Source organism: Denitrobaculum tricleocarpae, assembly GCF_007004665.1.
Taxonomy (GTDB): domain Bacteria; phylum Pseudomonadota; class Alphaproteobacteria; order Kiloniellales; family Kiloniellaceae; genus Denitrobaculum; species Denitrobaculum tricleocarpae.
This window is the reverse complement of sequence record NZ_ML660058.1, coordinates 171169-285539: the sequence shown is the minus strand read 5'-3', so window position 1 is coordinate 285539 and position 114371 is coordinate 171169. Positions and strand designations below refer to the sequence as shown.

Below are 114371 nucleotides of genomic sequence, written 5' to 3'. Positions count from 1 at the left end.
GCCAAGACGACCTCGTGGTATCTTGGGTCCAACGTGCCCGGCAAACCGCGCCGCATGCTCTCCTACACCGGCGGTGTGGGCACCTACCGCAAGAAATGCGCCGAGGTTGCCGCAGAGGGTTATCAGGGATTCGACATGCAGTAATCAACCGGTCCCGGCGCGGAGAAACGAACCGTACGCGACAGCCGGGACCAAGGGAGGACAAGACGATGACCGACGGAAATTGGAAAGAGCCGCTCGACGGCATTCTGGAACGGGTGACGGCGGGGGCGGACGAGACCCGCGTCCCGGGCGTGGTCGCCATGGTGACGGATCGAAACAGCAATATCTACGAAGGCGCGCGCGGCCAGCGCGCCATGGGTGCGGAGGAAGCGATGACCGGCGATACGGTCTTCGCCATCTTCTCCACCACCAAAGCCATCGGCGGCACGGCGGTAATGCAGTGCGTCGAGGAAGGCTTGCTCGATCTCGACGCCCCGGCCCGGGACTACGCGCCGGAGATCGGGGAGCTGATGGTGCTCGAAGGCTTCGATGACGCGGGCGCTCCCCGGCTGCGCAAGCCCAAGACCGAGATCACGACCCGGCAGCTGATGCTGCATACCGCCGGGCTGGGATACGATTTCTTCAACGCGCACTATCTGCGCATGGCGCAGGAGCACGGCCAGCCATCGGTGGTGAGCTGTACCAGGGCATCGCTGAAAACGCCGCTGCTGTTCGACCCGGGCGAGAAGTGGGAATACGGCAGCAATATGGACTGGGCCGGGCAAGTGGTCGAGGGCATCCGCGGCAAACGGCTCGGCGAGGTTCTGCGGGAGCGGGTCTTCGCGCCCCTCGGCATCACGGACATGGCCTTCACCCGCAGCGATGACATGAAGGCGCGCACCGCGAGCATCCATGCCCGCGGCGAGGACGGCAGCCTGACGCCCATGGACTTCGCCCTGCCCGACAACCCGGAGGTCGATATGGCGGGCCACGGTCTCTACGCCTCGGTCGGCGAATACATGAAGTTCATCCGCATGTGGCTGAACGACGGCATGGGCCCGAACGGGCCGGTTCTGAAAAGGGAAACGGTCGAACAGGCCGTGCGCAACGGCCTCCAGCCGCATCAGAAAGTCGGCATGCTGCCGGGGGTGATCCCGGCGCTCTCGAACGATGCTGAGTTCTTCCCCGGCCTGAAGAAAAGCTGGTCCTACAGCTTCATGGTCAACGACGAGGAGGCGCCCACGGGACGTCCCGCCGGAGCCATCGGCTGGGCAGGACTGGCGAACCTCTTCTACTGGATCGACCGGCAGAACGGCCTGGGCGGTTTCTGGGCCACGCAGATCCTGCCCTTCGGCGACCCGGTCTCCTTCACCGGCTATCTGGATTTCGAAACCGCCACCTATGACAGCCTGAAACAGACAGCAGCGGCCGCCTGAGCGCGGCCCGTTGCTTTGGGGTGAGGGCCGCACCACCAAGGTGGCGGCCCTCCCCATCCCGTAGACGCTTCGCCATATCAAAGCCAAGACAGGCGGGTGGATCGCTCCGGTGGTCGCCTTTTGCGGCCAAACCCGAAGCCTTCCCGCGCAAGTCGGCGGACGGCCGACCCATTGATGCACGTCAAACCCAAAACCCCACCGCTCCGCTATGCTTTACCTATCCAAACCAACCAAGGGAGGTGGTATGTTCAAGAATATCGTGGTCGGTGTCGATGGCTCGGAAACCTCTGAAGTTGCGCTCCGCCTGGCCTGTGATCTGGCCGGAAAATACGCTTCGGAAATACATCTCGTCCACACGCCGCAGCCCCATACGGTGGCCTTCGCGTTGGGGGCGACCATGGGCTACCATGCCGCAACCACCATGCCCTCCCCGGAGGAAGTCCGCGAGGCTGCCGAAAAGGTTCTGAACGCGAGCAAGGCCATCGCAAAAGACCTCGGCCTGGAGATCACGCAGATCCGCGCGGAACGCGGCGACCCCGCCGAGCAGATCATCGCCTGCGCCGAGGACTGCGGCGCCGATCTCATCGTCACCGGACGCCGCGGCCTGGGCGGCATCGGTTCCCTGGTGCTGGGCAGCACGACCCAGAAGGTCAATCACCTGGCCAAGTGCGCCTGCCTGTCGGTGGTGTGAGCTTCCCGGTTGGCCTAAGTTCGCGGCTGCTTTAGCTTCCCGGTTGGTTTAGCTTCCCGGCTGGCTTCAGTTCCTGCGCAATGATAGCCTGAGAAAATGCATCTGGAAGCATCGGAATTAGAGGTCGAACCCTCTGCAGAAAGCGGCGGACATTGCGATTGCTGCGGCAAGGAGTCGCGCAGCATTAATGGTTATGTGCACATACGAGATGCCGAGACCGTGGCCTGCTACTTCATGCATTGGACGGTCGGGGCCTCCCTGGCCACGCATCCCGCAAACTTTGACCTTATCTACGGGCCCTGGGGCGAAGGTATCTCCAAAGATCACAGGTGCGCCATCTCGCTCATATACTTTGAAAATGACGACGGCCCGACGGTCAGGGTTATCGATGCGAACGACCGACCTGTCGCAAGCTACGAATTCGTCGGCACGGCCCTGACACGCGAAGAGGTGATTGGAACGCCCCTCGCAGCCGACGTATTCGCGATCTTCGATGCGGTCTTCCTGCAAGACGAACGCGTCGTAAAAACGTGACGGGAGGCGTCCGCAGATGATTTGGTGCGATGCATCTGTCTCCGCGCACGGCAGGCAAGGAGTCGCGCAGCGAGACCCTGAATTTCCGCTCCGCGCCTCGCCCCACGCTTTCCCCTCGACGTTCCACGGAGCTCAGGCGCGGTGTTTTCCATTTTTTACCGATTGAAATCTTTAGCTCCTGTCCCCAAAACTCTTTAGACACTCAAAAAGGATCACCGCGTGCGGAACGCACTGAGAGCCCTGGCAGGGCTCATTCTCTGCTCCATTTCCATCTACTATTTTCTTTACCCGGCCGTCACGGTGCTCAATCAGATCAGGGAGGAGTCCCCCGCGCAATCCGGCGTCTCGGATTTCGCGGCTGATATTCACCGCTCCATCGCCCAGCCGTTTGGGGCCTGGGCCCGGGATCGTGTTGAGACTGCGCGCGGCACCGAGTTGAGCCTCGGCGATATCTCCGGGACCGAATGGCCCATGTTCAGCGCGGTCTATTTTCTCTGGAGCACGGAAGAACTCGATAAAGCCTGGGTCGCGGCGGGCGATACCGGCAGCCCGAGGCCGGGTATCTACGCGGCCGATGCCATCGAGGCGGCGGCGGAGCTGGTGGTGGACCCGGCCAACGCAAGCTGGGTGATCAGGCATTGGGGGGAGAGCTATCTCGAACGTGAGAACATATTCTACCGCATGCTGCTCATCGCCGGCCTGACCTCCTATCAGTCCATCACCGGCAAGGTCCAGTACGAGCCCCTGCTCAGACAGCAGGTCATCTCGCTCTCCCGGGAGCTCGATCAATCTCCCCACGGCCTTCTCGACGATTACCCGGGACAGTGTTATCCCATCGACATCCTTCCGGCCATTGCGGTCATGCAGCGCGCCGCCGCACTGCTGGAGATTGACCTGGGGAAATTCACCGAGCGCGCGCGCCGCGGCTTCGAAGGCAGGATGCTGGACCCGGCGACGCAGCTTCCCAGTTACGTCGCGGACCCTCTCGAGGGTATCGGCATCGGCCCCGCACGAGGCGTGGGGATCAGTTACAAGCTGATATGGGCGAAGGAGCTCTGGCCGGAAACCGCGAAAGCCTGGTACGGGCTCTACGAGCGGCAGTTCGTGCAGCAAGGCACTTTCATCAGCGGCGTGCGGGAATTCCGCAAGGGCATGGACGCCTATTCCTGGCTCGGCGATGTGGATTCCGGCCCCATCCTGGGCGGCTTCGGCGTGGCCGCCAGCGCCTTCGGCATCGCCGCCGCGCGCGTGAATGGAGATGCCGCACTCGCGCACGGCCTCTCGACCCAGGCCATCCTCGCCGCCTGGCCCCTGCCCTCGGGAAGATTGCTGGTCCCCTCGCTGCTCTCGGACCTGTCGGACGCCCCCTTCCTGGGCGAGACCGCCCTGATGTTCGTCTTCTCCCGCCCCATGAATCTGCCCGATACCCCGGCTGAACTCGCCCCGGCTGAACTCGCCCCGGCTGAACTCGCCATAGCGGAGCTCTCCACCCCAAAGCTGGTTTACATCCTCCTGGCCATCGCGCTCTCGCTCGGACTGCTTATCCTCTTCCTGGGGCTGAGGCTCATCCTGAGCACCGCGCGAAGACACCGCTCGGCCTGACCGCGGATCGGGCTTGGAGCCCGGTTGCATAAACCGGGCACTTATGCATCGCGCACAAATCGGGATCTGGCCCCGTTGTCATTTCCGCTGCTACATCTGACATCTTCGTCAATGCGACCTGAGGCAATACTTCCATCATCAGGTACGGCTCAAAAAGTGCCTGATCGAAGTTAATTCGGCGGTTGCCTCTCCAGAATTCGAACGGCGGCACCCTACGATGACCACGTGCAGTCAGGGTCACAGACAAGTCCTGCGCCCGCTCCCGCCGACGGCCAGGAGAACGGCCTCTTCGGCACGGCGTGAAGACGATACGAATAAAACACCTGCCTGCGGTGTTGGCACCCCAAAGTCAAACGCAGACCGGAGGGCTTGAGACAGGGCTTCGGCGCGCCGCGCACCGAAAATCCATGCCTCGAAGGCTCTTGGCAAGAGGGCGGTAGGAGTAAAATATCTGTGAACAAAAATTGTACAGAACAATCGAGTAGGCGCATTACATGTGCGCAGGGAGAGCATAGAAAACATGAACAGATGGGCTGAATTTCACACGGCATACCAGGTCGCAAAGCTGGGGACGGTCAGTGCCGCGGCTGAGACGCTCGGCATTCACAGGGCCACGGTTAATCGTCACATCGATCTACTTGAAGCTGAACTGGGTGCAAGGATCTTTCTCCGACATGCACGAGGCTATTCATTAACCGATTTGGGTTCTGAATTCCTGCAAGTCGCGCAAAAAACCGAAGCTCTGGTTGATGACCTCGCAGGACGGGCTCAGAGCAATCGCGCACAACTCGAGGGCGATATAACGCTCTCGGTGATGCCGATGTTCACCAAAGCTGTGTTCGCTCCGGTGAAGCGATTTCGGGAAGAAAACCCTGGATGTAAAGTCAACATTCTCGCAACAGAGAGCCTCTCGCGATTGGAGTATGGTGAGGCACACGTCGCCATACGCGCCAGAGGTAAACCCGAGAACCCGGACTATGTTGTCCGCCCATACCGTTCCATCGCACTCAATCTTTACGCGCATCAGAGCTATATTGATCGCAAGGGTCTGCCCTCTGGGAGCAATGACATGGCGGGTCACCATTTTGTCTGGCTCGCGAACGACACGATTCGACCCCCGTTCGCTTCCTGGGTCGAGAAGTATCTGGATCCATCGCAAATGACCGTCACCACGTCTAATCTGACCGTCAAGTTCGACGCGATAGAAGCAGGCGTCGGACTTGGATTCATGAGCGAGCTGGACGCTGCATCACACGCAGATTTGCATCGTGTTTTACCTGACAATCCGACATGGCGCGTGCCGTTATGGCTGGTCACGCACGTCGACCTCCACCGCACGAGCAAGGTTCAAAGAATGTTGGCGTGCCTGGAAAAAGCTTAGCGCCGCTTTTGCACCACAGCCGCGCACAGAATGCGCGCCAGATGGGCTTTATGCACTTTAGATCCATTGCCAGTCTTGGGGAGAAACGCCAACAGGTAGGAGACTCGCATGGTTCGTCCCATGACATTCGCGGCTTTTGTTTCGATCTCTGTTTTAGGTTCTGCATTCGCCGAAGAGCCCGTCGGACTTGATCCTTACGCACCCTACCCTCTCGCCCAAATCACAGATGACATCCGCTATCCTGCCGCTCAACCACCGCAGGGCACTGTCAGCCGGCACGGCGAAATCGAATATCTCGCGAAAAATGTCTTCGGCACGCACTGGTATATCTCAGCCAACGATGCCGTCTGGCATCTGGTCACGGCAGGCGATCCTGATGACGAGACAATTCTTTTCGTTCATGGGCATCCTGATACCTGGTGGTCGTGGCATGAAGTGATGGCGCTTCTTGCAGATGATTTCTACGTCGTTGCAGTCGATACACTGGGTTATGGACAGTCCGACAAGCGGTTGGAACTGGACCTCTCTTACGCAGGCGTCGCCGAAGGACTTGAGGCCCTGATGGACAGACTCGGCATCGGGACTTTCAACCTGGTCGGTCATGACCGCGGCGCGGTTATCGGCGATCATCTCGTGGCGCGAGAGAGTATGGGCGGTCGGATCCTTGCATATCTCCGCATGCAACAGTCTGCCGATCAGCCGCACGGGCTTCCGCGCCCGGCCCACGAGGAAATGGCATCCGCCGAATTCCACGCCAATGAAAACGTGATTTATGGAATGTTCGAGAGCGACTATTACTCTGTCGACATGCCGCAAAGTCATCGTGACCGGGCCCATTGGGAATACTTCTTTCCGGGCACCGCTGAAGCTGCAGCGGCGCAGTTTTCCCACGCCGGCTTCGACAAAGAGCTGGAATTCCGGCTTGCCGAAGTCTTTCCGCGCATGACGATGCCGGTCATTTTTATGCAAGGTGCCCATGATCCCGGGCAGCGCCCTGAGGAATACTGGCGCACCGCACAAGTCGTGCCGAACGGTAAAGTGCAGATCGTAGACGCGAATCACTTCATCCAGGCCGAGAAGCCAAAAATCGTCGCAGACGCCGCGCGCGACCTGTTCGACTGACCTCTCCACATAATCCGGTAGCCGTCTGTGGTTCCGCAGACCCGTTTCCCGTTGCCTGGCACGCAACTGCGTAACGGCGGCAACTTTCCCTGCTTATTTCTAAAACGAGGACATCATGACTGTAAGATCGATCAGATTTCTTGCCACAGCGTCCGCAGCGTTTCTGGCATTTTCGCTCGACGTAGCAGCACAGGAGAGAGATCCCTTTGCCCCGCCCACGCGGTCTCAAGACCAGGGCTTCATCTACCGCAACACAATCCCGAAGGATTTTGAGACCCACATCATCGTCAACAACGAGGCGGACCGCGCAAGAGCGGAACGGATCATTGAATTCTACGAGGTTTTGTCGACGCGGCCGACGATCGAGAGCGTCGCTGACTATGTATCCGACCGCTACATACAGCACAGCACCATGCTGCCCAACGGGCGCCAGCCCCTCGCCATGTTGTTCAAAGGGTCGGTGGATGAGTATCCGGTCGCCATTGACGTCCATAAGGTGATCGTCGTCGGCAACTCGGCTATGGCGCACGTTAACTTCCGGAACCTGGACAATGACAGCCCAGAAGACATGGGGATGGCCGCCGTCGACATGTATCTCTTCGATAACGAGGGCAAGATTACAGAACACTGGGATGTTCTTCAGCTGGTGCCCAGCCATGCCCCAAACCCGAACGGCATGTTCGTCACGCTCTTTGAAGAGGACTGATCTGATGCGAGCCCGAACACTTTTCGCAAATACAACGCTGGCCATGTCGATGCTGCTGTCCTCCGCTGCCCTTGCTGAAGCGCCTCCCGCGCCCGCGGCTGATCAGGCGATGCCATACTACGACCGGCAAAAGATCGACATCAGCAATCTACGGGACTTCTACAACGGTCTCTTGATGGCAGATGCCATGATCCACGCAGACGCCATGTTCGACGCGGAAACCAAGTGGCGATTGACGTTGCGACAGATGATCCTGGCGGGCAGCGGCCATCATACGGCACGCAGCGCTTACCAGCTCTCGCTGATGGACGTACCGCTGGAAGAGATACAGGCACTCTTCGCTTCCGATTACGTGGAGTCTCTGGAGGATCCCCGCCTCAAGGCTGCGTTCACTTACATCGAGGTCATGGGGAGCTATCCGATCCTGTCCTCGAGCGATCTACATGCATTGTTGCGCACCAACTATACAGACCGGCAGATTGCTGAGCTTATGCAGTTGGGAGCGATCAACAACGCGTCCGCAACCCATGATGCCGTGTTGCCCATCGCAACCGACCAGGAGACATTGGCTTGGGCCATTGAAAACCTCACAGATGTTGGCTGGACGCCCGGCCCGAACGCAAGCAGTTCCTATGAGGAACAGTACGCCAATCCCTTTGTCGGTGATTCCTTGACCCGAGCCGTCGCAGAGCTTGACGCCACCTGGGACCGTGAAGACCTCGGGGCGGTTGATCCCGTCTTTGCCACGGATTGGCTTAACTTCATTACCGGCTACGGCGTACCCGAGATCACCTTCGATGGGGACCGTGATGGGATCGAGGAGCCGTTTGATGCTTTTCCGACCGCTCAGCTTGAGTGGGAGCAGGAAGGTCTGCGTGAAGCCAATCTGCCTAACAAAGACACTCCGGGCTTCAATGTGGCCGCCTATGACTACAGCTACCATGAAGTTGCCAAAGACAATGAGACGACTGTGCCCTATAGCGACCGGAACCGGTTTGACACCTACTGGCCGCGGCAAGCCGCATTCGGCACTCTCAGTATGGATGCATATATCCTGCAGACCGAGCGCACCTTTGAGTACGATGAAATCTGGTCGATCTTCTTCGTCTATCAGCTCGCCAGCGGGTGCGTGCACTGCCAGGCCCATGGTGCCTTCGGCATATTCGACTACACCGAAGACGCATACTTTCGGGACGAAATCCCAGCCGAGGACCTGCCGCAGCTGATCGCGTACATTCAATCCTTGATGGACTTTGAGCGCTCCGAGTTCGTTACGCCATCTATGAAAGCGGCACTGCGGATTGCACGCGATTCGGCGCGCCTGCCGGCGAGGGTAACCGCCGCTCACATTGAAGAGCTGCGCCGGCACTACACGGATCGTGAAATCCAGGAAATCCTCTCGGTGATCGTGGTCAACGCCTGGCTTTCCGGCAGCATGCAATCGATGGCAACCGTCACCGATCAGCTCAGCATGTCCTGGGCCCTGCGCAATCTGGGCCCGAAGGGGTGGAAACCTGGCGTGCATATTGGATTGCCCAGCGAGCAACGCCCCTACCATATGAGCCAGTTCTTCGACGAACTGGTCGCAGCTGCAAACAGTGGCAAGGTTCCGGACGGCGCATCCGACTGGACGGGCCTCGTCATACCGTTGGCGACCGACAGTGATGGCGATGGAGTCGAGGATGCATTCGACGGCTTCCCGGCCGACCCGAGCCGCTGGGCTGATACGGATTTCGATGGAATAGAAGATACCGCCGATGCAGATATTGACGGCGATGGGCTGGAGAACACGCTGGAACTCGCCAAAGGCACGTTTCCCTATAAAGCCGACTCCGACGGCGACGGCATCGGTGATCCGATCGAGCTCCAAGCGGGCACCGACCCTCTTGACCCACGTGAGTTTTAGAGGATGGCGCCGGACAGCACACACCTCCGGCCCGCCTCTCATCTTCTGCGTAAATCAGGGCGACGACGAAGGTGAAGCCGTTGATTTGGGGCGAGTGGTCGGAGTTGGCCATGCGCGATCAGCGCAGGCGTAGCTTACCGCAGCCTTCATAAGCCACCTCGCAACTCTCCAAGCCGAACCTCCCGGAATGGGACGCCTGTTGCTTCGTGCAAAGTCAGGACTCGAAACAAGCAAAGCCTTGCATAATGCCGATGACCAGATCGTACCCTCCCGTATTCTGTATCGCCGCTTTTTTCGCAGCCTGCCCTGCCGTAGCGCAAGAGGAGGTTGACCCCCGCGTTCCATACTTCAGTGGCAACATAATCTCCAGATTGGGCTACAACGGAGACTACGATGCCGAGGAACCGCGCAACGAAGCCGATGATCTTTTTGTTCAGATCATTGCAAGCCCGGTGCTGAATTTCTCTGACAGGTTTCGTTTCATCTCGGAACTCCGGGTTGAAACCGTCGCGCCGGCTTCAGAAGACCGCGCCTTCGAGGATCAAGGCCTGTTTGCGCGCTTTCTGCTCGCGGAATACTCCCTGAACGACGAATTCTCGGTACATGCCGGCAAGCATACACCGTCTTTTGCGCTGGCCTCGCTGGTGACGCCGGGAATGTACGGGAATAGTTACAGCAAGGAAATCGAACTCATCGATCGGGTCGGGCTTGGCAGTGCCTACACTTTTGGCGGCAACGGTGACGGGGAGCATACACTGAGCCTTAACAGCTTCTTCGAAGACACAAGCGTGTTTTCAGACTCCCTGGGCACCAATCGCGGCCGCAACTCTATTGATGACGGAGGTGCCAGTAACACTGAGGGGCTTGACTCCTTCACGGTGTCGCTTGAAGGGCTCGGCATGGATCGCCTGCCCGGCCTGACATACAAATTGGGCTACATATATCAACGCAGAGGCGTGGACGGCGTGGCTGATGAAAACGGCATTTCGGCCTCGGTGCTGCAATCCTTCGAAACGCGTGGCGGGACGGACTGGACACTGATCGGGGAAATTGCAGCCTTTGACAACTTCGACGGGACAGCGGATGAGATCATATATGCAAGCGGCGCCGTAGTTTATCGAACAGGCCCCTGGACGGCAGTGCTGTCCGGCACCGCAAGACCCAGATGGTTGTCCGGTGGCGGTCGTTTTGATGACTACACCGCGCAAACCTCGATTGAGTACAATTTTGGCAAAGGCATCTCGCTCGCTGTCGCGCATGAATTCAGCCGGGATGAAAACGTCAACAACAGGCGCATTGGACTGCGTCTTTCCAAAGTGATTGAACTGGGTGAGTGAGCGTAGCGCCCGGAGTCCCCGCCAGGCTGCGGGAATCAGGAGTTGACGAAACAGGCGCAGCGGCTTGCCCGAATGATTGCTTCGGGTCAGGGACGTGATGGTTCGTGCAGATGATAGTCCAGTATGTTCGGAGGATATTCTTGAGATGAAGAAAACCGCCGGGATCGCTTGTTTGAGTGTCTCGTTTGCGATGCTTTGGGTGCCATTAGGCCAGCAGGTTTTCTTGATAGAGCATTGGATGAAGGTCGGCACCTTCATGGCGCCGTTCCTGCTCTTCATTGCCTTGACGTTTCGTCAGGAAGCCAGGCTCAGGCCAACAGTAGATGTCCGCGCGGTTGCACTGCTCTTGCTGATCGCCTACATCGCGCACCAGTTCGAAGAGCATTGGGTTGACATCTACGGCAACAACTACTCCTTCAAACCCTATCTAAATGCCACAGTTTTGGAGTCACTGGGCGCTGCGGAGAACGCGCGGCCGGTGCTTTCAGATGCAGGGGTCTTCGTGATCAATACGTCCCTTGTCTGGCTTGTGGCTGCGCTCGCCATATGGCGAGGGCCCGACCAGGTGTTTCCGACGCTTTGCATGGCGGCGATTGTCGTGGTGAATGCACTTACTCACCTTGGAGCCTGGAGCGTTCGGGGTGATTACAATCCGGGTCTGCTAACAGCTTCCATTTTATTTTTGCCAATTGGGCTGACAACCTACCTGTGGATCTTCCGGTCTGGTGTCGCGAGATGGCAGGCGATCGCTGCCAGCTTGGGTTGGGGCGGGTTAGCACATGTCATCATGATTGGTGGCATGATCTTGTCTGGCTGGCTGCAGACGATCTCTGAGATCACCTATTTCGCGCTTTTGGTTGGTTGGTCGATCTTACCGGTTTTCTTGTTTCGCGCTGAAAAATGACGGTCGTTCCGACTTGGATTAGCTGATCGAATGCCACTGATTCGATGACACCTTCTTTCCTGCTTTAGGGGTGCAAAACGAAGCGATACCACGCCAACCGTAAGTGCTAGAGCGTGTCATGTTTTAACGGAAACACTCTGTGTTTTCGATAAAACATGTGAACTCGCTCTACATCATAGTGCTAGAGCAGATTCACCGGTACGACGGATCGCCGAAGGCGATTCCATCTAAACCGGATCTGCTCTAGCGCTGATGGAGAAATGCTCGACTATTCTCAGCAGCTGTGAATCGATCTATGCCGAACAACGGTTGTCTCCACCCCAAAAGGCCTGGCACACGCGCGCGCATGCCGGGCCTTCGCCGTGCAAAACCGACCTACAGGACCGTCAACTGTACGTCGATGTTGTTGCGGGTCGCATTAGAATAGGGACAGACCTCGTGCGCCTTGGCAACCAGGCTCTCTGCCTCGGCGCGCTCGATGCCCGGCAGGACGACCGAGAGCGAGACCTCCAGCCCGAAGCCGCCGGCGGCGCGCGGGCCGATGCCGACTTTTGAGGTAACGCTGGTGTCTTCCGGGACGCTCAGGCCCGCCTCCTGGGAGGCGACGAACTTCATGGCGCCGAGGAAACAGGCGGCATAGCCGGCGGCGAAGAGCTGTTCCGGGTTGTTGCCCTCGCCCCCGGCCCCGCCGAGTTCCTTGGGGGTCGCCAGCTTTACGGCGAAGTTGCCGTCCAGGGTTGCGGAATGGCCGTCCCGGCCACCGGTGGCGCGGGCGGAGGTGGTGTAAAGAACGTTTACGGACATGGTATTCTCCTTTGCTGAGGTGATGACAGGGACTTGAAAGACCCCCGGCAGCTACGGTTGTACTGGAACAGGTCATATCACAATATCGCTTACGATTATATCGTGTGCGATATAAATGGATACCTGAAGCAAGCCTGTCAAGTGCTTGCGATAATATCGCACACGACTTAAATAGAACGACGCGCGCGTACCGAGACGGCGCCGCAGGCAAACAGGATAGCAAATATGAGCGGCAAGACCCAAAAATCTAAGGCACAGAGACCCAAAACGCAGAGCGTCAAAGCCGGTGGTGGCAATGCACAAAAACCCGCACCCCGACAATCCCGGACTTCAGCGCAGAAAGGGGCTCCGCGCGCCGACGGCCCGGCCCTGGACGACTTCATCTGCTTTGCGCTCTATTCCGCAAACCACGCCATGAACCGCGTCTATAAACCCCTGCTTGACGAGCTCGGCGTGACCTATCCGCAGTACATCGCGCTCTCTGCGCTCTGGGAGCGGGACGGCCAGACCGTCGGCGAGATCTGCGAAAAGCTCTTCCTGGAGTCCAGCACCGTGACCCCGTTGCTCAAACGGCTGGAGACCATGGGCCTTCTGGCGCGCCGCCGTGACGCCACGGACGAGCGGCAGGTGCGGGTTTCGCTGACACCCGAGGGCCGGCGCTTGAAGTCCAAAGCCCGCAAGATCCCCGGCTGCATCCATGCCGCCTCCGGTCTGGGCGAGAAAGCTCTGCTGAACCTTCAGACCCAGATCGCGGACTTGCGCGAAAACCTGGTCCGGGCAGCAGCGGAATAGATCCCGGTGCAATCGGAATGCGGCTGTCGCTCTCTTCTGGCCGTCAAACGCGCTTGCTAAGCATTCCGCAATATGCTGCAAAACCGGAATGCAATTCGGCTCTCCGGCATCCGCATTTCCAGCTTAGGCAGATCATGTCCATCACCTTATCCGACGTCACAAAGTCTTTCGGAACCGAGAAGGTCCTGGATGCGGTCTCCCTGGAAATCGCTGCCGGGGAGTTCTTCGCCGTCCTGGGGCCGTCGGGCTGCGGCAAGACCACCCTGCTGCGGCTCGCGGCGGGTCTGGAGAGCCTGGACAGCGGGTCCATCACCATCGGCGGGCGGCCGGTCGCGGGCGACGGGCTGCATGTCGCGCCGGAAGACCGCAACGTCGGTGTGGTCTTTCAGTCCTACGCCCTCTGGCCCCATATGTCCGTCGAGGCCAACGTCGGCTTTCCGCTGGAGGCGGCGGGCGCCGGCAAGCGCGCGGCCCTGGACCAGGCGCAGCGGCATCTGAGCACGGTCGAACTAGAAGCCTTCGCCCGGCGCAAGCCCGCCGAGCTCTCCGGCGGCCAGCGCCAGCGCGTCGCCCTCGCCCGCTGTCTCGCCCAGGGCGCGGAGACCATTCTGATGGACGAACCGCTCGCCAATCTCGATCCGCACCTGCGCGCCACCATGGAAGAGGAACTCGCCCGCTTCCACCGCGCCTCCCGCACGACCGTGCTCTACATCACCCATGACCAGCGCGAGGCGATGGCCCTCGCCGACCGTCTCGCGGTGATGTGGCAGGGGCAGATTTTGCAGGTCGGCGCGCCGAGCGAAATTTACCGCCGGCCGGCCAGTGAGCGGGTCGCGCGTTTTATCGGACGCAGTGCGATTCTGGATGGCGAGGTTTTGAACCGCAATGGCCGGGACGAAGCCCTGATCCGGATCGGCGGACTGGAGGTCGCGGCCACTTCATCAGCTGTGGCAAATGTATGTCATAACGAAAAGAAACCGGCCCGCATTCTGGTCCGTCCGGAAGATGTCGTTTTGGACCCGGAGCGGGCCGCCGTGACGGCCATCGCCGAACGGGTCGCCTATCGTGGCGGCTTCTGGGAGGTTGCGGCGCGCCTCGAGGGCCTGGAAACACTCCTCGCCCTGAACCTGCCGGAGCGGGTCAGCCCGGGGGACAGCCTGCCGCTTTACCTGAAACGGGCGTGGCTTCTGCCCGAAAGCTGAGGCACGGCTTTAAGTGGGCGTCAGTCCCGCCAGGGAATGACACCCGGCTGCAGCCTCGGCGCCAGGAGGTTCAATCCGAACATCAGCAGCACCGTCGCCGCCACGGTGATCGCCGCCATCGCCGCCGCCAGGGTCGTGTAGCCGCCGTCCTCGTAATTGAAAATCACCGTCCCGATGGTCTCGCTGCCCGTCGACCAGAGCAATGCCGAGACCGTTATCTCGTTGTAAGCGGTGAGAAAAACCAGAATTGCCCCCGACGCCGCCGCCGGCGCGACCAGGGGCGCGAAGACCTTGCGCATGCGCCGCATCAGGCCGGCGCCCGAGACCCGCGCGGCATCGTCGAGGCTGACATCGAGCTGGGTATAAGCCGCCGCGACCGGCTTCAGCCCGACCGCAAAGAAGGCCGAGACGTAGGCGATCAGGATGATCCAGATGGTGCCGTAGAGACTGAAGTCGACCAACGGCAGCGGGCGGATGAAGGCCAGAATGAAGGCGATGGAAATCACCAGCCCCGGGATCGCGAAGGTGATCTCCACCTGGGTCGCCGTGGCCGAGGCCGCCTTGCGCACCAGCCCGCGCCCGGTGATCAGATAGTAGCCGAGCCCGATGGAAAGAACCGCAATCGCCAGCGCCGCCGTGCCGGCCGTCAGGGTCGAGTTCAGAAAGGCGCGGGCCGTAACAGACTGATAGAAAATGACTTCCGCGAAGTTATCCAGGGTGACCGTGGCCCAGCTCAAAGGCAGGCCGTAGGTCGGCACCAGGGCGGTCGCCAGCAGCGAGACCAGCGGCAGCAAGAGCGTCGCCGCCACGAAGAGCCATATTCCGGCCTCGCTGGCCCCGCGCCAGCGCCCCAACCGGATCGCCAGCGGTGCCTGAGGCAGGCCGACCAGCGCCAGGCGCATGCGCCGCTGAAAGTGGAACTGGACCGCCAGCGCCGCCAGGGTCACCAGCGCCAGGATGATCGCGATCACCGCCACGTTGGGCAGCACGTCCGGCCCGAAGCTGGCCAGACGCCGCCACATCAGGACCGGCAGGGTCGTATAGCGCGCGGGGATGCCCAGCAGCGCGTTGATCCCGAAGTTCCCCAGCGCCGCCACGAAAGCCAGCGCAAAACCTGACAGCAGGCTTGGGGCCAGCAAGGGCACGACGATGCGCGTCAGCAGGCGCCAGCCCCCTGCCCCCGACACCCGCGCAGCATCGCTGAGCTCGCGGGGGAAAGACCGCAAAGCCGCGCGCTGGATCAGGAAAACCAGCGGACTGTGCTGAATGGTCAGCAGCGCGACAATGCCTTCGCGGGAATAGATCGGATGGGTCGAGCCAGGCTCCGGCGCAAGTCCCAGCCACTGGAGGACCGGGCTTGCGGGTCCCAGCGCCTGGATCCAGGAGATCGCGGTCACATGGGGCGGGATCATCATCGGCAGGAGGATCAGGAAGACCAGCGGCCCCTTGGCCCTGACGTCCGTCAGACCGATGGTCAGCGCGAGGCCGAGGCCGATCAGGGTGGCGAAGCCCGCCGCCAGGAAGCTGCTTTCGAAGCTGTGCCAGAGGGCGCGCAGCACCGAGCGGCTGGCGAGCGCCTCGCCAAAGAGTGCGAGCGAGAGGCCGTCTTCACCGCTCAGGCCGATTTTGAAGAGCAGGAGCAGCGGAAAGCCGCAGAAAAAGAAGACGACCAAAAGAATTGCGGCGAGAGGAAAACCCTCGCCGCTCAAAAACCGCCGGGCCGGACGCAAGTTCACGCGGATCAGCCGCCAAAGATATCGGTAAACTTCATCTTGTTGCTTTTATCGTCCTTCAGGGCTTTCGCGGCGTCGAAGTCCATCAGCTTGATCTGATCGCGCGAAGGAAAACCCTCCGGCGGCGTGATCGCGGGATGGGCCGCCAGATAACCCTGATCGGCCGCTAGCTGCTGCCCTTCCGGCGAGAGCAGGAAGTCGACGAAGGCCTTCGCGGCAGCCGGGTTCTGCGCGGTTTGCAGGATAGCGACAGGCTCGGTCACCGCGGAAACGCCCTCGCTCGGGAACACGAACTCAACCGGCGCGCCCTTCAGCTTATTGCGGATCGGCAGAAAATCGACCACGAAGCCGAAGAGCTTCTCGCCGCCGGCGACGGCTTTGTAGGTACCGCCGTTGCCGCCCTTGGGGTTGGCCCCCTGAGACGCCAGGCCCTCGTAGAAATCCCAGGTCAGCTGCGGGTTCGAGGTCAGGGTCGCCATATGGATCGTGGCGGCACCGGAGGTGAGCGGCGACGGCATGGCAATCTTGCCCTCGGCTTCCGGCTTCAAAAGATCCTTGTAGGAGGTCGGCTTGAAGGGCGCGGCGGTGTTGTAGACGATGCCCGTGGTGATCAGCTTGGTGGAGAAGTAGGTCTTGTCCTGATCCATGATGCCCGCGTCGTAGGCGGAAACATCGGCATCGGGGTGAGCCATCAGGCGCCCTTCCTGCTTCAGGCCTTCCATGGTCACGATATCGGCGATCAGCAGCAGGTCCGGTTTCGGCGCGCCCGCCGCGAACTCGGCCCGCAGCTTGGCCATGATCTTGGTCGTGCCGTCCCGCACCCACTCGACCTCGACGCCCGGGTGCTTCGTGGTGAAGGCATCGACCGTCTGCTGCGCGTCCTTGTTCGGCTGCGAGGTGTACAGCACCAGCTTACCGGCAACTTCCTCCGCGACGGCAAAACTCACCATTGAAGTGGCGGTAAAAGCGGTGGCGGCAAAGGTCACTGCCGTCACGGCTGAAACAAGTCTCTTCATAATCGCTGATCTCCTTCGAGCGCGAATCCGGCGCAAAACAAAACGGCAAGCTACCCACTCTATGTGACAGCTTTTCGCGCGACACCCGCTTTTTCAAGAGCAGCCGCAGGCTTTTGATCCAATTCAAGGAAGATCACTCTTCAGTTTCGACCAGCGGTGATGCAGACTGCAGGGGATAACGCCGTGTGTCTCAAAATTGCCGGGTGCCTTCGAACGTCTCCCGCGCCTCGACGGAGCGTAAAACCATATCCGAGAAGCTTTACGGCCCTCATCGCGATCCGTAAGTCTCTTGAGTTTTGAACATATGACGTCTCAAGCACCATGATAGCGAAACTTCTCAAAACAGCTCTTGCCTTTGCGGTCGGCTTCGGGCTCGGTCTTCTCGCCGTTCTGCTCAATGGTGAATTCATCATTCACATCCCGCTTTTACTGGGCATCCTCGCTGCGGCGCTCTATCTGACCCGGGAAAAGTGGTGGGCCTTTTGGGTTTAGCTGAAAGGGTACGAGATTTACGCGCATGACCCTCGCCCAAAAAGGTCATAAAGAATTCCGATAAAACACCCTTGCTGCACCTGGAATTTAGCCGGGCCCTTCTTTTTGTTTTTGGAGGAACAGCATCTCGCGACTGCATTTTTTTAGACGAGTAATAACACAATGAAATCAAAGGCATTTCGGAGTCTGGTCATCCTCCTGGGGATTGTTACGCTAGGCGTCCTGTGGATAGAGGGCGCGCCGCCGCCGGTCTTTTATGTCTTTGTTCCCATCGTGACGCTCTGCGTTTTGTTCGTTCTCTGGGTCGTCAGGTTTTGTGGCTCCTGCGGAGGGAGCGTGACGAACTACAACCCTTTCAAGCGGGTTAAAACCTGCGCAAGCTGCGGCGAATCCTTGAGTTAAGAAACCCTCTCGACATCCATAAAACACTTATCGTCGAGCCTCGAGCGGGCAGCGGGCGGTCCGATGTCCGGCCTGAAATCCGAGATTTCCAGCCCACTCTCGCCTGCTCACAGGCCTGCAAACCCAAACGAATGCCTGCTTTTTGACTCCGTGATCAGTTTTTCAAATCACGTTATTTGTTGTTTTTTGTTGTTTTTTTCTGTTTTTTCCGGAAAATCGAAATATCAGCGGTTGTAGTCAGGCTTCTGCAAGCGCGATATCTCGACTGTAGGATGCAGGAATGCAGGACTTCGGGGCCGCCTTCGGGCAAGCCTTTGCACTGATTGCCGGGTTCGACCCGGCGCTGATGGAAATCATCGGCCTTTCCATGCGTGTGACCTTCACCGCGGTGGTGATCGCCTGCATCATCGGTCTGCCGCTGGGTGCCGTCCTTGCAGTCGGGAAGTTTCCCGGGCGCGCGACGCTTGTCGTTCTGATCAGCGCCCTGATGGGCCTGCCGCCCGTGGTGGTCGGGCTGGCGGTTTATATGATGCTCTCCGCCGCAGGCCCACTGGGCGTGCTGCAATTGCTCTATACCCCAACCGCCATGATCATTGCCCAGTCGATCCTGGTCACGCCGATCATTGCCGCCCTCACCCGGCAGGTGATCGAGGACATGCACAGCGAATATGACGAGCTCCTGCGCTCCATGGGTTCGAGGCGTCTTTCGACGGTCGCGACCCTGCTTTGGGATGCCCGCTATTCCCTCCTCACGGCGGCCCTGGCCGGTCTCGGGCGCGCCCTGGCGGAAGTCGGCGCCGTCATGATTGTCGGCGGCAATATCAACCATGTCACCCGGGTCATGACCACCGCTATTGCCCTGGAGACCTCCAAGGGTGCGCTCGCCCTGGCGCTTGGCCTGGGTATCATTCTCGTCGGTCTTTCGATCCTGGTGAATGCCGGCCTGATGGGACTGCGCAAGTCTGCGGAGCGCTTGGCCTATGCCTGAAACCCACACCCGCGAGAGCCATCTTTCGGTCATTGAATCCGGCATAGAACCACCGGCTATCGCGCTTCAGGACGTGGTTTTCGAACGCCAGGGCAAAGCTCTGGTCGATGGCTTGAACCTGACACTCGCCGCCCACGGAACGACCGTTCTAATGGGGCCGAACGGCGCGGGCAAGAGTCTCACGCTCCGGATCATGGCCGGCTTGATCGCACCGGGGCAAGGCAAGATCCGCTGGAACGGGACCGAAACCCTGCCCTCGCAGCGCGTGGCGCTGGTGTTTCAGAAACCGGTCCTGCTGCGGCGTTCGGTGCGCGCCAACCTGAAACACGCGCTCAAGATTTATGGGGTTCCGCGATCCGAACAGGGTCAGAGGCTGGAAGAGCTGCTGGAGATGGGGCACCTGAAGGAACTGGCAGACCGGCCGGCGCGGGTTCTCTCCGGTGGCGAGCAACAGCGTGTGGCCCTAGTGCGCGCGCTTGCGGCGCGGCCCAAACTGCTGCTGCTCGATGAACCGACCGCGAGCCTCGATCCCCAGGCAACCGCCGCGATCGAGGATCTCATCCGGACCGCCGCAGCAAGCGGGGCCAAGGTTCTCCTGGTGACCCATGATCGCGGCCAGGCCCAGAGGCTCGCCGACGAGATCGTGTTTCTCAATCATGGCCGGGTGACCGAGGTCACCAGCGCGGCTCAGTTTTTCGACGCACCCCGTTCCCGAGAGGGCAGAACCTATCTCAGCGGGCACCTTCTTTTTTAGTCCAATCAATTGCCATGGATCCAAAAATGAAAAATCGCAGTCTTTCCCTTCTTCTCGCCACCGCATTTGCCGGCAGTCTGACGCTTGGTCAGGTGAGTGCCGAGGACAAGTTCATCATCGTCCAGTCCACCACCTCGACCCAGAATTCAGGCCTCTACGACGCGCTCCTGCCGCAGTTCGCCGCAAAGACCGGAATTGAGGTCCGCGTGGTTGCGGTCGGCACCGGTCAGGCGATCAAGAATGCGCAGAACTGTGACGGCGATGTTCTGCTGGTGCACGCGAAAGCTTCGGAAGAGAAGTTCGTTGCGGCCGGCTACGGCGTCTCGCGGGCGGATGTCATGTACAACGACTTCGTCATTGTCGGCCCGGCCGCGGACCCGGCAGGAGTCTCGGGCTCAAGCGATGTAAAGTCCGCCTTGAGCGCCATCAAGAAGGCCGGCGCCCCCTTTGCATCGCGCGGCGATGACAGCGGCACTCATAAAAAGGAACTGGCGCTTTGGAAAGCCGCCGGGATCGACCCCTCGGGCGACAGCGGAAGCTGGTACCGGGAAACCGGCTCGGGCATGGGCGCGACCCTCAATGTCGCCGTTGGCATGAACGCTTACGTCATGACCGACCGGGCGACCTGGATCGCCTTTGAAAACAAGGGCGACTACGCCATCGCCGTCGAGGGCGACGACGCCATGTTCAATCAGTACGGCATCATCCAGGTGAGCCCGGATGCCTGCCCGCGCGTAAAGGCAGACCTGGGCCAAACCTTCATCGATTGGGTCTTGTCCAAAGAGGGCCAGACCGCGATCGCAGACTATAAACGTGACGGCCAGCAGCTGTTTTTCCCCAACGCAGATAAACAGCCCAGCAGCTAACCAAACCCTACGACCAGACGTCCGCCGGGTTGACACCTGACCCGGCACTAAAGCGGCGGCGCGCGACAAGCCTCTCCACCTCAGCTTCCCCCGCGTGCCGCCGCCCTTCTTCGAGAGTGAGCCTGCCGCTGGTTGCCTCGATCACCAGCGCATCCGACAGCCAGATTCGAAGCTCCTTGCCATCGTAGAGCTTATCCGGATCGTCGGGCCCCATGGCATCGCGATCCGCCTGGGCTTTGGAAAAGCCCTCCAGTAAAAACCAGCCATCGTGCGTAAGTGTCTCATAGGCAAGGCGCACCGCGCGTTCCCGGAGCGCGCGCGTGCCATGCAGATAGAGAATGCAGGCGAAATCCCAAGTGCGCCCGGCTTCAGGCATCCAGTCCGAAAGATCAGCCGTGATGCGCTCGACCGTCACGCCCGCCGCCTGGTCCCGCGCGATCGCACGGCGCGTGGCTTCCGCCGAATGATCGACTGCGGTGACCTCATAGCCGCATTGCGCCAGCCAGGTGCCGTTCCGGCCATCGCCGTCTGCCAGACACAGCACCCTGCAGGCTTGCCCCAAATGGGTGTTGAACTCCATGAAATCCGAGCGGGCGCAAAACATGCGCAGATACTCGTTGGCACTCTCGCCGAACAGGCCACCCTCGACCGCCTGATAGCGCGCATCCCAGTCCCGTGCACTTTTTGTCGGCTCAGTCATTGCGCGTCAGCCCTATCATGAGCTTGTCGTGCGCCAACTGCTGAACGTCACGCGCCGTTCCAATGAACCCGTCCGTGACCGCTCAGGTTATAGCCGCCCAGTTCCGCGGCCTTGTCGGCGAAGGACGCTCCCCTGCAGAACTCCAATAAGGCCTGGAACGGCGGTTCGAACCAGGCCCGCCGATCGACAATGAGGTCAAAGCGCTCCTTTTGCGTGGGCACGAAAGCCAGCCCGAACTGCCGGGCCATGGCTTCCAGGCCTGGTGCCGCATCGGCTCGGCCCGAGGCCACGGCCACCGCCGCGTCGGTCTCCGTGCGGGCCACGTCCTTGGCGAAGCTTACCTCGTCCGCAGCGATCCCGGCCTCCTCAAGCAGATAACTCAGGAGAATACCCGCGCCCGCGGCCGGTTGCCGTCGGACCAGCCGTTTGCCGCGCAGATCACCGATACCGCGGACGGTTCCCTCCAATTCCCTGGAAAGCAGCAAACCCTGGCTGCGAATAGCCCATTCGACCAGGACGATAGGCGCAGACTCGAGAGCCTCGCTGACATGCTTGATGTTCCAGTCATCCCGGTCCGGCTCGAAGACATGGAGGCCGGCCGCCAAGGCATCACCGGACTCAACCCGTGTCAGGCCATCCAGGCTGCCATCGAAAAAGGTTGCCAGGCCGGATCCGGATTCCCGGATCGCCCAGTCCAGCAGAGGATCATGACTGCCGGCGACAACGTTTGCCGGCGTCCTGCGTGTGACCTGCTGTGGCGCCCCCACGGCGGGGGTCTGATCGCCGATCAGCCAGGCCTCGAGTTCGGCGCGTGGAAACAGGAGTTTGCCTGTCACCCGGCGGCAGGGAATCTCTTCCGCCGCAGCCATCTCATAGACCTTGCGCTCCTTGACCCGCAGCAATTCGGCAACTTCGCGGGTGGTCAGGTATTCCGGGGTATTGCTTCGAACTTCCATGCCCCATCAATACACCGCCTCCTCCGCCGAGTGAAGCCGATATCGGCGTAGTCCGCAGCGCATTTGGCTGACCGGGGCGTCCGATGACAGAGCCGCGCAGGGTCCGACCGCAGGCCTCAGATCTCCGGGCTTTTACCGCCAACGGCATTTGGCGGGTGTATGTGGCGTCGTGGAGCGGTTATGGCCGCCCAAACAGCATCAATTCAGATTGGGTTTATCAGACACAAACGAGTGCCTCAAAAGATAAGAGCCCCGCCGCAGGGGCGAGGCTCTCGTGCTTGCATGCTCAGGCGGGGTTACTTCGGCAGCAAGACGGTATCAATAACGTGGATCACACCGTTGGAAGCGCCCACATCGGCAGCGATGACGGTTGCGTCATTGACCTTCACACCGCTGGTGGCGTCGACAGCGAGCTCTCCACCCTGCACCGTCGCGACATCAGCGGTTTTGCCCGCGATGTCGGCGGACATGATCTTACCCGGGACGACATGATAGGTCAGGATCGCAACGAGCTGGTCCTTGTTTTCCGGCTTCAGGAGGTTTTCGACCGTACCGGCAGGCAGCTTGGCAAAGGCGTCGTCATTCGGTGCGAAGACCGTGAAGGGGCCTTTGCTTTTCAGCGTGTCAACCAGATCGGCGGCCTGAACCGCGGCAACCAGAGTGTTGAACTGACCGGCGCCGACAGCGGTATCGACGATGTCTTTTTTCATGTCTTTGTCGCTGTGACTGGCGCAGGCGCCCAAAGCGAAGGGGATGATCAAAACAAAGGCTTTAAAGATATTCGTGACTCGCACAATTAGCACTCCCAGGTGATGTTTTGTTGATGCCACCACTTACGACCCTGCAGTAGAGTTGGATCACCAAAAATTTACACCCCGCGCGAAACAACCGCAGCGGACGCTGGGTAAACACATGGAATTAAAAGGAAAATATTCTTTTTACGATCCGCGTTTTTATAGAGTGCCTGTCTCGTTCCAGGCTGCTACGAACCGCCAACGTCTTCCGGCGACCTTTTCCAGACCGGAAAGCCGCGCAGCTTTAAACATCATCGTTCGATGACAAAGAGACTCTGACTTCTCAGCATTACGATGGCGTGCGGCAGACCGCTTGCAGCTTGTTGCCGACGGCATCGCAAACATAGGCCGCGTAGTAGTATTCGGAGTAGTGCGGCCGAAGTCCCGGCGGTCCTTCGCAGACACCGCCATGGGCCAATGCGGCCGCGTGGAACTGCTGCACGGCCTTACGGCTCGGCGCCGTGAAAGCCGTATGCGTGCCGTTTCCCCAGGTCACCGGGCGGCCGTCGAAGGGCAGCTGAATATAGACCACCGGGAGTTCGTTTTGGCCACCGCCGAAAGCAAGTGAGGTCTCATCGCCCTCTTCCGGTATCTCCTGCGCACCGAGAGCCCCCAAGACCGCAGTGTAAAACATGCCCGCGCGCTGCAGGTCGCTGTGACCCAGGGTGATATGCGAGATGACATCGCCGGTCGGACCCTTCGTGCGCCCATCCAGGTAACACACGGCCTGGAGCTTGTTACCGTCGGGATCGCGGACGTAGGCCGCGTAGTAATCCGGCGCGTAGTGCGGTCTCAGCCCCGGCACCCCGTCATCGATACCACCGTAGGCCAGCGCCGCCGCGTGAAACTTTTCGACCGTGGCCTGATCCGGCGCGTTAAAAGCGATATGAAAGCCGTTGCTCCAGGTCGCCGGCAAACCGTCGAAGGGCTGACAGACGAAAAGATGAGGATGACGCCCATCATCCGGCGCGTACATCAGGTAGCCGTCTTCCAGCGAAGCCTGGATCAGCCGTTGATCCAATGCCGCCATCACGGAATCATAGAAACGCTGAGAGCGCGCCAGGTCATTGGAACCGAGAGTGAAGTGACTGAACATGGCAGAGCTTATCCAGTAGGAGATTGAAAGTATCTGATCAAACCGCTCAGCATGTGGCGGGTCTCTTCTTAGCTACTGTATCAGTTTCTTGTGCTCTCTCCCTCAAGGTCAAGCTCGTTGATAAAGACTGCGGCATCACCGAAGGCTCTGGATTCACGACTTCCCAGCCGTGCGGTCCAATAGCGTCGTGGACCCTTTACAGGTTCATGATGAGACCCAAAGGACACTCCGCCGGCATCGCTGCGCCGATTTGTCCCACCAGAAGCCTCCTTGTGCGTCGAGCCGCCTCAGCCGCGAAGCATCCAGGCTTCGCTATTCCATAACGCCTCCTGAAAAATCGCTCCGGGTCCGCGAAAAATGCTAGCAATCAAACAACTTATCGCATTAAAAGGGATTCAATACATTACTGTATGGATTACGTATGAAAACACGACGTTCGAAAGATGACTGGCTGGATCATGGTCTGGCCGTTCTGGCTCAATCGGGAATCTCTGCGATCAAGGCTGAACCGCTCGCCAAGTCGCTGAATGTATCGCGTGGAAGTTTCTACTGGCATTTCCGGGATATCGAGGACTTTCACATCGCGCTGCTGCGCAGATGGCGGGAAGTCAGGACCGACGGCATTATCGCCGAAGTGGAGCAGGCCAATCCCAGTGGTGAACGCCTGAAGCATTGGATGCGCAAAGCAATGTGCGGCAACAATGCTCTCGAGCGCGCCGTCAGATCCTGGGCGACGGAGAATCAGCGCGCGGCCGCGACGGTTGCCTCGGTCGACAAAATCCGACTGAAGTATCTCGCGGCGGTGCTGAGTTCGGAAGGCCTCTCCTCGCAGCAGATCAACGCACGCGCCGCTTTTCTCTACTGGGGCTATGTCGGCCGGATCATGATCGGACACGGCGCGAGCAAGCTGCGACCGCTGCAGCTCGATGGCATCGCTGAATCTCTATTGCCACGCACCGGCGCTTTTCAGGATACGGGACCTTGACTACAGCCCCAGCCCCACTTTCAGAAGCAGACCTGCGAGCGAGCAGAGCGAGAGAGTCTTGAGAACGCCGAGCTTGAAACGAAAGAGTGCGACGGCAGCCAGAAGAACAATGATCACTGCGGCAGGGTGGATGCTCTGTAGAACCGGGAGATCGAGCGACACTGCGCCCCAGCCGACCGCCTGCATCTCACTGAAGACGACGCGAAGGCCGAACCAGAGCGCCAGATTGGCGATGACACCGACCACGGCCGCCGTGATCGCCGCGAGGGCACCGGCCAAGGCACGCTTTTCCTGCAGGCGTTCGATCGCAGGCGCCCCCAGAAAGACAAAGGCGAAGCAAGGTGCGAAGGTGACCCAGAGCGTGATCAGTGCCGCGATCACCGCGCCTGCAAGACCGGCCTCCTGGCCATACCCGGCCAGGAACCCGACAAATTGCAGAACGAGAATCAGGGGGCCCGGTGTGGTCTCGGCCAATCCCAGTCCGGTGAGCATCTCTGCAGCCGAGAGCCAGGCATAGCCCTCGACGGCCTCCTGCGCGACATAGGTCAAAACCGCATAGGCACCGCCAAAGGTGACCACCGCCATCTTGGAAAAGAACCAGGCGACGTCGGCATAGACTCCGGCGAACGGCAGCAGCGCAAGGACAGGCGCGACCCAGGCCGCCAACGACAGAATGCCGGCGCGGCGCGCGCTTTTCGCCAACCCTTTCGCATAATCCGGGTCTGCTGCCATGACCGCATCCAGCAGCGCCGGAGATCCGGATTTGACTTCCCCCTGCGCGCCACCGGAGAAGACGCCCGGCGCCAGCGCACCGACCAGTGCCGCGCTCAGCACCACCGCCGGAAAGGGAACCGAGAAAAGAAACAGCGCGCCGAAGGCCGCCGCGGCCAACAGCCAGGGCAGTCCCCCTTTCAGGGCCCGTCGCGCGACCTTCAACAAGGCCTCGAAGACAATCACCAGGACGGCACACTTCAGGCCGAAGAAGAGCGCCGCCACCACAGGAACGTCCCCTGCGATCACGAAGATCGCGGAAAGGACGAACATGACCAGCGCTCCCGGTATGATGAAGAGCAAGCCGGCAATCAGCCCCCCCTTCGCGCCGTGCAGCAGCCAACCCAGGTAGGTCGCCAACTGCTGCGCTTCGGGCCCGGGAAGCAGCGAACAGAAGTTCAGGGCATGGAGAAAGCGCCGGTCACTGATCCAGTGGCGCTCATCCACCACCTCGCGGTGCATCAGGGCAATCTGACCCGCGGGGCCGCCGAAGGAAAGGCAACCGATGCGCAGCCAGACCCTGGTCGCCTCGGCGAGACTCGGCAATTGCGGGACCTTAGTATCTCCGGAAAGCGCCGTCTCATTATCAAGTTTGGTTTGATCGTTCATTGGACAGCCATTGCAGATCTGTGGGCAGGCCAGTCGTGGGTTGCCCCCGTGGCGTCCCGGCACCAGCGGTAGAGCGAGTCGTAAAGCCCCATGGAAGCCGAGAGCTGTTCAAGGTCGTCCCGGTACATGCGCGACAGGCCCAGCGACGCGGCGAGCAGGCCCGCCGCTTCAGGTGCGAGTTCGGGCCGGGCCGTATCCGCCCCGCGCACGATGAGCGCCAGACGAGATAGGGCATCCGATTGAAGACCGAACTCTTCAAGCAGGGTGTCGAAGGAACAGGCCTCACCCCGGTGATCCCAGAAGCCGCCCTCAGTATCGAAAGGCACCGCACCGAACTTCTCACCCACCTGTTCCACATCGGAGGGAGACACAAAAAGGAAGGCCGCATCGGGGTCGACGAAACGCCGGATCAGCCAGGGACAAGCGATTCGGTCAATCTTCGGCCGGGCGCGGGTGACCCAACGTGTCCGGCCCCTCTCGTCACGTTGCGGCAGCTTTTCGGGCGCAATGGCCGGCAACCCGGCTGCCGCCCAACCCTCAAAACCCAGAGCCAAAGTCTCGGCCTCGATCCCCTCGCACCGCAGCAAGGCGGCAACTCCCTGACTGAGCTTCTTGCCCCGATGGCAGATGACGATGACTTTCCGTCCGGCATAGTCGGTCATCCACTGGCTGGTTTCTCGATAATTTCGGCGGCGGGATCCCGGAATCAATCTCGGGTCGAGCGCATAGTCTTCATCGATACGAATATCGACTATCGCAGGCGCAGACGGCAGTCCGATGAGGCGGGACAACTGATTTACGGTGATTTCTGTTGGAGACGTCATAACACGCCCTCCCTTCAAATTAAGGTCAAGGACGCGACTCTTGGGCTGACGCCTCACGGGGTGATCGCAAACCCCATCCACATTGGGTAGCAACGAGACTGCGGGCTGTCAACCTGGAAGCCCCGCCGTCTTTGAAGTTTCACAATGATCGGCTTGCCGCCGTCATTCGTCTCTCGTTTGTCGACATGATAATTCTCGTGGCAAGTGCTTCCCGATTTCCGTAATTTGTGACCTTGCAAAGCATCCCGCCCCCGTCGATCGGCGTCGACCTGTCCCTTCAAAGGAAACTTATGCCGTCAAAGCGCTTCGCGATCTTGTTTGCCGCATTCATTTCAGCACTCGCCTCGGGGAGCCATCCGGCCTCTGCCGCCCCCATCGACTATGACCGTCTGGATCAGCGCCTGAACCGGCTGGCCGAGGATCCCGGCATTGTTGGTCTTGCTGTCGGAGTCATAGAGAAGGGCGAAATTACCTTTGCCCGGGGATATGGTGAGACACGGATCGGCGGCATGCCCGTGACGGCGGATACAGTCTTCCGCTGGGCCTCCCTCTCCAAGGGCGTCGCGTCCAGCCTGACCGCTCGGCTTGAAGCGCAGGGCGCCTTGTCGCTTTCGGACAAGGTCGCAGGCTTTGAGACCTCCCTGCGCCTGCCCGGCGGAGCCGAACGTGATGCCACCCTGGAAAATATACTTTCCCACAGGCTCGGCATCATCCCCAATGCCTACGACACGACGCTGGAAGACGGCCGCGACCCGGTGGAAATCCGGCGCAGCCTGGGCAAACTCAAGGCGGTCTGTCCGATCGGCGACTGTCACTCCTACCAGAATGTCGCCTTCGATACGGTATCGGAAGTGGTCGAGAACGTCGCCCAGTCTTCCTACGGCCAGGCGCTGAAGACCTTGCTCTTCAAACCGCTGGGTATGACCAATGCCAGCATCGGGCGCGACAGCCTGCAGAACGCGGCCTCCTGGGCCGAGCCGCACCGCTATGCCCGGGGCGCGAAAGCCGCGAAGCGCCGCAAGGTCAAGGAGGCCTATTACCGCGTCCCGGCGGCCGGCGGAGTCAACGGCTCGATCCGGGATCTCGCACTTTTCGCCCGCGCGCAGATGGGCCTCGTGCCGGAAGTTTTGCCACAGGCGCAGCTGGACAACCTGCACAGCCCGAGGGTCTACACCCGCCGGGAACAGTCGAGGTTGAGCGGCCGTTACGGCGGGCACATCCGCGACGCCCGTTACGCCCTGGCCTGGCGGGTCTACAAATACAGCGCGGAGGGTTACCGGGTGGTCGGCCATCGCGGCGCCGTCGACGGTTACCGCTCACTGATCCTCTTCGATCCTGCGCTGGACACAGGCGTGGTCGTGCTCTGGAACTCCAATTCCCGCAAGCCGACAGCGATCCAGCTGGAGGTGATGGACATGGCCTACGGTCTACCGGCGCGGGACTGGTTGCAGCTGGACCAAAAGGCGAGCAGATAACGAGCCGTCAAGCTCAGCCGAGTTTCTCAACCAAGTTTCTCAACCGAGCTCAAAGCTGGTGAGTCCGAAGGTTTTCTGCCAGGGCAGCGCTGGAATAGTTCCCCGGTACATCCGCGCGGTTTCGAAGACCTGCCGGAGGCCGAAATCCTCTGCCAACGCAACGGCCGCCCTGTTGCTTTCGGGCACATCCAGCGAGACCTCACCGCCCGCCGAGCCTTCCAGAGGAAGATCCTTGCAGAGCGCAATAAAGAGGTTTCGGGCGGTCTGATCATCCTCGGCAAAGAGCGGGCCGATCTTGTATCCGGACCGGCAGGCACGGGCGACACCGTAACCGATGATCTCGCCATCACGCAGCGCCAGCTTCGATGTCCGGCTGGCGCTGCTTCCCGGGCGCACCCAGCTTCGGGTGAAGATATCCCGTGCGTCCGGGAAAAAAGGACGGTCGTAAGCCAAGAGCGCTGTTTCATCAGCGGGCGAAACGTCGCGGACGTCACTGCTCGCCTCTTCAATACCCGACAGCGCAGGCACACCGGTAAGACGAACGTTGCGGCCTTCGAATTCAAAGCCGCTGCGCCGGTAGTTTTCCTGCTGGTCGACAACGCCATCCAGTCCGACGACGCGATCTGCCAGAAACGCCATCCCCGCGTTCCAGGTGGCCAGCCCGGCCCCCGTCCCCCGGTGATCGGGGTGCACGATGTAAAAGCCCAGAAAGCCGAAATCCGGCCCATAGCGCACAACGGAAATCGAGGAGACCGCTTTTCCGTCAAGCCATCCCATCAGGAAGCCCTGCGGATCAGTGGCATTGAAGACCTCCAGATCGTCGAGCCCGGGGTTCCAACCCTCCGCGGCGGCCCAATCAACCGCTGCCGCGAACTCCGCTACAGAGGCCGGCTTGATGATCAGTTCCGTCATCGCTTTGTCCTTGTCAGGCGATCGCCTTGACCCGTTGCATCCGGACAAGGTTTTCGCAGAAACCAACGGCGGCCGCCACACCGTCCACGACGGGAAGCTTCAGATCCCCGGACAGGCTGGCCGCGAGGTCGGCCATACCGGCACAGCCCAGCACAATAACGTCGCAGCCGTCCTGCGCAAGCGCGCGCCGGGCCTCGGCCCGGATCGTCCCCTCGGCCTGCCCATCCGGGCCGTCCAGCTGCAGCACGGGAACACCCGACGCCCGTACCTTGGCGCAGCGGCGGGCGAAACCGTAAGCCGCGATGTTTTCCTCGATCACCGGAACCGACACGGCCAAGGTTGTCACAACGGAAAACCGCGCGCCCAGCATCATGGCGGCATGAAACGCCGCTTCGCCGATGCCCAGCACCGGCAGTGGACTGCGGGCTTTGAGCTCCGCCAGCCCTGTGTCATCGAAACAGGCGATAATGACGGCATCGTAATCGCCGCTGCGGGTTTCGCTGGCAAAGGTTTCGAACAGACCCGGTAGTGCGGCCTCGCCGTCCTCCGGCCCTTGGATCGAGGCGGGCCCCTGTGCCGGATTGACCGCTGTAATCTTCACACCGCTGGACGCGACCGCCCGGGCGGCCTCGGCGATCGAGCGGGTCATGGTGGCGGTGCTGTTGGGATTGATGATCAGGATCTGCATCACACCATGCCCTTGCCCGCGTCGCTGCCCGCCCCTGCCCGCCTGCGCTTCAGGAAAATCACCAGCAGCAGAAAGCTGCCGATCATCAGAAAGGAAAAGACCGTGGTCAGGGTCCCGAGGGCATAAAGCACCGGCGAGGTTACGTTGGTGGTCATGCCGACGATCTCTAGCGGCAGGGTATTGTGCGACCCCGCCGTCAGCAGCGTGCGCGCAAATTCGTCATAAGAGAGCGTGAAGCCGAAGAGCGCGACACCGATCAGGCTGGGCGCAATGATCGGCAGCACCACATGGCGGATGGTCTGCCAGGAACTCGCCCCCAGGTCCCGCGCCGCCTCTTCGTAAGACTTATCGAAGCGGTTGAAGACCGCGAACATGATCAGCAGGCCGAAAGGCAGCGTCCAGGTCAGCTGCGCGCCAAAACCGGAGGTCGACCAGTGCACATCGAAATCCAGAATATTGAAGATCAGCCCGACGCCCAGGGAGATCAGGATGGAGGGAATGATCAGGCTCGCGACGATCAGATAGAAGAGCATCGTCGATCCCCTGAATTTATGCCGGAACGCCAGTCCACCCATGACTGAAACCACGACCGTGACCACCATCACCATCAGCCCGAGGCTGAAGGAGCGCCGGAAGGACCCCCAGATATCTCCCACCGCCTGCTGCTCGAAGAGATCAAAGAACCAATGCAGGGAAACCCCGTTCATGGGGAAAGTCAGGCCGCCTCCCGGCCCCTGGAAGGAAAGCACGCCGATGGTCAGGATTGGGCCGTAGAGAAACAGCACGAAGAGCCCGAAGACCACTGCCAGAACGTAGAAGGAACGGGAACGCGGTTCCACTAGAGTTCCTTTCTAATGTCAACGAAGCGCATCATGATACCGATCATGATCAGCACCGTGATCAGCAGGACGACCGCGCTGGCCGCCGCCGCCGGGTATTGCAGCAGGGCAATTTCGTTTGAGATGACCCGGCCGACCGACGCACTCTGTCCGCCCGACATGAAGCGCACGGTGATGAAATCTCCCATCACCAGGGTCACCACGAAGATCGATCCGATCATGATGCCCGGCTTGGTCAGGGGGATAATAACGTTGGTCAGGATCTGAAACCCGCTGGCGCCGGCGTCGCGGGCGGCCTCGATCAGCGAGCGGTCGATCCGCATCATGGTGTTGAAGATCGGCACCACCATGAAAAGACAGTAGAGGTGCACGAAGGCCAGCACCACCGCGAAGTCCGAAAACAGCAGCCACTCCAGCGGCTCGTCGATCACCCCGGCGCTGATCAGCGCGGAGTTGGCAAGCCCGTTGCGGCCCAAAAAAGGAATCCAGGAAATCATGCGGATGATGTTGGAGGTCCAGAAGGGCACGGTGCAGATCAGAAACAGCACCACCTGCATGGGCAGCGAGCGCACGTGGAAGGCCAGGAAATAGGCCACCGTGAAGCCGATCACCGCGCAGAAAACCCAGGTCAGCGCCATGAACTTGAAGGTCTTGAGATAGGTCGCCAGCGTGACCTGAGAGGTCAGAAGGTAACTGTAATTCTCGAGGATGAAGGCCGGGAAAAAGTTATACTCGTTATAGTCCCAGAAGCTGACCGTGACGATGGTCAGGATGGGCAGCACCAGAAAGACGCCCAGCACCAGAACCAGCGGGCTGACCAGAAACCAGCTCGCTTTGTCCGGTGACGGCGCCTTTGACCTGGCGGTCTCCGTCAAAGCCGCACCCGGCGCCATGACGGCACCGGGTGTCTGGGTTGAAGATGAGCTCATGGAATCGTTTTACTCAGGCTGCGATGAACTCGTTCCACTTGCGGACCATGTACTTGTTTTCATCCATGACCGCGTTCCAGCAGGCCACCGCGCCCATGCGGTCGTAGAAGGAACCGCCGTCGCGCACAGCGCCGGCCTTCTCCATGACCTTGCCCTGCGGGTTCACGATGTCCTTCTGCGCCGTCTTGCCTTCGAACCAGTAACCCCACTCGTCTTCGGTCATGAAGTTCTTCGAAGTCTCCGGCACCGCCGAATAGTAGCCCTGACGCATCAGGAAGCCGCCGAGCCAGCCGGAGAGATACCAGTTGATGTACTCATAAGCCGCATCCAGCTCGATCCCCGAGAGGTTCGCCGAGAGGCCCAAGCCGCCGCCCCAGGAGCGATAACCCTCTTTCAGCGGCTGGTAAACGCAGGGAATGCCCTTGGAGCGCACGGCGGTGATCGCCGGCGACCACATGGACTGGATCACCACTTCGCCGGAAGACATCAGGTTCACGCTCTCGTCGAAGGACTTCCAGAAGGCCCGGAACTGGCCGTTCTTCTTGGCCTCGGTGAAGATCGCCATGGTCTTGTCGATCTCTTCCTTGGTCATATTGCCCTTGTCGCCGTATTGCACCTCGCCCATGGCTTCGCAGACCATGGCGGCGTCCATGATGCCGATGGAGGAGATATCGAGGATCGAGGCCTTGCCCTTGAACTCCGGGTTCAGAAGCTCGGTCCAGCTTTCGATCGGGCGGCCGATCAGGTCCGGGCGGATGCCCAGGGTGTCGGCGTTGTAAATCGTCGGGATCAGGGTCATCCAGCCCGACTCGTTGTCGACGAATTTCTTGCCGCCCGGCCCCTCGACGAAGCCCACCGTATGGGGCGCCGTGCCCTGTGCAATGACCGAATCCGGGGTCAGTTTGCCGGAACGGAAGGTGCCGACGATCTTGTCGTAATTCTTGATCTTGCTGGTGTCCATGGCCTGCAGATTGCCCGCACCCCAGACCTTCTTGCAGATCCAGTATTCGATGTCCGCGATGTCGAAAGACTTGGGCTGCGTGGCCGCACGCTGGGTGACGCTGTCTGAATCCAGCGCCGTCATCTCCAGGGTGAAGCCCAGGTCTTCCTTCACCTTCGCCGCCACCTCGTTGAGATTCGACACGCCGGTGCCGAACTGTCGCAGCGTAACGTTCTTGATGTTCTGCGCCCAGACGGTCGGAAAACCGGTTACGGCGCCTGCGCCGACCGCGAGCCCGGCGGTCGCCGCCGCGCCCTTGAGTACTGAACGGCGGCTGATCTTTGTTTTACCTGTCCCTGTGGTCATCGCCATATCTCCTTTTGATGGCTGGCTGTTTCAGTTTTTTAATTCCTCCGGTCTCTGCCGATTTCTCTCTGTTGATTTCTCTGCGTCAATTCCTCTGTGACCTTTATGCCGCGAGGTGATGGGCGTCTTCGGCTTTCCAGCTCAGAAAAACGCTCTCCCCGATTTCAACGGGCTGGTCGAAAAAACGGCTGTCCGGCAGAGTGGCTATCAGATCGCCGGTCGCGCCGCCGTCGAGCGAAATGTTGACGACGCTGCCCAGGAATTCGACGTCCCGTACCGTCGCGGAGAGCGCCGCGCCCGTGCTCTCACCGCTGCGCGCCATCTCCACACGGTCGGTCCGAACGGCCATCAGGCCGGCGTCGGTCTTCATCACGTTGTGACCGCCGATGAAGCGGGCCACGAACTCGGAGGTCGGCGCGTTAAAGACCTGCTGGGGCGCGCCGGACTGCTCGATCACCGCGTTGTTCATCACGATGATGTCGTCAGCGAGCGCCAGGGCCTCGTCCTGGCTGTGGGTGACGTGGATGAAAGAGATGCCGAGTTCGCGCTGCAGCTTCTTCAGCTCCGCGCGCATGCGGGTGCGCAGAAAAGGATCGAGAGCCGAAAGCGGTTCGTCCAGCAACAGGATCTGCGGCTCGGTGACCAGGGCCCGGGCCAGTGCCACACGCTGCTGCTGGCCACCGGAGAGCTGATCGGGCACGCGTTCGCTGTAAGCCTCCATGTGGACCAGCTCCAGCAGCTCCATCGCCCGCGCCCGGCGTGTTTTCCTTTCAACCCCCTGCATTTTCTGACTGAAGGCCACATTGTCGACCACGCTGAGGTGGGGGAAGAGCGCGTAGTTCTGAAACATCATGGCGGTGCCGCGCTTGGCCGGCGGCAGGTCGGTGATGTTGGCGCTGCCGAGCAGGATATCGCCTTCCGTTACGACCTCATGCCCAGCGATCATGCGAAGGGTCGAGGACTTGCCGCAGCCCGACGGGCCCAGAAGACAGGAATAGCTGCCGGACGCGAAATTGTGCGTGATCGCGTTGACGGCAACGGTCTCGCCGTAGGCCTTCGTAACGGATACCAGTTCGAGCGCGGACACTGTAATTCCCCCTGCGAGACTTCCTTCTGCTCTCGGTGTTGCAACGGCTATGCCAGATCTTTAGGCGGCTTTTACCCGTTGTTTTACCTCACGAATCCTGTTGTTCCCCGGAGTAGAACAGGCTTTGGTGACTAAATTTTCGCCACCTTGCACACGATTGAAGCATAAATTGTATACGATTTTTGCTTGCCGCTGCAACCCGCCGGGGCTATGTCCAAGTGGACTGATCGCCAAGGTCCGTGAGCACCTCGCCCCGCCGGAGCTGGCCCTGATGGCCCGGCAGCCGATCGGTGAGCTGGAGCATCACGTGTTTTTCGGTTGCGCCGGTCATGGCGAGTTGCGATCAAGTTGACGAGACAATGGCCGAGCCTATACCGAGTAGATCCGAGATGCCGTCAACCAACGCAAAGCCCGCCAAGAAATCGAGAGAGAAGTCCTCTCGCCGGGCGTCTGGCGGCCTGGGATCTGGCGGCCGGGCGTCTGGCGGCCGGGCGTCTGGCGAAAAGTCGGGTCAGTCCTCCGATCCGGCGGCAGGCTCCTCTCGCCGTCCTGCCCCTGTGCCCTCCCCTGCCGAGGGCTTCAACGGCGCTTTTTCATTGCCGCCGGGACCGGCGCTGGATATCTGCCTGCGCTTGCAGAACGCCATCATCGAGCACCGCCTGCAACCCGGCACCCGGCTCTCGGAAGACGAGGTCGGAGAGATTTACGGCGCCGGCCGCACGGTGGTCCGCTCCGCCCTGCAGGCCCTGGCGCACAGTGGTCTCCTGGAGATCAGGCGCAACCGGGGCGCCTCGGTCGCCAAACCGACGGTCGGTGACGCCCACGAAGTCTTCGAGGCCCGCGCGCTCATCGAACCGGAGGTCGCCCGGCGCGCGGCGGCCAGGATCACCGACACGGACCTCACCCGCCTGGAGGCACACATCGAGGCTGAACACCAGGCCCTCGCTGATAACGACATGGGCCGGGCCCTCGCCCTCTCCGGCCTCTTTCACATCGACATCGCCGAGATCGCCGAACACAGCGTCTACGCGGCCATGATCCAGTCCCTGATCACCAAATCCTCCCTGATCATCGCCCTCTACTGGGTCCGCCCCGACACCGCCTGCGAAAGCCACGCGCACCACGCCCTGCTGGACGCCTTCGCGAACAAAGACGGCGACGCCGCCCACGACCTCATGCGCAGCCACCTGATCGACCTGCATTCGGGATTAAACCTGAAACCGCCGGTCAGGAAGAAAACATCGTTGGCGGAGGCCTTGGCGGGGAGTTAGGTGCGGCTCGCTTAACCCCGCAAATTTGACAGCGTCGGCTTTGAGCCCAAGGCTACAAGTCCTAACCCTTCAACTGGTATGTGATCCAGTTGCTTTTGGTCGCATGGCGATCATAAACCGACCGCGCCCTATAGTTGGTCTCAGAAGTCATCCAACGCACGACATCCCAACCTTGTTCTTTGGCATAAGCACCAACGCTCTCAATCATTAGATCAACGATCCCATTTCCCCGAGCAGTAGGCGCGACAAACATATCGTCAATATAAGCGCCCTTGGTCGCGGGCATAGGACGTTCGTAGGACCGAAAGTGAACAAAACCAGCGAGTTCTCCCCGATCTCCCTCAACAACAAAGCATTGAGTTTGAGCGTACGGGTCATGTATCCAACCTCATACGCGGTCTCTCATTTCCGATGTCTGTTCAGCGCCGCCAAATTCACAGTAAGCGTTAAACAGGGCGTCCCATTCATCACGATCACTGTCTGCGGCCCAGCGGATTGTCGCTGCCATTTCGAAACCTATTGTTCTTGAACAATTCCAACCTCGGATATTCGGCGAGCCAAGATAAGTTGTTCCAGCGCGAGCGTCAGCAATGGCCGCACTGAGCCCAAGCTGTTGGAGGCTTCAACGCGCGCGAATGTCGGCTGTGGCGTCTTAAGTCATGGCCGAACCAGATGAACCTCTCTTATATCCACTTTCCCAAGGCATCAAATTTCCCAGGCGCTCCTGACTTGTAAAAAAAGCCCCATAAGAGAACATCGACTAAATCGCTTGGAAATAGGGTGCAAATATATCTTTGAACAGATGTTGAGGGCGAAGTCGGAACGCGCCACCAACGGCGCGCGTCTTCTTGATTCGATCAATACGGAACACTCTTGATGACATCCGAAGGTGATCCCAGGCGATGATGTACCAGACCGGCCAGTTCAGAAGAATATACTGCGGTTCGATCACGCGAAGAGTTTGATCGCCAGCCTCGGATTGATATTCGATTTCCAGACAATGCTGCCGCAAGAAAGATTCCGCGATCTCCTTCGAGATTCGCGGCACCGGTGTCGCGTAAAGAGAAACTACATTTGCCGAGGCATTGTCACCTATCAGTATGCGCTTACGAATGTTGCTGACTGTCCGACGCTGCTCTTGAGGAAAGGCTTGAAAGAGTTTCTGCCGGATCGCTTTCAGATTGCCGGTCAATATCGGCGATTGCAGGCTTTCCATGATCGCCAGGGCGAGTATCAGCTCAATCACCTCCTGATGATTTAAATGCAGGCGGTCAATGCCCCACCTGCCATTCAGACGAATGCCACCGCCCCGCCCTCTGTCTGACTCGATCGGATAACCGGCTGTCCTGAGTTCCGCAAGTTCACGCATTAAGGTGCGCTGGCTAATGCCCAGATGTTCCCGCAATTCCGAGGTCTTCCAGTGCTCCTCAGACCGCAGCAGACCAATCAGACGATTGCGCCGTTCAACACGTTGTTCAAAGCTGATTTTTGCCATCAATCTAACATGCCATAAAACGGCATATTTAGTTGGATTTCTTATGAAGCGAAAGGATTATTCCGCTATGAGTTGGAAATGACCCGGCGGGGGGGGCGACCGCGGCCTCGCACGCGCGCCACGCCAGAAACCATCAACACCATACCGCACAGAGGAGCTCCGATCGTGAAGCACTATTTCAACCCAATGAGCAGAGGGGTCACCACCGACTGGATGCTCAAAGAACTGGATGTTCCCCACGAACAAATTGTCATCGATTTTTCAAGCGGCGAGAACAATTCCCCGGAATATCGGAAGATCAACCCGATGGGTAAGCTGCCGGCACTTGTGGACGGCGAAACGGTGGTCACAGAGGTCGCAGCCATCTGCGCCTACCTGGCCGACAGATTTCCGGAAAAGGGACTTGCACCTGAAGCAGGGTCTAGCGATCGCGGCAGTTACTATCGCTATCTCTTCATTGCGGGCAACACGATCGAGCCGGCATTCTCGCTTGCGGCTTCCGGACTCGAACACCCCCGGCCCAGCTCCGCCGGATGGGGAGACATGCCGCGTGTCTTGGCGACTGTTGAAGCAATGACACCCGATGCCGGCTGGGCGCTGGGCACGCAGTTCACTGCCGCCGATGTCGTCTACGGCGGCTTGCTGGACTTCTCAATGACCTTCAATTTGTTCGAAGCGTCACCCAAGGTAGCCGCCTATGTGGAGCGTATCCGGGGACGTCCGGCTTACCGGGAGACTCATGAAGCCTTCCTCAAGATGATTGGCAGTCCCGGATAAGAGGAAGCGCATAAGAGGACGCGCATAGCATCTAAGGCTGTTTAACCTGGATTGCCCCTCTGACCGATTCGTGAGCACTGAAGTCTTTAAAACATGCATTTTCAATATTGCTTTTTGAAAATCGTCCCCATATAAAATGCATTTAATATACTTCTTTAATCGGGAGAGAGACGATGACCGCGGAACCGAACAAGGATGCAAGCGCTCTGCACTGGGTGCCGGAAGACCTCAGCGACCGGGTCGCCTATGGCTTCGTCAAGGCTTTGCGCTTCGTCGCGGACCGCTTCTTTGCCCAGCGTTACGGGCATCGCGCGGTGGTGCTGGAGACGGTGGCAGCGGTGCCCGGTATGGTGGGCGGGCTATTGCAGCACCTCAAGGCGCTGCGGCATATCCGCGATGACCAGGGCTGGATCCGGGAGCTGCTGGAGGAAGCGGACAACGAGCGCATGCATCTCATGACCTTCGTCCAGATTGCCAAGCCGACCCTCGCCGAGCGCTGGGTGATCCTGTTGACCCAGGCGGTATTCTATAACGTCTACTTCTGGCTTTATCTCTTCGCGCCCAAGACGGCGCATCGCGTGGTCGGCTATTTCGAAGAGGAAGCCGTCGCGAGCTACACGCATTTCCTTGCGCAGATCGACAGCGGCATCCAGGCCGATGTCCCTGCCCCGCCCATCGCGATCGACTATTGGAATCTCTCCGCCAATGCCACACTGCGCGATGTGGTCTTGGCCGTGCGGGAGGACGAGGCCGGGCACCGCGACCGTAACCACAGCTTCGCGGACGATCTGAAGCGCCGGCAGCAGCCCGCCGGCAAAATCGCCAGCGATGGTGCGGGAGGTTGATCCATGAAAGAGCTCCCCGAAGGGCTGGTTTCCCACAAACGTACGGCGGACTTTACCGAAACGACGATCCCTCTCGGCCTGTTAAAGGATCATCAAACCAAGGCGGGCGTGTGGGGCCTCATCCAGGTAACCGCGGGCAGATTGCGCTACTCCATCCCGTCAAGAGGCGAAGAGATCCCCCTAAGGCCTGGGGTCCCGGGAGTCGTCGAACCCGAGGTGCCGCATCGCGTCACGCCTGAAGGCTCTGTCGCTTTCCATGTCGAATTCTACAGCGCGCCACTCGAAGGAAAGACTACAACGTGACTCGGACAACGGCGCTCATGACCCAATTCGCATGGCCTATCAGTGCCATCGCGGTGGTTCCGGTCGGGCCCGTAGCTTGCTCGAGAGCAATTCGCGGCAAATGTGGTAGCGGGAGGTTAAGCCGAGTGCCGTTCATGGGCAACCCGAGCAACGTCCGCACCGAGCCCGAAGCTGACGTCAGCCGTACTTGAAGAACTGCTCGGGATCGCCTTGGTCAAGGCCGTCAAGTTCGCCACAATAGCGAAAGTCCGCCTTTTGGAGCAATGCACGCATCTCAAGATTTGAACGGTTGGTGGAGGTCCAGACCTCGGACAGCGCGCTTACATGGAGCGAGAGCAAGGCCGTCCCAAGGCCTTGTCTCCTTGCGCCAGGAGAAACGATTAGCAGTGAAATGAACGGCTTTCCAAGGAAGTACCGATGATCCAGGCAACAAAATGCGAGAACCCCCATCTCGGAGACAGCCACGCTCAGTCCGCCAGATTCGGCCACCGACATGATGTAGCCAGCCCTATCCTTCGAGTCGATTTGAACCTCGTCTAACGCGATCGCGCCGACGATCTCGTCGTGCGAGGACGCCGTTCTGATCTCCAAAGCAGCCTCCGCAAGACCACACCATCTATCAAACGATAACAGGCGCACTGTTCCATGTCAGCTTCGTCCGCAAGGACGACATTGAACCGCTGTAAGATCAGTACCGCTACCCTAGAACTCGACACCCTTCTGGGCCTTGACGCCCTGCTCACGGAAGGGGTGCTTGATCTGGGTCATCTCGGTGACCAGGTCGGCGGCTTCGATCAGTTCGGGTTTGGCGTTGCGGCCCGTGACGATGACATGAAGGTCTTCGGGGCGGTTGTCGAGGAACTCCACCACTTCCTCAAGCGGCAGGTAATCGTAGCGCAGGACGATATTAAGTTCGTCCAATAAGACCATGTCATACTTTGGTTTTTCGCCCTTGGACCTGTCGACCCGGCAGGCTTCGATCATTTCCTTCGAGACTTCCCAGGCGCGCTTGGCGGCGGCGATGTCGCGGGCGCGGTCCTGGGTGTCCCAGGTGAAGCCCTCGCCCATGGTGCGGATCTCGGCGAGGTCGGGGAAGCGTTCCAGCACGACGCGCTCGCCGGTCTCCCACTTGCCCTTCACGTACTGCACAACGCCGGTGCGCATGCCGTTGCCGATGGCCCGGGCGATCAGACCGAAGGCCGCCGTCGACTTGCCCTTGCCCTTGCCGGTGTGAACGATCAGCAGGCCCTTTTCTTCGGTCTTGGTGGCGAGCATGCGGTCGCGGGCGGCTTTGCGCTTGCGGGCCTTTTCGTTGGCGCGCTCGTTCAGCTCCGCTTCGGTCATCTCGCCCTTTGCCTTTTCGCCGGCCTGGTCTTTTGCGCTCATCCCGTCACCTCATGTTCTTGTCGTTGTTCGTCTTCCTGTCCGGCCAGCTCCCGCAGTCTGGCCTGCGCCGAATTGGACTTCGCCCGCCAGAGCCCCCGCTCCTGCGCTTCGAGCAGGCGCTCGGCCATCTCGCGCGCCGCCGCCGGGTTGTTCTGCTCCAGAAATTCCAGCACCTCGGCGTCGCCCAGGTAGGCATCGTATACCGCATCGAAGTGGTGGTCGGCCACCACCCGCGCCGTCGCCGCGAAGGCAAAGAGATAGTCCACCGTCGCCGCCATCTCGAAGGCCCCCTTGTAGCCGTGGCGCATCACCCCGGCGATCCATTTGGGATTGACCACACGGGCACGCACGACCCGGGCGACCTCTTCCTCCAGGGTGCGGATCTTCGGACTCTCGGGGCGTGAGTGGTCGTTGTGGTAGACCTGCGGCTGCTGACCGGAGAGGTGCCGCACCGCCGCCGTCAACCCGCCCTCGAACTGGTAGTAGTCGTCGCTGTCCAGCAGGTCGTGCTCGCGGTTGTCCTGGTTATGTACGACCGTGTCGACCGCGCGCAGGCGGGTTTCGAAGAGCCCGTGCGCTGCCGTCCCGCCGCTGCCCGCGCCGTAGGCATAGCCGCCCCAGGCCAGATAGGCCCGGGCCAGGTCACCCTCGTCCTCCCAGCCGCGCTCGTCAATCAAAGCCTGTAAGCCCGCGCCGTAAGCGCCTGGTTTGGAACCGAAAACCCGGAAGCCCGCGCGCTTCTCCGCGTCTTCCACGACTGCACCTTTGGACAACAGTTCATCGCGTTCCTGGCGGAAGGAAGCAGCAAGCGGGTTCTTCTCCGCCGGTTCATCCAAAGCCGCAACAGCGCGCACAGCAGAATCAAACAGGTCGATCTGTGCCGGGAAGGCATCGCGGAAAAACCCGGAGACCCGTAAGGTCACGTCCACGCGCGGGCGGTCCAAGACGGAGAGCGGCAAAATCTCGAAGCCGGTGACCCGGCGGGAGGTCACCTCCCAGGTCGGGCGCACGCCCAGCAGCGCAAGGCCCTGGGCGATGTCGTCGCCGCCGGTGCGCATATTGGCGGTGCCCCAGGCCGAGAGGGCGATGCGACGCGGCCAGGCGCCCTGCTCCTGCCGGTGCCGTTCGATCAGCAGGCAGGCGGATTTCCAGCCCAGATGCCAGGCCGCCGGTGTCGGGACCGTGCGGCTGTCGAGAGAGTAGAAGTTGCGGCCCGTCGGCAGGGCGTCGAGGCGGCCACGGGTCGGCGCGCCGGACGGACCCGGCGGCACAAAAGATCCGTTCAAGCCTTTGAGAACACCGCCAATTTCAGCCCCACCTGACTCGCTGACGGAAGGCCGCACAGAGCTCTGGATGCTCTCCAGCACCTGCAGGGTCCGCGTCCATTCGGCTGACGGCGTTTGCGCGCCGGAGACCAAACGCTGGGCCAGAAGCTCCAGGCGCTCGAGCGTGTCGCCCTGGCTCCGCCACTTGCCGTCGCCGGTCAGGATCTCGGGCCGGGATCCGGCCCAGTCGGCGCCCATTTCGCAATCGAGCGGATCGAAATTCTCGAAGCCCAGATCCGACGCGAGCGCCCGGATCAGCGAGGCATCGCCCGCCTTGCCCTCGCCGCGCGGCAGGCGGGTCAGCGCGACCAGCAGGTCGGTGAGCTGTGGCCCTTCCGGCGCTTCCCCGAAGATGTGCAGGCCGTCCCGAATCTGCAGTTCCTTCAATTCGCAGAGGTAGTTATCCAGCTTGCTTAAAGCCGCATCCGCATCGTCCGCAGCGACGATTCCGCAATCCTTGTCGAGGCCGATGGAGGCGCTGAGCTCCAGGATCTGCTCGCGCAAAACCTTCAGGCGGCGCGGGTCGACACCGGCGGCTTCGTAGTACTCGTCGACCAGCAGCTCCAGATCCGCCAGCGGACCGTAGGATTCCGCGCGGGTCAGCGGCGGGGTCAGGTGATCGACGATCACCGCCTGAGCGCGGCGCTTGGCCTGGGTGCCCTCGCCCGGATCGTTGACGATGAAGGGATAGAGATGCGGTAGGGGACCGAGGACCGCCTCGGGGAAACAGCTCTCGGAAAGCGCCAGGGACTTGCCGGGCAGCCATTCTAAGTTGCCGTGTTTACCCATGTGGATAACCGCATGAACCTGCTCGACTTTCCGCAGCCAGGCATAGAAGGCCAGATAGCCGTGCGGCGGCACCAGGTCAGGATCGTGGTAGGTCGCGGTGGGATCGATGTTGTAGCCCCGCGCAGGCTGAAGGCCGACGGTGATCTTGCCGCAGCGGAAGAAAGAAAGCGCGAAACTGCCCGAACCGGACTTACCTGAACTGGTTTCATCTGAAACGAAGAAGGGATCGGTCTCCGGCGCGCCCCAGCGCGCGGTGACGGCGGCCTGCACCTCGAGGGGCAGATCTTTGTAAAAAGCCATGTAAATGTCACAGTCGAGACGCACACGAATGACACGTCCGTCGACGGCGGCATTGGTCGGCCCCTCGGCCAGACGTTCGACCAGGGCATTGCCGTCATGTGGGATATCTTCGACGTCATATCCCGCCGCCTCCAATGCCCGGAGCAACACGACGGAGCCCGCGGGCGTATCGAGGCCGACGCCGTTGCCCATGCGCCCATCGCGGTTCGGATAGTTGGCGAGGATCAGCGCGACCTTGCGTTCGGAAAGCGGCGCGCGTTTCAGCGCCAGCCACTTCGCCGCCAGCGCCGCGACGAAATCGATGCGGTCAGGGACCGGCGCGTAGGTGACGATCGAGGACTGGGTCGCCGGATCGAAGCGCGCCTCGGACTTGAAGGAGACGGCGCGGGAAAGAATGCGCCCGTCGACCTCCGGCAGGGCCACGTTCATGGCGATGTCACGGGCCGAGAGGCCGTTGGCGGACTCGCGCCAGGCGGCCTCGTTGCCGCCGGAGAAGACCACCTGCAGGACCGGACAGTCCAGGCCGTCGAAGGGTGTTTCCTTCCGTTCGGCCCCGGGACTGGAGATGGCGAAGCCGGTCGCGTTCAGCACGATCCCGCTGCCCGCATCTTCGAGCAGCTGGCGCAGGGTCTCGGCGGAAACCGCTTCCTTGAGGCTGGCACAGTAGACCGGGAGCGGATTGACGCCCTGTGCCTTGAGGCTTGCGATGAGGGCGTCGACCGGCGCCAGGTTCGCGGCCTGAACCAGCGCCCGGTAAAAGACGATGGCGGCGACCGGCGCACCCTTTGTCCATTCGCTCTTAATGTCGTCAAGAGATGGCTGATCGTATCCCGGCCAGTAGATCCCGGCGCGCAGCAAAGGGCGCGGCTCGTTCCAGGCCGGAAGCGAACGGCCCTCCCCCCTCAGGAGCGTCGCCGCATAGAGCAGGAAGTTGCGGGCGTTCTCCGGCCCGCCGTGAATGCAGTACTGCCAGAGCCGGTGACAGGCCTCCGCGCCCAGGGTCGAGTGGTCGGCCAGCTCCGCGTCCGGCTGATCGTCGCCCGGCAGCAGCACCAGGGGGATGCCCTGTTCCGCGCAGGTCGCGCGCAGCTGCTCGACCCCGTAAGGCCAATAGCCCACCCCGCCCAACAGCCGCACGATCACCAGCTTCGCGTTGGCGATCATCTCCTCGGCGTAGAGATCGACCGAGAGGTTGTGGCCGAGCTGCATGAGGTTGGCGAGGCGCAGGCTCGGCAGGTCAGCGTTGCCCGTCCCATCGGCCGCCCCAGGGTCAGCCCCTGCGCGGAGATGCCCGCAGGCCAGCGAGAGGCTGGCCAGCTCGGTGTCCGCCGCCGAGAGCACGATAATGTCGCCCGGGGTCTGGCCGAGATCGACGGCTTCCGATCCATCGGAAATGCCGCCCGCCTGCGCCTGCAAAAGATGCATGTCAGATCTCGCCCTTAACGCCGCTTGATGAGCACGGCTCTATCAACCTGGTCCTTGAAAACCAGGCAAAAAACCAAGATGCCCCCGTTAGCCCGCAATCGCGGCGGCGGCCTCCTGCGGGATGCCGTGGAACGCCGGGCCGGACTCCCCACCCCTTTAAAAGGCGGCGGCCGATTCACGTCCGGCTTCTTCCGAAGCCGAACGATCGGACGCCGGGCCAGACTCCAGCGCGGCCCGGATCGCAGCACTGTCCATATCCGCCTCACCGATCACCACCAGCCGGGTGGATTGGGTTTCCTCCGGCTGCCAGTCGCGGTCGTAGTAGTGCTGCAGGCGGCCACCGACCCCTTGCAGGACCAGGCGCATATCCTTGCCCGCGACCTTGGCGAAGCCTTTGATACGCAGGATGCCATGCTCGGCGATCACCGGCAGCAGGCGCGCGACCAGGGCTTTCGGGTTCTCCACCTCGCCCAGGTCGACGGCGAAGGACATGAAGTCGTCGTGGTCATGCTCATGGCCGTCGTCGTGATGGCTGGGGCGGGAGTCCAGATCGTCTTCGGCGGCGGCCTCCAGGCCCAGCAGGACCTTGGCATCGACCTTGCCGTAGGAACTGCGGACAATCTTGACCTCGGGCCGCAGCTCGCCCTTCACGTCGCGCAACACCCGCTCCAGCTCGGCCTCGGCGAGCAGGTCGGTCTTGTTGACCACCACCATGTCGGCGCAGTTGATCTGCTCCTCGAAGAGCTCTTCCAGCGGGCTTTCGTGGTCCAGGGACTCGTCCGCCTTGCGCTGGGCGTCGACCGCCGCAGGATCGCTGGCAAAGAGACCTTCGGCGACCGCCGGGCCGTCGATCACGGTGATCACGCCGTCGACCGTCACCCTGGTGCGGATCTCCGGCCAGTTAAAGGCCTTGACCAGGGGCTTGGGCAGCGCGAGGCCGGAGGTCTCGATCACAATGTGATCGGGCGGCTCGGCGCGATTCAGCAGAGTCTCGATGGTGGGGATGAAGTCGTCGGCCACGGTGCAGCAGATGCAGCCGTTGGGCAGCTCCAGAACCGCGTCTTCCTCGCAGTTCTCGATGCCGCAGCCCTTGACGATTTCGCCGTCCACGCCCAGGTCGCCGAACTCGTTGATCACCAGGGCGATGCGCTTGCCATTGGCGGTTTCCAGCAGGTGGCGGATGGTGCTGGTCTTGCCGGCACCCAGAAAGCCGGTGATGACCGTTGCCGGTATCTTACCTGAGGATATTTTGTTGGCTTGCGACATGAACTCTTCTCACCAGTGCATTGTTTTATTGGTTTATTTCTCTTAAGGCGCCTTCACGGTCATGGGTATCCCCGCGACCATGAAAACCACCGAATCCGCAACCGCCGCGACGGCCTGATGCAGGCGCCCGGCATGATCACGAAAGTCTCGCGCCAAAGGGTGCATGGGCACAATCCCATGACCGACTTCATTTGAAACAAAGACGACCGGGCCCGCGAGCTTTGGCCCTGTGCCCGCTTCATAGAGAGCCGAAACCAGGGTGTCGATCTCGGCCTCGATGTCCCGCTCCCCGGCCATGAGGTTGGAGAGCCAGAGGGTCAGGCAGTCCACGAGGATTGGGCGCTCCGCCCGCGCCTCGCGGATCAGCACCCCGGCGAGATCCAGCGGTTCCTCGATGGTCTGCCAGCGTTCGCCCCGGCGGGCTTTATGATCTGCGATGCGCGCGGCCATCTCCGCGTCGCGCTCCGCCTGCCCCACCGCCGTGGCGATATAGAGGCAATCGCCGCCTGCTGATTCGACAAGCTGCTCCGCATGGCGGCTCTTGCCTGAACGGGCACCGCCCAGGATCAGAGAGAGCGCCGGAAGCGGGGTTAAAGGGCTGGTGGACACTGGATTCCTGCGGTGCTTTGAGACGTGAAGTGGCGCGAGTTTCCTTAGCCCACAGGCTTCAGGCAAGAACAATCGTCGCAACGGCAAAAACACATGCGAATCAGGGGCTTTAATCCGCTGCTCTCAGACCTCCCGCTCGCGCATGTCGCGTTTAACTGCGATCTCTGGTCGGTCCAAACGCGTTATGCTCCGCAAACGCTGCCTCGGATCGACCCCCGATCAGATATAGCCGATTGCCAGATTTATTCGATTGAACGCGACACCCGCTAAAACGTGATCACTGCGTGTCTGGCACTTCCGGGCTTCCGAACCCAAGTCATTATTCATGAGGTTGAGGACTCATAAATTACGACGGTCTAGACGTTGAGCTTACGGTTTTTGGCAAGGCGTTAGGAACGGAGCGATGCTGAAGCATCGTGACTGACGACACAACAATGATCAAAAGCTGTAAGATTGACGCCCGGACGGGTCACTTTCTATCCTGTTTTCAGTGCGTCAGGAGCGCTCACCGGGCGACCCGCCCGCTTTCGCACTCTCTCCTGCCGAAAACAGGACAGAAAGCGATCAAGACCACCGTAATTTATGAGTCCTCAACCTGAGCTGCAACTCCGACCGCCCCCTGATAGCGGACGAGATAGATTGGAGAGTGACGCATGTTGAAACGAACCGCGCTGACCGGACTGCAGATCATCACGATCCTCGCCGTGATCACCTTCATGCTGACCTCGGCCGCGCGCGCCGCCGTACCGCAGCCGGATCTGAGAGCCCTGACGTCAGGCGGCAACGCCACAGCGCAGGAGGCAGATTTCCTGAAGGCAGACTTCCTGAAGACCGGGAATTTCAAGAAGGGCCACGGCCATCACGGCTTCAAGAAACGCGGCTTTGGCCACAAGAAATTCGGACATAAGAAATTCGGGCACAAGCGGCACTTCGGCCACAGAAAGTTCGGCCATACGAGAAAGTTCGGCCATACGAGAAAGTTCGGGCAGCGGAAGTTCGGACAGCGGAAGTTCGGCCACCGCAGCTTTGGGCACCGCAAGTTCGGGCATGGCAAGCACCGGTACCACCGCTACGGACACCGCTCGTCCGGTCAACTCTATTCGGACCGCAAGTACTCGGGTCACAGATATACGGGTCACGGGAGGTATGATCATGGACGCTACAGCCACAAGCGCACTGGCCACGGGCGTTATGGCCACGGGCGTTATGGCCACGGGCGTTATGGCCACGGGCGTTATGGCCACCAGAACAACATCTACAAACACCAGCTCTACAAACAAAAGAGCACCAGACACTCGGGCTATAGCGGGATCGGCGCGCGGAAGCTCAGCACCAGCAAGTTCTATGCCGGCGCCAGCCGCTTCCGGCATACGACGGCGCAGCCCGCTGAAAACAGCAGCCACATCCTGAAGCGGCACCATCTGATCGCCGAGAACGCGGCCGCCGCAAAAACACCCGAGACGGCAAACACCGACTACGGCGCCAGCAGCTTCAAGGACACGGCCCCCAGGAACCACGGGCACAACTTCCGCAACAAGAACACGCGCCTGAAGGACGTGCCCAAGGGCATCACCCGCCCCCGGCCCGCGACCCAGAAGTTCGATTACGGCAGCAGCAGGCACAAACCCAGCGCACCGAAAAATCATGGGCATGATTTCCGGAATTAGTCCAGACACCTAAAACTAGCCCCGACTTCCGGAACTAAAGGTCGCTTCGCAGGTTAGAATTAAAAGCGCCACCCAGTGAAAGACATCCGGCGCTGACAGGCCCGGCGGTGCCCCCCCTCACCGCCGGGCCTGTTGTATTTGCGCGGCCTGTCAGTTTTGCCGCATGTTCCGTGCCTGACGGACGACCCGCGCTTGCAATCAGGCGTCGCATTCCGTATATCCAAAGCATGCAACGACTTGCCCATAGCCCCTTTCGAATATGCCCCAGGCTTCCGGCTCCGGAAGCCTCCCGATTGGCATTCGAGGGGGGGGGAGTAGCTCAGCGGTAGAGCAGCGGGTTTATACTCCGTAGCGCCCGATAAGCGGCAGGTCGTGGGTTCGAGTCCCACCTCCCCTACCAGATTTTCAAATGTCCGGTCCTGATGGATGGATCGCGGTTCGCGCCTCAGAGATTGCGATCGACTTTCACGCGCGTGCCGTCCGGGATTTACGTGCAACGCATAAACTTGAATCTGACGCCGCACGTCACATTCTTGGAAACCAGCTCTTGTTCACAAGTTAGATAACTGCAAGCGGGCAAATCGAGGACCTTTGAAAAGCCCAGAAAACCCTCAATTGTAAGGTGTGATAAACAAAATGATGGTGCACACAGCAGATCCGATATTGCAGCTTGTCGGCGGCACCGGAGACTCCATAGCCTTTTTTATCGCCGTTGCTTTGTTGAGCGCCTGTGCAGTCAAGATTTGGAATAGATTGAAACGTAGGCGGGACTCTGAGTCAGGCCCAGAAGATGACAAGATAGAATCAGAAATCCGGTCGCTTACTAAGAAATGAGCAATCCTGCTCGATTGAACTGTCCGAAAATAACGGGTTAGCTCAAGGTGCCCCAACAGCGTCGATACAGTCAAAACCAAACGGGCATTGGATGGCGTTCAAAATTCTTCGCGAACTCAAGAGAGTCGTAGGTATGGAGTGTATTTAAGTGAATACTGGTGATTTAAGAGAAATCTTTGGTCTATATTTGGATAAATTTTGGAAACTCGATGATGTATCACCATTTACGCTTGTCTACATCCGGCTACTCCTATTGTTTAAAGACGAGTTATCTCAGATGGAAGTAAACGTGATACTGGAGCGAAGAAAGCAATTGCTGGGAGAAAAATTCAACAATCAAAATTTTGATGAAATGAGCGAGTTAAGCCGCAAAGAAATGGATCGAACATCGGCGAACAATACCAGTATGACAAGAGCCGCAATGTTAAACAGACTGGTATTTTGTGCATTGCTTGATAGGGGAGAAAATGACTTTTTCTACCTGACCGAACCCATGTTTGAATTCGCAGATGTTATGCGGGTTTCGCCGGAGCAGATTCAGGAAATGTTGGAGTTGGAGTTTGATGGGTTTACAGGACCGTCCCCAAAAGTGACGCGTTAGACTTGGGCGCCCACATACACGGCCGGCGAACGCCGAAGCGTGGTGCGCATTCTTAAGTCGCAAATAATTCATACCCATCCTGGTAGGCATTTGCTATCAATGGTAGGACATGTCAGGTGCCCTCCCTACCAAACTCACAATCTGTTCAACCTGTTTGGATACCAGCTGCGGCGGCGAAGCCGGGATCGGCGGCGGGGGGAAGCTGTATGCGATGATCGAGGCGATGCACCGTGAGCATCCTGATAGGGACGCGGTCGAGCTGGTGGCGCTGCGCTGCCTGATGGCCTGCACCGAAGGCTGCGTGGTCACAGTCGCGGCAGAGGGGAAGATGCAGTATCTGCTGGGGCGCCTGCCCGCCGAAGAGGCGGTCGCGGAGCAGCTTCTCGATTTTGCCGTGCTGCATGCCCGCGCGGACACCGGCGTCACCGAGAACCATAACTGGCCCCCGAAAATCCGTGCCAATTTCCTGGGCCGCATACCGCCGCCCACCGCAATGGATGTCGATTGGAACGATGAAGGCTGTAATCTGTAGAGCAGATTGCATTCAAATTGACTCAGAATTCACTGCCTCTCAATCAGCGGCTCGCTGATCTCGAACGCAAATTCTGAGACACTGTGGCTCTATGGAAACGCAATCCGCTGTAGAGCAGATTGCATTCAAGTTGACTCAGAATTCACTGCCTCTCAATCAGCAGCTCGCTGATCTCGAACGCAAATTCTGAGACACTCTGGTTCTATGGAAACGCAATCCGCTGTAGAGCAGATTGCGTTCAAGTTGACTCGGAATTCACTGCCTCTCAATCAGCGGCTCGCTGATCTCGAACGCAAATTCTGAGACACTCTGGTTCTATGGAAACGCAATCCGCTGTAGGTGAAGGCGAGCTTCGCGAAACAGCTATGCCCTGCCCGCCCCCTACTTTGCGCCGATGCAGTCCACCTCGACGGCGGCGCCGATGGCCAGGCCGTTGGCGCCGAAGGCCGCGCGGGCGGGGAAGCGGCCCTCGGCGAAGTAGTCTTTATAAACCTTGTTGAAAGCGCCCCACTCGCCGATGTCGGCAAGCATAACCGTGCACTTGACCAGGTTTTCCAGGCCGTAACCGTGGGCCTCCAGCGAAGTCTTGATGTTTTCCATCACCTGTTTAGTCTCGCCGGCGATGCCGCCGTCCGCCAGTTCCAGCGTGCCTGGCTTATTGCCGATCTGGCCGGAGAGATAGAGGGTATCGCCGACCTCGACCAGCTCCGAGAAAGGCAGGTTCGTGGGCAGGACCTTGCCCGAGTTCTTGAAGCTCATATGACCGTCGGCCAGTGCGACACTCGCGGTGACGGTCAAAGCGGATGCCAGAGTCATGAGATTCAAAAGACGCGCCATCTGTTCAGTCTCCCCAGGGTCTGTTGAGTACCATGATATCGTCGTGGCGGATCATATTTTGTCAGCTATTAGGAGCGCGCAGCGCGGTGTGGTGGATCCACACAAGGCACGCGCCACGCGGCAGCTGTCAAAATACGACCCGTCCTGGAAGGATTACTCAGAGATAAAGCGAGCTCGCGTCGCTCGTTGTTGAATATGCCCAGCATGTTCTGCCTCCTCGCTCCTAATCTCGCTTCACCTCTGAGCAACCCCGACGGTGTCATGATACTCAACAGACCCTGTTGTGAAACACCAAAAAGTAGCATGGTCCATCTGCGAGGGATAGGCGATGAGAAGCGAGCGCCTCGACCTGCCCTTAAGCTGCATTGACGGTTCGGGCGGTCTCGCGGCGGGTCTGTTTGTCTGTGGTTACGCGAGGTCGGGCGTTACATAAACCCGGTAAGTTCAGCGCGGTCGTTGATTGCCTTCTCCATCGCCTTTTGGAAGGCCTCATCGAGAATGCTATCAATCGCACCGCCTTGCGGAAACCACCAAAACGCGGTGCAGGACTCATCCACGGCATTGGAGCTGTAGGATTTCGTCGCCTCGTCACCTGATTTATCCGCGAAAACGAGATCTAGTCTGACAGTCATTGTCGTCTCCCAATAGCTACAGAGGCTGTCGGGAATGAGACGACTATCTGAGCTTACGGAGAGAGTCGCTTTTACAGTTCGATCCGACGTCGGGTCGATCTCGAACAGATGGCTCAATCCTTCTCTGGCCGCAGGTTCGAGGTCTTCCTCCAGCAGATAATTTGACTCTTCAACTTCGGTCTTCCCGATATACTTGACCACTCCACGAACCACGGCAACTTCATCACCTTTGCGCGGCGCGAGGACCTCCAACGCGGAGAGCTTCACACGAGCCGGTCGAGCAACAGCCTTTTCTTCATCCAGTTCGAAACTTGGTGCCGCAATTCCATAGGTCCCGATCCCGCCGCTCGTGATCTTCAACATTTCGTCGCGAGCCTTGCACCCCGACGCGAGGAGTAGACACACAGCTATCAATCCAAATTTAACGCATGTTGGTTGGCACCAACCGTTACAAGACATTCCCCAGCATTCCCCTTTTGTGTCCTCTCGTCCGACGATAGTTTTAGCGACTGCTGCCCGCAAATGAAATCTGGGCGCTTAGGCTTTGCAGGATGGCCCTTCCCGGTCATACGCGGCTGTATAGAACTGGCCATATACAAAGCGGCAGTGTCTTTTCGTTCGGGAAGAGCATCCTCCCGAATTCGCTTTGCCTAAGCCGAGCGGACCTGCTTCAGGAAAGCGTCGACTTCCTGTTTCAGGGCGACGGACTGCTGCGACATTTCTTCCGCGCCGCCGAGGATTTCGTTGGCGGCGGTGCCGGTGTCGGAAGCGGCCTGGCTGACGCTGGTGATGTTGCTGCTGACCTGCTGGGTGCGGGTAGCGGCTTCCTGAACGTTGCGGGCGATTTCCTCGGTGGCCGCCGACTGTTCCTCGACCGCGGCCGCGATGTTGGTGGTCACTTCGTTGATGTTGCTGATGATCTTGCCGATCCCTTCAACGGAGGTCGCGGCGTCCTTGGTCGAATCCTGAATACCGGAAATCTGCTGGCTGATTTCTTCAGTCGCCTTGGCGGTCTGATTGGCCAGGCTTTTGACTTCGGAAGCCACAACCGCAAAGCCCTTGCCGGCATCTCCGGCGCGCGCGGCCTCGATCGTGGCGTTGAGCGCCAGCAGATTGGTCTGCTCGGCGATATCCGTGATCAGGTTGACGACATCTCCGATTTTCTGGGCCGAGTCCACCAGGCCCTGAATGGTCCGGCTGGTCTCGCCGGCGTTATCCACCGCCCGGTTCGCGGTCGAAGCCGCATCCGTGACCTGGCGTCCGATCTCATTGATCGAGGCGGTCAGTTCCTCGGTGGCCGCCGCGACAGTCTGAACGTTCGCGGAGGCCTGCTCGGAAGTGTTCGCAACCGACTGGGACTGGGACAGGGCCTGGTCCGCGGTTGAAGACATGGTCTGCGCCGAGGACTGCATCGATTTCGAAGAGGTCGACACGGTCTCGACAACGGTCCCGACGCTTTGTTCGAAGCCATCGGCCAGGGCATTCATTTCCCGGGCCTTCTGCTCCTTCGCGCGCACTTCGGCCTGCGCCTGCTCTGCATCGAGCTGCTTGATCTTGATGGCGTTGTCCTTGAAGACCTGCACGGCCGTGGCCATTTCGCCGAGCTCGTCCGTGCGGCCCTGGGCGGGCACTTCGACCTCCAGGTCGCCGTCGGCAAGGCGCTGCATGGCGCCGGTCATCCCGGCCATCGGCTTGAAGACGAGATAAGATACCAGCAAACCGATCATCACCGCCGAGAGAATCAGCGCCACGCCGGACTGTGCACTGGAGGCGTAGAAGTTTGCCGTCGAATCGGCCTGGATCGTGCTCTGCTTTTCAAAGACCCAGACTTTCCAGCCCAGATCTTCGATGACGCTGAGCGATCCGTCATAGCCTTCATCCTCGATCTCGAACTGCAGCCGCGTGCTCTCGGTCTCCGCGCTGTGCTTCTCGAGACCGGGAATCACGTCCCAGAGCTTCTGGCCGATGAGGTCCGGGTTCTGGTGCGCCATGATATAGCCGTCGGCGCGGGTCAGAATGATGTTCTCGAAGTCGAGCAGGTCGCGGGTGAAATCGGTGATTTCCGTCAGCTTCAAGTTAATGCAGAGGGTGCCGGTGATCGCCTGCCCCTCGAGCAGAGGCACGCCCACGGCCATGATCAGAAAGCCCGCGGAGGAAACATAAGGCGTGGTGACGATCCGTTCCTCACCGCCGTGAATCCGTTGGTACCACTCCCGCTGAAGCGCCTTCTCGTTGAAGTCCGGGATCAGCCCCTTGGTCGTGTAGGTGGAGCCGTCCTTGAAGCCGTAATAGCTCTCCAGCGCGCCGGTGTTCTCCAGAAGATCCTTGAGGATCGTTTCGCGATAGGCGAAGCGCTCATCCCCCTCCAGACTTGCGGCGTTGTTGAACTGCCTGGAGGCCAGTTCCAGAGATCCGAAGTATCCCGCCATCTTCACGGAAACGGCCTGCGCCACCGCCCGCGCGGTCACGTCCAGCTCGTTGTGTTTCATGTTCTGCGAGGAGGCACTGAAATTCTTGTATGACAGCGCTGTGATGGCCACGATGACCGCAAAGAAAAATGTGAAGACGCTCAGGATAATCTTGGTTCTGGCTTTCATCGATGTGGCCCCCACCACGTTAGACCTGTCGGCAAAAAAGGAAACACAGCGGACAGACCGAGTGTTTCGGATTCGGGCGGACCCAGAGGGTCTGTGAGGCGCAAAATAGAGATCGCTTGTTAACGTGCAGTTACCCGCTGGAGGTTTATCGCCAATTGTACAGTATTTTTGTCTCTACACAGAAAAAGGGAAATAATGATCACCGCGACAACTGATCTCATGGGCACTACAATTTAAGATTGTTGTTTCCTTGACTTGCCACCCGCGATCCAATTCTGCCGGGTCAGCGCTACCGGCCATCGGCCCGCCGGAAAGACGCACCTCCCCGGATCCGATTTACCGAGCATCTCCAGGGCCCGAAGCCCGGATCAGATGCCTGTGTCAGATGCCTGGACCGCCTGACGTCAAAGATCACGCAGGGCCGCGATGTGGTCCGGGCCGATGCCGCAGCAGCCGCCGATGATCCGCGCGCCCGCGTCGACCCAGGACCTGGCGAAGTCGCGGTAGCGTTCCGGCGTGAGCTCTTTGCGGACCGGCGTGATGGTTTCGTTCGCCACCATTGGATCGTCATCGCTCTTTTCCACGAAGGCGTTGGCATAGACCCCGACGGGAATCCCCTTGCCTTGCCCGGCCAATAGGTCTGCGGCCAGGCGCACCGCCGCCTCCATCACTTCGGGCGCGGAGCAGTTAAAGAGCAGCGCATCGGCGCCAAGCCCGGCGGCCAGTTGAACCGACTCTTCGACGCTCTCGCCCGAGCGCAGCCGGGGAACATCCCGGATCGCGTCCTCGAGCGTGAAGGAGAGCCAGACGGGCTTTTCCGTCGGCTTCAACCCGGCAAAGACGGTCCGGGCTTCGATTAGGGAACTGATGGTTTCGACCAGCCAGAAGTCGGCGTAAGGCGCAAGGCCCTCTATAAGCGGTGCCAACAGGTCCGGAGCCCGTGCGGCATCGAAGAGGTCAGGACGGTAGGACCCGAAGAGCGGCGGGATCGAGCCGGCCACGCGGACAGTCCTGCTTTCGTCTGCACTGGCTTCATCGGCGGCTCCATCGGCAGCTTCATCGGCGGCCTCGCGGGCCAGTTTGCCCGCGCGCGCGGCAAGGCCAAGCGCGTCCCGCCCGAAACGCTCGGCCCCGATATGAAAAGGCACCAGGGCATAGCTGTTGGTGGTGAGCACCTGCGCACCCGCTTTCAGGAAATTCCGGTGGGCCTGCAAGACGGCCTCGGGCTTTTCCATCAGGGCCAGCGCCGACCATTCCGGCTGCCGCAGCTCGGCGCCGCAGTTTTCCAGCTCCCGGCTGAGTCCCCCGTCGAGAAGTGTAATCCTAGCCATTTATGCCCTGCCTTTACCGGACTTTGCCATCCGTAACCATTCTCAAAATCGCGGCGCAGACTAAGCGAAAAGACCGCCCGCTGTCGCGCAGGAAATGAAGGGAATCACAAGTGAGCTTTCAGGCAGTTTTGTTGCTTCCCGTCACCGTCAGCCGCGCTGCCGGCTGATGAGCCCCATAACGACGGCGATCAGGCGGGCGGCGACCAGCGCGCCGCGTCCGCCGATATCGTTCGCGGGCATGAGTTCGACCAGGTCGAAGCCGACGATCTTGGAGCGCACCGCAATGGCCTTGAGCAGCCTGACGACCTGCCAGTAGTCGAAGCCGCCCGGCGCGGGACCGATCACCGAGGGCACGACCGCCGGGTCCATGGCATCGATATCGAGGGTCACGAAGACCTTGCTGTCCGCCGGGACGGCTTCGACCGCCGCGTCGAACCCGCCGGTCACGATGTCCTGCATCGGGAAAAACCTGACGCCCCAGTCGGTGGCATCCTGAAAGTCCCGGGGCCGGGCACTGCCCAGGCCGCGCGCGCCCAGTTGAATGATGTTTTCGACCCAGGGCATTTCCGAAGCCCGCCGCATGTTGCTCGACAGGCCCAGACGTTCGCCGCCGACCTCGTCCCGCCAGTCGATATGTGCGTCGAGCTGGACAATGGTGAGGGGGCCATGGGCTTCATAGGCCTGGAGCACCGGGATCGGGATGGAATCGTCACCGCCCATGACCACGGGCACCGCGCCCTGATCCAGCACGCTTACGACCGCCTGCGAGATCCGCTCGCGATTGGCGGCAAAATCGCGGTCACTGTGCGCGAGGTTGCCCCAGTCGACCGCTTTCGTACCCTCGGCGAAGATCTTACCGCCCAAATCGAAATCATGGTGGTCCAATACGCCGGGCCATCCAAAGGCGGAACGAATGGCATCCGGGGCATCGGCGCAGTAGGGACCGACCGACGGGTAGGGTGTCGCGCTCGGCGCCCCTATGACCACGATGTCGGCAGCGTCAACCTGGCCCAACGGGGCAGTGGGGATGTCGAACAAACCGCCGCCGGCCCGACCGCCGAACATGGTGCCCATTCTGGGCGGTTCCGTCTCGGACATTTCCTGCTCCCACTCCGTCACCTTGATTCACAAGAGAGTAGCAGCAAAGCCGCCAAGCAAACAGATCCATGGCCGGCGGACAATGGCTCCGAGGGGCACGGCCTGGAACGGGCGCCCCTCCCCTCTTCTTGGCGATCTATTGTCTGGCAAGAGCGCGGATACGGTCGGGCAATCCGGCGAACATGTCGCGCATCATCTTGGTCACCATGGGCGGAGCGGTCTCCGGTGTTCCGGCGTTGAAGGGCGGCTCCGGCGCATACTCGGCGATAAGTTGGACCGATTGTGCGTATGTCTCGTCCCGCATTTCGCCGACGAGTGCCAGACCGAAGTCGATCCCCGCCGTGACCCCGGCGCCGGTGATGCGGTTCCGGTCCCGTACCACGCGGGCATCGACCGGGATCGCGCCGAACTCGGTCATCAGGGGCCGGGTGAACCAATGAGAGGTGACGCGGTAACCCTCGACCAGTCCGGCCTTGCCCAACAGTAAGCTGCCGGTGCAGACCGAGGTGACATAGCGTGCTTTAGCCCCCCGGTCGGCGAGGAAGTCGATGGTTTCCGAATCCTGCATGGCGGCCAGCGTACCGCTGACCGCGCCCGGCGCGCAGATCACATCCGGCGCGGCGACGGCCTGATCGAAGGTGACGTCCGGCAGGATGGTCAGGCCGGTGTCGGTCGGAAGCGGATCGAGAGTCTTCGCGACCACCTTGACTTTCGCGCCCCAAAGACTGGCAAACATGTACTGCGGCCCGACAAGGTCCAGAGCGGTCATGCCGGGATAGCCGAGCAGGACGATCTCCTCCGCCCCCTGCCACTCGGCGGGAAACTCGGTCATGGTGTGAACGTCATCGTCGGGCTGCGCGGCCGTGGCCTTATCCTGGGTCTCGGCGGCACGAACGTGCGGGGCGGCGAGCAGGCCCGTCAAGGCCGCAAGGCTGAAAGTGCGTCTGTTGATCATGGCGATGGTTCCTTTGTGCGATGAAGATTCATTGAATGATCGCGCGTAGCCTCGAGGTCAGAATTTCACGCGCAGGGTGGCGAGAAAGGTCCGGGGCTGGCCGGGCGCGACGGTGTTGTTAAAAAAGCCGTAGGGCACGAAGTATTCCTCGTCGAAAAGGTTCTCGACCGAGACCGAGAGCTTTGCCGGGCCGAGTTCGTAGCCGACCCGGGCATCGACCAGGCTGAAGCCGTCGGTCTCGAAACTGTTGGGCAGGGTCGCTTCGGCACCGGAAGAGGCCGTCAGACCGGCACCAAGCGAGAGCCCCTTCGCCTCCCCTTCCAGAAACCGGTACTGCGCGGCCAGGCGGCCAAAGGATTGGGGCACGCGCACCAGCCTGTCACCGACCGGCAGTTCGGTGTCTTCGGTCACCTCCGCCTGCTGGTAAGTGAAGTTGGCGAGCAAGGAGACTTCAGGCATGGGCTGCCACAAGACCTCTGCCTCAACGCCGCGGGCGCGCTGTTCGCCGCTTTGCCGCTGCGCGCGGGGTTGCCCGGAGATGGAGACGTTCACGGGCACGTTCTGCCGCTCGATCTGGAAAACGGCCAGCGAGCCTGAGAGACCGGCGTCGAGGTCGAACTTCACGCCGGCCTCGATTTGTTTCGAGGTTTCGGGAACGGGCGACTCGCCTGCGACCGGCGTCACGAAGAGCGGCTGCTCGAATCCCTCGCCGTAACCGGCGAAAATCGTCACTTCCTGCGTCACATCGTAAGCAATGCCTACGCGCGGAGTTGCCTCCTTGTGCACATTTTTGACCGTGCCAGCCCCGGAATCGCTGCGGTCCTCCGTCTTCAAGCGGGTGTAACGGAGCGACGCGGTCAGATGCAGGTCCTCCCAGAGCGTGATCTGGTCCTGGGCGTAGATACTGGCCGATCTACTGAGGATATCGGCGGTGGTCCCTGGGGCCAGTGTGGCCGGCAGGGGCGTGAAGGCCGGGCGGACCGGGTTGAGAAGATCGATCACGCCGAAGGTGGGCAGAAAGGTGGTGGTCGCTTCATAGTCGGTGCGGTCGGCCTCGACGCCGATCAGAAGCCGGTGTTTCGCAATGCCGGTCGTAAAGTCCGCCGTCGTCCAGAGATTGCCGTTGAATTGCTCCACGTCGTTGGTCAATTGACCGGTGATGACGGGAAAGAGCGTGTCGCTGGTATCAAGGTCGAAAAAAGCGCTGTCCGCGAAACTGTCATTCTCCTCGAAAGAGTCCGATACGTATTGGAACGATCCGTGAATGCGCCAACTCTGGTTCATCTCATGCTCGATGAAGGCCTGAAGGCTATAGGTTTCAGCGTGACTTTCCGGCGGATTGAGCGCGCCGGGGAATTGCTCCTCGTCGAAACCGCTGTAGGTGACGGCGGCCGCCGGCAGACCGGGATACTCGATAAAATCGCGCTCGCCGTAAAAGCCCAGCAGACTGGCCGTGGTGTCTTCCGTGATGTCGGCTTCGACCGCGGGAAAGAGATTGACCTGTTCCGATTCCAGGTCGTCGATGAAGCCGTCTTCCCGACGGTATTCCGCCTGCATCCGGAAGCGGACCCGTCCGCCCTCGACGAGCGGCGCATTGACGTCCGCGCCGATCCCGCGATTGCCGAAGCTGCCGCCATCGGCTTCGACCGAGCCGAAAAACCCGTCGGGGTCGGGGCGCTTACGGATGACGTTGATAATCCCGCCCAGCGGCGCGCCCACGCCGCCGCCGAAGAGCGCGCCCGAGGGCCCTTTTATCACTTCGACCCGCTCCACCTGTATGGTGCTGAGGGGGTCGGCGCTGTTGGTGAAGCCGAAGGCCGGCTGTCCGTCGTAGAAATTGCGCGCTTCGAAGCCGCGCAGGATCGGAGGGCTCAGAAAGATCTCATCGTCCCGGCTCACGACGACGCCGGGCACATTGCGCAGCACATCCGCGACGCTCTGGGCGTCCTGCTCCTCTATTAGCTGCCGGGGCAGAACCTGGACCGACTGCGGGATCTGCCAGAGCGGCGTGCGGGTGCGGGTCGGTCCGTCCGCGGTCGGCGCACGCCAGCCTTCGACCGGACCAGCCGGAGTCTCTCCGGGCCCGACCTCCTCCACAACAACGGGGTCCAGTTCGACGGGCGTATTTTCGTTTTGAGCGAGCGCCGGCGCAGCCGAAAAAGCCGCAAGGGCAGCGCTTGCGACAGCGCCGCGCGCCATCGCATGATAAGTTGTCACCATGTAATCAATCGTCCTTTATCCTGGAGCCTGCCTCAGGTCAGGCTCACCAACACTCAGGCTCACCAACACTGCGGTTCAGGATAAAGTCGGCGGGCCTCGCGCGCCTGGGCGGTCAGCCGCCCGGTCACCCGGTATCCGTTGGGACCGCGGCTCCAGGCCATCGTTCGATGGGGTGTGCTCGACGTCGAGCGCGTTGCCCAGGAGCTCGGGCAGAGGGGCAACCGCCGTCAGGAGCGGACAGTCGATGGCCGCGCCCTGATCCTGTTCCTGGCTGTCCTCCGAAGGGGCTCCCGCGCTCAGATCAACCAGTATGATCTGGCCACCGCTGCAGATCGGAATCAGGAATCCGCCGTCATCCCGCTCCACAGCAGACATGAATGCCGACGCAGCAACTGCGTTGAGGAGCCATAGAAGGCTCATCAGGACGGCAATAAAGCGACGCATGGGGCGATTCTTCTTTGGCGCTGGACGAGATGCAATCAAGACGGGTGAAGAGCGTTCGAGTCAATGGAAATTCGAGCGCGGCGGGTGACGTGCCGAATCTAAATGGCAGAGCTTCGTCGGAAAGGGCCGAGTGGCTTCACGCCAGTCACACGCGCACGGGCTATCTGTGATCTTACCGCGCGCTGGAAGGCCGGAAGCGCAAAGATCCGTAAGAGCAGAAGTGACGCACGGCTTCAACGAACCGTGCCAGGGGACCGGCATCGTATGGGGCCGCTTCACACAGCTTGCGCAGATCGGCAGCGGGTTCTTGCCGGATCCGGCCACCTGCGCGGGTAGCGGGGTTCTCTTCCTCCCACCGTTGCTTCAGGCGGTGGGCAGCCGGGCGGCGTCGAACCAATAGCTCTTCAGCGATGTCATGACCTCGATCATGTCCGAAAAGCTTGAGGGTTTGGTGATGAAGGTGTTTGCACCGAAATCATAACTCTTGACGATATCGGTCTCCGCCTCGGACGTGGTCAGCACGACCACCGGGATCCGGCGCAAGTCCATGTCGCTTTTGATCTGTTTCAGCACGCTGAAACCGTCGACGCCCGGCATGTTGAGATCAAGCAGAATAAGATTGGGGCGCGGCGCGCTGGACCGGTCGGTAAATCGCCCTTCCGTGAAGAGGTAATCCAGAACCTCGGCACCGCTGGCAACAAACTGGAAATCGACTTTGGGACCTGACGAAGCAATCGCTTTTTGCACGAGGACTCCATCTTCCGGATCGTCGTCGACCATCAGAACGCTATACCGCTGTGTCTGTGCCTGCATGTATCTCTCGCCGTTCTGGTTGCGAGGTCGGCAACCGAATATTAAAGACGGCACCTTTGCCGAGTGACGAAACCGCCTCGATTGCTCCGTTATGATTTTCGACGATTTTCTTACAGATAGCCAGACCTATTCCTGTTCCGTCAAATTCACTGCGCCCGTGCAGCCGCTGAAAAATCGAGAATATTCTCTCGGCATCCTCCTGAGCGAAGCCTATGCCATTGTCCCGCACGCTTATCTCGACACAAGCGCCGCCGGTTCCCGGTGCGCCGGTATCATGCAGCGTTGCCTCCACATGGACCTCCGGGATTGAATCCGGCTCGCGGTATTTGAAGGCGTTGACCAGGAGGTTCTGCATCAAAAGGCGGATCTGTGTCCGGTCCCCCGGAATACCGGGCAAAGGCCCGACCTCGAGCTTGCCGCCGGCCTCTTCAATGCGCTCTTTCAAATCGAAAGCAACCTCCTCAACCACTTCCGCAAGATCCAGGCTGTCAAACTGGATCGAGTCCCAGGAGAGACGGGAAAGGGTCAAAATGTCCTTCGTCTGCTTGTTCATTCTATAGGCTGCGTTCTGCATGATTCTCACATACTCAACCGCTTCGTCCGGCAATACAGTTTCGTATTCGCTCTTCAGCAAATCGCCGAAAGCCTGGATCTTGCGCAGGGGCTCCTGCAGATCGTGGGATGCAATGTAAGCGAAGCGCTCCAGCTCGGCATTTGTCGCGATCAACTGTGCCGCCTTCTCGCGCAGCTCTTCCTCCAGCAGACTGCGCCGCCGAACGTCGTCCTGCAGACGCTGGTTTAACGCCTGTAATTCGCGGGTGCGTTCGACGACCTGGGCCTCTACCTGCTGATAGGCCTGGTGAAGGTTGACCTGAGCTGCATTCTTCTCGGCAATCTCCGCCGCCAGTTGCGTGTTCATCTTGCGGAGCTGTCCCGGCCCCGGCAGCGCCAGCACTTTGGGCAGCAACGGCCAGAGCGAGATTGCCGTCACCACCGAAATCATCGCGGTCACCGCCTTTACCATCCCCTGGGCACCGTAGTAAGGCTCCCACAGCATGATCATGGCCGTCAGGTGCGTCACGCCGCAGGAAAAGATAAAGAGCGCGAATAGACCGAAGGTTCGTTTGAAGGCCAGATCTTCCCGCTTGTTCAACAGCAGGATCAGCGCAATGGGAATCGAGAAATAGGACAGGGCAATCACGCCGTCGGACAGGGCATGAATTGCGATCAGGTCGGGACGCCAGGCAAGACAGTAACCATGGGGAACGAAGGATGCAGCGCCAAACAGATACTCGTAGATCGCTAACATTGAGAACCCCCTCGGGGTCTTAGGAGATGGAAGGCCTTTGCCGCAGCCGGTGCGACGGGAATTTGAGGATAATCCTGGTGCCCGCGCCGACTTCGCTCTCGATGGCCAGTGCGCCGCCATGGAGCTTGATAAAGGAATTGATAATGGACAGACCCAGACCTGCGCCGGCCGATGCGTTTTCAGACCGGCGGATTTGGGCAAAGGGCTCTATAACGCGCGGAATCTGCTGCGGCGGAATCCCGATGCCGTTGTCTTCCACAGTCAACTGAAGCCCGTCTTTCGTAACCTCCGCGCCCAGCAGGATACGGCCTGCCTCAGAGGTAAACTTTATCGCATTGGTCAGGGAATTGATCAGCATGCGTTCCAACAACTGCCGGTCGGCGCGCAGGATCGGCAGATTTTCCGGCAGATCGGTCTCAATCGAAATCTTCGCGGCCTTTGCGCCCGGCAAAACCATTTTGAGAACCATCGATACGGCATCCTCGATCAGAATGTCGGTCTCATTCAACTCAATGTTTCCCGACTCGATCTTCGACAGATCGAGAATGTCGCTGATCATCGACAGCAAAACCTGACCGCTTTGATTTATATCGCTGGCATAATCGAGATACTTCGACGCCCCGATCGGCCCCGCGATCTCTTGCTGAATGGCTTCCGAAAATCCAATGATTGCGTTTAGAGGTGTTCTGAAATCATGACTCATCCGGGCCAGAAAATCGGACTTGGCCGAGTTCGCCGTCTCGGCCTCATGTGTGGCCCGCCGCAAAAGGGCTTCGCTCTCTCGCAGCTGCTGCTCCGTCTCGAACTGAACCCGAACATGCCGGATGGTTCGCTCGAGCAGGATCTCGCAGAGGCCCTCCTTATCCAGATAGTCATAAGCTCCCGCTTCGGTCGCCTCCACGTCGACGGCGTAATCGCCGCGCCCCGTCAAAATGATCAAGGGCGTCATGCCGGAACGCCCTCCCAGCTTCTCCACCAGTTCCAAACCGGAGCGCTCCCCAAGGCGGTAGTCGATCAGCCCAACGTGGAATGTCTCGTTGCTGAGACGCGCCTGTGCCTCCTTGAACCGCGTCAGCGAAACCACATCGAACTTGGGTTTCGCGATTTTCGAGAGAAGTTTCCTGATCAGGACATGATCAACCGAGTCGTCGTCGACATGAAGGACCCGATAGGTCTCACGCGGCGTTTTGTCCGGGCGGACAGGTTCCGCATGAGGTTCGCAGGAACAAGGGCTGCGCGCCTTCGACGTAAGTTCGTCCGGTATCGCTCGAGACTTGGAATAGGTCATGACCTATCAACCTTCGAAGGGGATCGAGAAATTCACAGAATCGTAATGTATTTTTCTTTTGCGTTCTGGTGTTTCTCTCGGATGAACAACAGAATAAAATATTAAACCAGCCTTTGAAACACGTAATATGCAGTTTTTATTCATATATTTTTTGCGATCAAATGAACACTCTTAGCAATCGAGAATGGTTATTTAGCGTTTATTAACTTTTCTGTTTTGTTGATTATGTTTTATTATTTTTTCTACTCCAAATAGTTTTACCCAAATACGAAATGGCGCATCGCGTTCCCAGCGCTCGAAACCGGGCAGCGATTTTCCCAATCACGTGATTTCGCCGGGTACGCGATATCCCTGGGCGGCTATCGAAAGCCTGCCATCGAATTTGCCGGGTTCCGCCATGGAACCGGCGCGGCCGGGTCACATTTCCCCTGCTTACTGCGGACGCTAAAGGGACCGGCCAGCGTGGCGGCGGGCGACCCGCAACCCGCGATTTGAATTCGAGACAAAGATTGAAACTTTCTGACCAAACCGCCGCGAGACAGCGACGTCCCGGCCTGCCACACCAAAACCTCGTCCGGCGGCTGCTTCTGATCGCGGGACTGGCGACAGTCAGCTTCGCCATCGCCGTGGGCGGCGCCACCCTCTATTTCCTGAACTTCCATCCCGACAGCGAAAAGTACCCGGTACGCGGCATCGACGTTTCCCATCACCAGGGTCCGATCGACTGGCCGAAGGCCGCGGCGACGGGCATTGCCTTCGCCTACATCAAGGCGACCGAGGGCGGCGACTTCAGCGACCGGCGCTTCCCGGAAAACTGGCGGGAGTCGAAAACCGCCGGGCTGAAGCGCGGCGCCTATCACTTCTTCACCTTCTGCCGTCCCGGCAGAGAACAGGCGGCCCACTTCATCGCCACGGTCCCCGCCGACCCGGAGATGCTGCCGCCCGCCGTCGATCTGGAGTTCGGCGGCAACTGCGGCACAGGCAGCAAACGCCTGGATGTGATGAGAGAACTCGCGGCCTTTCTGGACATCGTCGAACCTCACACCGGCATGAAGGCCCTGCTCTATGCGACGCCGGAGTTCTACGTTGCTTATCTGAGCAACAGGACGCTCGACAATCCGCTCTGGCTCCGCTCCATCCTCTTCGAGCCGAGCTATAACCGGCAGCCCTGGACGTTCTGGCAGTATCACAACCGGGGCCGGATCGCGGGCATCAAGGGGCCGGTCGATTACAACGTCTTTGCCGGATCTCTGGAGGATTTCGCCAAAAGCTGGTGAGTCCCGCGTCCGGCTCGATCTGGTGACCCGTCACGCCGCAGCGGCGGTGCCTGAGCCGGCCACCCTGCTGACGCTCGCCACCGGCCTGCTGGCCCTGGGCGGCGCCGGACGACTGCGCCGTCGCCGGAAGAGCGTCGCCGCCTGAGTCTTTACGTGCATTTCCCCAACACAAAAAAAATAAGCCTTTTTAATACCTTAAGGAACTTCCATCTCTTTTATCTAAAAGCCTCCTCAAATGGGGATGCCGGTCCGCGGCGCACGGTGTCACAGTCTGCCGACATTCAATTGGAGGGCACCCATGCTTTATCAGTCTTTCTCAAAACTCGCTTTGGCAGCCTCTGTTGCCGCCGTTTTCGCGTTCTCGCCCGCGCAGGCGGAAAAGATTTCCGCGGGCCTGAAGTCCGAACTTCAGGGGGCGATGATGGATTACATCGACTACAACAGCGTCGACGGGAAGTTCGTTTATCTCAACGCCGCGCAGGATCGTGTGATCAACTACTTCCCCGCAAACCTGCACCCACGGATCCTGAAGATCGGTGAGTATTTCGTTCTCTGTTCCGACTTCAAAACCGCCGAGGGCGCCAATGTGGATGTCGATTTCCTGGCCGTAGAGTCCGAGGGAGAACTTCGTGTCATTCAGGCCCTCGTCGGCCAGCGCGATGTCATCCGCCGCATGATGAAGGCGCAGATGGCCTCGGCGAACTGAGCGAACACCAGGAGCAGGAGACTTAAAGGCAGAAGGAAGCAACGCGCAGCAGGAGACCTAAGATGACGTTTATCAATGTAGCGGCGGAACCGGGGAACGAGTGCCAGAAGAGTCAGGGATGGCTCGGGAAACTGGATGTCGGCCGCTCATTGATGGCCAAATTCATTCTCTTCTCCGCGCCGGTCATCCTCCTCTGCAACGCTTTTTTCCTCTACCTCTATGCGGACTTCCGCCGCGAAGCGATGCAGGACGAACTTGCGGTCGAGATGGCGGCGCTCGCGGTCCGGACGTCGCAATCCTTGAAAGCGCCGCTGCGCAGTGGCGACGCCGAGCTGGGCCGCTCGCTCCTCGGCGGATTGGCCGGGCACCCGGACGTCATCTGCGGCGAGGTCTTCGACGCGGGCGGTCAAAAGCTCTTCGCCTGGCCCGGCCTCGGATGCGGTCAGATTCAGGAACGCGGCACCGCCTTCGAACGCCCGATCAAAGACCGCAGGCAGAACATCGGCTCGCTGACCATCGAGTACCGGCAGAGCCTGCTCGAAGAAAAGCTCTTCGCGGACCTTCTCTACATCGTGGCCGCGCTCGCGTTCTCCGGCATGATCGCCGTTGTCTTTACCTCCATCGTCCACTGGTTCACCATCGGCCGCCCCCTGGGCCGCCTGCTGAGCGCTCTGAACAAAACCGCGCAGGCGGGCGCGCGTGGGTCCGTGAAGTGGCGCAGCCGGGATCAGCTCGGCATCGTGATAAAGGCGTACAACCGCATGAGCGAGACCGAGGCCCGGCGCAAGGCGCAACTGCGCGCGGCGAACGACGAGCTGAAGGTCGAGATCGCGGAACGGCTGCAGGCGGAGAAAAGCCTGAAGGAAACCCAGGCCCAGCTGATCCAGGCCTCGAAGATGGAAGCGCTCGGCACCCTGGCCGGCGGTATTGCCCACGAAATCAACACGCCGATCCAGTACATCGGCGATAACCTGCGGTTTCTCTCCGAAGGCTTCGGCGATCTGCGCGATCTGATCGGCAGTTACGAGACTGTGATCGCGAAGGTCGAACAGACCGATAGCGTCGCGGCAGTCCTGGCCGAGCTGGAAAAACAGAAGGAGATCTCGGACGCGGACTACCTCTTCGAGGAAGCCGCGGTGGCCGCGCAGCAATCCCTCGACGGTGTGGGACAGGTTTCGCAGATCGTGACCGCGATGAAGGAATTTTCCCACCCGCGCGCCAAGGAAACCGGCCCGGTCGCGCTCAACGCCATTATCGAGCGCGCCACGGCCATCTGCCGGGGCGAATGGCGGCAGGCCGCGACGCTGGAGCTGGACCTGGAGGAATCGCTGTCCGACATTCAAGGTCTCGAGAGCGAACTCAACCAGGTGATCCTCAACCTGGTGGTAAACGCCTCGCACGCTATCGCCGATACGGGACGCACAGACGGCCGGATCGACGTTATCAGCCGCGCGACGGACAACGGTATCCGCCTGGAAGTCCGCGACAACGGCAACGGCATCCCCGACGAGGTGCAGGCGCGGATCTTCGATCCCTTCTTCACCACCAAAGAGGTCGGCAAGGGCAGCGGACAGGGCCTGGCCATCTGCCACGACATCATCTTTAACAAACACGGCGGAAAGATCTACTCCGAGACCGAGTCCGGTGCCGGCACGCGCTTCATCGTCGAACTGCCCGGCGGCGCCGGCACTGGAGATGGCAATCACGCCACCACCCGGGCCGCGTAAGCCTCAGATCTGATAGGTGGAGATGATCACCGCCAGAGCGGCCGCGGCCCAGTCTTTGGTCTTGGCCGGATTGGCGTAAGCGCCTGTGTCGTAGAATTCGCCATTGACCGCGACAACCCCGAGGTAAGTGTTCATGCGCCCCAGGTGGGCGACGAAGTTATAAGCCTGCTCGCCACTTTGGGCATGATAGCAAAGCGCCGCAAAACGCCGTGCGAGTAAACCATCCACCCGTGAATGAGGCACGGCCTGCGAGAAGGCAAGATCGGCCTGACAGTTGGTGAAGCCAAGCCCCTGGCTGAGGGTATTGACGAACTGGTTCGAGACGAACTCGACATTCGTGTAATTCGGATCGAAAACCTGGCCTTGAAAGATCAGCGCGATATCGCCGTGGTTAGAACTCGCAATGCAGAAGCCGCTATCCTCGGAGAGCGTCATGCTCTCCGGAACCGCAATAGTCGCCCCGGTTTCGGAATCGACAAAGAGATCGAAGCGCAGAGCAGCCAGATCGTTTTCCGGAACATTTTGGGCAAGGGTCGTCACGACATAGGCGAAGCCCTGGGGATCATCCAGTGTCCCGGGCGTCTCCATGGAATCCACGATTTCGCTCAGGCTCCGCGTCGCGAGATGAAAATAGCTGCGTCCGCCACAGAAGAAATCCCGGTTCACGGCCTCTTCAGCTTGTGTTGTTTCGGGCACCGAAAAGGCGAAAACCGACTCCGCCGCCGCGCCCAGGCCCACGTTTGCGCCGCTCTGGCCGCGCTCCATCAATTCCTGAAGCAGGTGCGCGGGCACGGCCCAATTGAGAGAAGACGCGCCGCCGTCCAATCCGCCGTCGACCACGCCCACCACCGCGCCTTCGGCATTGATGATCGGACCGCCGGAGGAACCCGGTTTCACCACAGCGGTGAGGCGGAAGACATCCAATTCGATGGCCGGGGCGCCGAGGGTCTCGATCTCGCGCCGGGCGGAATCATTCAGGATGTCGCTCAGCTTTTTCACATTCAGGGCGCGGGACCCATAGGTCTCCTGCCAGTTCCGCACATTGAGCGGCAGACCGATGGCCGCCAGCACTTCCTGGGTCTGCGCGGTCGCGGTCTTGGACAGCGCTTGGACCGATGGCGGGTTTTCGACCGTCAGCAGAGCCAGATCGGCCCGGCGCAGGGAACGGCTCGCCTGCGCGCGGCGCTGCACGCCCGCCTCGACATATTCGACGGTCAGGGTCTGGCAATCGGCGACCACATGCAGGGCGGTGACGATGGATGTGGGCTCCGGCCAGACAAAACCGGATCCGGCGCGCGAGCCCTTCGTGCCGGGACAGCCCTCGGCCATGACCCGGACAACGGAGTTGGCCGCGGCCCGGACGATGTCGGCGGGCGGTTTGGCCAGGGCGGTTTCGCCGGCCAGCAGCGTCATCCCGGCAAGCAGGGCGGAGGTCAGGAACAGGCCTCGGGTCGGTCTCATCTTGACGCTCCTTCGCAGTGGCTGGCCCACACGGTCTGCAGGCTGTCTATGGGCAGATCCGCCAGGCCCGCGGCCAGATCAGGCCAGGGTTCCGGCGCGAGGGACCAGGTGTTGCGCGCCTCGGCGGCATCGGGCGCGCGGGAGGGATCCGTACGCTGGCAGTCCGCGTCCGAAACGCCGGAGAAAAGAATGCTCGCGGTCTTTTTCAGGGCTTCGGGGGATTCGGCTTTCACCTCCCCCTCCGCGTTGAGGCTCAGACCGCTGAGCTGGAGCACGGCGATGCGCTGGGCAACCTCCGGCGCCAGGCCGATCCCGGTCCAGCGCGCGGCGATCTCGCCCGGGGCCGGCGACAGCAGATCATGGGTCCGCGCCCAGAGACCGCTGCCCAGTCCGACGATGGTCAGGAGGGCGAAGGCCGAGACCGCCCAGTTGTGACCGGCGCTGCGCTCCGCCGCGTTCTCGCCTTTCGGCAGGAAGGGATTCTTGACGCCGGTCAGGGCCACCACTCCAGCCGCCATGGCCAGAACGGCGGAGACCACGGAGCCGGTGACCCCGGACGTCGAGAGGCCGATGAGCAGGCCCGTCAGAAGACCCAACGAACAAGCCGCCGCGAACATTGCCATGCCTTTTCCCCCGAAAGCCGTTTGCCCGGCTCTTCCGAATTGCCCCAACCGCATGTATGCAGACAATTCTCGCTCCCATCGGGTCTCAAGGTCAATGCCGCTTTTGAGAGAGCCCCGCGCCCAGTTCCCTGATTAGTGGGGTCTCCTGATTAACGGGGTTCCCTGATTGACGGGATTCCTCGATTGACGGGGGTTCCGCTATCGACCGGCAAACAGGAGACTGCGAGGGACTGCGCTGCTCCAGCTTTCTGTAAGTTCTTCCAAGCCATTGTGATTCCACCATAAAAAATTTGAAAAAACTAAATCTCAAATGCCCCTCAAATAGGGGTGCCCGGCGGTCGCGATCGGCGGCAAAGTCTGCCCACACCGAATTGGAGGCTTGTCATGTTTCACAGAAAGATCGCAAAACTTGCCGCAGCCGCGGGCGTCATGGCGCTCCTGACGCTGTCTTCGGCGAAGGCAGAGACCGTTTCGACCGACCTGCGCGTCGAGCTCCGGCAAGCCGTGACGGCCTATATCGACTCGCATTCGAGCGATGGGGCGTTCCTCTTCCAGAATCCTGTCAACGATCAGGTCCTGATCTACGATCTTTCCGAAGCCTTTACGCTGGTGGTAAAGGCCGGGGAAAAATTCGTCCTCTGCTCCAGCTTTCAGACCCCCGAGGGAAAGACCACCTACATGGACTTCCTGATCGACCGCAGTCACGGCGAAGCCCGGGTGGTTGAGGTATTCGCGGGCCGGCGCAGCATCACACGCGAGATGGTGGAAGCGCACAAGCTGACGGAAAGCAGGTCCGCCGCAATGCAATGACCGCGCCGCCTGAACAGGCAGAAGCCATTTCATGGCCGCCAGGGCCGCCGCTGTACAGTGGCGGCCCTGCGGCTTTTTGCGTCGCTTGCGCGTGAAGACTATTATATATTTTTCAATGCCTTAATTCATTCGGCTACTTTTATCTAAAAGACCCCTCAAATGGGGATGCAGTTTCCGTGGCATCTTCGGCATGCTCCTTCCAGATTGATACGGAGGGCCGTCATGCTTCACAAACTGTTACCCAGACTTGCTTTATCGGCCTGCGTCGCAGCGGGCTTCGCCCATACGCCGGCGCGTGCGGAAACCGCCTCGACCGAGCTGAGATCCGAGCTGCGGGCAGCCATGGTGGACTACATCAATGCCAACTCGATTGACGGAAAGTTCTATCATCTGAACCAAGCGAGCGGCACGCTCGAGACCTACGAGCCCGCCGACGTTTCCGCGGTGGTTCTGAAAGTCGGCGACCACTATGTGATCTGTTCCAGCTTTGAGACCGCGGACGGCAAAACCGTATATCTCGATTTTTTCGCGGTCCAGGCTCAGGGCAAGGCAGAGGTACTGCAGCTCATCGCCGAAAAGCGGGACCTTACCTGCAAGATCGTGCGCGCCCGGCAGGCCGCTGCGCGTTGATCGGGCCCCTGCTCCGGCAACAAGCTGTTTGACCGGCGGCATCTTCTGATTGACGGCCTCCCCGCATCGGCTTAAGCCGGAGAGGATGTCGTCATTCTCCGGAAGCCCTGATCCACCGTGATGCCCGCCCGAGACACCCAGGAAACCCCGCCGCGCTTTACCGAGCCGTTCCGTGATGAGCTCACACAGCTGCTGCGCTGGCGGCGCGACGTGCGGCGCTTCAAGCCCGATCCGGTTCCGGCCGAGGTGATCGGCGAGCTTTTGGACCTGGCCTGTCTCGCTCCTTCGGTGGGTAACAGCCAGCCCTGGCGCTTCGTGGCGGTGGAGAGCGCCGAAGCCCGAACGGCAATCAGAGAAAATTTCGAAGCGGCCAACGCCGAAGCGCTAGAGGGTTACCAGGGGGAACAGGCGGAACGCTACGCCGGGCTCAAGCTCTCCGGCCTGGACATGGCGCCCGTACAGCTCGCGGTCTTCTGCGACGAGCAGACCCTGCAGGGCCACGGCCTGGGCAGCCGGACCATGCCCGAGACCCTGCGTTACTCCGCCATCCTCGCGGTCCACACCCTCTGGCTGACGGCCCGCACGCGGGGTATCGGAGTCGGCTGGGTCTCGATCCTGGATCCGGAACAAGCCACGAATGATCTGGGCGTGCCCGAGAACTGGTCCCTGGTCGCCTACCTCTGCATCGGCTGGCCCGAGGAAGAGCACGAAGACCCGGAACTGGTGCGCCACGGCTGGCAGGACCGCACGGCGGACTGCCGGAAGCTCGAGAGACGGTAGGGCCGCATCCCGCAAAAAAAGAGCAGCGGCCCCGGTGCAGGAGCCGCTGCAGGTGTCAGCGAGTTCCTCTCAGGTCGCTCGCTGGCTTCGACCGCGCCGGGCAAAGATGAAACCGGCAAGGCCGAAACTGAAGAGGGCAAGAGAAGCAGGCTCCGGAACAGCCACTGACGGGCCAGCGGAGGTGAAAACCGCGAAGACCGCAAATCCGTTGTCCGAGAAGTCGAAATCGGAGTCTCCTGTGTTCTCGAACTCGAAGGGCGGTTCTACGAGATCCGGCAGGTTTCGCGCGGAGACGAACTCAAACTTGCCGGGAACCGACTGCGCGTAGGGAATATTCGCGAGGCATAGTTCCGAAGCCGAACATCCGAGCGTGAGCTCAGGGTTTGAGTCGAACAGGCCCGCCGGACCGTCAAGGAACACCTGATCCAACAGGGCCTGGGCCGCCGCCTTGGCGGAATTCGCGTCGGCGAAGGCGAAGTCTTCCGACGGGTTATCGCAGCCAGAGAAAATCGCGCTGCAGGTGCCGTCCCGGAACCTGACGTCGAAGAGCGTTCCGTTGACGTCGACGTTGTCCGCGCCGAGCAACTCTCCATTCTCGACGATCAGCATGGGTACGGCCTTCGCAGTGCCGGAATGTGTTGCAAAAAGGGCTAGGGCCACGGCAAAGGCCAGTCCCTGGAATGATTTCATCATGTTCTGCGCTCCCCAAACTCTATGCGGGGAAGAAACCCGTTTGCATGCAGAAGAACAAGGGCTGGCAGCCATTTTGTCCAATACGCGCGCAAGTTTGTCCGTTTTGGAACAGTGTGGATCGGATTCACATAACTGGACCGGAAAACCACGGGCTTCATTTACCTGGTTGGCCGAACTTACTCCCTGCCCCACATCCGCCTACGCCGAGCAAAGCCGAGGCCTGCGAGACCAAAGCCGAACAGCGCCAGCGTGGCGGGCTCGGGGACGGCGACGCTGGCGTGCCGCGTGACAAGTTCGATCGAGGCCAGCACTCCAGGGACAACGAGATCATCCTCAAGCACAGAGAAGGTCACGCTGTCCTCGGTGAAACTCACACTGCCGATACCCTGAACCGAGTTCAATAAGACGTCCACGATCACACCCGCCTCACCGACCCAGTCCAGATCGGTAAAGACAAAGTCGATATTGGTTGCAAACCCAGCGGGGCCGATTAAGCTCGTGATCTCAATACTGGAGGCACCGACATCGAAAGTGAGTCTATTTCGCGGGTTGAACTCAACGCCACCTCTCACTGTCTCTGTCAAGGGGCCGAGAACGCTTTGACCATTTGAGAAAATTTCCAGACTCACCTCATCACCGATGAGCGTTGCTTTTGCAGTCCCCGGAAGTGTTGCGAAAAGGGCTAGGGCCACGGCCAAGGCCAGTCCCTGGAATGATTTCATCATGTTCTGATCTCCCCAAAATCTCTGCCGCCAAGAAACCCGTTTGTATGTATGAGAACAAGGGCTGCCAGCCATTTTGTCCAATATGCGCGCAAGTTTGTCCGTTTTGGAACAATGTCCGCCGAGATCGGATCTGCAACGCCCTGCCTCCACCTCTTTAGGCTGAAGAGACGGCAGGAGATTCACCCGCTTCGGCTGGCCGGACCGCGCGACGGAGTGCCGGAGCTTCGTGGACGGAGGATGCATGAAAGCAAAGGGGGTCAGTTCCAGGCCTCTCACCGCAAGCAGAACTGACCGAAGTCAAGGCGCTCTTGCGAGTGGGCGCTATTGTTGTTCCAGGCCGGTTCGACCACCAATGACAGGAAAGAATTTGAGATGCGCGCCCTGGAAACCGGGACCAAGTATCCCGCCCTTCACCCGACATTTCACAACAGACACCGAAGCCTGAAGAAAAAGCTCTGCGCTGCCCTGCTCGCGGCCTCATTAGCTCTTCCCCTCGCGCCGGTCTCGGCGGAGGAGGATCCGCGCGCGGCGGTCCAGCTACCCGCTGATGTGGCCGCGGCTTTCCTCGCCGAGATGCGCACGCATATGGCGAACCTGGACGATGTGATGGCGGCGCTGGCCGAAGAGGATTTCGAGGCGGCGGCCAGCATCGCGGAACTTCAGATGACCCAGGGCCATCACCGCTGGGCGTCCATGGCGAAACAGGGCGCGAGCGAGGAGGAGATCGCCGCCGCGAAGGAGCGCTTTAAAGCCAGGCGCGCGGCTCGAGACGGACAGATGGGCGACGGACAGATGGGCGCAGGAGGCGGCCAGGGTCAGGGGAAAGGCATGGGTGGCGGCATGGCCATGGGTCCGGGCTTCGGGCGTTACATGCCCGAGGATTTCCGCGCCATGGGCGACGTCTTCCATGAAGCCGCCGAGTCCTTCGCAGCCACCGCTCGGAACGCGGCGAGCCCCGCGACGCCCGAAGACTACCGTGCCCTTCTCGAGGGCCTGCAGGAGATCACCATGGCCTGCCGTGCCTGCCACGACGCCTACAAAGTGGAGGTCGTGAGGTAGAGTTCCGATTCTCACTATAGACCGGTTTGAGAGCTTCTATTTGCTTTTCCGCCGGGCCAGGATCGCCTGGATGGCGTCCGCCAGCTGAAGCTGCCCGATTACGCCGACCGAGCGCGGGTTGATGTGGGAGAAGCCGTCGATCAGGAAGAGCTCGGTCTCGGGCACGGCATCGCTGAGCGCGATGCTCTCGCTGAAGGGCACCAGGGGGTCCTCACGGCCGTGGATCAGGATCAGGCGGCCGGTCAGGTGCGAGAGTTCTCGGTTTTTCAAGCTCAGGGCGTCGAGCTGTCTTCGCAGGCTTTCCGGCAAGCCTGCGAGCAGAGGCGCGACCTGCGCGGGGTCTTCGTTGGTCATGAGGCTGTAGAGATCGCGGCCCTCGGGACCGAGTTGCGCGACGAGATCCCTGCCCTGCCCATCAAGCAGAGCCGCGCGGCCGCTGCGCTGCCGGATATCGGCGATGGCGGTCAGGGTGGCGCGGTCATCCGGATCCGTCAGGGCCTCGATATTGCCCGAGAGGAAATACCACTTGGCGGGCCGCAAAGGCTGAGCGCTGCGCCAGCGTCGCTCGCCCGGCACACGGTAGGCGCCGGTGGTGGTAAAGCGCACGATCTCGGTGGTGTCGTAATAGCCGCCCAGCCCGACCAAAAAGCCGGTGCGGTCTTTCGCGTCCGCTTCCGTGGTGGCCAGGACCGCAAGGCCGACCGCATAGGAGATGGCGACGACACCGACCTGGGGAACTGTCCCTTCGCCGTTTAAAGCCTCGATCTCGGGTCGGCTTGAAAGATGCACCATGGCATCGGCGATCCGCCGCGCATCGCCCAGGCGCACCCGGGTTTCGCGGGACCCCAGCAGATCCGGCACCAGCACCAGAAAACCGGTCCGGGCAAAAGATCTGGCGAGCGCCACCAGCCGCCGGTCGTTCTTGCCGCTCGGGGTGAAGCCCGGGACCAGCACCAGGGCGCCGTCCAGATCGTCGGGATCGGCGCGGTTTGGGTGGTAGAGATCGGCAGTCTGTAAGGGACCCGGCCGGCCGTTCTCCGGCTGGACGACACTGTAGCTGATCTCCCGCCGGGTCGGGGTGGGCGTCGTCTCCTTCAGCGCGCTGGGGGCCTCGCCCGCATCGATATCCTTGAGCACCCGCACCGCCTCCCAGCTTTCCGGCGAGACGCAGGCGGCGAGCAAGAGCGGAAACAGGAGGACCAGGAAGGCTTTACCGCTCAGCGTGAAAAGGTGTGATCGTTGCAGCCTGACCGGCATAAAGCGTGGCTTCATTTCCCGACGAAGAGCCGCAGATAAGCCGGATCCGCGACCAGCAGCACGACAGGCAGCCAAAAGGCAACAAAGCTCACCACCGCCAGCAGGGAGTTGCCCCGGTTTCCAGGCGCATAAAGCTCTTCGAACCGGAAGTGATTGCCCGAGGCCTCCAGCGCAATGCGCACGCTCCGAAAGGCATAGAGCTTGAAGAGGTAGCCGAAGGCCGCCGTATAGACAAAGAGAATGAAGAGATTTGTGCCGGAGGAAGTGCCGGTCATCACAGCTGGGTCCTAAGGTTTTGAAAGCGCTCAATCATAATGTTGGCGATGAAGAGCTAAAATCAATCGCGATTCGGCTCTCTCCCACCCAGCCATCACGCTCTAACCGCCGGAGAGACCTTTAAGCGTCTCGCTCGGCGTTTCCTCGAACTGCTGGCGGTAGAGCTTGGCAAAATGCCCGACGCTCGAGAAACCCGCGGCGAAGGCGACCTCGCCGACCGTGTTGTAGCGGCGCAGTAAAATAAGATCGCGGGCCACGTTCAAACGCACCGACCGGATGAAGGCCGCCGGGGTCAGGCCATGCAGGTCTTTCAGGCGGCGGCCCAGTGTCTTCTGGCTGATACCGAGCGTGACCGCCAGCTCATTCACATCGAAGCCCGGCTCACCGATGTGATCCAGGACACACTCCGTCGCGCGCTCGAGGAACTGCTGCTCGGCGGAGAGATGCTCCTTCTTTTCAGGATCGTTCGCCAGCGCGGTTTCGAGGGCCTCGAGCCGGGCGTTCGTGGCTTTTTGTACTTCAGAGAATTCATTTTCGATGGAGGTCAAGTTTTGCTTTAGCGCTTGAACCTCGACGACCGCGGCCTGACGCTGCTTTTGCATGACGGCAGCCATTGCCGATATCGCGATCATCATGAAGACCGGCTCACAGAACACCGCCACGAAGTAGGTCATGTTCAATGGCCGCATGAAGACCAGATCGAATGCGGAGGAGGTCGGTTCGATGGCGGCGGGCGACAGGAATCCATAGGCCCCGACGCCGATACCGAACACCAGTGCCGCCAGGCCTGCCGCCACCCAACGGGCCTGGACCAGCCCGGCGCGATGCTTGCGCAGCGACAGAGCCAGAAGTATCAGCGGCACCAGGGTTCTCAGGAGAAACAACAGCCCTGAATATCGCCAGGGGTCCGCGACCGCCACCAGAACGACGACGGCGCCGACAACCAGCAAGGCCCGGTACAGCAGTTCCTCGCGCTTCGAGCTTTCCCCGGTCGTTAACAACGCGCGGCAGAACAGGATCAGGATAAGCGTGCCGACGCCGCCGCAGAAGACCGACCAGCGGGCCACGAAAGTTACCGGCAGGTTCATGAAGGGGATCTGCGCCAGCCAGTCATGGTAGATCAGCGCCAAAGCGAACTGACTGGCCAGGTAAGAGCTATAGTAGACAGAAAAGCGTGGCGCGATGTGCCGATAGAGGATCAGGCTGACAACGGCCATGATCGCCAGAAACCCGACAATCGACAGGAAGAGATTGTTGGTGACCTTTGAGAGGTCCGCCAGAAGGCCTGGCGAAATCAGGATCGGCGTTGTCTTGGGTGCGAAGGTACCCGAGATCCGAAGATAGAAGGTCGTGCTGCTGCCGGCTTCGAGAGACAATGGCACGGCAAGCCGGCCGCTTTTCGCGGGCCGCTCCAGATAAGCCGTGGTGCGTCCGGTCCGCGACACCAATGTAAGGCCAGCCGCCGTTTGCTCGTAAAGCCGGATGTCATCGACAATGGCTTCCATCGTTGTCACGAACCAGCGCTTCTCCAGGTCGGAGGGGTTGGTAACGTCGAAGCGGAACCAGAGAGCCCCGCCCGGCGGCGGAACGGGATAACTCGAGAGACAGGGATCGGCCAGAAAGTTTTCGGCCAGGATTCCTGCGGGATCGACCGTGCCGGCGGCATCGGAGAAAGTGGCGACGGACAAAGGCCGGGCTTCGCCCGGCGGACTTTCGGAGAGCGTATTGGCGGGCAAAGCCGCGCCTGCTTCGCTCTCACAGCCGATGGCGGCGGCAGCCTTTTCGTCCGCCAACACCGGCGAGACCGCAGGGTAACCGCCCGTCAGCGCGCCGACGATCAAGAGCCCCAGTAGAAATGACAGACAGTGCCGGTAAAACCTGATCATCGCCTTCTGATCACATTTTTCTCTTTTAATGGTCAAAGACGAGATTCCCGAGTTCTCTCGCGCGAACGTCAGGTCATAGTAAACACCAATTCATTAGTAAAGTCTGTGCCGGCTTACGTTAACACCAAACCAACTTTCGATAGCACTCGAGACCCTGCGCCGGGCTGTTCTAATGGCCGGGGCTGCTCTAGAGATCCGTCAGGCGGCCATAGGTCTCGGGACGGCGGTCGCGGAAGAACTGCCAGGTGTTGCGCACCTCGCGGACCAGCTCCATGTCCATGTCGGCAGTGACCAGTTCGTCCTTGTCTTCACTGGCTTCGACCAGGAACTCGCCGCGCGGATTGACCACATAGGAACTGCCGTAGAAGCGGCCGATGTTCCAGGGGTCTTCCGTGCCGGGGCGGTTGATGGCGCCGATGTAGACGCCATTGGCCACGGCGGAGGCCGGCTGCTCCAGCTTCCAGAGATACTGGCTCAGGCCCGCGACGGTGGCCGAGGGGTTGACGATGTACTCGGCACCGTTCAGGGCCAGCGCGCGCCAGCCCTCGGGGAAATGGCGGTCGTAGCAGATGTAGACGCCGAGCTTGCAGAAGGCGGTTTCGAAGACCGGCCAGTTGGAGCTGCCGGGTTTGAAGAAGAACTTCTCGTAAAAGCCGGCGACCTGGGGAATGTGGGTCTTGCGGTACTTGCCCAGATACTTGCCGTCGGCGTCGATCACGGCGGCGGTGTTGTAGTAGATGCCGGTGATCTCTTCCTCATAGATCGGCACCACGATCACCATGGAGTGCTTCTTGGCGTACTCCTGCATCAGCTTGACCGTCGGCCCGTCGGGAATCTTCTCGGCGGCGGCATACCACTTGGCGTCCTGGCTCGGGCAGAAGTAAGGCTGGGTAAAGACCTCCTGGAAGCAGAGCACGTTCACGCCCGCCGCCCCGGCCTGATCGATGAAGGGGATGTGCGCCTCCAGCATCTTTTCGCGAATGCTCTCGGGTGTGCCTGAGGTATCCCCCTTCAGACCAACCTGAATCAAACCTGCCTTTACCGTCGCCATGGTGAAACTCCTGTAAGTTTTTTTTCGGAGTTCGTTTTCGAACTCCTTGTTTTCGCTCAAGCGCCGCTCGGGCTGCGCGCCTCAATGGCGCTAGTTCTCGGCGATGCCTCGTCCGGAGTTCCTTGCCGAACTCCTTGTGTTCGCTCAAGCGCCGCTCGGGCTGCGCGCCTCAACGGCGCTAGTCCTCGGCGATGCCTCGTCCGGTGTTCCTTGCCGAACTCCTTGTGTTCGCTCAAGCGCCGCTGGGGCTGCGCGCCTCAACGGCGCTAGTCCTCGGCGATGCCTCGTCCGGTGTTCCTTGCCGAACTCCTTGTGTTCGCTCAAGCGCCGCTCGGGCTGCGCGCCATCTGGTTCTCGGGTCTCGCAAAGCGATCCCCTTTTTCGCTCAAGCCCCGCTCGGGCTGCGCGCCTCAACGGCGCTAGTCCTCGGCTTTGCCTCGTCCGGTGCGACCCGCGAACAAATCGAGCGGTAATCTTGGACGGAAACTGACCAGGTGGTCAAGAAAGCTGATTGCAAGGAAGGACGATCAGAGGCCGAAGGCGCCGATGACCGCACCCTGAAGCAGCAGCACGCCAAGCCAGTGGCCGCCGTCGATGACGCTCAGAGCGCGTTTCTGGCCTTGAAAGCCGTGATTGATCAGCATGGTGGTCAGAACAAAGCCCAACCAGATGCAAAAGCCGGTGACCAATCCGTTGGCCAGAGTGACGGACGGCGCGGAGGACTCGCCGCTTCCAAGTGGGATCATATGTCCCAGCACAGCCGCCAACATGAAGGCCATCACCAGTTGGGAGACGATCGCAACGATGTAAACCACCGGCGAGGACTCGCTCTTGACCTGCTCCTCGGTCTTGCCGATCGCCGCCATCCAGGGCCTGGCAAGCGTCATGTAATAGACCGCGCCGAAGGCGAAGGACGCGATCCCCGCCACGACCACGGCAATGTAATTGATACCGGAAAAAAGCATCTTTCCTGATCTCCCCCATAGTATTTTTGGGTCCGGGCCACCCGACGCCGCCCCAGACCCCTGCCCCAGTTTCCGATTGTATCGCACGCCATCGCCCAAAGCGACAAGGTGGCGGGGTTATTCCTGCTATCCCGTCGTTCATCGGCTGAACACCCCGGGGCGACCGCCCTGCTGTCTCGGTCGTTTCTCGTCAGATGCCGTCAAATCTCAGCGGCCCTGATTTGCAATGATCTCATTAATGCTGCTTCCGTTTCTCCCGGTTGTTTTTCGGCCTGCCTCGTGTCTTTCCAGTACCGCCATGCTTGAAACAAATAACCTTCAACGCTATTCAGCCGAAAATCAAACGAACGGACAAGCACACCAATAATTAGAACTCACCACGTCATTGTATTTACTTAAAATAGAAACAGAAATCAAAATTCCACGATTACGATTAATTGCATTAAGACTGCTAAAACCAGCGGATGAAGCGTCTGATCATTAATCTTATATTTATAGAAAATCTTGTAATTACTTAAACAACGAAACATACCATCGTACTACACCAGGGACTGTCGGATCATGCTTGGACGAATTTTTTCTTTACGGAAAAGCGCTGTGGACCAGACGCTGGAGCAGGCGCTCGATGCGGTCGTATCGATCGACGCGAAGAACCGGGTTACCTTCTTCAACAAGGCGGCGGAGCAGCTCTGGGGCTACGCGCGCGGGGAAGTCATCGGCAAGAATGTCAGAATGCTGGTGCCGGAAGAAATCCGTGCCGGGCATGACGAACTGGTCGACGCCAACCGGACGACGGGCCAGGACAAGATCGTCGGCACATCGCGGGACGTGGAAATCCAACGCAAGGACGACAGCCGTATCTGGGCCAACCTGTCCCTGTCAAAAGTCAAGCACGGCAAGAGCATCACCTATACCGCCTTTGTCAAAGACATCACAAAGGAACGCGAATCGCGCGAGAGGATTACCCAGACCCTGGAGCAGGCCCTCGACGCGGTCGTCTCGATCGACCACAACAACATCGTGACCTTCTTCAACGCCGCCGCAGAGACGCTCTGGGGCTACGGTCGTGACGAGGTCCTGGGGCAGAACGTCAAGATGCTGGTGCCCGACGAAATCCGCGCCGGACATGACGAACTGGTCGACGCCAACCGGACGACGGGCCAGGACAAGATTGTCGGCACCTCCCGGGACGTCGAGATCCAACGCAAGGACAACAACCGGATTTGGGCCAACCTCTCGCTCTCCAAAGTCGATGTAGGCGGACAGATCAGCTACACCGCCTTCGTGAAAGACATCACCGAAGAGCGCAAAGCGCGCGAGATGATCAACCAGACCCTCGAGCAGGCATTGGATGCGGTGGTCACCATCGATGAAAACAACATCGTGACCTTCTTCAATGCCGCCGCCGAACAGCTCTGGGGCTATAGCCGCAACGAGGTCCTGGGCCAGAACGTCAAGATGCTGGTGCCCGACGAAATCCAGGCAAGCCACGACGAGAAAGTGAATGCCAACCGGACCACGGGCCAGGACAAAATTGTCGGGACCAGCCGCGAAGTCGAGGTTCAACGCAAGGACGGCACGCGGGTCTGGGGCGCGCTTTCGCTGTCGAAGGTCAAGCTGGACACAGAGATCGTCTACACCGCCTTTGTGAAGGACGTGGACGAGGACGTCCGGCGCCGGGAACAGTTCAAGCTGCTCTCACTGGTCGCCAACGAAACCGACAACTCGGTGGTCATCACAGGCCCCGAAGGCCTGATCGAGTACGTCAATCCCGGCTTTACCAGGTTGACCGGTTACGATCTCGAACAGGTTCAGGGCAAGAAGCCCGGCGACGTTCTGCAGGGTGCACACACGTCCCAGGAGACGGTCGCGCGTATCCGCGAGAAGATTCAGGCCCAGCAACCCTTCTATGAGGAAATCCTGAACTATTCCGCGAGTGGAGAACCCTATTGGATTTCACTCTCGATCAATCCGGTCTTCGACAAAAGCGGAAAGCTCAACAAGTTCATTTCGGTTCAGGCCAATATCACCGAAACCAAGCTGGATGCCCTGGCGTCCAATGCCCGCATCGAAGCCATCCGGCGCTCCAACGCGGTTATCGAGTGGAATGCGAACGGCCAGGTCGCAGACGTTAATTCCTTCGCACAGGAGCTCCTGAAAACCGACAGCAGCGATTCCGCTATGCTCAGCCTTTCAAAATACGTCACCAACGACGAGCAGCAGAACCTGAAACGCGGCGCGCCCGTGGCCAAGGAGTTTTCGCTGGAGAACAGCGCCCGTGAGACCATCTGGCTGTCGGCCACCTTCCAGCCGATCATGGACGTATCGGGCGCACTGGACCGGATCGTCATGAATGCCTCGGACGCGACCTCACGGCGCGTCGCCATCGCACAGTCGACCGACCTGATGTCGGGCGTTCTCGACCGGATCGACGGCGTCGCTTCGCAGATCAACCAGCTCTCGTCCCAGACCAACCTGCTGTCGCTCAACGCGACGATCGAAGCCGCCCGCGCCGGCGAGCACGGCCGCGGCTTCGCCGTGGTCGCAGAGGAAGTCCGGGAGCTGGCCGGCCGCTCGTCCGGATCGGCGACCGAGATCGGCAACCTGATTTCCGAAACCAGAGGCCAGATCGAGAAGCTGGACCTGGCGGGTTAGGTTGAAGGCTTCTAGGCCGCGAAATCTTCACAGAGGGCGTCGATCAGGGCGCGCACCCGCTTCGGCAGCTTGCGTCCGCCGGGATAGATGACCTGCAGCGACGAGGGCGGCGGCTCGAACGCCGGGAGCAGTTCGACCACCCTGCCCGCCGCCAGATCCTCGCCGATGTCCCAGTTCGACTTCAGCGCGATCCCGTGTCCTTCGCAGCACCAGCGCCGCACCAGCTCGCCATCGTTAGCGAGCCGGGTGCCCCGGACGACAAAGATCCTGCGCTTTCCCTCCAGCATGAAGGGCCATTCCTAATCGATGTTTTCGCCGAAACGCATGAGCAGGCAGTTGTGATCCGCGAGGTCGCCGGGATGTTCGGGCGTGCCGTGGCGTTTCAAATAGTCTGGCGAGGCGCAGACCAGGCGGCGATTGTCGCCCAGCTTTCGGGCATGGAGCGATGAATCTTTCAAATCCCCGAACCGAATCCCCAGGTCGTGGCCCTGGGCGACCAGATCGACATAGCCGTCGGTGAGGGAAAGATCCACAGTGACATCCGGATGCGCCGCCATGAAACGGTCCAGCGTCCGGGCGACCCGGTGACGCCCGAGGTCAAAGGGTGCGCTGATCCGGATCGGTCCTGAAAGCCGCTCGACACCGAGGCGCACACGGGCTTCCAGATCCTTGGCCTCACTGACCAGATCACGGGCACCTTCCAAGAGCACACGTCCCTCGTCGGTCAGGCTGATTGAGCGCGTCGTACGGTTCAGCAGCCGCGCGCCGTAGTGCGCCTCCAACCCGGCCAAGCGCTCTGTCACCGCCGCCGGTGACAGGCTGAAATCGCGGCCTGCGGCGGCCAGGCCGCCCTTTTCAACGATCCGCAGGAACAAAGCGAGTGTATCAAGCCGGTCCATTATTCAGAATTTCCGAATTATCATTCCTGTTTTCTCGCAATTAATTCTGCTCTCGACAAGAACTAGATTGGAGAAGACCTCAGGCCCGTCGGCTGTTGTCCTGCAAACCCGCGTAAATTGGATGGAGATCATCATGAAAGCCGTTGCCCTGACCCGTTACCTGCCGATTGACGATCCGGAGTCCTTCATCGATACGGAGCTTCCCAAGCCTGTCGCCGAAGACCACGATATCCTGGTCGCGGTCAAGGCGATCGCGGTGAACCCGGTTGACACCAAGGTGCGGGCGCCAAAGGACCAGCCGTTGGACGGCCCGCGTGTCCTGGGTTGGGATGCCAGCGGCGTGGTTGAGGCGGTCGGCCCCAGTGTCACGCTCTTCAAGGCCGGCGACGAAGTCTACTACGCGGGCGACATCACCCGCCCCGGCAGCAACGCGGAGTTCCAGTTGGTCGATGAGCGCATCGTCGGAAAGAAACCGCAGTCGCTCAGCCATGCGGAAGCCGCCGCCCTTCCGCTCACCGCGATTACTGCCTATGAGGCCTTTTTCGACCGCCTTGGCATTGACCGTGACGGCGCGGACAAAGGCCAGTCTATCCTTCTGGTCGGCGGCGCAGGCGGTGTGGGCTCGATCGGAATTCAATTGGCGAAGCGCGCCGGATTGGCCGTGATTGCCACCGCCTCCCGTCCCGAGACCATTGCCTGGGTCAAGGAGCTGGGCGCGGACCATGTGGTCAATCATCGCGAGCCCATGGTCGAACAGGTCCATGCTCTGGGTTTTCAGCACGTCGATCACATTGCGATCTTCAACGATATGCGGCACTGGGAGGAAGCGGTCGAGTTGATCCGGCCCCAGGGCGGCATTGTCTCCATCGACGACACGGACTTGCCCATGCCCATGGCCGGCATGAAGATGAAGGCGGCGAGCCTGCATTGGGAATTCATGTTCGCCCGGGCCATGCACCAGACCCCCGACATGATCGAGCAGCATCATCTGCTCAATCATGTGGCTGCGGAAATCGACGCCGGGCATATCCGCACGACGGTCGCTGAAGTTCTGAAACCGATCAACGCCGAGAACCTGCGCAAGGCCCACGCCCTGATCGAAGCAGGCACGGCCAAAGGCAAGATTGTCGTCGAGGGCTTTTAGGCCGTGGACTTGCTCTCCTGCCTCAGATCGTAGCGACCAGGAGGGTTTGACGTTCGAATGAGATCAGGTTTCTGACTCGACGGAAAGATCACGCTGACAATCCTGACGCAGGATTTGCCGCAGAGTATCTATGCGCACCGGCTTTGCGATCGGGCTGATCTTCAAATGCTTGGAGTGGCCCATCGCAAGCTTGTCCGCCATCATGGCGTAACGCGGGTTGTAGCCCGTGGCCAGAACAACATGCACGGGGCGTTCCTTGGACGACAGCCAGCGGATAATCTCGATGCCATCCATGTTGGGCATCACCAGATCCAGAACGATCAGGGTCGGATTGAAGGCATCGTAGCGCTCCTGGAAGTCCCGCGAGTCTTGAATGGTTTCAACGATGTAGTCTTCCTGCTCGGCAACCTTGCGCACGTATTCGCAAAACTCCGGTTCGTCGTCGAGGACGAGTAATCGCTGTTGCATTACCTAATCTCCCCAATCCCTCGCCTTGTCTTCGGGCATCTCCTGCGTGAGGACTTCGCGCATCTTCAGCGCCAGGTCCTTTTTGCGGAAAGGCTTCTGCAAAAGAACCGCATCACGGTCCAGGCGGCCATGATGGATAATGGCGTTCTCGGTATAGCCGGACATATAAAGCACGCGCATGGCCGGCCACCTCTCCTTCACCGCCTCCGCCAGCTGCCGTCCGTTCATGCCACCCGGTAAGACCGCATCGCTCAACAAAACCTCAAAGGCTTCGCCGCCCTCCAAAATCTCCAGAGCCGCGCGGCCCGTATCCGCCGTCACCACCGCGTAACCCAGGTCTTCCAGCAGGTCGCGGGTCAGTTCGCGCACCAACTGCTCATCCTCCACCACAAGGACCCGTTGACCACGGCCTGCGCTGTCGCCCGGCCGATGGGATTGAACGACATTCGGCTCATCCTGCCCGATCGCCCGCGGAAGGTAGATCTTGATGGTCGTGCCTTCGCCTTCCTCGCTATAAACGGATATATGTCCCCCGGACTGTTTGACAAACCCGTACACCATACTGAGACCAAGCCCGCTGCCCTGACCGATCTCCTTGGTTGTAAAGAACGGCTCGAAAATACGCGCTTTGACATCGGGCGGCATTCCGCAACCGGTATCTGTGACCGCCAGCATCACGTACTGACCCGGACTTAATTCGACCTGTGCTGCCGCATACTCATCATCCAGATGGGCATTGGCCGTCTCGATCGTGAGCCTGCCACCGCTTTGCATGGAATCCCGCGCGTTGATGGCCAGATTCAAGACGGCGTTTTCGACCTGGGAAGGATCCACCTCGCAGCGCCACAACCCGGCGGCGCGCACGAATTCGAGTTCGTGCTGCTCGCCCAGTGCGCCGCGCAGCAGTTCCTCGATGCCATTGACCAGGGCATTGATGTTGGTGGGCGTCGGCATGAGCGGCTGTTGGCGCGAAAAAGCCAGGAGGCGCTGCGTCAGCAGGGCCCCGCGTTCCGCCGCCCTGATCGCCTTGAAGGTAAGTTTGCTGCACTCGGGAAGTTCGTCGAGATGGTCGGTCAAGAGGTCCAGATTTCCGAGCACGACCGCCAGGATGTTGTTGAAGTCGTGGGCAATGCCGCCGGTCAGTTGGCCGACTGCTTCCATCTTCTGCGCCTGGCGGAGCTGTTCCTCGCGGGCAACCAGATCGGTGACGTCGATGTTGCCCGCCAGGGTATAGCCCTCAGCCGTGCGGATCCGGCTACTGTCGGTCCAATGAATGGAGCCGTCGAGCCAGCGGTACCTGACCCGGAAATGCGCCCCCTGCTCATCGGTCCCGAGCGCCCGGAAACTCTGCAAACGCTCCTCGATCCATTCCTGCTCGCGTCCGACCATCTCCTCGACCGCGCCGGATGCCATGATTTCCTTCAGCAAATCTTCGTAGCGATCGCCCAGTCCGATGTTCCAGCCGGCACCCTTCGCAAACTTCTTGAAGGTATCGTTCCGGTAGATCATCACTTCGTCAGGGTCGTAGAGCGCGAAGTTTACGTTCAGCATTTCCAGGGCCTTGACGAAGAAATCCTGAACCCGCTCCCGCTCCTTTATGGCGTCGAGTTCTTTGGTAATATCGTTCGCGCTGCCGCGGTAGCCGATGAAGGTGCCCGCAACGTCGAACAAGGGAAGTCCGCTGAGCGCAGCATGATGGACCTTGCCGTCCGCACTGCCTTTATACTGGCAGCGCAGGTCCCGGAAAGCCGCGTGCGCCTCGATCAACCCCCGGCACTCCCGCCAGAAACGATCCTGGCCATCGGGATCGTTTACACTCCAGGGGGTCTTGCCGATCATTTGCTCGATTTGGATACCGCCGACGACCTCAGCCCGATCGGAGAGGTAGGACATCTTGAAGTCCGCGTCCAACTCCCAGAACCAGTCCGATGAAGCCGAGACGATATCGCGAAATCTTTGCTCGCTCTCCTCCTGCGCCTCCTCGGCACGCTTGCGCTCGTCGATATCGACCATCAGGGCGTAGAATCCCCTGACAACCCGGTTTTCAGGCTCGGCTTTGCCCGCTTGGGCAGAGGGCACAGCCTCGAAGTCAGGCGCGAACTTCACCGAAACCCAAGATCGCCGGCCATCTTTCAGGATGATCTTGTTTTCAAACTGCACGGCAACGCCGGTCAGGACTTGCTCCATCATCGGTCTCGCAAACCCAAAAACCTCGGAGTCCAGGAACTCTTCGGGTCTTTTGCCGATGATAGCGTCGGCATCGATGCCGACCAGATCGACATACTGCTGATTGACGAAGCGATAGCGGAGGTCCGTGTCGATGTAGGCAATCATCGCCGGAACGTTGTCGATAACCTGCTGCAACACGTCTTCGCGATTTCGAAGGATGCTTTCAGCCAAGTCATGATTATTTGGATCGGTGATGAGGTAATCCCCTCCCCAAGACACAATAACGAACAGATTCTAGCAAAACACACACACCGCAGAAAGCCGCAATCAGTGCCATTTACTTAGAGTTGTTGGGCATAAAGTACAGCGATACATAGCCTTTCCACACACAACCGGTGACATGACATACAATCGGGAGTTATAAACTCTTCGCAAAGCGTAAATTCCAGGATCGAAAAGCTTCAAAACAGGAAGCAAAAACAGGGGGCGGAGAACAGGCTTCGTCCCGGCCCTCTCCGCTCACGCGAACACACCGACACAACCGTAAGGATAATATACGGCAAGATCAACGATCCTTGGGAGTGTTTGCGCAATTCAATCCCCGTGCGAACTCAGCTCCCCCATCCGCGCGGAAAGACAAGGAATGCCAGATGGCTGACAGGAAGCTTCAGAAATAATTTGACCAAATGGACAGGTTTCCTGGATGATTAACGAAACATGGAAATCGAGGGCTGCCTGCACCGGAGTGAAGAGCTTCCACGACAGCCGCTGTGCTCCGCGAGAGGCGCCCTTCAAGAGAATTTCCAGCCTTGCGTTGAATAGGGTCACCTGGCGGCCGAAAACGTGATGGAATTTGCGCCGCCCCCGCGGAGACGTCGCGGACAAGGGGTAACCGGCACGAAGCCTCCGGCAGGTGAACGATCCGGCGCAAGATCAAGCTGAACAAGAGGAGAGCACCAATGTCTGTTCTGATCCGTGGCGGTACTATCGTCACCGCCGATCGCACCTATCGCGGCGATGTTTACAGTGAAAACGGCACCATCAAGGCCATCGGTGAGAAACTCGACGTGCCCGCGGGTGCGGAAATCGTCGATGCGGGCGGCTGCTACGTCATGCCGGGCGGTATCGATCCGCACACCCACATGGAGCTGCCCTTCATGGGAACCGTGGCCTCGGAGGATTTCTTCACGGGCACGACGGCGGGCGCCGCAGGCGGCACCACCATGATCATCGACTTCGTGATCCCCTCGCCCCAGCAAAACATCATGGAGGCCTATAAGACCTGGCGCGGCTGGTCGGAAAAGGCCGCGACCGATTACTCCTTCCATGTCGCCATCACCTGGTGGGACGAGAGCGTGCACAAGGATATGGGCACCCTGGTCGCTGAGCATGGGGTCAATTCCTTCAAGCACTTCATGGCCTACAAAGGCGCGATAATGGCCGAGGACGAGGTGCTGGTGAATTCCTTCACCCGGGCCCGCGAGCTGGGCGCGATCTGTACGGTCCACGCCGAGAACGGCGAGCTGGTTTTCCATCTGCAGCAGGAGCTGCTGAAAAAAGGCATCACCGGTCCCGAGGGCCATCCCCTTTCCCGCCCGCCGGAAGTCGAAGGCGAGGCCGCGAACCGGGCAATCCGGGTGGCGCAGGTGCTCGATGTGCCGCTCTACGTGGTCCATAACTCCTGCATCGAATCCCTGGAAGCCATCACGCGCGCACGGCAGGAAGGCCAGCGGGTCTTCGGCGAGGTCCTTGCCGGTCACCTGCTCGTCGACGACAGCGTCTACCGTCATCCGGACTGGGATTTCGCAGCGGCCCATGTCATGAGCCCGCCCTTCCGGTCCAAGAAGCATCAGGACGCCCTCTGGCGCGGCCTGCAGTCCGGCAACCTGCAGACCACGGCGACCGATCACTGCTGCTTCTGCGCCCCGCAAAAGGCCGCCGGCCGGGACGACTTCACAATCATCCCGAACGGCACCGCGGGCATCGAAGACCGCATGGGCGTCCTCTGGCATCACGGCGTGAACAGCGGCAAGCTGACCATGAACGAGTTCGTGGCCGCGACCTCGTCCAATGCCGCCAAGATCTTCAACATCTATCCGCGCAAGGGCTCGATCACCGTCGGTGCCGACGCGGACGTGATTGTGTGGGATCCGAAGAAGAGCCGCACCATCTCGGCCAAGACCCATCACCAGAACATCGACTTCAACATCTTCGAAGGCATGACGGTCACCGGTGCCAACACCATGACCATGAGCCAGGGCAAGATCGTCTATCAGGACGGCGAAGTCCGCACGGAGCGCGGGGTCGGACGCTACATCGACCGGCCGCCTTTCGCGTCCTACTACGACGCCCTGAAGATCAAGCACGAGCGCGAGCAGCCCGTGCCGGTCGAACGGCCCCAAGCCGCCGAGTAGTTGGCTTCAAAAAACTCGGACCGAACTCCAGAACGACAAGCCCCGCCAATTGTGGCGGGGTTTGTTTTATTGTGCCAAAAGCGGTCTCGTTAAAAGGATCACGCCAACTCTACTTTACGGAACCGGGCAGCAGGAGCTTCGGCAGCCAGAGCACGATTTCGGGCAGCAGAATAATCGTGAGCAGGATCGCCAGCATAGGCAGCAGAATGATCACCACGTCGCGCAACACCTGCACGACATTGAGACCTGCGATCGACGAGGAGATCAAGAGACAGAGGCCGTAGGGCGGCGTCACCAGTCCGAAGGCCAGCGACACAATGCCGATGATCGCGAAGGCCACCGGATGAATCTCCGCCGCGGTCGCGACCGGAAAGAGAACCGTGCCCAGGATGATGATGGTGGGGATCGCATCGATAAAGAGACCGAAGAGCAGAAAGAGTGCGGCGATCACCAGTGCGGTGCCGAACTGGCCGAACTCGAGGCTCGTCATCAGGCCGACGATCAGTCTGGGTACGTTGTAGAAAGACAGCATCCACCCGAAAGCCGAGGCCGTTCCGATCGCAAAGAGCGAGATCGAGGCAAAACGCCCGGTGTCATAGAGCACGCCGACCAGTTCGCGGGGCGAGATGGTCCGGTAGACGAAAAAGCCCAGAACGAAGGAATAGAACGCCGCGACGATGGCACTTTCCGTCGGGGTCACGATACCGCCGACAATGCCGCCGATCACAAAGACCGGGGTCAGCAACGCGAGGCCCGCGCCTTTGAAGGCGAGCCAGAATGCGCCCAAGGTGGGCCGTCCGGCGGTCGGATAGTCGTAGATCCTGGCATAGGTATAGACGGTCGCCATGAGCGCCGCCGCGATCATCAATCCGGGGATCGCGCCCGCCAGAAACAGCGCACCGACCGAAATGGACATGACGCCGCCCCAGACCACCATGAGAATGCTGGGCGGAATGATCACCCCCATGACCGAGGAACAGGCCGTGATCGCCACGGCGAAGCGCGGATCGTAGCCCTGCTTGGTCATGGCCGGGATCAGGATCTTGCCGCAGCCCGCGGCGTCGGCGGTGGAGGAGCCGGAGATCCCAGCGAAGAGCATGGAGACCGCGACATTCACCTGCCCGAGGCCACCGGGCAGCCAGCCGGTCAAAACCCGCGCCAGCTCGATCAGCCGGTCGGTGATCTTGCCGGAATTCATCAGGTTGGCGGCCAACAGGAAGAAGGGCACCGCCAGCAGAATGAAGGAGTTATAGGACTGAAACATCCGGTCCATGATCAGGAACGGCGTGAGACGCAAGTCGAGGGCCACGACCGGAATGGTCGCGATGCCCAGGGCGAAGGCGACCGGCACGCGCGCAGCCACCAGCAACACAAATCCGCCGACCAGAATCAGGCAGGCCGTGCCGGTTGGGATAATCATTCCGCCACCCCGCGCGTTTGACGGAAGTCACAGACCGCTTCCCAGAGGCGGTAAAGCGCAAAGAGCGCCCAGCCGATCCCGGCAAGGGGCACGGTGATATAAATCACCAGCAGGTTAACCTGCATCATCACCGACTGCTGGATCGACCCGAACTTCGCGTAGCCGATGCCATAGTAGGCAAAGAGGACCGCAAAGAGGCTGACCATCGCGAGAACAAAACCACGCTGGATCAGCTTGCCGAGGCGGGTTCTCGCGTCGGGTACCACATGCACATCAAAGTGCGTGCCCTCCCAGACCGCGATCATGGAGCCCAGCATCACGATCCAGATGAAAATGAATTTCGCCAGTTCCTCGGTCCAGAGATAGACCGGGATCAGACCGGTGTAGCGGGCGATCACCTGCATCGCCACCGGCACGATCAGCGCCGCGATGAGAACGCCAACGGCGACCCGCAGGACCTGGCAAAAGGCTTCCAGAGCCCGTTTAATCATGACGACATCCAACGCTGGTTAGCTGAAGGAAGAAAAGTCCAGAGTCTGTGTTTCATGCGGAAAGAGAAACACGGCCTGGCGCTCAAGCCGACAAGGTTGAGAACCTGCAAAAGACGATCAAGGCTACCATAGCTTATGGGTTCTCAACCCGGAACCATCCGCAAAAAAAGTCTCCGCAGCCGGAGGGCCGCGGAGACCAGTGCGGTCAAGCAATTACTTTTCGCGGATCGCTTGAAGCAGATCTTCCGCGCCCAGCTCCTTGGCGTAGCTGTCCTGAACCGGGATCACAAGATCGAGCAGCTTCGCGCGCTCTGCGAAGGGATGCACCTGGATCTGCTTGGCAGCTTCCATCTGCTTCAGTTTCTCGCCATCCTGACGGGACTCCAGTTCGCGGCCATACTCACCCGCTTCCTTGCCGGCACGCAGAACCACCTCCTGCATTTCAGGGGAGAGCTTCGCGAAGGACTTGCCGCTGAAGAGGATCGGGCGCACGGTGATCGAATGCTGTGTCAGGGTCACATGCGGCGCGACCTCGAAGAACTTGTACTGCAGCAGGCTCGCGGATTCATTCTCCAGCCCATCGACGACACCGGTCTGAATGGCGTTGTAAACTTCGGAATAGGCAATGGCGGAAGGCGCCGCGGTCAGGGCCTCAAAGACACGGGCCTGGATCGGCGCGCCCATGACGCGCATCTTGTGACCCGCCAGCTCCTCCATGTTGGAGATCTGCTTGTTCGAAATCAGGTTGCGGGTACCGCCGCCTGCATAGCCGATCACCTTGATGTCGGCGCGCTCGAGAATCACATCTTCCAGAGGCTTCAACACGCCACTCGAGAGCACCGCGTTCCAGTGATCGAGGTCGCGGAAGACAAAGGGCATGTCCATCAAGGGAACCGAGGGCGCGAAGCGTGCCAGATTGGACGGCGCCGCGATGGCGTAGTCGATGGCGACACCCTGGTTCAGGAAATTGATGTAGTCCGGCTCGATGCCCAACTCGCTGTTGCCACGCAGATCAAACTCGATGTCCTTGCCCGAGTATTCATTCACCAGCTCGCCAAAGCGGATCAGGGTTTTGCTGTAGGCGTGCTCGTTATCGAACAGGCTGGCGCCCCGGAACGTCATATCGGCGGCCTGGACTGCCGTTGCCGAAATGGCCAGGGCTCCAGCGACTGCGGTGCCCTGAAGCAGTTTCTTCCCGCTGTTGAATAGGGTCATCTGTATCCTCCCAAATACCTGTGACGGCCGCGCCTACACGACTGTGGAGCGGTCTATTTTTCTGTCGATTGAACCTCGAGACAAACACGTCAATCAGCGTTCGTCAACAAATATGCCGACTAGTATGGTAACTTTTGCGGATATCCGGTATCTTTCAACGGCCTTGATGTTTTGCATACCGTTTTCCTGTGACGATGCCGGCCCTTTTGCCCGCGGGCGGGAGCATTTTCTGTTCGTCAGAGGTGTGATAATGTCGCAATCCGTTGCCTGATGTTTACAAGGCTTCGAAGGCTTAAAGGCAGTTTGGGGTGCCACATGAACGTCCAATACCCGGCCCGCACGGCGGAGCGGCGAACTTCCGCGGACGATGTTTTCGAGCGCCTGCGCTCGGACATCGTGAACCTGCGTCTGGCGCCGGGCACGAAGCTCTCCGAAGTGGAAGTGGCCAAGCACAGCGACGTGTCCCGTCAGCCGGTCCGCGAGGCCTTCATCCGCCTGAACAACATGAAGCTGCTGCAGGTCCGCCCCCAGAAAGCGACGCTGGTACGGAAGATTTCGGTCAAGGACATCCTCAACACCCGCTTCATCCGCACGGCGATTGAGGTCGAAGTTGTCCGCAAGGCCTGCGAAGCTGCGCAGCAGGAGGATCTTGCACGGATCGAAGGTAACCTCAAGGCACAGAAGCGGGCCGCGAATAAGCGCGACACGGACCTGTTCCACCGGCTCGATTACGAATTCCACCACTTGATTTGCATCGCGGCCAAAGTCGAATTCGCCTTCGCGGCCATCGAACAGAATAAGTCCCACGTAGACCGGCTTTGCATGCTGAGTCTCGCAAACAAAGACGGCATGCTGGAACTTTACCGCGATCACTCCGGGATCTTCGAAGCGCTCAAACAACGGGATGAAGACGCCATTGTCGCGGCGACGCGGTTACACCTCACCCGTCTGGACGAGACACTTGCGGACGCGCGCAGGAACCATCCCGATTTTTTTGACGACTGACGCTGGCTATGTCGCAGATTTTCCGGTTGGTTTGAGTCGGGGCTTTGTTCCGGAAGCAGTTATCCTGCAAGTGCCATGAAGTGTCTGCAGGCAGTAAATCCAACGACCAAGGTTTTACGATACCGCCGGCCATCCAGACTGTGTGACTCCTGTCAGGGTACCACAGTCACCCTGCCGATCATGTTCTGCACTTCCCAATGCGGCCCGCAGAGGTAGTCCTGCGGTCCGGGCAGCATAAAGGTGAACTCGATGTTTTCCCCAGCGAAGACACGGTCGGATTCCGGCTCCCCCGAGTTTTTGACCAGAACGCTGTGGCTGGTGCGTTTGTCGACATTGACCCAGCGCACTGTCGTGCCCACCGGCACGGTGATCCGGGCTGGGCAAAAATTGTACTTATACATGGTGACGACCGTGACCCCGGCTGCTTCCGCTGACGGATGCCCCATCAATTCAACATATCGCGCCTCAGCCTCGGAACAGATATCCGAGACTGTATCAGCCTCTGCTGAAGCGGAAACCGCAGCAAAGACCGTCAGAAAAGCTGCAGCAAAAAGGCGCGTAAACAAAGTCATGAGTGTCTCCTTGCATGGGGCGCACGGCGACCGCTGCGAAGCGGTCGCCGCCACAGACTACTGTTTGGTCACGTTGATGGTCGCCGCTGCGTCATCCAGTGCAAGACTGAGATCCAACGTCACATGGTGGAACCGCGCGTCGGCGTAGTCATCGTGGATCGCAAAGCCGACGGTGTAAATCCGGCCGGCCTCCAGCGGCACATCCCCGGCCGCACCTGAGTTCAGCGGGCGCGAGAATACGACCGTCCAGGTGCCGTCCGACAAGCTTGCCTCAGCGGCCATTTCATCGCCGTCATCGACACGCCGCTCCAGGATGTGGCCATTGCTGGCGCGACCATCCGCATAGACCCGCAGCAGATCAAGGAATGTGCCATCCGCCAGAAGCTGGTCTATCTCTTCAGCAGGTTTCAGTTTATCCCAACCGCCTTGCGCTTTGCCGCGCCGGCCTCTGATTTCGATATCGGTGCGGCTTTCCGCCAGATACTTGGTGATGACGTCCGGTGTTCCCAGCCGCTCAAACACTGCGGCATTCGCGGCCAATCCATCTGCATCCGGCTCGAAGGGCATGTAGCCGCTGTCGGCATGGCAGGCAGCCCAGCAGCCCACCGCAGGACCCATTTCTATGCCGACGCCGGTGATCATCATCGCCACCTTGATTTGGTTGTCCGGGTCCATCTTGCCCCCCTCAACAAATGGCGCGGGATGGTGGCCGGCATCTTGCCATTGCAGGCGCATATAGAGGTTTTCACCATCATGCGTGGCTTGAAGCCTGGTGCTGATTGTGCCGCGTTTGCCAGGGATTGGCGTGGGCTCTATCTCGCCGCCGGCGACGATCTTGTTGCCGATAGTGTCCAACTCAGCCGCGTGACAGGTCGAACAGGCATCACCGGCCTTGCTCAGCGGACGGGCACCGCCGTGGGTTCTACCATTCAGCACCCATTCGAAAGACGCCTGGCCGGGATAGAACAAGGTAATGTCAGTGCTCGCCACCGCGTCCCAATCGACATCAGCAGCTATACTGCCGGCTTGAGCGGCGGACGCGGCGGGCGATGCTTCTGCCCCGGAACCCGCGGCTTTGGCCTGATCCTCTGCACGCGCAGCCGCCACGGCGGCGGCGATACGTGCCCGGACAGCCTCTTGTGCCTGTTGCTCTGCAAGCTTTGCGGCGGCGGCCTCTTCGGCCTCTTTTTCGGTGATGTAGGCCAGGCTATCGAGGAACTCCTGCGGGATCTCGCGCACGAATTCGGGATTCGGCGCTTCCAGTTCTTCCAGATAATCGCCGTCGGCGCGATCACGCAAATCGGTATGGGCGACGCCTTTGTGGCAATCGATACAGGTCTGACCGACCTTCATTGCGTTCAAATGCTGCTGGCGTGCGCGTGGTTTTTGAAACTCGGGCATCATCGAATCAAAGCCGTGACAGTTGCGGCACTCGATGGAATCGGTGGCTTTCATGCGCTCCCATTCGTTCATTGCGAGATGCAGGCGCTTGGCTTCGAATTTTTCCTTTGTAGAGATCGATCCGGTAAACTTGCCCCAGAGCTCCCGGGAGGCTTTGACCTTGCGGATCATCTTGTGGGTCCAGTCCTTGGGGACGTGGCAATCCGAGCAGGTCGCCCCCACGCCCGAGCGGTTCACGTCATGGATGGTGCCTTTGTATTCCTGATACACGAAGTCGTTCATCTCATGGCACGAGACGCAGAATTTCTGGGTATTGGTCGCTTCCATGGCGGTGTTGAACCCGCCCCAGAAGATGATGCCGGCAGCAAAGGCCCCAACGATCCCTGCAAGCGGCATCCCCCAAAAGAAATAGCGCTGCCAGATTGGTTTTTTTGTTTTATTTTCACTGCTCTGGGTCATGTTCAGACTCCGTATCGATTCTGATCGGGCGATCCTGTTTGCAGGGTCTTTTTCAGAGGATTGCTGGTTAGGAGATGCAGATCAGGGGAGTCCTCGTGATCTTGATACCTCTCGGTCAAATCAATTCCGACACCACCAAAAGACGGAAGGGCGGCTGCTTGAACCGCTCTTCCGTTGAAGGTTTAAGTCACATTAGGTGACATGGTTCGAACGATTGTAGACGTTGAACTTGCCGGTCGGTGCGAACAGGCCTTTGATGCGGGCTTTTTCTTCAAGCGTTTCCGCGTCGTAGATCACGATTTCACCGTTGGCTTCCTTCGAATCGCTCCGGTTCCATTTCGACACCCAGACTTCGCTGCCATCGGCATTGAATTCGAAGTGAACGGCAACGCTGCCCTCGTCTTCGGTCACCTGGATCGTCTTGGCGATTTCATTGGTTTCCTTCGAGATCACCTGAACCGACTGCTGGATTTCCGGCTCCGGGTGCAGCGTCTGGTCAGCCCAGACATATTTGGAGTTCGGATGGGTCCGGATGAAGAGGCCAGGACCGTCGGTTTCAGTCTCGTAGCAGACCTTCCACGCATTGTCCGGATGACCTTCGGGGTCGTTACCCCAGACCGTCACAGTGCCTATGCCGAGGTGAGTCGTGCCTGCAACAGGCCCGCAGTTCGGGTCGTTCCAGTTGGCGCCCGGGCCGGGATGCGGCAGAGCAGGCGTGTCGATAATCGCTTCGAGCTTGCGCTCTTCGCTGTCGACAACGACCATCTGATTCGATGCGTTTGCGGCGATCTGGAAGTAGCGGCCTGTGGGATCAAAGAAGCCATCGTGCAGGAACCGTGCAGTGTCGATCTTGTCGATCCGCAGGTTGTCGATGTCCGAATAATCCACCTGCCACATCTGCCCCAGTTCCTTAACAGCAACCAGCCATGTGGGTTCGTTCGGAGTGGTGTAGATGGCGGCCACGCGGGCCTCTTCCACATAGTCCCCTTCGGTGTTCACGCCGCGGGTCGAGACGACCTTCAGCGGTTCCATGGTTACCGCGTCGGAGATCACAAAGTGCGGTGGCCAGTAAGCCCCACCGATGATGTATTTTCCATCACCGGAGACCGCTACGTCACGTGCGTCATAGGCGACTGTGACTTCGGAAACCAACATCTTGTCGGGCGTCTGCCAGAGGTCGATCTTGGTCATCTTGCCGTCGCGGCCCATCGTGTACCAGAAGCGGCCCGGATTCTCCGGCTCGTTCAGCTTGTGGTGCTCGGATGCCTTGATCACGTGCACGGCATAGCCGGTCGGGATGTGAACCAGAACCTCCTTGGTGTCGCCATCGATGATGGCAACCTTGCCCACGTCACGCTCGATCACGACAAAGAAGTTTTCCCAGTTGCGGCCATGCAATGGCTCGGTCGGGTAGTCGGCTTCTTCGACATAGACCTTGCGGGTTTTTTTCATTTGAGCCAGCGACATTTCCGGCGGTTGCGGCGGCTCCATCATGATGTAGGTCGCCATGTCCTTGATTTCTTGCTCCGTCAGGATGCCGTCAAAGTTGTTCATCCCACCTTCGGTCCCCAACGCGATGATTCTTTCAAGGCGTTCCTGACCCAGCTTCACCGTGCCCGTTTCGGTCACTGTGCCGTCTGCTGCGGTGACTTTGGAGAAGGGTTCCAGGTTCTTGCCGGTGGCACCAAGGCGCAGAACGCCGTGACAGCCAGCGCATTGTTCAAAGTAGAGCTGCTTCGAGCTCTCAAAGGCCTCCTCGGATAGCGTGGGCCCTTCTGCGAGGGCTGGGGCGGCTACGCTGCTCATCAGCATGGTCAAGCCGACTCCCATTGCGCGATTTGATTTACCGAATGCGGTTCCAGGTAACACGGTTCCCTCCATTTGCTCATTGGGTGGGTGGCATATGGGCCGCTTTATCAGTGCAAGTCCTTGACTTTCGTCAACCTGTCTGTGCCGTAAATCTCCTGGTTGGTTTGAGCCGGGGCTTTGTTGAGGGTGACGTCCTTCGGATAGTGAGCACCCCTGAAACGCGGCAGTGAGAAAACCTCAAAACGACTCTGAAAAGGCTGCATCTTAAAATCGCCGGCAAGCGGTCAACCCGACTCCGGAAAATCTCGCGACGCTGCGGGTCATCGAGGCTGTGCGGATCAGGTCAGGCTCTCGAATAACTTGACAGGTCTGGGGCACTACCATACCAGTTGGACCTGAATTGCATCTCTTGGCAAACAGCAACACCTGTAACAGTAACTCTGTCCAAATTGACTTGGGCGACAGTGGGAGGAAGTCTCGATGAACCTGAAGGGAAAAGTAGCGATCGTGACCGGCGGTGGCCGTGACATCGGCCGCGCCTGCGTGATGCGCCTGGCGGAAGAAGGCGTGAAGGTCGCCATCAACTACCACTCCAGCAGCGAAGGCGCGGCCTCGGCGGTGAAGGAAATCGAAGCTGCCGGCGGCGAAGCCTTCGCCCTGCAGGGCGACATGACGAACCCGGCCGATGTCGAAAAGCTCGTGAGCGTTACCCGCGCCAAGTTCGGCGAGGAGATCCACGTCCTGATGCATGTCACCGGCGGTCTGATCGCCCGCAAGCGCATCGAGGAAATGGACCTGGAGCATTACCAGCGGGTCATGGACCTGAACACCACCTCCCTCTTCCTGATCGTCAAGGCGGTCGAACCCTATATGCCGGAAGGCAGTGCGATCGTCCCCATGGCATCCCAGGCGGGCCGTGACGGCGGCGGGCCGGGGGCCGTGGCCTATGCCACCTCGAAAGGCGCGGTCATGACCATGACCCGGGGCCTGGCCAAGGAGTTCGGCCCGCGCATCCGCGTCAACGCCCTCTGCCCCGGCATGATCGACACCGACTTCCACAACATCTTCACCAAGCCGGAAGTCCGCACCCACGTGGCCAACGTCAGCCCGGTGAAGCGCGAGGGCACCTCCGAAGACACCGCCAACCTCGCCGTCTTCCTGGCCTCCGACCAGTCCGCCTTCATGACCGGCGCCTGTGTCGACATCAACGGCGGTATGCTGTTCTCCTAAGCCTCAGGAAGTCTTCTCTGCACCACTAAAAAAGCGCGCATTGACGGTACGTCGTCAGTGCGTGCTTTGCATTGGGCGAATAGTGGTTACTTCTCCAGCATGGCAACCACCGTGCCTCATGAGTTCGGCCGCGGAGAATGCTTCTCGCGATGGACCAACTCGGGCAGGAGCCATGTTTAACCAAGCTCAGGCCGTTGGGAATGAGCGGCAGCCGCTACTGCAGTTGGTTCAAGAGATACCAGTACTTCGGGTGAAGGTGAGACCGACCGTGATAAGCCATCATGGAACAGTAATGGACACTGGCTATTACCAGACCGTCCTCGTTGACCCCCTCGCGTTCGGCAAAAACCAAGATCGGCATACCACCACTAAAACGTCGTCCAGATAAATCACCGATACGGGTATTGGTGAGCGTTACAATGACAGACTTGTCCTCTACGCCTTTATAGGCCCAGAGCACTTTGAACTTGCCCATCCATTCCCGTTTATCCCGATCAACGCGCGGGCGTCCTTGCAGCGAGCCATAGAACACCAAGTCCGAATTGCGAATGTGTTCTTGTACACCAGGCTTACGGCAGCTCAGAGCTTCAGCCGTGCTGGCACCAAACACGACGACCAGTAAACAACTGCCAAATAGAAATAGGTCTCGCAACCTGCCTAAAATCATATCTGAAGTGCCCTATAATCTTCTCCGAGAAGCTCATTTGAAACTGCAGGAGCAGCGGCCAACAGAACAACGAAAGAGCTTAAAGCTCTCTGAAGATGGGGAAATTCAGTGCTCAGCCGGTCAATAGCTGAGGCGCCAACTGAAGCGAACCTACTGCCCAACTGGAGACCAAGCGTGATGAGCCATTGGGACGCCCGTCAACTACCATTCTTGCGTTTCCGCCCCGCGGCCTGGAGAGAGACCCACCAGATCGCGGCGGCGCCGATGAAGAAGTGTCCCAGGCTGGCGAAGAAAAGACAGATGAAGAGCATCGGCGAAATAGTCATGGCGAACTCCCTCGAAGGATCGGACGAGCCACCCGATGAAGACCTGCGCCCATCGGGCGGCGGTGAAGTTCAAAGGATCACAGAGCTGGCAGCAAGTCCTTGATGTCGCTCAAATCGCCGGGAGGCAGATGCGCCGTTCGCCGGCAAGAAGGATCTCGACCGGAACGTCATAGAGGCTGCTGAGCACCTCTCCCGTCAGGGTTTCGGCAACCGGGCCGTTCGCGAGCGTCCGGCCGTCCTTCATGGCCAGCGCGCGCGTGCCGCAGGCAAAGGCGTGATCGGGGTCATGGGTCGACATGACGATCCCCTTGCCGTCCGCCGCCAGACGGCGCACCTGCTCCAGCACCATCAACTGATTGCCGAAGTCCAGGCTCGCCGTCGGCTCGTCCAGCAGGATGAAGGGCGATTCCTGAGCCAGGGCACGGGCGATCAGAACCAGTTGCCGCTGCCCGCCGGAAAGCCGGGTGTAATCCCGCGTTGCCAGATCGGCGATCTCGAGCTGTTCCAGCGCCGCCAGCGCGGCTTCGTGATCCCCTTTGGAGGGCGCGGCGAAGAGGCCCCGGTGCGCGGTGCGTCCCATGAGAACCATGTCGTGGACGCTGTAGGGAAAGACCGGCGCATGGGCCTGGGGCACATAGGCCATCAGGCGGGCGAGCTCGGGACGGGCAAGGCTTTCCATGGCGCGGCCGCCGATCGCGATCCGGCCGCCGCGCGGCGGCAGCAGGCCCATCACCGTTTTAAAGAGGGTGGTCTTACCGCAACCGTTCGGCCCGAGCAGGCAAAGCACCTCCCCCGCCTCCAGATGGAGCGAGACATCCTGACCGACCGGAAAGCCCGGATAACCGAAGGCAAGATCGGAGACGTCGAGCTTCATGACCAGCCTCCCGTTCTGATGACCACTCGCGCCTTATTCATGACCAGCCGCCCGTCCTCATGACCAACCGCCTGTTCTCATGACCAACCCCGGCGTCCCGACGCCAGCAGCCAGATGAAGACCGGCGCGCCGATAAAGGCGGTCAGCACCCCGAGCGGGGTCTCGGTCGTGGTCAGGTTGCGGGCGATCATATCGATCAGAAGCATGTAGCCCGCGCCGATCAGCATCGCGGTGGGCAAGAGACGGGTAAAATCCGGACCGACCAAAAGCCGCGCAATATGCGGGATCACCAGACCGACCCATCCGACCACGCCCGCGATGGAGACCACGGCGGCGGTCATGAGGGTCGCAGCCATCACCAGGATCAGCCGCAGCCTACGCGGATTGATGCCGAGCGCCGAAGCCTCTTCATCGCCCAGGGACATGACATTCATGCGCCAGCGCAACAGCAGGATCGGCAGCAGTCCGATGAGCACGGCGGGCAGGCTGCCCCAGACATCCTGCGGGCGGATCGCGGCCAGGCTGCCGAGCAGCCAGAAGGTGATCGCCGGGAGTTGATCGTAGGGATCGGCCAGGATCTTCAACAGCGAGAGACAGGCTCCGGCCAGCGCGCCCATGACGACGCCCGACAGCACCAGAACCAGGGTCGGCTCGTAGCTGCGCACCATGGTCGCGACCAGATAGACCAGGCCGACGGTCCCCAGTCCGGCAACGAAAGCGAGCCCCTGGATCGCGAAGACCGGCAGCGAGAAAAAGATACCGAAGGCCGCGCCCAGCCCCGCGCCGGCGGACACGCCCAGGATATCCGGCGAGACCAGGGGGTTCCGGAACAGCCCCTGGTACACGGCGCCGGCCCCCGCCAGGGCGGCCCCGGTCAGCAAGGCGGCGGCCACCCGGGGAATCCTGACCCCGAAGAGGATCGTATCGATGGTCCCCGGACCGCCCTCGGCGGCGCTCTGCAGGCCAACATAACGGGCGACGGCCTGCAGAAGATCGCCCAAAGAGGCCTGATAGGGACCGGTCATCACGGCGGCAACGGCAAGCGCCAGCACCGCCGCGGCGAGCAGCCAGAGCTGAAAGGCGAGACGGCCCGTCACGGTCGGCCCTGAGACCACTCGATCAGCCGCTCCAGATCCTCATCGCTCAAGTCGACGTGGTAGAAGAGCTCATAGAAGCGGCGGGTTTCGGCCCTGAGGTCGAACTGAAAGCGCTCGGGAAAGAAGAGACCCGAGAGCCAGCGCAGGCCGATGATCCGGTTGACCGAAGGCGGCCGGTCGACCCAGCCGAAGGGCGCTGTGGGACTGAGATAAACCCGTTTACGTTTTACGGCGTCGATACCAGACCAGAACGGGTCCTGCCAGACAGCATCGTAGAAGCGCCGGTCCCAGGTGATGATGCTGTCCGGGTTCGCGGCGATAATCTGCTCGATCGAGGCATTCACGATCCCGCGCCGGATCGAGGCGTCGCCCGGATCAGCGACATTAACCCCACCGGCGCGCTCGATGATTTCCGTGTTGATCGATCCCTTCAAGCCGGTCTCCAGGCCCGCCGGACCGCGCGCCAGATAGCTGCGCGGGCGTGCGTCTTGCGGAACCGCCGCCAGTCCGCTTTCGATCTCTTCGAACAGCGCTTCCACATATCCCGCCAGCTCTTCGCCACGCGCCTCGACGCCCAGGACCTCGGCAAGCAGCCGCAGCGCAGCCGGGGTATTCTCAAAGCGGCCGTCGATCAGGATGTAGGGAATACCGGTCTGGGCCTGAATGTCGTTCGCCAGCGAAACATAGGTGTCCTTGATCGAGCCGAAATCCACGATCAGGTCCGGCTTCGCCGCCAGCAGGCGTTCCAGGTTCGCGGTATTGCCCCGGCCGGTCAGGCGTCCGGTTTCAGGCAGGTCGCGATAGGCTTCGGCGATGTAAGGGCGCTCATAATCGCGCGGCGCCCTCGGCCAGCCGGTCAATTTGTCGGGCGCAACGATGTACAGCAAAATGGAGGCCGGCGGGCCCGCCGCATAGACCCGGCTGATGTTATCCGGCACCTCGACCTGACGTCCCGCAGAGTCCGTGACCGTGCGGGCGGAAGCCGCCGGCGCGAGCATCAGGGTCATGACAATCAGGGCGGCGATCCGGGCTAACACAAAGCGTCTCCGTAGCTTTTCGAAACTCAGGTTGGGAACTCCTAGTATCCCGAATCTGAAATTCACGTCATTGAATTTCAGATTCGGGATACTACCTCATTGGATCTAGTGTGATTCAGTCTCTAAAATTCGTCGCATACTATGCGACGAACTTCAGAAACATCACACTAGTCCGACCCGGGCCGGACCGTTTCAAAACCATACCCGTCCAGGATCTTCTGTCCAACCGCGGAGAGAATAAAATCCGCGAGCGACGCAGCGCCCTCCGGCGCACCCGAGATAACGGTCAGGCCATAATCCGCGCCGACCGAAAGGGCGCCAGGCAGCGTGACGATCTGCAGTCTTTCGAGTTCACGCTGCGCCAGGACCGCGTTGGTGCAGTAAGTCAGGAAAATGTCCGCCTGCTTGCGTTCCATCACCCAGGCGTATTGATTGCGGCCCTCCGGTGCTCTGGCCGTGGTCTTGCCACCGGTCAGTTGAAGGGATTTCGCCTTGAGTTTCTCCGCCGCGCCGGGCCGCAGACTCTCGGCTTTGTCGAACAGCTCGAAAGCATAATCGCCAGAGGGATCCGCCTTGGGTGTCGAGGTCCCGAGCTTGATCTCCGTGCTGAGCATGGTATCGAGCAGATGGTCGCTCTCGAGCTTCAACCCGGGCTGCGCCAGGGCGCAGAGTTTATTGCGGGCAAAGAGCTTCACCGTGCCGGATTTACCCGCCTCGAACAGCTTGGCCGGATGCTTCATATTGGCCGACGCGAAGACGTGATATCCGCCGCTCGCCTCGATCTTTTCACGCATCAGGCCGGAGGGGCCGAAGGTCGTCTCGACCCTTGTCCCACTCTCCGCCTCGTAAGCCCGGGCGACTTCGCCGAGGGCGGCTTTCAAGCTGCCCGCGGCAATGAGTTTCAGTTCTGTAGCGCCCGCCGGGTTCATGGCCGCCAGTCCCATGACCGCAGCAAGAAACATCCTCTTTCCGAGGCCACGCATTCTGCTCTCCCCATATTGATTTTCCGGAGTCTCATTGGAGATCTCTCTCCTGTGAGACTCCCAAAGATATTCGGGAAAAACAACAGATTTTGCGTAATATCACATAATAACGCAGAAAAACGATCAAACCTGCGCGCGTTTTGCGAGGTCGGCCATGGCGGTGAAGTAAGGACCCGGACCGTGGCTGATACGCGCCACACCGAGCGCCGCCATCTCGTCGCTTGAGGGGGCGCCCTCCTTCATCATGCAGTTGACCGGCAGGGAAACCGCTTCGCAGACACTGCGGATCAGCGCCGGATCGGTCAGACCGGGAACAAAAAAGCCGCTCGCGCCCGCTTCGGCATAGGCTGCCGCGCGCGCTGTCGCCTCGGCCACGAGGCTCTCGTGTTTGCCGGCGTCCTTCTCCTTCAGGAAAAGGTCCGTACGGGCATTGATGAAAAGCGGTACGCCGGTGGCTTCGGCGGCTTGGCGCGCTGCAGCGATCCTGGCGGACTGAGCGTCGATGGAATGCAGCCCTTCGCCGCCGACAATCTGGTCCTCGAAATTGATCCCGATCGCGCCGGCCTCGATCACGCGGGTGACGTTGGCGGCAACCTCATCCGGCGCCTCGGCGTAGCAGCCTTCGAAGTCGACGGTCAGCGGCAGCTCGACGGTTTCGGCGATACGTCCGGCGATCTGCAGCAGGAACGCCATTGGGATCTTCTCTCCATCGGGATAGCCCTGCGCCGCCGCGACCGACCAGCTTCCGGTCGCGACCGCTTTGGCTCCCGCCTTGGCCATCACCTTGGCGCCGCCTGCATCCCAGATATTGTAAAGCACGAGCGGCTGTCCGGGGACGTGCAGCTTGGCGAAATCGAGGGCTTTCCGGGCTTGTGACATAATCTTCTCCTCGTAAGGTCGATGTGGATTTGGCGGCTGGATAAGGCACCATTGAAGTAGCAGCGAGGGCGCCGGGGCGCCAGACGGTGCGTGATTATGAGGTCCGAAAGAAGCCAGTTCACGCCTTTCAGTTGCGTATCGAATTCCGGGTTTTACAACTCAAATTGATCTGCAAGCTGCAATCTGTCATGAATTCATAATGCAACTTACGGCTTTCACTGACTACTCTCTCCGGGCCTTGATCTACCTTGCCGTGAGCGACGGCAGACAGGTCAGTTCGAGGGAGATCGCCGAGAGCTATGGCATCTCGGTTCATCACGTTGCCAAGGTCTGCAAGTGGCTTGTCAACGAGGGTTATGCGACCGCCACGCGCGGCAAAGGCGGCGGCCTGCGGCTGGCTATTGCACCGGAGAAAATCAAAATCGGCGAGGTGGTCCGGCGGGCCGAGCGCGGCACCGGACTGGTTGAGTGCATGCGCGGTAGAGATGGAAGCTGCGCCATAGAGAGCGCCTGCGGCCTGATCGCCGTCTTAAACGACGCTCATCGTGCCTTCTTCGAGACGCTCGACCGCTACAGTCTCGCCGACGCCACCGCCAACAAGCGCGGCATTGCCAAGCTCTTGCGGCAACCCGAACTCGAGAGCTGAGAGTCGGATCCGGCGCTCGTGGGGGCTTTTCCGGCGATGTTGTCCCGGCCGCTTCCCGCGGTCCTCACAGATCACATTCCCGCGAGGGGGTCCTTTTTCCCGAGAACTCCCGGCCCATATGCACGTCGTTGGGGCCCGCCAAAGCCTCCTAACACAATGAAATGCTGTAGAAAACGGAGTGCTCAAACCGATGCCCAAGTTCCTGACGCCCACGGCAAGCCCCGCCGCCGTTCTGCCCATTCTGAGATGGAGCATCGCGATCTTCATGCTGGTCTGGTCCATCGACAAACTCATCATGCCGGAGGACTTTATCGGCCTCTTCCAGCACTTCTACGGAGCCTCCTTTGGCGTCACGACGATCCTGGCCATCGGCGCGGTGCAGACGGCCCTGATTCTCGCCTTCGCGCTCGGCCTCTACCGGACGATCACCTACGGCCTGATGCTGCTGATGAACGCCATCACGGTCGTTGTATCTCTGCCGCAGATCCTCGACCCCTACGGCGGCGGCAGCAATCAGCTCTTCTTTGCGTCCGTGCCGGTTCTGGCGGCGTGTCTGGTTCTTTTCCTGTTGCGCGAGCAGGACACGAAGCTGGTCCTCAAACGCTGACCCTTCATGACGGATTGACATGGCCCTGCCCTCCGTGACTTCAATGTCGCTGTGCAGCAGGAGCAGGGTCATGACAATATTGAATAGAGCGGCGCGCGACGTATCGGTGGAGATAAGTCCTGAGGCCATTGCCGGCTTCCGGAGCGACGGCGTGGTTGCGTTGCGCAAGGTCTTTGCGCCGGAGTGGATTGAAGGTCTGCGCTCCGGGATCAAGGCCGACCTGGAGCAACCGAGCCCCAATCTGACCAACCACTGCAAGGAACCGGACGCACCCGCTTATTGGGAAGACTTCTGGTGCTGGTCCCATGTTCCGGCCTTCGAGGACTTCGTCCGCAGCTCGCCCTGTGCTGCGATCGCCGCGCAGCTGTTGGGTGCGAAACGGATCAATCTGGTGATGGACAACTGGTTCCTGCGCGAGGCCGGCAGCAGCTCACGCCCGCCCTTTCACCACGACATCTCTTACTTCGATTTTGCCGGTTCCATGTGCGTGCTCTGGCTACCCCTGGAACCGGTCTCCAAGGAGAACGGTATCTCCTTCGTGCGGGGCTCCCATCTCTGGGGCAAACACTTCCTGCGGGTGCGCTTCGACGACGGACATCAGACGGGTGACGCAGCCCAGACCGTGAGGGGCGTGCGCTATGACCTGCCGCCGGATATCGAGGGCGACCCCGGCGCATATGACCTGGTGCAGTTCGATCTGGAGTTGGGCGACTGCATCTTTTTCGACATGCGCACCCTGCACGGCAGCCTCTCCACCACAACGCCCAGCGAGACGGTCCAGCGTTATACCCTGCGCATGACGGCGGAAGACGGAGAGATCCGCTACCGCGGCGACTGGGCCAAGGAAGAACGCGCCTTGTTCGAGGCGGCGGGCTACGGCGACGGTGACGCCATCGCGGGCGATTTCTTTCCGCAGCTCTGGCCTTAAACCGGCGCCCTCACACCTATACGCCTCGTCAGCACGGCACGCCGGATGCTCGCCGGTCTCGATCCGGTTTTCTCGCGTAAGGGTTGATCGAGATCAATGCCTATAGCCCCGGAGAGATCACACTGAACTACCCCTCATTCGGCAGTCAGGAAACTTTCCATGCAGCGTACGATTTCAGTCTTTTTCGCCGGTCTTGCTCTTCTCACTCTTTTCGCTGTTCCGGTGTCAGCGGCATCCGACGGAAACAAATCCACCGGCCTCTTTATCAACCTCACTACCGACGACACCTGGTCAGCAGCAAAAGCTATCTTTTTCGCCCATGAGAAGGCCCTGAAGAACGGCCACAAGCCTGTGGCAATCTGGCTGAACGTTCGCGCCGTCTATCTTGCCGACAAGAAACGGCCCTCTCACCTGCACGGTCTGATGCGGGATCAGAATAAGTCGATACAAGACATGCTGTCGGCCTTCATGAAGGACGGCGGACAGGTCATTATGTGCGGCACCTGCTCACAGGCGGCGGGCCTGACCAAGGACGACTACATCGACGGCGTTCAAATGGGCAACTGGGAGTTGGTCGAGGGTTTGCTCTTCGATCAAAACATCAAGACGCTCGCCTGGTAACGGCCTGCCCCGGCAACCCGGTGCGCTCACGCCGCGCCGGATTGACCATAAAAAAATCGGAAAACCCGTTTTAATTCCTCTAGTTGGATCAGATTCACAAGCACGATGCATCGCCTTCGGCGATTCCATCTGAACTTGACCTGATCTAGCGCCGCCCCGTCTCTAGCGCCGCCCCGTCTGCGCCCGAACCAGCGCCGCCGCGGCATCGCCGGCAGCTTCCACATAGGCCGGGTCCCGATGGATCAGCATGGTGGAAAACGCACCGTCCATGAGCAGAACAATGTGGCGCGCGAGCTGGGCCGCGTTGTCCGCGCTTTCCGCGGCTATCGCCTCAGCCAGCCAGACCTCGAACCTGTGCTTGTGCGCGGCGCCGACCTGAACCGCGGGATGCCCCGGCATGTTGGCCAGCTCGGCAGCGGTGCGCAGAAAGCCACAGCCCTTCCACCTCGGATGGCGGGCCGACTTGGCCAGATTCCGGAACAGCGCCTCGATCTTTGCCGCAAGGCCGCCCTCGGCTTCCTCAAACCACTTCGCGAAGAGTTTCAGATTGGGCTGGTCGCGCGATTCCAGATAGGCGGTGATCAACTCGTCCTTGCTCTTGAAATGGTAATAGAGCGTGCGTTTGGTCACACCCGCTTTTTCCGCAATCGCATCCACACTGACCGCGCGGATACCCTCCGCGTAGAAGAGACGGTTTGCAGCATCCAGTATCCGGTCGCGTGTGCTCTTGGAGTCTCGTGGCATGGCATCGAAAGTATACTGACTAGTGAGTATACTCAAGCGAAAGATCACCCTAAGTTCGGCACAGGAATTCAACAGATCTGAGGTATTGAAATGGCCGATCCGGTCCTGCTGCATTTGGAGAACAGGATCGCGGTTCTGACCCTGAACCGCCCTGAAAAACTAAACGCCCTGAACTACGAAACCAACGACCTGCTGCTGACGCTTCTGGGGCGGATCGAGGAAGATCCTCAAGTCGGCGCGGTGATCATCACCGGCGCGGGTGAGCGGGCCTTTTCCGCCGGTGGCGACATCCACGAATTCTCGCGGAGCGTCGAAAAAGGACCCGATGTCGCGGTCCGGGACTTCGTCCGCCGCGGTCAGACCATGACCGCCCGCCTGGAGACCTTCCCCAAGCCGGTCATCGCCGCGGTCAACGGCCTGGCCTATGGCGGGGGCTGTGAAATCACCGAAGCGGTTCATCTGGCCATCGCCAGCGAACAGGCCCTCTTCGCCAAACCCGAGATCAGGATTGGCATTCCGCCGACCTTTGGCGGCACTCAGCGCCTACCCCGCCTGGCAGGGCGCAAGCGCGCGCTTGAGCTGCTGCTGACAGGCGAAAGCTTTTCGCCGCAACGCGCTTACGAGCTGGGACTGGTGAACCAGGTTGTCCCGCACAAAGACCTGATGCCGGCCGCCTTCGATCTGGCGGAGCGTATTCTGCAGCACTCGCCGCTGGCCGCCGCGCGTATTATCACGGCGGTCACACGGGGTCTCAACGTCAGCATCGCGGAGGGCCTGGAAATCGAACGGGAGCAGTTTGCGCGCATGGCGGCGACCGAGGACTGCCGGGAAGGCCTAGCGGCCTGGATCGAACGCCGCACACCGGCCTATCCCGGGCGGTAACCCGTCCGGTCTACTGACCTGCCGTCTCTCTAAAAGCAGCCGCGATGGCGGATGCGATCTCGTTGCCGCGGCGACCGGACAGCCGATGATGCAGAAGCATCTGCGTTGCGGGGAGCAACGGCAGGCCCAGACTCTTTTTCACCGGGCGGCAGTCATCGGGCAGGTTGCGGCTGTCCAGCGCGGCGATGCCCAGGCCTGCCGAAACCGCCGCCTGCACCGCCGCGACCCCGGTCCCGACGAAGACCTCCCGCCAGGCGATATCCTGCGCCTCCAGAGCCGTGATCGCGGTCGCCCGAACCCCGCAGGGCGCCGCCAGGGAGATCAGAGGCAGCGGTGTGTTCGGGTCCCATTCGAAAGTCCTGGCCGCCGCCCAGATCATCTTGTCACGAAACAGGCGCCGCCCTTTGTTATCGCCGGATTCCTCGCGCACCACCACGGCATCGTACTGTCCGGACGTGAAGGCCTCGTAGATCCCGACCGACGCGCCGACGGTGGCCAGAAACTGGATCTCGGGATGGCGTTCGGCGAGCGTCATAAGCACCTGTGGCAGGCAGCCGCCGGCGGCATGATCGCTCACAGCCAGCGCAAGATTCGGGCGATCGAGGTGGTTCCGTGCGCGCAGCATGGCATCGTCATGAGCCTCCAACACCCGCCGCGCATCCCCCAGAAAGCCCTCGCCGAAAGGGGTCAGGGCGATCGAACGCGGGGTGCGGTCCAGGAGCCTGCGCCCCAGGCGCTCCTCAAGCTTTCGGATGCGCACCGACATCGCGGACTGGCTCGCGCCCAGCGCGGCTCCGGCCGAGGTAAAGCTCTCGCCTTCGGCGACGGCGACGAAACTGCGCAGCAGATCGATCTCTAAAGGGGGCTGGAGCATGATTATCTTTTTGCATTACTAAAATAGTATCTATTCGTTTCTATTATCGCACTGTCCTCGCTAGCTTTCCAGCAACAACCCGTTCAACCCCCGAACACAGGAAAGGAAGGCAGGGATGCCCCTCACACGAATTGCGATGAAACGCGGCAAGAGCGCAGACTATCAGCGCAAGATTATGGATCAGGTGTACCAAGCCCTGTGCGAGACCTTCGACGTCCCCGAGGACGATCGCTTCATGACGATTTCGGAACATGGTGACGCCACTTTTGATTTCGGCAAAAACTACCTCGACATTGATCGTTCCGACGATCTTTTGCTGATCCAGCTCACCGTCAGCAACACACGGAACCTGGAGCAGAAACAGGCCCTCTTTGCCCGGATCGTGAAGCGCCTGACCGAGACTCCGGGCCTGCGCCCGGAAGATATTTTCATCAACCTGGTGGAGGTTCCGAAGGAGAACTGGTCTTTCGGTCACGGGCTGGCCCAGTACGCCTGAAGCCGGAAACCACCATCAGGCTCTCTTCAGAAGGCCTTCCAGCATGCGGCGGATCGCGGCTTTATAGTCCTCCGCAGGCGCGCCCTGCGCAATCGCCAGCGCGGCCCGGTCGAAGGCGGCGGAGAGGATGGAGGTCATGGCCTCGAGGGGCAGCGGGGCGAGCGCGCCCTTCTCCATCGCATAGGCCAGGCCCTGCCGGAGTTCTTCACCGCCGGTTTCCTGGTCTATCTCTGCCATCTCCGCATGACCCAGCACGGCAGGTCCATCGAGCAACAACAACCGCACCCGCCCCGGCACCGACATGGCCGCGAAGTAGGAGTCGGCCCCGCGTGTCATAGCCTCGAGCGCGGATCGCGCTTCTTCGGTCTCTTGCTCGATGTGATCGGCGACCGCCCGCGCTTCTTCCCGCAGGGTCGCCCGGAAAAGATCCGCTTTGTCAGCGAAGTGATGATAGAGCGCGCCACGGGTGACCTGGGCCGCGGCGACGATCTCGGGCGTCCCGGTTTCGGCATAGCCCTTTTCCACAAAAAGCCGCCGCGCCGCCGAGATCAAAGCGCTGCGCGTGCTCTCGCTACGCTGCTTGTTGCTTCTGCGCTGTGCGTTACCGCCTGTCGGTCCCCGCAAAGTCTTGGCCGAGGGTTTTGCGGCAGGTCTTTCAAGGCTCTTATCGGAATTCTCTTGCATACATACACCTTGTATGTTTCTATCATTTACATACAGATTGTATGTTTATTGCGAGAGGATTGAAAGCCATGAAATGCACCCAGTTCTATCCCGTGATCATGACCGACGACGTCGCATCGACCGCGCGCTTCTATCAGGCGCATTTCCGCTTCGCGCCGAGTTTCGAGAGCGACTGGTACGTGCATCTTCAATCCCGCGAAGACCCGCGCGTCAACATCGCGATCCTGCAGGGCGATCATGAGACCGTTCCCGCGGCCGCACGCGGCAGGGTCTCCGGCCTGATCATCAACTTCGAGGTCGAGGACGTCGACAGCGAGTACGAACGGGCGCAGGCGGCGGAGCTGCCGATCCTGTTGCCCCTGCGCGACGAGCCCTTCGGTCAACGTCATTTCATGACCCGCGATCCCAACGGCGTCCTGGTCGACGTCATCAAACCGATCCCGCCCAGCCCCAAGTTCCTGGCGCAATATGCCGAAGATGCAGTCCCGGCTTGAGACTCGGCGAGACGACCTCTCATGAAAAAGCGGCGGCTCCCTGGAGGAACCGCCGTTTTCGCATCTCAGACTCAAGTACCTAGTATCCCGAATCTGAAATTCACTTCATTGAATTTCAGATTCAACGGGACACTACCTGATTGAATCTAGTGTGATTCAGTCTCTAAAATTCACCGCATATTATGCGGCGAACTTCAGAAACATCACATTAGTAAAGCGCGACCGGATTGCCCGGCGAGCCGGTGCCGCCCTTGATCTTCAGCGGCGACCAGACGAAGAGGAATTCGTAGACCTTTTCTTCGGCCAGCTTGGAGAGATCCATGTTCTCCAGGTTCCAGATCCCGCGCTTGGTCAGCATTTCGACGTGACATTCGAAGGGCTGATCGTTCTCGCCGCCAAAGCGGGGCCCGACCGCTTCCGAACCCCAGGTGTCGGCACCCCAGAGAATGATCTTTCGGTCGGCCATGTACTTGCAGGCCGAGATGCCGTAACCGGGCTCGCCGCTGTTGAACTTCGCGATTCGGGAGCGCTTTTCCTCGGCGCTGTAGCTGTCCCAGTCGTCAGGATGCCAGACATTGCCGTGACCGGTGTGAAGAAAGACGCAATCCCCCTCGCCGATGGGATCAATGCCCTGACGCTCGATCATGGCCTTGATGTCGGCATCAGAGACGATGCCGGGATCCGTCTTTTCCCGGCTGGTCGGAATCGGCATGGTCCCGCCGTTGTAGGCAACGCCGTCCAGGAGCACGCCCCGGCAGACGAAACCCTTCTCGGCGACATGCTCCACGCCCAGCGGCCCGAGGCCGTAAGCGGTGACGTCTTCGTCTTCGATGAAGCGGCCGTTGTAAAAGAAATGTCCTTTCGAGGTGATGATGCCGATATGGCCGGGCCCGTCGAACTGGGTGCCGATCTGGCCGATCTCGGCCGAGACATATTCGTCGTTATAGACCATCTGCTGTTCCCCGAAGGGGCCGCCCGTCGGCATGCCGGGAATGGTCATGCGCCAGCCGCGCGACCCGAAGGCCGGGGCGTCCTGCTGATAGACCTTGCCCAGGGTCGCGACCTTGCCCAGCTTGATCAGTTGCGCGGCTTTCAGAACCATCTCGGGCGTGGTGCGGTTGACCGACCCTGCCTTGTCATCGGGTCCCCATTCGCTGGGCGCCCAATTTTCGGTGAGCGGCGCGTCGTTCGCGGCCGGCGCCTGCGCAGCGAGACCCGCGCTCAGGACTGCACTCAGAACTGCGCTGAGGACAAGAGTGCCAAGGCCGGTATGTTTTTGAAGGCTGGTGATCACGATGTTCCTCCCTATTGATCGACGAATCGATTTTCGGTTTGTGAGACGATGGTGAACAAGCTCCGCAAGAGCCGTCAGCATGATGTCATTTCACACGCGCGATGAGAAGGCCTTCAGAGGATCAACTTCACGCAGGAGGCGAGCAACGCCCCTGCGCGGGCTGTTATGCAACACCTTCGCGCCGATATAGAATGCGCCCCATCTCCGGCACGAAACGGATCTCGGCAAAGCCGGTTTTCTCCAGCACCCGGCGCGACCCCGCGTTGTCCGGCTGCGCGAAGGCCCAGACCTCCGGGAGCGCCAGAACCTCATCCGCCAGTTTTAAACTCGCGGTCACCAGCTCGGTCGCATAGCCCCTTCCCCAAACATCGGGATGAAAGGCATAGCCGACCTCCACCCCCCAGCGCCGATCGAAGGGGTCATGGTAGAGACCGCCCCAGCCGATAATTCCGCCTGAGGCTTTTTCGGCCACCGTCCAGGGCGCACAGCCATCGCGGCGGCGAAAGCGTTCATGGACAGCGATGCGGCGGCGGCAATCGCGCAGTGTGAGATCGACGTGGGTGTGGCGCATGGCATCGGGGTTACCGAGAAAGCGGAAAAGCGCCGGGACATGAGAGAGCCGGGGTCGACGGAGTGAGAGGTGCGCGGTCTGAAGGTCGGACATAACCTGGCTGTTTGGTTTCTCTTGAAAGCACTCGCGTCAATCGAGAAAGAGCAGGCCGACGCTTTGACTTCGCCAGATAAGCAAAGCGGTCCGAAAAGCCCCCGTCAACACGATAAAAAACCGATTGACCGCCCTGTGTAATACGGTAACGTCCTGCCATCGTATTTCTGGGGCTGACATTTTCCTTGGCTGAACTCCGCAAATTCCGGCGACTTTCGCTGCTGCCGCTGATCGCATGGCTGCTGATGCAGGTGGCGACGGCATCCGTATTCGTGCCGCCGGCGGATGCGGCCTTGCGGGCGGATGCACTGGCCGAGGCAGGTGCGCTCTCCGGCAACAGCATCGTGATCTGTACGCCGCGCGGGCTGGTGGTGATCAACCTGGATGCCAACGGCAAGGAAGCACCGGAAAATCCGGAAGTTTTTCCCGGCTGCGAATGGTGTCAGCCCTTTGGCGGATCCGCCGCGATGGCGGGGCCCGAACAGCCCGGATTGCGGCTGCCGGACACAACGCTTTATCGCGTCAAAGCCACCCAAGCCCGGATTGCCGCCGCTCACGGCGATGCAGAGGCTTTTCGGAGCCGCGCCCCACCCCTTTGAGCCCCGCCTAGATCTCACGTCCGCGCCGTCTGACGGGTTTGCGCGGATGATTTCTGCAGACTCAAAGGAAAATTCTGAAATGTTCAAAGCTCTCAAGGGGCTTGCCGGTGCTTTTGCCGCGCTTGCCC

Annotated in this window: 110 protein-coding genes, 1 tRNA gene and 1 pseudogene (2 of these 112 only partly in view); 49 read left to right on the top strand and 63 right to left on the bottom strand. The window is 60.3% G+C overall.

From position 1 onward, the window contains the following. From FKG95_RS20400 to FKG95_RS20350, 11 genes are all read left to right on the top strand, one after another. On the top strand, positions 1–144 hold the 3' end of the coding sequence (locus FKG95_RS20400; RefSeq protein WP_246116837.1) for a flavin-containing monooxygenase. 1509 nt of this gene lie to the left of the window's left edge; only the last 144 of its 1653 coding nucleotides appear in the window; the start codon falls outside the window, past its left edge; its stop codon occupies positions 142–144. A gap of 65 nt (positions 145–209) precedes the next feature. Then, on the top strand, positions 210–1418 hold the full coding sequence (gene acmB, locus FKG95_RS20395) for a methyl acetate hydrolase AcmB (protein ID WP_142898247.1): 1209 nt from the start codon (positions 210–212) through the stop codon (positions 1416–1418). 244 nt (positions 1419–1662) lie between these two features. Continuing rightward, a complete protein-coding gene (locus FKG95_RS20390) occupies positions 1663–2109 on the top strand; it encodes a universal stress protein (RefSeq protein WP_142898246.1) in 447 nt (148 codons plus the stop codon). A gap of 96 nt (positions 2110–2205) precedes the next feature. After that, a complete protein-coding gene (locus FKG95_RS20385) occupies positions 2206–2643 on the top strand; it encodes a hypothetical protein (RefSeq protein WP_142898245.1) in 438 nt (145 codons plus the stop codon). A gap of 219 nt (positions 2644–2862) precedes the next feature. Next, on the top strand, positions 2863–4245 hold the full coding sequence (locus tag FKG95_RS20380; RefSeq protein WP_142898244.1) for a hypothetical protein: 1383 nt from the start codon (positions 2863–2865) through the stop codon (positions 4243–4245). A gap of 520 nt (positions 4246–4765) precedes the next feature. Continuing rightward, complete coding sequence (locus FKG95_RS20375) at positions 4766–5626, top strand: LysR family transcriptional regulator (protein ID WP_142898243.1); 861 nt, start codon at positions 4766–4768, stop codon at positions 5624–5626. Between the two features lie 108 nt (positions 5627–5734). Next, positions 5735–6748, top strand: a complete 1014-nt coding sequence (locus FKG95_RS20370) for an alpha/beta fold hydrolase (RefSeq protein WP_142898242.1) — start codon at positions 5735–5737, stop codon at positions 6746–6748. 115 nt (positions 6749–6863) lie between these two features. Continuing rightward, positions 6864–7454: a nuclear transport factor 2 family protein gene (locus FKG95_RS20365; protein WP_142898241.1), complete on the top strand. Its 591-nt coding sequence runs from the start codon at positions 6864–6866 to the stop codon at positions 7452–7454. Positions 7455–7458: 4 nt separating this feature from the next. Beyond that, complete coding sequence (locus tag FKG95_RS20360) at positions 7459–9360, top strand: carboxymuconolactone decarboxylase family protein (protein WP_142898240.1); 1902 nt, start codon at positions 7459–7461, stop codon at positions 9358–9360. 206 nt (positions 9361–9566) lie between these two features. Beyond that, a complete protein-coding gene (locus tag FKG95_RS20355; RefSeq protein ID WP_142898239.1) occupies positions 9567–10697 on the top strand; it encodes a hypothetical protein in 1131 nt (376 codons plus the stop codon). A gap of 145 nt (positions 10698–10842) precedes the next feature. Then, the gene (locus FKG95_RS20350; protein ID WP_179954192.1) at positions 10843–11601 is read left to right on the top strand and encodes an HXXEE domain-containing protein; all 759 of its coding nucleotides are present in this window, start codon (positions 10843–10845) and stop codon (positions 11599–11601) included. 375 nt (positions 11602–11976) lie between these two features. Here FKG95_RS20350 and FKG95_RS20345 read toward each other — a convergent pair whose 3' ends face one another. Next, positions 11977–12405 (bottom strand): organic hydroperoxide resistance protein, encoded by a 429-nt coding sequence (locus FKG95_RS20345; RefSeq protein ID WP_142898237.1) that lies wholly within the window; start codon positions 12403–12405, stop codon positions 11977–11979. Positions 12406–12630: 225 nt separating this feature from the next. Here FKG95_RS20345 and FKG95_RS20340 point away from each other — a divergent pair, with 225 nt between their 5' ends. Both FKG95_RS20340 and FKG95_RS20335 read left to right on the top strand, forming a co-directional pair. Then, the gene (locus tag FKG95_RS20340) at positions 12631–13197 is read left to right on the top strand and encodes a MarR family winged helix-turn-helix transcriptional regulator (RefSeq protein ID WP_142898236.1); all 567 of its coding nucleotides are present in this window, start codon (positions 12631–12633) and stop codon (positions 13195–13197) included. Between the two features lie 134 nt (positions 13198–13331). Further along, the gene (locus FKG95_RS20335; RefSeq protein ID WP_142898235.1) at positions 13332–14399 is read left to right on the top strand and encodes an ABC transporter ATP-binding protein; all 1068 of its coding nucleotides are present in this window, start codon (positions 13332–13334) and stop codon (positions 14397–14399) included. Positions 14400–14419: 20 nt separating this feature from the next. Here the strand turns inward: FKG95_RS20335 and FKG95_RS20330 are convergent, their stop codons facing one another. Next, positions 14420–16135 carry an ABC transporter permease gene (locus tag FKG95_RS20330; protein WP_218940283.1) on the bottom strand — a complete coding sequence of 572 codons (1716 nt, stop codon included), beginning with the start codon at positions 16133–16135 and terminating at the stop codon, positions 14420–14422. Between the two features lie 5 nt (positions 16136–16140). Next, entirely contained in the window at positions 16141–17148 is a 1008-nt protein-coding gene (locus FKG95_RS20325) for an ABC transporter substrate-binding protein (protein WP_142898234.1), read from the bottom strand. Between the two features lie 321 nt (positions 17149–17469). Here FKG95_RS20325 and FKG95_RS29745 point away from each other — a divergent pair, with 321 nt between their 5' ends. From FKG95_RS29745 to FKG95_RS20310, 4 genes are all read left to right on the top strand, one after another. After that, positions 17470–17640 carry a hypothetical protein gene (locus FKG95_RS29745; protein WP_179954191.1) on the top strand — a complete coding sequence of 57 codons (171 nt, stop codon included), beginning with the start codon at positions 17470–17472 and terminating at the stop codon, positions 17638–17640. A 682-nt stretch (positions 17641–18322) separates the two neighbouring features. After that, positions 18323–19030, top strand: coding sequence for an ABC transporter permease (locus tag FKG95_RS20320; protein ID WP_142898233.1), 708 nt, complete (start codon positions 18323–18325; stop codon positions 19028–19030). Next, entirely contained in the window at positions 19023–19784 is a 762-nt protein-coding gene (locus tag FKG95_RS20315; RefSeq protein WP_142898232.1) for an ATP-binding cassette domain-containing protein, read from the top strand. Before FKG95_RS20320 ends, FKG95_RS20315 begins: the two co-directional genes overlap by 8 nt. A gap of 26 nt (positions 19785–19810) precedes the next feature. After that, positions 19811–20650: an ABC transporter substrate-binding protein gene (locus tag FKG95_RS20310; protein ID WP_142898231.1), complete on the top strand. Its 840-nt coding sequence runs from the start codon at positions 19811–19813 to the stop codon at positions 20648–20650. Positions 20651–20657: 7 nt separating this feature from the next. Here the strand turns inward: FKG95_RS20310 and FKG95_RS20305 are convergent, their stop codons facing one another. The 4 genes from FKG95_RS20305 to FKG95_RS30230 form a co-directional block, all read right to left on the bottom strand. Then, positions 20658–21350: a class I SAM-dependent methyltransferase gene (locus FKG95_RS20305; RefSeq protein ID WP_142898230.1), complete on the bottom strand. Its 693-nt coding sequence runs from the start codon at positions 21348–21350 to the stop codon at positions 20658–20660. Between the two features lie 47 nt (positions 21351–21397). Continuing rightward, the gene (locus FKG95_RS20300) at positions 21398–22306 is read right to left on the bottom strand and encodes a helix-turn-helix transcriptional regulator (RefSeq protein WP_142898229.1); all 909 of its coding nucleotides are present in this window, start codon (positions 22304–22306) and stop codon (positions 21398–21400) included. 296 nt (positions 22307–22602) lie between these two features. After that, entirely contained in the window at positions 22603–23100 is a 498-nt protein-coding gene (locus tag FKG95_RS20295; protein ID WP_425456769.1) for a fasciclin domain-containing protein, read from the bottom strand. 289 nt (positions 23101–23389) lie between these two features. Beyond that, positions 23390–24196, bottom strand: a complete 807-nt coding sequence (locus FKG95_RS30230; RefSeq protein ID WP_246116836.1) for a VOC family protein — start codon at positions 24194–24196, stop codon at positions 23390–23392. 421 nt (positions 24197–24617) lie between these two features. Between FKG95_RS30230 and FKG95_RS20280 the strand changes: the two genes are divergently transcribed. Continuing rightward, positions 24618–25181 (top strand): TetR/AcrR family transcriptional regulator, encoded by a 564-nt coding sequence (locus tag FKG95_RS20280; protein ID WP_142898228.1) that lies wholly within the window; start codon positions 24618–24620, stop codon positions 25179–25181. Here FKG95_RS20280 and chrA read toward each other — a convergent pair whose 3' ends face one another. Together chrA and FKG95_RS20270 are read right to left on the bottom strand one after the other, a co-directional pair. Beyond that, positions 25182–26561 (bottom strand): chromate efflux transporter, encoded by a 1380-nt coding sequence (gene chrA / locus FKG95_RS20275; RefSeq protein WP_142898227.1) that lies wholly within the window; start codon positions 26559–26561, stop codon positions 25182–25184. Next, complete coding sequence (locus FKG95_RS20270; RefSeq protein ID WP_142898226.1) at positions 26558–27385, bottom strand: chromate resistance protein ChrB domain-containing protein; 828 nt, start codon at positions 27383–27385, stop codon at positions 26558–26560. The genes chrA and FKG95_RS20270 overlap by 4 nt, the downstream gene beginning before the upstream one ends. A 290-nt stretch (positions 27386–27675) precedes the next feature. Here FKG95_RS20270 and FKG95_RS20265 point away from each other — a divergent pair, with 290 nt between their 5' ends. Next, positions 27676–28860 carry a serine hydrolase domain-containing protein gene (locus FKG95_RS20265; protein WP_142898225.1) on the top strand — a complete coding sequence of 395 codons (1185 nt, stop codon included), beginning with the start codon at positions 27676–27678 and terminating at the stop codon, positions 28858–28860. Between the two features lie 39 nt (positions 28861–28899). Here the strand turns inward: FKG95_RS20265 and FKG95_RS20260 are convergent, their stop codons facing one another. The 6 genes from FKG95_RS20260 to FKG95_RS20235 all read right to left on the bottom strand — a co-directional run bounded on the left by FKG95_RS20260 (position 28900) and on the right by FKG95_RS20235 (position 34621). Continuing rightward, positions 28900–29772: a GNAT family N-acetyltransferase gene (locus tag FKG95_RS20260; protein ID WP_142898224.1), complete on the bottom strand. Its 873-nt coding sequence runs from the start codon at positions 29770–29772 to the stop codon at positions 28900–28902. 13 nt (positions 29773–29785) lie between these two features. After that, on the bottom strand, positions 29786–30460 hold the full coding sequence (locus FKG95_RS20255; protein ID WP_142898223.1) for an aspartate/glutamate racemase family protein: 675 nt from the start codon (positions 30458–30460) through the stop codon (positions 29786–29788). After that, positions 30460–31299: an ABC transporter permease gene (locus tag FKG95_RS20250; RefSeq protein WP_142898222.1), complete on the bottom strand. Its 840-nt coding sequence runs from the start codon at positions 31297–31299 to the stop codon at positions 30460–30462. The genes FKG95_RS20255 and FKG95_RS20250 overlap by 1 nt, the downstream gene beginning before the upstream one ends. Further along, on the bottom strand, positions 31299–32228 hold the full coding sequence (locus FKG95_RS20245) for an ABC transporter permease (RefSeq protein WP_246116835.1): 930 nt from the start codon (positions 32226–32228) through the stop codon (positions 31299–31301). The genes FKG95_RS20250 and FKG95_RS20245 overlap by 1 nt, the downstream gene beginning before the upstream one ends. A gap of 13 nt (positions 32229–32241) precedes the next feature. Next, complete coding sequence (locus FKG95_RS20240) at positions 32242–33534, bottom strand: ABC transporter substrate-binding protein (protein WP_142898221.1); 1293 nt, start codon at positions 33532–33534, stop codon at positions 32242–32244. A gap of 103 nt (positions 33535–33637) precedes the next feature. Beyond that, the gene (locus tag FKG95_RS20235; protein WP_342779261.1) at positions 33638–34621 is read right to left on the bottom strand and encodes an ABC transporter ATP-binding protein; all 984 of its coding nucleotides are present in this window, start codon (positions 34619–34621) and stop codon (positions 33638–33640) included. A 389-nt stretch (positions 34622–35010) separates the two neighbouring features. On the opposite strand from FKG95_RS20235, the gene FKG95_RS20230 reads away from it, so the two are divergent. Then, complete coding sequence (locus tag FKG95_RS20230) at positions 35011–35892, top strand: GntR family transcriptional regulator (protein ID WP_142898219.1); 882 nt, start codon at positions 35011–35013, stop codon at positions 35890–35892. Positions 35893–35953: 61 nt separating this feature from the next. On the opposite strand, the gene FKG95_RS30485 is transcribed toward FKG95_RS20230, so the two are convergent. After that, on the bottom strand, positions 35954–36274 hold the full coding sequence (locus tag FKG95_RS30485; protein WP_142898336.1) for a GNAT family N-acetyltransferase: 321 nt from the start codon (positions 36272–36274) through the stop codon (positions 35954–35956). 378 nt (positions 36275–36652) lie between these two features. Then, positions 36653–37387 (bottom strand): helix-turn-helix transcriptional regulator, encoded by a 735-nt coding sequence (locus tag FKG95_RS20220; RefSeq protein ID WP_142898218.1) that lies wholly within the window; start codon positions 37385–37387, stop codon positions 36653–36655. 165 nt (positions 37388–37552) lie between these two features. Between FKG95_RS20220 and FKG95_RS20215 the strand changes: the two genes are divergently transcribed. From FKG95_RS20215 to FKG95_RS20205, 3 genes are all read left to right on the top strand, one after another. Next, positions 37553–38164, top strand: coding sequence for a glutathione S-transferase family protein (locus FKG95_RS20215; RefSeq protein WP_142898217.1), 612 nt, complete (start codon positions 37553–37555; stop codon positions 38162–38164). 173 nt (positions 38165–38337) lie between these two features. Continuing rightward, positions 38338–39009, top strand: coding sequence for an alternative oxidase (locus tag FKG95_RS20210; RefSeq protein WP_142898216.1), 672 nt, complete (start codon positions 38338–38340; stop codon positions 39007–39009). Between the two features lie 3 nt (positions 39010–39012). Continuing rightward, positions 39013–39312 carry a TehB family protein gene (locus FKG95_RS20205; protein ID WP_142898215.1) on the top strand — a complete coding sequence of 100 codons (300 nt, stop codon included), beginning with the start codon at positions 39013–39015 and terminating at the stop codon, positions 39310–39312. Between the two features lie 177 nt (positions 39313–39489). Here FKG95_RS20205 and FKG95_RS20200 read toward each other — a convergent pair whose 3' ends face one another. From FKG95_RS20200 to cobU, 5 genes are all read right to left on the bottom strand, one after another. After that, positions 39490–39903, bottom strand: coding sequence for a GNAT family N-acetyltransferase (locus tag FKG95_RS20200; protein WP_142898214.1), 414 nt, complete (start codon positions 39901–39903; stop codon positions 39490–39492). A gap of 111 nt (positions 39904–40014) precedes the next feature. Further along, complete coding sequence (cobO, locus tag FKG95_RS20195; RefSeq protein WP_425456768.1) at positions 40015–40698, bottom strand: cob(I)yrinic acid a,c-diamide adenosyltransferase; 684 nt, start codon at positions 40696–40698, stop codon at positions 40015–40017. Then, positions 40695–44537, bottom strand: a complete 3843-nt coding sequence (cobN, locus tag FKG95_RS20190) for a cobaltochelatase subunit CobN (protein WP_142898213.1) — start codon at positions 44535–44537, stop codon at positions 40695–40697. The genes cobO and cobN overlap by 4 nt, the downstream gene beginning before the upstream one ends. A 156-nt stretch (positions 44538–44693) precedes the next feature. Continuing rightward, the gene (gene cobW / locus FKG95_RS20185) at positions 44694–45803 is read right to left on the bottom strand and encodes a cobalamin biosynthesis protein CobW (protein ID WP_218940281.1); all 1110 of its coding nucleotides are present in this window, start codon (positions 45801–45803) and stop codon (positions 44694–44696) included. A 42-nt stretch (positions 45804–45845) separates the two neighbouring features. Beyond that, entirely contained in the window at positions 45846–46412 is a 567-nt protein-coding gene (gene cobU, locus FKG95_RS20180) for a bifunctional adenosylcobinamide kinase/adenosylcobinamide-phosphate guanylyltransferase (protein WP_142898212.1), read from the bottom strand. A 653-nt stretch (positions 46413–47065) separates the two neighbouring features. Between cobU and FKG95_RS20175 the strand changes: the two genes are divergently transcribed. The 4 genes from FKG95_RS20175 to FKG95_RS20160 all read left to right on the top strand — a co-directional run bounded on the left by FKG95_RS20175 (position 47066) and on the right by FKG95_RS20160 (position 50046). After that, positions 47066–48079 (top strand): hypothetical protein, encoded by a 1014-nt coding sequence (locus tag FKG95_RS20175; protein ID WP_142898211.1) that lies wholly within the window; start codon positions 47066–47068, stop codon positions 48077–48079. 308 nt (positions 48080–48387) lie between these two features. Beyond that, a tRNA-Ile gene (locus tag FKG95_RS20170) sits at positions 48388–48479 on the top strand. Between the two features lie 582 nt (positions 48480–49061). Further along, the gene (locus FKG95_RS20165) at positions 49062–49514 is read left to right on the top strand and encodes a hypothetical protein (protein ID WP_142898210.1); all 453 of its coding nucleotides are present in this window, start codon (positions 49062–49064) and stop codon (positions 49512–49514) included. A 109-nt stretch (positions 49515–49623) separates the two neighbouring features. Beyond that, positions 49624–50046, top strand: a complete 423-nt coding sequence (locus FKG95_RS20160) for a DUF1636 domain-containing protein (protein ID WP_142898209.1) — start codon at positions 49624–49626, stop codon at positions 50044–50046. 381 nt (positions 50047–50427) lie between these two features. On the opposite strand, the gene FKG95_RS20155 is transcribed toward FKG95_RS20160, so the two are convergent. The 11 genes from FKG95_RS20155 to FKG95_RS20105 form a co-directional block, all read right to left on the bottom strand. Further along, positions 50428–50883 carry a RidA family protein gene (locus FKG95_RS20155; protein WP_218940280.1) on the bottom strand — a complete coding sequence of 152 codons (456 nt, stop codon included), beginning with the start codon at positions 50881–50883 and terminating at the stop codon, positions 50428–50430. 425 nt (positions 50884–51308) lie between these two features. Next, entirely contained in the window at positions 51309–51878 is a 570-nt protein-coding gene (locus tag FKG95_RS20150) for a hypothetical protein (protein ID WP_142898208.1), read from the bottom strand. Positions 51879–52165: 287 nt separating this feature from the next. Beyond that, positions 52166–54112, bottom strand: coding sequence for a methyl-accepting chemotaxis protein (locus FKG95_RS20145; protein WP_142898207.1), 1947 nt, complete (start codon positions 54110–54112; stop codon positions 52166–52168). A 404-nt stretch (positions 54113–54516) separates the two neighbouring features. Then, entirely contained in the window at positions 54517–55443 is a 927-nt protein-coding gene (locus tag FKG95_RS20140; protein WP_142898206.1) for a homocysteine S-methyltransferase family protein, read from the bottom strand. Positions 55444–55590: 147 nt separating this feature from the next. Beyond that, positions 55591–56541 carry an arginase family protein gene (locus FKG95_RS20135; RefSeq protein WP_142898205.1) on the bottom strand — a complete coding sequence of 317 codons (951 nt, stop codon included), beginning with the start codon at positions 56539–56541 and terminating at the stop codon, positions 55591–55593. Between the two features lie 136 nt (positions 56542–56677). Next, positions 56678–57496, bottom strand: coding sequence for a DJ-1/PfpI family protein (locus FKG95_RS20130; RefSeq protein ID WP_142898204.1), 819 nt, complete (start codon positions 57494–57496; stop codon positions 56678–56680). Positions 57497–57553: 57 nt separating this feature from the next. Then, a complete protein-coding gene (locus FKG95_RS20125) occupies positions 57554–59716 on the bottom strand; it encodes a TonB-dependent siderophore receptor (RefSeq protein ID WP_142898203.1) in 2163 nt (720 codons plus the stop codon). Between the two features lie 75 nt (positions 59717–59791). Next, a complete protein-coding gene (locus FKG95_RS20120) occupies positions 59792–60160 on the bottom strand; it encodes a hypothetical protein (protein ID WP_142898202.1) in 369 nt (122 codons plus the stop codon). A 363-nt stretch (positions 60161–60523) separates the two neighbouring features. Then, positions 60524–60973: a response regulator gene (locus FKG95_RS20115; RefSeq protein ID WP_142898201.1), complete on the bottom strand. Its 450-nt coding sequence runs from the start codon at positions 60971–60973 to the stop codon at positions 60524–60526. Continuing rightward, a complete protein-coding gene (locus FKG95_RS20110) occupies positions 60948–62282 on the bottom strand; it encodes a sensor histidine kinase (protein WP_142898200.1) in 1335 nt (444 codons plus the stop codon). The genes FKG95_RS20115 and FKG95_RS20110 overlap by 26 nt, the downstream gene beginning before the upstream one ends. A gap of 19 nt (positions 62283–62301) precedes the next feature. Then, a complete protein-coding gene (locus tag FKG95_RS20105) occupies positions 62302–63570 on the bottom strand; it encodes an ATP-binding response regulator (RefSeq protein WP_142898199.1) in 1269 nt (422 codons plus the stop codon). 509 nt (positions 63571–64079) lie between these two features. On the opposite strand from FKG95_RS20105, the gene FKG95_RS20100 reads away from it, so the two are divergent. From FKG95_RS20100 to FKG95_RS20085, 4 genes are all read left to right on the top strand, one after another. Then, complete coding sequence (locus tag FKG95_RS20100; protein ID WP_218940279.1) at positions 64080–64847, top strand: glycoside hydrolase family 25 protein; 768 nt, start codon at positions 64080–64082, stop codon at positions 64845–64847. Positions 64848–64869: 22 nt separating this feature from the next. After that, entirely contained in the window at positions 64870–64992 is a 123-nt protein-coding gene (locus FKG95_RS30480; RefSeq protein WP_179954189.1) for a PEP-CTERM sorting domain-containing protein, read from the top strand. Between the two features lie 153 nt (positions 64993–65145). Beyond that, positions 65146–65553: a hypothetical protein gene (locus tag FKG95_RS20090; RefSeq protein ID WP_142898198.1), complete on the top strand. Its 408-nt coding sequence runs from the start codon at positions 65146–65148 to the stop codon at positions 65551–65553. A gap of 62 nt (positions 65554–65615) precedes the next feature. Further along, positions 65616–67280: an ATP-binding protein gene (locus FKG95_RS20085; protein WP_142898197.1), complete on the top strand. Its 1665-nt coding sequence runs from the start codon at positions 65616–65618 to the stop codon at positions 67278–67280. A gap of 3 nt (positions 67281–67283) precedes the next feature. Here FKG95_RS20085 and FKG95_RS20080 read toward each other — a convergent pair whose 3' ends face one another. Further along, complete coding sequence (locus FKG95_RS20080; protein ID WP_142898196.1) at positions 67284–68741, bottom strand: S1 family peptidase; 1458 nt, start codon at positions 68739–68741, stop codon at positions 67284–67286. Further along, on the bottom strand, positions 68738–69364 hold the full coding sequence (locus tag FKG95_RS20075) for a hypothetical protein (protein ID WP_142898195.1): 627 nt from the start codon (positions 69362–69364) through the stop codon (positions 68738–68740). The genes FKG95_RS20080 and FKG95_RS20075 overlap by 4 nt, the downstream gene beginning before the upstream one ends. Before the next feature lie 384 nt (positions 69365–69748). On the opposite strand from FKG95_RS20075, the gene FKG95_RS20070 reads away from it, so the two are divergent. From FKG95_RS20070 to bluB, 3 genes are all read left to right on the top strand, one after another. Next, positions 69749–70174, top strand: a complete 426-nt coding sequence (locus FKG95_RS20070; RefSeq protein WP_142898194.1) for a hypothetical protein — start codon at positions 69749–69751, stop codon at positions 70172–70174. A gap of 222 nt (positions 70175–70396) precedes the next feature. Further along, positions 70397–70804, top strand: a complete 408-nt coding sequence (locus FKG95_RS20065) for a hypothetical protein (protein ID WP_142898193.1) — start codon at positions 70397–70399, stop codon at positions 70802–70804. Between the two features lie 120 nt (positions 70805–70924). Then, complete coding sequence (gene bluB / locus FKG95_RS20060) at positions 70925–71584, top strand: 5,6-dimethylbenzimidazole synthase (RefSeq protein ID WP_142898192.1); 660 nt, start codon at positions 70925–70927, stop codon at positions 71582–71584. Between the two features lie 69 nt (positions 71585–71653). Here the strand turns inward: bluB and FKG95_RS20055 are convergent, their stop codons facing one another. Continuing rightward, positions 71654–72277 (bottom strand): PEP-CTERM sorting domain-containing protein, encoded by a 624-nt coding sequence (locus FKG95_RS20055; protein WP_179954188.1) that lies wholly within the window; start codon positions 72275–72277, stop codon positions 71654–71656. A 176-nt stretch (positions 72278–72453) separates the two neighbouring features. Continuing rightward, positions 72454–73002: a PEP-CTERM sorting domain-containing protein gene (locus tag FKG95_RS20050; RefSeq protein ID WP_218940278.1), complete on the bottom strand. Its 549-nt coding sequence runs from the start codon at positions 73000–73002 to the stop codon at positions 72454–72456. A gap of 372 nt (positions 73003–73374) precedes the next feature. Here FKG95_RS20050 and FKG95_RS20045 point away from each other — a divergent pair, with 372 nt between their 5' ends. Continuing rightward, complete coding sequence (locus tag FKG95_RS20045) at positions 73375–74061, top strand: cytochrome c (protein ID WP_142898190.1); 687 nt, start codon at positions 73375–73377, stop codon at positions 74059–74061. Between the two features lie 36 nt (positions 74062–74097). On the opposite strand, the gene FKG95_RS20040 is transcribed toward FKG95_RS20045, so the two are convergent. The 5 genes from FKG95_RS20040 to FKG95_RS20020 form a co-directional block, all read right to left on the bottom strand. Further along, entirely contained in the window at positions 74098–75318 is a 1221-nt protein-coding gene (locus FKG95_RS20040; protein WP_142898189.1) for an alpha/beta hydrolase family protein, read from the bottom strand. 11 nt (positions 75319–75329) lie between these two features. Beyond that, on the bottom strand, positions 75330–75593 hold the full coding sequence (locus FKG95_RS20035; protein ID WP_142898188.1) for a hypothetical protein: 264 nt from the start codon (positions 75591–75593) through the stop codon (positions 75330–75332). Between the two features lie 102 nt (positions 75594–75695). Next, the gene (locus tag FKG95_RS20030) at positions 75696–77480 is read right to left on the bottom strand and encodes a helix-turn-helix domain-containing protein (RefSeq protein ID WP_142898187.1); all 1785 of its coding nucleotides are present in this window, start codon (positions 77478–77480) and stop codon (positions 75696–75698) included. 187 nt (positions 77481–77667) lie between these two features. Next, positions 77668–78531 (bottom strand): nitrilase-related carbon-nitrogen hydrolase, encoded by an 864-nt coding sequence (locus FKG95_RS20025; protein ID WP_142898186.1) that lies wholly within the window; start codon positions 78529–78531, stop codon positions 77668–77670. Positions 78532–79058: 527 nt separating this feature from the next. After that, on the bottom strand, positions 79059–79496 hold the full coding sequence (locus FKG95_RS20020; RefSeq protein ID WP_142898185.1) for a DUF1761 domain-containing protein: 438 nt from the start codon (positions 79494–79496) through the stop codon (positions 79059–79061). A gap of 597 nt (positions 79497–80093) precedes the next feature. Between FKG95_RS20020 and FKG95_RS20015 the strand changes: the two genes are divergently transcribed. After that, positions 80094–82151 (top strand): PAS domain S-box protein, encoded by a 2058-nt coding sequence (locus FKG95_RS20015; RefSeq protein ID WP_218940277.1) that lies wholly within the window; start codon positions 80094–80096, stop codon positions 82149–82151. Positions 82152–82162: 11 nt separating this feature from the next. On the opposite strand, the pseudogene FKG95_RS20010 reads toward FKG95_RS20015, so the two are convergent. Further along, a pseudogene (locus FKG95_RS20010) lies at positions 82163–83050 on the bottom strand (LysR family transcriptional regulator). A 133-nt stretch (positions 83051–83183) separates the two neighbouring features. Between FKG95_RS20010 and FKG95_RS20005 the strand changes: the two are divergent. After that, positions 83184–84194 (top strand): zinc-binding alcohol dehydrogenase family protein, encoded by a 1011-nt coding sequence (locus tag FKG95_RS20005; protein WP_142898183.1) that lies wholly within the window; start codon positions 83184–83186, stop codon positions 84192–84194. Positions 84195–84257: 63 nt separating this feature from the next. Here FKG95_RS20005 and FKG95_RS20000 read toward each other — a convergent pair whose 3' ends face one another. Both FKG95_RS20000 and FKG95_RS19995 read right to left on the bottom strand, forming a co-directional pair. Next, positions 84258–84662, bottom strand: coding sequence for a response regulator (locus tag FKG95_RS20000; RefSeq protein WP_142898182.1), 405 nt, complete (start codon positions 84660–84662; stop codon positions 84258–84260). Positions 84663–84665: 3 nt separating this feature from the next. Next, positions 84666–87062 carry a PAS domain-containing hybrid sensor histidine kinase/response regulator gene (locus FKG95_RS19995; protein ID WP_142898181.1) on the bottom strand — a complete coding sequence of 799 codons (2397 nt, stop codon included), beginning with the start codon at positions 87060–87062 and terminating at the stop codon, positions 84666–84668. Positions 87063–87790: 728 nt separating this feature from the next. Between FKG95_RS19995 and hydA the strand changes: the two genes are divergently transcribed. Further along, entirely contained in the window at positions 87791–89245 is a 1455-nt protein-coding gene (gene hydA, locus FKG95_RS19990; protein ID WP_142898180.1) for a dihydropyrimidinase, read from the top strand. A gap of 109 nt (positions 89246–89354) precedes the next feature. Here hydA and FKG95_RS19985 read toward each other — a convergent pair whose 3' ends face one another. From FKG95_RS19985 to FKG95_RS19975, 3 genes are all read right to left on the bottom strand, one after another. Next, positions 89355–90665 (bottom strand): TRAP transporter large permease, encoded by a 1311-nt coding sequence (locus tag FKG95_RS19985; RefSeq protein WP_142898179.1) that lies wholly within the window; start codon positions 90663–90665, stop codon positions 89355–89357. Continuing rightward, entirely contained in the window at positions 90662–91156 is a 495-nt protein-coding gene (locus tag FKG95_RS19980) for a TRAP transporter small permease (protein ID WP_142898178.1), read from the bottom strand. Before FKG95_RS19980 ends, FKG95_RS19985 begins: the two co-directional genes overlap by 4 nt. A 213-nt stretch (positions 91157–91369) precedes the next feature. Next, positions 91370–92371 (bottom strand): TRAP transporter substrate-binding protein, encoded by a 1002-nt coding sequence (locus FKG95_RS19975; RefSeq protein WP_142898177.1) that lies wholly within the window; start codon positions 92369–92371, stop codon positions 91370–91372. 315 nt (positions 92372–92686) lie between these two features. Between FKG95_RS19975 and FKG95_RS19970 the strand changes: the two genes are divergently transcribed. Continuing rightward, positions 92687–93376, top strand: coding sequence for a GntR family transcriptional regulator (locus FKG95_RS19970; protein ID WP_142898176.1), 690 nt, complete (start codon positions 92687–92689; stop codon positions 93374–93376). Between the two features lie 152 nt (positions 93377–93528). On the opposite strand, the gene FKG95_RS19965 is transcribed toward FKG95_RS19970, so the two are convergent. The 3 genes from FKG95_RS19965 to FKG95_RS19955 form a co-directional block, all read right to left on the bottom strand. Further along, complete coding sequence (locus tag FKG95_RS19965) at positions 93529–93948, bottom strand: cupredoxin domain-containing protein (protein ID WP_142898175.1); 420 nt, start codon at positions 93946–93948, stop codon at positions 93529–93531. Between the two features lie 57 nt (positions 93949–94005). Continuing rightward, a complete protein-coding gene (locus FKG95_RS19960; RefSeq protein WP_142898174.1) occupies positions 94006–95808 on the bottom strand; it encodes a NapC/NirT family cytochrome c in 1803 nt (600 codons plus the stop codon). A gap of 192 nt (positions 95809–96000) precedes the next feature. Then, on the bottom strand, positions 96001–97620 hold the full coding sequence (locus tag FKG95_RS19955) for a cytochrome D1 domain-containing protein (protein ID WP_142898173.1): 1620 nt from the start codon (positions 97618–97620) through the stop codon (positions 96001–96003). Between the two features lie 477 nt (positions 97621–98097). Here FKG95_RS19955 and FKG95_RS19950 point away from each other — a divergent pair, with 477 nt between their 5' ends. Continuing rightward, complete coding sequence (locus FKG95_RS19950) at positions 98098–98847, top strand: SDR family NAD(P)-dependent oxidoreductase (protein WP_142898172.1); 750 nt, start codon at positions 98098–98100, stop codon at positions 98845–98847. Between the two features lie 214 nt (positions 98848–99061). On the opposite strand, the gene FKG95_RS19945 is transcribed toward FKG95_RS19950, so the two are convergent. From FKG95_RS19945 to FKG95_RS19920, 7 genes are all read right to left on the bottom strand, one after another. Then, positions 99062–99514, bottom strand: a complete 453-nt coding sequence (locus FKG95_RS19945; protein ID WP_142898171.1) for a hypothetical protein — start codon at positions 99512–99514, stop codon at positions 99062–99064. Positions 99515–99711: 197 nt separating this feature from the next. Beyond that, complete coding sequence (locus FKG95_RS30365) at positions 99712–99840, bottom strand: hypothetical protein (protein ID WP_281281485.1); 129 nt, start codon at positions 99838–99840, stop codon at positions 99712–99714. A 109-nt stretch (positions 99841–99949) separates the two neighbouring features. Beyond that, positions 99950–100714, bottom strand: coding sequence for an ABC transporter ATP-binding protein (locus FKG95_RS19940; RefSeq protein WP_142898170.1), 765 nt, complete (start codon positions 100712–100714; stop codon positions 99950–99952). Between the two features lie 77 nt (positions 100715–100791). After that, a complete protein-coding gene (locus tag FKG95_RS19935) occupies positions 100792–101811 on the bottom strand; it encodes a FecCD family ABC transporter permease (RefSeq protein ID WP_246116834.1) in 1020 nt (339 codons plus the stop codon). Beyond that, positions 101808–102848 (bottom strand): iron ABC transporter substrate-binding protein, encoded by a 1041-nt coding sequence (locus tag FKG95_RS19930; RefSeq protein ID WP_246116833.1) that lies wholly within the window; start codon positions 102846–102848, stop codon positions 101808–101810. The genes FKG95_RS19935 and FKG95_RS19930 overlap by 4 nt, the downstream gene beginning before the upstream one ends. Before the next feature lie 167 nt (positions 102849–103015). Continuing rightward, complete coding sequence (locus tag FKG95_RS19925; RefSeq protein ID WP_246116832.1) at positions 103016–103831, bottom strand: molybdate ABC transporter substrate-binding protein; 816 nt, start codon at positions 103829–103831, stop codon at positions 103016–103018. A gap of 123 nt (positions 103832–103954) precedes the next feature. Beyond that, the gene (locus tag FKG95_RS19920) at positions 103955–104710 is read right to left on the bottom strand and encodes an isocitrate lyase/PEP mutase family protein (protein WP_142898169.1); all 756 of its coding nucleotides are present in this window, start codon (positions 104708–104710) and stop codon (positions 103955–103957) included. 199 nt (positions 104711–104909) lie between these two features. On the opposite strand from FKG95_RS19920, the gene FKG95_RS19915 reads away from it, so the two are divergent. The 4 genes from FKG95_RS19915 (at position 104910) to FKG95_RS19900 (ending at position 107512) form a co-directional block, all read left to right on the top strand. Further along, entirely contained in the window at positions 104910–105356 is a 447-nt protein-coding gene (locus FKG95_RS19915; RefSeq protein ID WP_142898168.1) for an Rrf2 family transcriptional regulator, read from the top strand. A gap of 178 nt (positions 105357–105534) precedes the next feature. After that, positions 105535–105963 carry a hypothetical protein gene (locus FKG95_RS19910; RefSeq protein WP_218940274.1) on the top strand — a complete coding sequence of 143 codons (429 nt, stop codon included), beginning with the start codon at positions 105535–105537 and terminating at the stop codon, positions 105961–105963. Positions 105964–106033: 70 nt separating this feature from the next. Beyond that, on the top strand, positions 106034–106891 hold the full coding sequence (locus FKG95_RS19905; protein WP_142898167.1) for a phytanoyl-CoA dioxygenase family protein: 858 nt from the start codon (positions 106034–106036) through the stop codon (positions 106889–106891). A 159-nt stretch (positions 106892–107050) separates the two neighbouring features. After that, the gene (locus FKG95_RS19900) at positions 107051–107512 is read left to right on the top strand and encodes a DsrE family protein (RefSeq protein ID WP_142898166.1); all 462 of its coding nucleotides are present in this window, start codon (positions 107051–107053) and stop codon (positions 107510–107512) included. A 162-nt stretch (positions 107513–107674) separates the two neighbouring features. Here the strand turns inward: FKG95_RS19900 and FKG95_RS19895 are convergent, their stop codons facing one another. Then, positions 107675–108292 carry a TetR/AcrR family transcriptional regulator gene (locus FKG95_RS19895; protein ID WP_246116831.1) on the bottom strand — a complete coding sequence of 206 codons (618 nt, stop codon included), beginning with the start codon at positions 108290–108292 and terminating at the stop codon, positions 107675–107677. Positions 108293–108346: 54 nt separating this feature from the next. On the opposite strand from FKG95_RS19895, the gene FKG95_RS19890 reads away from it, so the two are divergent. After that, a complete protein-coding gene (locus FKG95_RS19890; protein ID WP_142898165.1) occupies positions 108347–109138 on the top strand; it encodes a crotonase/enoyl-CoA hydratase family protein in 792 nt (263 codons plus the stop codon). Between the two features lie 10 nt (positions 109139–109148). Here FKG95_RS19890 and FKG95_RS19885 read toward each other — a convergent pair whose 3' ends face one another. Further along, positions 109149–110012 (bottom strand): LysR family transcriptional regulator, encoded by an 864-nt coding sequence (locus FKG95_RS19885; RefSeq protein ID WP_142898164.1) that lies wholly within the window; start codon positions 110010–110012, stop codon positions 109149–109151. 115 nt (positions 110013–110127) lie between these two features. On the opposite strand from FKG95_RS19885, the gene FKG95_RS19880 reads away from it, so the two are divergent. Beyond that, entirely contained in the window at positions 110128–110508 is a 381-nt protein-coding gene (locus FKG95_RS19880) for a tautomerase family protein (protein ID WP_142898163.1), read from the top strand. Positions 110509–110523: 15 nt separating this feature from the next. On the opposite strand, the gene FKG95_RS19875 is transcribed toward FKG95_RS19880, so the two are convergent. Further along, a complete protein-coding gene (locus tag FKG95_RS19875; protein WP_142898162.1) occupies positions 110524–111192 on the bottom strand; it encodes a TetR/AcrR family transcriptional regulator in 669 nt (222 codons plus the stop codon). Between the two features lie 68 nt (positions 111193–111260). Between FKG95_RS19875 and FKG95_RS19870 the strand changes: the two genes are divergently transcribed. Then, complete coding sequence (locus FKG95_RS19870; RefSeq protein ID WP_142898161.1) at positions 111261–111686, top strand: VOC family protein; 426 nt, start codon at positions 111261–111263, stop codon at positions 111684–111686. Between the two features lie 208 nt (positions 111687–111894). Here the strand turns inward: FKG95_RS19870 and FKG95_RS19865 are convergent, their stop codons facing one another. Together FKG95_RS19865 and FKG95_RS19860 are read right to left on the bottom strand one after the other, a co-directional pair. Next, a complete protein-coding gene (locus FKG95_RS19865; protein WP_218940273.1) occupies positions 111895–112980 on the bottom strand; it encodes a cyclase family protein in 1086 nt (361 codons plus the stop codon). A 163-nt stretch (positions 112981–113143) separates the two neighbouring features. Beyond that, on the bottom strand, positions 113144–113644 hold the full coding sequence (locus FKG95_RS19860) for a GNAT family N-acetyltransferase (RefSeq protein ID WP_142898159.1): 501 nt from the start codon (positions 113642–113644) through the stop codon (positions 113144–113146). Positions 113645–113829: 185 nt separating this feature from the next. Between FKG95_RS19860 and FKG95_RS19855 the strand changes: the two genes are divergently transcribed. Both FKG95_RS19855 and FKG95_RS19850 read left to right on the top strand, forming a co-directional pair. Next, positions 113830–114243, top strand: coding sequence for a hypothetical protein (locus tag FKG95_RS19855; protein ID WP_142898158.1), 414 nt, complete (start codon positions 113830–113832; stop codon positions 114241–114243). Positions 114244–114322: 79 nt separating this feature from the next. Next, positions 114323–114371, top strand: the 5' end (the start) of a protein-coding gene (locus FKG95_RS19850) for an ABC transporter substrate-binding protein (RefSeq protein ID WP_142898157.1). 1067 nt of this gene lie beyond the right edge of the window; only the first 49 of its 1116 coding nucleotides appear in the window; its start codon is at positions 114323–114325; its stop codon lies beyond the right edge, outside the window.

Excerpts from the sequence above, each read along its gene's own strand:
- acmB (WP_142898247.1), top strand. The coding sequence starts at position 210 with ATGACCGACGGAAATTGGAAAGAGCCGCTCGACGGCATTCTGGAACGG.
- FKG95_RS20390 (WP_142898246.1), top strand. The coding sequence starts at position 1,663 with ATGTTCAAGAATATCGTGGTCGGTGTCGATGGCTCGGAAACCTCTGAA.
- FKG95_RS20385 (WP_142898245.1), top strand. The coding sequence starts at position 2,206 with ATGCATCTGGAAGCATCGGAATTAGAGGTCGAACCCTCTGCAGAAAGC.
- FKG95_RS20375 (WP_142898243.1), top strand. The coding sequence starts at position 4,766 with ATGAACAGATGGGCTGAATTTCACACGGCATACCAGGTCGCAAAGCTG.
- FKG95_RS20370 (WP_142898242.1), top strand. The coding sequence starts at position 5,735 with ATGGTTCGTCCCATGACATTCGCGGCTTTTGTTTCGATCTCTGTTTTA.
- FKG95_RS20365 (WP_142898241.1), top strand. The coding sequence starts at position 6,864 with ATGACTGTAAGATCGATCAGATTTCTTGCCACAGCGTCCGCAGCGTTT.
- FKG95_RS20360 (WP_142898240.1), top strand. The coding sequence starts at position 7,459 with ATGCGAGCCCGAACACTTTTCGCAAATACAACGCTGGCCATGTCGATG.
- FKG95_RS20350 (WP_179954192.1), top strand. The coding sequence starts at position 10,843 with ATGAAGAAAACCGCCGGGATCGCTTGTTTGAGTGTCTCGTTTGCGATG.
- FKG95_RS20345 (WP_142898237.1), bottom strand. The coding sequence starts at position 12,405 with ATGTCCGTAAACGTTCTTTACACCACCTCCGCCCGCGCCACCGGTGGC.
- FKG95_RS20340 (WP_142898236.1), top strand. The coding sequence starts at position 12,631 with ATGAGCGGCAAGACCCAAAAATCTAAGGCACAGAGACCCAAAACGCAG.
- FKG95_RS20335 (WP_142898235.1), top strand. The coding sequence starts at position 13,332 with ATGTCCATCACCTTATCCGACGTCACAAAGTCTTTCGGAACCGAGAAG.
- FKG95_RS20325 (WP_142898234.1), bottom strand. The coding sequence starts at position 17,148 with ATGAAGAGACTTGTTTCAGCCGTGACGGCAGTGACCTTTGCCGCCACC.
- FKG95_RS29745 (WP_179954191.1), top strand. The coding sequence starts at position 17,470 with ATGATAGCGAAACTTCTCAAAACAGCTCTTGCCTTTGCGGTCGGCTTC.
- FKG95_RS20320 (WP_142898233.1), top strand. The coding sequence starts at position 18,323 with ATGCAGGACTTCGGGGCCGCCTTCGGGCAAGCCTTTGCACTGATTGCC.
- FKG95_RS20315 (WP_142898232.1), top strand. The coding sequence starts at position 19,023 with ATGCCTGAAACCCACACCCGCGAGAGCCATCTTTCGGTCATTGAATCC.
- FKG95_RS20310 (WP_142898231.1), top strand. The coding sequence starts at position 19,811 with ATGAAAAATCGCAGTCTTTCCCTTCTTCTCGCCACCGCATTTGCCGGC.
- FKG95_RS20305 (WP_142898230.1), bottom strand. The coding sequence starts at position 21,350 with ATGACTGAGCCGACAAAAAGTGCACGGGACTGGGATGCGCGCTATCAG.
- FKG95_RS20300 (WP_142898229.1), bottom strand. The coding sequence starts at position 22,306 with ATGGAAGTTCGAAGCAATACCCCGGAATACCTGACCACCCGCGAAGTT.
- FKG95_RS30230 (WP_246116836.1), bottom strand. The coding sequence starts at position 24,196 with ATGTTCAGTCACTTCACTCTCGGTTCCAATGACCTGGCGCGCTCTCAG.
- FKG95_RS20280 (WP_142898228.1), top strand. The coding sequence starts at position 24,618 with ATGAAAACACGACGTTCGAAAGATGACTGGCTGGATCATGGTCTGGCC.
- chrA (WP_142898227.1), bottom strand. The coding sequence starts at position 26,561 with ATGAACGATCAAACCAAACTTGATAATGAGACGGCGCTTTCCGGAGAT.
- FKG95_RS20270 (WP_142898226.1), bottom strand. The coding sequence starts at position 27,385 with ATGACGTCTCCAACAGAAATCACCGTAAATCAGTTGTCCCGCCTCATC.
- FKG95_RS20265 (WP_142898225.1), top strand. The coding sequence starts at position 27,676 with ATGCCGTCAAAGCGCTTCGCGATCTTGTTTGCCGCATTCATTTCAGCA.
- FKG95_RS20260 (WP_142898224.1), bottom strand. The coding sequence starts at position 29,772 with ATGACGGAACTGATCATCAAGCCGGCCTCTGTAGCGGAGTTCGCGGCA.
- FKG95_RS20255 (WP_142898223.1), bottom strand. The coding sequence starts at position 30,460 with ATGCAGATCCTGATCATCAATCCCAACAGCACCGCCACCATGACCCGC.
- FKG95_RS20245 (WP_246116835.1), bottom strand. The coding sequence starts at position 32,228 with ATGAGCTCATCTTCAACCCAGACACCCGGTGCCGTCATGGCGCCGGGT.
- FKG95_RS20240 (WP_142898221.1), bottom strand. The coding sequence starts at position 33,534 with ATGACCACAGGGACAGGTAAAACAAAGATCAGCCGCCGTTCAGTACTC.
- FKG95_RS20230 (WP_142898219.1), top strand. The coding sequence starts at position 35,011 with ATGCCGTCAACCAACGCAAAGCCCGCCAAGAAATCGAGAGAGAAGTCC.
- FKG95_RS20220 (WP_142898218.1), bottom strand. The coding sequence starts at position 37,387 with ATGGCAAAAATCAGCTTTGAACAACGTGTTGAACGGCGCAATCGTCTG.
- FKG95_RS20210 (WP_142898216.1), top strand. The coding sequence starts at position 38,338 with ATGACCGCGGAACCGAACAAGGATGCAAGCGCTCTGCACTGGGTGCCG.
- FKG95_RS20205 (WP_142898215.1), top strand. The coding sequence starts at position 39,013 with ATGAAAGAGCTCCCCGAAGGGCTGGTTTCCCACAAACGTACGGCGGAC.
- cobO (WP_425456768.1), bottom strand. The coding sequence starts at position 40,698 with ATGAGCGCAAAAGACCAGGCCGGCGAAAAGGCAAAGGGCGAGATGACC.
- cobN (WP_142898213.1), bottom strand. The coding sequence starts at position 44,537 with ATGCATCTTTTGCAGGCGCAGGCGGGCGGCATTTCCGATGGATCGGAA.
- cobW (WP_218940281.1), bottom strand. The coding sequence starts at position 45,803 with ATGTCGCAAGCCAACAAAATATCCTCAGGTAAGATACCGGCAACGGTC.
- FKG95_RS20175 (WP_142898211.1), top strand. The coding sequence starts at position 47,066 with ATGTTGAAACGAACCGCGCTGACCGGACTGCAGATCATCACGATCCTC.
- FKG95_RS20160 (WP_142898209.1), top strand. The coding sequence starts at position 49,624 with ATGTCAGGTGCCCTCCCTACCAAACTCACAATCTGTTCAACCTGTTTG.
- FKG95_RS20155 (WP_218940280.1), bottom strand. The coding sequence starts at position 50,883 with ATGGCGCGTCTTTTGAATCTCATGACTCTGGCATCCGCTTTGACCGTC.
- FKG95_RS20150 (WP_142898208.1), bottom strand. The coding sequence starts at position 51,878 with ATGTTGAAGATCACGAGCGGCGGGATCGGGACCTATGGAATTGCGGCA.
- FKG95_RS20145 (WP_142898207.1), bottom strand. The coding sequence starts at position 54,112 with ATGAAAGCCAGAACCAAGATTATCCTGAGCGTCTTCACATTTTTCTTT.
- FKG95_RS20140 (WP_142898206.1), bottom strand. The coding sequence starts at position 55,443 with ATGGCTAGGATTACACTTCTCGACGGGGGACTCAGCCGGGAGCTGGAA.
- FKG95_RS20135 (WP_142898205.1), bottom strand. The coding sequence starts at position 56,541 with ATGTCCGAGACGGAACCGCCCAGAATGGGCACCATGTTCGGCGGTCGG.
- FKG95_RS20130 (WP_142898204.1), bottom strand. The coding sequence starts at position 57,496 with ATGATCAACAGACGCACTTTCAGCCTTGCGGCCTTGACGGGCCTGCTC.
- FKG95_RS20125 (WP_142898203.1), bottom strand. The coding sequence starts at position 59,716 with ATGGTGACAACTTATCATGCGATGGCGCGCGGCGCTGTCGCAAGCGCT.
- FKG95_RS20120 (WP_142898202.1), bottom strand. The coding sequence starts at position 60,160 with ATGCGTCGCTTTATTGCCGTCCTGATGAGCCTTCTATGGCTCCTCAAC.
- FKG95_RS20115 (WP_142898201.1), bottom strand. The coding sequence starts at position 60,973 with ATGCAGGCACAGACACAGCGGTATAGCGTTCTGATGGTCGACGACGAT.
- FKG95_RS20110 (WP_142898200.1), bottom strand. The coding sequence starts at position 62,282 with ATGTTAGCGATCTACGAGTATCTGTTTGGCGCTGCATCCTTCGTTCCC.
- FKG95_RS20105 (WP_142898199.1), bottom strand. The coding sequence starts at position 63,570 with ATGACCTATTCCAAGTCTCGAGCGATACCGGACGAACTTACGTCGAAG.
- FKG95_RS20090 (WP_142898198.1), top strand. The coding sequence starts at position 65,146 with ATGCTTTATCAGTCTTTCTCAAAACTCGCTTTGGCAGCCTCTGTTGCC.
- FKG95_RS20085 (WP_142898197.1), top strand. The coding sequence starts at position 65,616 with ATGACGTTTATCAATGTAGCGGCGGAACCGGGGAACGAGTGCCAGAAG.
- FKG95_RS20080 (WP_142898196.1), bottom strand. The coding sequence starts at position 68,741 with ATGAGACCGACCCGAGGCCTGTTCCTGACCTCCGCCCTGCTTGCCGGG.
- FKG95_RS20075 (WP_142898195.1), bottom strand. The coding sequence starts at position 69,364 with ATGGCAATGTTCGCGGCGGCTTGTTCGTTGGGTCTTCTGACGGGCCTG.
- FKG95_RS20070 (WP_142898194.1), top strand. The coding sequence starts at position 69,749 with ATGTTTCACAGAAAGATCGCAAAACTTGCCGCAGCCGCGGGCGTCATG.
- FKG95_RS20065 (WP_142898193.1), top strand. The coding sequence starts at position 70,397 with ATGCTTCACAAACTGTTACCCAGACTTGCTTTATCGGCCTGCGTCGCA.
- bluB (WP_142898192.1), top strand. The coding sequence starts at position 70,925 with ATGCCCGCCCGAGACACCCAGGAAACCCCGCCGCGCTTTACCGAGCCG.
- FKG95_RS20055 (WP_179954188.1), bottom strand. The coding sequence starts at position 72,277 with ATGATGAAATCATTCCAGGGACTGGCCTTTGCCGTGGCCCTAGCCCTT.
- FKG95_RS20050 (WP_218940278.1), bottom strand. The coding sequence starts at position 73,002 with ATGATGAAATCATTCCAGGGACTGGCCTTGGCCGTGGCCCTAGCCCTT.
- FKG95_RS20045 (WP_142898190.1), top strand. The coding sequence starts at position 73,375 with ATGCGCGCCCTGGAAACCGGGACCAAGTATCCCGCCCTTCACCCGACA.
- FKG95_RS20040 (WP_142898189.1), bottom strand. The coding sequence starts at position 75,318 with ATGCCGGTCAGGCTGCAACGATCACACCTTTTCACGCTGAGCGGTAAA.
- FKG95_RS20035 (WP_142898188.1), bottom strand. The coding sequence starts at position 75,593 with ATGACCGGCACTTCCTCCGGCACAAATCTCTTCATTCTCTTTGTCTAT.
- FKG95_RS20030 (WP_142898187.1), bottom strand. The coding sequence starts at position 77,480 with ATGATCAGGTTTTACCGGCACTGTCTGTCATTTCTACTGGGGCTCTTG.
- FKG95_RS20025 (WP_142898186.1), bottom strand. The coding sequence starts at position 78,531 with ATGGCGACGGTAAAGGCAGGTTTGATTCAGGTTGGTCTGAAGGGGGAT.
- FKG95_RS20020 (WP_142898185.1), bottom strand. The coding sequence starts at position 79,496 with ATGCTTTTTTCCGGTATCAATTACATTGCCGTGGTCGTGGCGGGGATC.
- FKG95_RS20005 (WP_142898183.1), top strand. The coding sequence starts at position 83,184 with ATGAAAGCCGTTGCCCTGACCCGTTACCTGCCGATTGACGATCCGGAG.
- FKG95_RS20000 (WP_142898182.1), bottom strand. The coding sequence starts at position 84,662 with ATGCAACAGCGATTACTCGTCCTCGACGACGAACCGGAGTTTTGCGAA.
- hydA (WP_142898180.1), top strand. The coding sequence starts at position 87,791 with ATGTCTGTTCTGATCCGTGGCGGTACTATCGTCACCGCCGATCGCACC.
- FKG95_RS19985 (WP_142898179.1), bottom strand. The coding sequence starts at position 90,665 with ATGATTATCCCAACCGGCACGGCCTGCCTGATTCTGGTCGGCGGATTT.
- FKG95_RS19980 (WP_142898178.1), bottom strand. The coding sequence starts at position 91,156 with ATGATTAAACGGGCTCTGGAAGCCTTTTGCCAGGTCCTGCGGGTCGCC.
- FKG95_RS19975 (WP_142898177.1), bottom strand. The coding sequence starts at position 92,371 with ATGACCCTATTCAACAGCGGGAAGAAACTGCTTCAGGGCACCGCAGTC.
- FKG95_RS19970 (WP_142898176.1), top strand. The coding sequence starts at position 92,687 with ATGAACGTCCAATACCCGGCCCGCACGGCGGAGCGGCGAACTTCCGCG.
- FKG95_RS19965 (WP_142898175.1), bottom strand. The coding sequence starts at position 93,948 with ATGACTTTGTTTACGCGCCTTTTTGCTGCAGCTTTTCTGACGGTCTTT.
- FKG95_RS19960 (WP_142898174.1), bottom strand. The coding sequence starts at position 95,808 with ATGACCCAGAGCAGTGAAAATAAAACAAAAAAACCAATCTGGCAGCGC.
- FKG95_RS19955 (WP_142898173.1), bottom strand. The coding sequence starts at position 97,620 with ATGCTGATGAGCAGCGTAGCCGCCCCAGCCCTCGCAGAAGGGCCCACG.
- FKG95_RS19950 (WP_142898172.1), top strand. The coding sequence starts at position 98,098 with ATGAACCTGAAGGGAAAAGTAGCGATCGTGACCGGCGGTGGCCGTGAC.
- FKG95_RS19945 (WP_142898171.1), bottom strand. The coding sequence starts at position 99,514 with ATGATTTTAGGCAGGTTGCGAGACCTATTTCTATTTGGCAGTTGTTTA.
- FKG95_RS30365 (WP_281281485.1), bottom strand. The coding sequence starts at position 99,840 with ATGACTATTTCGCCGATGCTCTTCATCTGTCTTTTCTTCGCCAGCCTG.
- FKG95_RS19940 (WP_142898170.1), bottom strand. The coding sequence starts at position 100,714 with ATGAAGCTCGACGTCTCCGATCTTGCCTTCGGTTATCCGGGCTTTCCG.
- FKG95_RS19925 (WP_246116832.1), bottom strand. The coding sequence starts at position 103,831 with ATGCGTGGCCTCGGAAAGAGGATGTTTCTTGCTGCGGTCATGGGACTG.
- FKG95_RS19920 (WP_142898169.1), bottom strand. The coding sequence starts at position 104,710 with ATGTCACAAGCCCGGAAAGCCCTCGATTTCGCCAAGCTGCACGTCCCC.
- FKG95_RS19915 (WP_142898168.1), top strand. The coding sequence starts at position 104,910 with ATGCAACTTACGGCTTTCACTGACTACTCTCTCCGGGCCTTGATCTAC.
- FKG95_RS19905 (WP_142898167.1), top strand. The coding sequence starts at position 106,034 with ATGACAATATTGAATAGAGCGGCGCGCGACGTATCGGTGGAGATAAGT.
- FKG95_RS19900 (WP_142898166.1), top strand. The coding sequence starts at position 107,051 with ATGCAGCGTACGATTTCAGTCTTTTTCGCCGGTCTTGCTCTTCTCACT.
- FKG95_RS19890 (WP_142898165.1), top strand. The coding sequence starts at position 108,347 with ATGGCCGATCCGGTCCTGCTGCATTTGGAGAACAGGATCGCGGTTCTG.
- FKG95_RS19885 (WP_142898164.1), bottom strand. The coding sequence starts at position 110,012 with ATGCTCCAGCCCCCTTTAGAGATCGATCTGCTGCGCAGTTTCGTCGCC.
- FKG95_RS19880 (WP_142898163.1), top strand. The coding sequence starts at position 110,128 with ATGCCCCTCACACGAATTGCGATGAAACGCGGCAAGAGCGCAGACTAT.
- FKG95_RS19875 (WP_142898162.1), bottom strand. The coding sequence starts at position 111,192 with ATGCAAGAGAATTCCGATAAGAGCCTTGAAAGACCTGCCGCAAAACCC.
- FKG95_RS19870 (WP_142898161.1), top strand. The coding sequence starts at position 111,261 with ATGAAATGCACCCAGTTCTATCCCGTGATCATGACCGACGACGTCGCA.
- FKG95_RS19860 (WP_142898159.1), bottom strand. The coding sequence starts at position 113,644 with ATGTCCGACCTTCAGACCGCGCACCTCTCACTCCGTCGACCCCGGCTC.